101 protein-coding genes, 2 tRNA genes, 1 pseudogene and 2 riboswitches (2 of these 106 cut by a window edge) are annotated in these 115,343 nt (G+C 63.6%); of the genes and pseudogenes, 71 read left to right on the top strand and 33 right to left on the bottom strand.

Going from position 1 to position 115,343, the window contains the following annotated elements; translation table 11 throughout:
• The 4 genes in view from ileS to ndk are tightly spaced (at most 54 nt apart) and all read left to right on the top strand, a layout consistent with a single transcriptional unit that may run on beyond the window.
• Positions 1-3,169: the 3' portion of an isoleucine--tRNA ligase gene (ileS, locus tag G6R19_RS08510; RefSeq protein WP_163164079.1), read on the top strand. It extends 179 nt beyond the left edge of the window; only the last 3,169 of its 3,348 coding nucleotides appear in the window; its start codon lies off the left edge, out of view; it ends in the stop codon at positions 3,167-3,169.
• A gap of 3 nt (positions 3,170-3,172) precedes the next feature.
• Positions 3,173-4,531, top strand: coding sequence for a folylpolyglutamate synthase/dihydrofolate synthase family protein (locus tag G6R19_RS08505; RefSeq protein WP_163164078.1), 1,359 nt, complete (start codon positions 3,173-3,175; stop codon positions 4,529-4,531).
• 3 nt (positions 4,532-4,534) lie between these two features.
• On the top strand, positions 4,535-5,002 hold the full coding sequence (locus tag G6R19_RS08500) for a DUF4233 domain-containing protein (RefSeq protein ID WP_163164077.1): 468 nt from the start codon (positions 4,535-4,537) through the stop codon (positions 5,000-5,002).
• Positions 5,003-5,056: 54 nt separating this feature from the next.
• Positions 5,057-5,476, top strand: a complete 420-nt coding sequence (gene ndk, locus G6R19_RS08495) for a nucleoside-diphosphate kinase (protein WP_104998214.1) — start codon at positions 5,057-5,059, stop codon at positions 5,474-5,476.
• Between the two features lie 81 nt (positions 5,477-5,557).
• On the opposite strand, the gene G6R19_RS08490 is transcribed toward ndk, so the two are convergent.
• The gene (locus tag G6R19_RS08490; RefSeq protein WP_163164076.1) at positions 5,558-6,241 is read right to left on the bottom strand and encodes a vitamin K epoxide reductase family protein; all 684 of its coding nucleotides are present in this window, start codon (positions 6,239-6,241) and stop codon (positions 5,558-5,560) included.
• Positions 6,242-6,692: 451 nt separating this feature from the next.
• Between G6R19_RS08490 and G6R19_RS08485 the strand changes: the two genes are divergently transcribed.
• From G6R19_RS08485 to G6R19_RS08425, 13 genes are all read left to right on the top strand, one after another.
• Positions 6,693-10,151, top strand: coding sequence for an Rne/Rng family ribonuclease (locus G6R19_RS08485; RefSeq protein WP_163164075.1), 3,459 nt, complete (start codon positions 6,693-6,695; stop codon positions 10,149-10,151).
• A gap of 160 nt (positions 10,152-10,311) precedes the next feature.
• Positions 10,312-10,409, top strand: a riboswitch (TPP riboswitch).
• Positions 10,410-10,416: 7 nt separating this feature from the next.
• Positions 10,417-11,940: a bifunctional hydroxymethylpyrimidine kinase/phosphomethylpyrimidine kinase gene (thiD, locus tag G6R19_RS08480; RefSeq protein ID WP_163164167.1), complete on the top strand. Its 1,524-nt coding sequence runs from the start codon at positions 10,417-10,419 to the stop codon at positions 11,938-11,940.
• Positions 11,941-12,203: 263 nt separating this feature from the next.
• On the top strand, positions 12,204-12,512 hold the full coding sequence (gene rplU, locus G6R19_RS08475; protein WP_142045052.1) for a 50S ribosomal protein L21: 309 nt from the start codon (positions 12,204-12,206) through the stop codon (positions 12,510-12,512).
• 59 nt (positions 12,513-12,571) lie between these two features.
• Complete coding sequence (gene rpmA, locus G6R19_RS08470; protein WP_009372867.1) at positions 12,572-12,835, top strand: 50S ribosomal protein L27; 264 nt, start codon at positions 12,572-12,574, stop codon at positions 12,833-12,835.
• A 116-nt stretch (positions 12,836-12,951) separates the two neighbouring features.
• Positions 12,952-14,541, top strand: coding sequence for a GTPase ObgE (obgE, locus tag G6R19_RS08465; protein WP_163164074.1), 1,590 nt, complete (start codon positions 12,952-12,954; stop codon positions 14,539-14,541).
• On the top strand, positions 14,531-15,682 hold the full coding sequence (proB, locus tag G6R19_RS08460; protein ID WP_163164073.1) for a glutamate 5-kinase: 1,152 nt from the start codon (positions 14,531-14,533) through the stop codon (positions 15,680-15,682). The genes obgE and proB overlap by 11 nt, the downstream gene beginning before the upstream one ends.
• A gap of 26 nt (positions 15,683-15,708) precedes the next feature.
• Positions 15,709-17,088 (top strand): glutamate-5-semialdehyde dehydrogenase, encoded by a 1,380-nt coding sequence (locus tag G6R19_RS08455; protein WP_163164072.1) that lies wholly within the window; start codon positions 15,709-15,711, stop codon positions 17,086-17,088.
• A gap of 78 nt (positions 17,089-17,166) precedes the next feature.
• Complete coding sequence (locus tag G6R19_RS08450; protein ID WP_163164071.1) at positions 17,167-17,397, top strand: hypothetical protein; 231 nt, start codon at positions 17,167-17,169, stop codon at positions 17,395-17,397.
• Positions 17,342-18,067, top strand: coding sequence for a nicotinate-nucleotide adenylyltransferase (nadD, locus tag G6R19_RS08445; protein ID WP_256248899.1), 726 nt, complete (start codon positions 17,342-17,344; stop codon positions 18,065-18,067). The genes G6R19_RS08450 and nadD overlap by 56 nt, the downstream gene beginning before the upstream one ends.
• A 7-nt stretch (positions 18,068-18,074) precedes the next feature.
• A complete protein-coding gene (locus G6R19_RS08440; RefSeq protein WP_163164070.1) occupies positions 18,075-19,337 on the top strand; it encodes a hypothetical protein in 1,263 nt (420 codons plus the stop codon).
• Between the two features lie 45 nt (positions 19,338-19,382).
• Positions 19,383-19,784: a ribosome silencing factor gene (gene rsfS / locus G6R19_RS08435; protein WP_163164069.1), complete on the top strand. Its 402-nt coding sequence runs from the start codon at positions 19,383-19,385 to the stop codon at positions 19,782-19,784.
• A gap of 115 nt (positions 19,785-19,899) precedes the next feature.
• A tRNA-Ala gene (locus tag G6R19_RS08430) sits at positions 19,900-19,975 on the top strand.
• 181 nt (positions 19,976-20,156) lie between these two features.
• Positions 20,157-20,229 (top strand) — tRNA-Ala (locus G6R19_RS08425).
• A gap of 93 nt (positions 20,230-20,322) precedes the next feature.
• Here G6R19_RS08425 and G6R19_RS08420 read toward each other — a convergent pair.
• Positions 20,323-21,639 (bottom strand): class I SAM-dependent methyltransferase, encoded by a 1,317-nt coding sequence (locus G6R19_RS08420; RefSeq protein ID WP_163164068.1) that lies wholly within the window; start codon positions 21,637-21,639, stop codon positions 20,323-20,325.
• Between the two features lie 65 nt (positions 21,640-21,704).
• On the opposite strand from G6R19_RS08420, the gene G6R19_RS08415 reads away from it, so the two are divergent.
• The 6 genes from G6R19_RS08415 to G6R19_RS08390 all read left to right on the top strand — a co-directional run bounded on the left by G6R19_RS08415 (position 21,705) and on the right by G6R19_RS08390 (position 28,610).
• Positions 21,705-22,787 carry an FAD-dependent oxidoreductase gene (locus G6R19_RS08415; RefSeq protein WP_163164067.1) on the top strand — a complete coding sequence of 361 codons (1,083 nt, stop codon included), beginning with the start codon at positions 21,705-21,707 and terminating at the stop codon, positions 22,785-22,787.
• A gap of 44 nt (positions 22,788-22,831) precedes the next feature.
• Positions 22,832-23,986, top strand: coding sequence for a methyltransferase (locus G6R19_RS08410; protein WP_163164066.1), 1,155 nt, complete (start codon positions 22,832-22,834; stop codon positions 23,984-23,986).
• A 194-nt stretch (positions 23,987-24,180) separates the two neighbouring features.
• Complete coding sequence (locus G6R19_RS08405; RefSeq protein WP_163164165.1) at positions 24,181-25,383, top strand: ROK family transcriptional regulator; 1,203 nt, start codon at positions 24,181-24,183, stop codon at positions 25,381-25,383.
• 111 nt (positions 25,384-25,494) lie between these two features.
• Positions 25,495-26,847, top strand: a complete 1,353-nt coding sequence (locus tag G6R19_RS08400; RefSeq protein WP_163164065.1) for an extracellular solute-binding protein — start codon at positions 25,495-25,497, stop codon at positions 26,845-26,847.
• 3 nt (positions 26,848-26,850) lie between these two features.
• Complete coding sequence (locus tag G6R19_RS08395; RefSeq protein WP_163164064.1) at positions 26,851-27,732, top strand: sugar ABC transporter permease; 882 nt, start codon at positions 26,851-26,853, stop codon at positions 27,730-27,732.
• Positions 27,729-28,610 (top strand): carbohydrate ABC transporter permease, encoded by an 882-nt coding sequence (locus G6R19_RS08390; protein ID WP_163164063.1) that lies wholly within the window; start codon positions 27,729-27,731, stop codon positions 28,608-28,610. Before G6R19_RS08395 ends, G6R19_RS08390 begins: the two co-directional genes overlap by 4 nt.
• Positions 28,611-28,642: 32 nt before the next feature.
• Here the strand turns inward: G6R19_RS08390 and G6R19_RS08385 are convergent, their stop codons facing one another.
• A complete protein-coding gene (locus tag G6R19_RS08385) occupies positions 28,643-28,846 on the bottom strand; it encodes a hypothetical protein (RefSeq protein WP_163164062.1) in 204 nt (67 codons plus the stop codon).
• Between the two features lie 140 nt (positions 28,847-28,986).
• Here G6R19_RS08385 and G6R19_RS08380 point away from each other — a divergent pair, with 140 nt between their 5' ends.
• From G6R19_RS08380 to metE, 8 genes are all read left to right on the top strand, one after another.
• A complete protein-coding gene (locus G6R19_RS08380) occupies positions 28,987-29,994 on the top strand; it encodes a MoxR family ATPase (protein ID WP_163164061.1) in 1,008 nt (335 codons plus the stop codon).
• A 7-nt stretch (positions 29,995-30,001) separates the two neighbouring features.
• Positions 30,002-30,874, top strand: coding sequence for a DUF58 domain-containing protein (locus G6R19_RS08375; protein ID WP_163164060.1), 873 nt, complete (start codon positions 30,002-30,004; stop codon positions 30,872-30,874).
• Entirely contained in the window at positions 30,864-31,331 is a 468-nt protein-coding gene (locus tag G6R19_RS08370) for a hypothetical protein (RefSeq protein ID WP_163164059.1), read from the top strand. The genes G6R19_RS08375 and G6R19_RS08370 overlap by 11 nt, the downstream gene beginning before the upstream one ends.
• Entirely contained in the window at positions 31,322-32,335 is a 1,014-nt protein-coding gene (locus G6R19_RS08365) for a vWA domain-containing protein (protein WP_163164058.1), read from the top strand. The genes G6R19_RS08370 and G6R19_RS08365 overlap by 10 nt, the downstream gene beginning before the upstream one ends.
• Positions 32,332-33,375 carry a vWA domain-containing protein gene (locus tag G6R19_RS08360; protein WP_205484313.1) on the top strand — a complete coding sequence of 348 codons (1,044 nt, stop codon included), beginning with the start codon at positions 32,332-32,334 and terminating at the stop codon, positions 33,373-33,375. Before G6R19_RS08365 ends, G6R19_RS08360 begins: the two co-directional genes overlap by 4 nt.
• Positions 33,372-34,115 (top strand): hypothetical protein, encoded by a 744-nt coding sequence (locus G6R19_RS08355; protein WP_163164056.1) that lies wholly within the window; start codon positions 33,372-33,374, stop codon positions 34,113-34,115. The genes G6R19_RS08360 and G6R19_RS08355 overlap by 4 nt, the downstream gene beginning before the upstream one ends.
• Positions 34,116-34,472: 357 nt before the next feature.
• Complete coding sequence (locus G6R19_RS08350) at positions 34,473-35,438, top strand: methylenetetrahydrofolate reductase (RefSeq protein ID WP_163164055.1); 966 nt, start codon at positions 34,473-34,475, stop codon at positions 35,436-35,438.
• A gap of 83 nt (positions 35,439-35,521) precedes the next feature.
• Complete coding sequence (metE, locus tag G6R19_RS08345) at positions 35,522-37,855, top strand: 5-methyltetrahydropteroyltriglutamate--homocysteine S-methyltransferase (protein WP_163164054.1); 2,334 nt, start codon at positions 35,522-35,524, stop codon at positions 37,853-37,855.
• Positions 37,856-37,991: 136 nt separating this feature from the next.
• Here the strand turns inward: metE and G6R19_RS08340 are convergent, their stop codons facing one another.
• Positions 37,992-38,495 (bottom strand): DUF2004 domain-containing protein, encoded by a 504-nt coding sequence (locus G6R19_RS08340; RefSeq protein WP_163164053.1) that lies wholly within the window; start codon positions 38,493-38,495, stop codon positions 37,992-37,994.
• 45 nt (positions 38,496-38,540) lie between these two features.
• Positions 38,541-39,458 carry a LysR family transcriptional regulator gene (locus tag G6R19_RS08335; protein ID WP_163164052.1) on the bottom strand — a complete coding sequence of 306 codons (918 nt, stop codon included), beginning with the start codon at positions 39,456-39,458 and terminating at the stop codon, positions 38,541-38,543.
• A 128-nt stretch (positions 39,459-39,586) separates the two neighbouring features.
• On the opposite strand from G6R19_RS08335, the gene G6R19_RS08330 reads away from it, so the two are divergent.
• From G6R19_RS08330 to G6R19_RS08295, 8 genes are all read left to right on the top strand, one after another.
• Positions 39,587-40,987, top strand: a complete 1,401-nt coding sequence (locus tag G6R19_RS08330) for an FAD-dependent oxidoreductase (RefSeq protein ID WP_163164051.1) — start codon at positions 39,587-39,589, stop codon at positions 40,985-40,987.
• Positions 40,984-41,715: a DUF1365 domain-containing protein gene (locus G6R19_RS08325; RefSeq protein ID WP_163164050.1), complete on the top strand. Its 732-nt coding sequence runs from the start codon at positions 40,984-40,986 to the stop codon at positions 41,713-41,715. The genes G6R19_RS08330 and G6R19_RS08325 overlap by 4 nt, the downstream gene beginning before the upstream one ends.
• Positions 41,712-43,106 (top strand): cyclopropane-fatty-acyl-phospholipid synthase family protein, encoded by a 1,395-nt coding sequence (locus tag G6R19_RS08320; protein WP_205484311.1) that lies wholly within the window; start codon positions 41,712-41,714, stop codon positions 43,104-43,106. Before G6R19_RS08325 ends, G6R19_RS08320 begins: the two co-directional genes overlap by 4 nt.
• Positions 43,107-43,514: 408 nt before the next feature.
• A complete protein-coding gene (nrdH, locus tag G6R19_RS08315; RefSeq protein ID WP_013601222.1) occupies positions 43,515-43,760 on the top strand; it encodes a glutaredoxin-like protein NrdH in 246 nt (81 codons plus the stop codon).
• Between the two features lie 128 nt (positions 43,761-43,888).
• Entirely contained in the window at positions 43,889-44,341 is a 453-nt protein-coding gene (nrdI, locus tag G6R19_RS08310) for a class Ib ribonucleoside-diphosphate reductase assembly flavoprotein NrdI (protein ID WP_163164163.1), read from the top strand.
• 20 nt (positions 44,342-44,361) lie between these two features.
• The gene (gene nrdE / locus G6R19_RS08305) at positions 44,362-46,482 is read left to right on the top strand and encodes a class 1b ribonucleoside-diphosphate reductase subunit alpha (protein WP_163164162.1); all 2,121 of its coding nucleotides are present in this window, start codon (positions 44,362-44,364) and stop codon (positions 46,480-46,482) included.
• A 97-nt stretch (positions 46,483-46,579) separates the two neighbouring features.
• Complete coding sequence (gene nrdF, locus G6R19_RS08300; protein ID WP_163164049.1) at positions 46,580-47,554, top strand: class 1b ribonucleoside-diphosphate reductase subunit beta; 975 nt, start codon at positions 46,580-46,582, stop codon at positions 47,552-47,554.
• A gap of 3 nt (positions 47,555-47,557) precedes the next feature.
• A complete protein-coding gene (locus G6R19_RS08295; protein WP_163164048.1) occupies positions 47,558-48,049 on the top strand; it encodes a hypothetical protein in 492 nt (163 codons plus the stop codon).
• 961 nt (positions 48,050-49,010) lie between these two features.
• Here G6R19_RS08295 and G6R19_RS08285 read toward each other — a convergent pair.
• Positions 49,011-49,622: pseudogene (locus tag G6R19_RS08285) on the bottom strand (transposase).
• A gap of 34 nt (positions 49,623-49,656) precedes the next feature.
• Between G6R19_RS08285 and G6R19_RS20590 the strand changes: the two are divergent.
• Positions 49,657-49,878, top strand: coding sequence for a hypothetical protein (locus G6R19_RS20590; protein ID WP_346010076.1), 222 nt, complete (start codon positions 49,657-49,659; stop codon positions 49,876-49,878).
• A 353-nt stretch (positions 49,879-50,231) separates the two neighbouring features.
• On the opposite strand, the gene G6R19_RS08280 is transcribed toward G6R19_RS20590, so the two are convergent.
• From G6R19_RS08280 to G6R19_RS08250, 7 genes are all read right to left on the bottom strand, one after another.
• Positions 50,232-50,969, bottom strand: coding sequence for a class I SAM-dependent methyltransferase (locus G6R19_RS08280; protein WP_240341812.1), 738 nt, complete (start codon positions 50,967-50,969; stop codon positions 50,232-50,234).
• A 2-nt stretch (positions 50,970-50,971) separates the two neighbouring features.
• A complete protein-coding gene (locus tag G6R19_RS08275; protein ID WP_163164045.1) occupies positions 50,972-51,664 on the bottom strand; it encodes a hypothetical protein in 693 nt (230 codons plus the stop codon).
• A complete protein-coding gene (locus tag G6R19_RS08270) occupies positions 51,661-52,092 on the bottom strand; it encodes a hypothetical protein (RefSeq protein ID WP_163164044.1) in 432 nt (143 codons plus the stop codon). Before G6R19_RS08270 ends, G6R19_RS08275 begins: the two co-directional genes overlap by 4 nt.
• Before the next feature lie 128 nt (positions 52,093-52,220).
• Positions 52,221-55,409, bottom strand: a complete 3,189-nt coding sequence (locus G6R19_RS08265; protein WP_163164043.1) for a type I restriction endonuclease subunit R — start codon at positions 55,407-55,409, stop codon at positions 52,221-52,223.
• 87 nt (positions 55,410-55,496) lie between these two features.
• Positions 55,497-56,690: a restriction endonuclease subunit S gene (locus G6R19_RS08260; RefSeq protein WP_163164042.1), complete on the bottom strand. Its 1,194-nt coding sequence runs from the start codon at positions 56,688-56,690 to the stop codon at positions 55,497-55,499.
• Entirely contained in the window at positions 56,687-58,315 is a 1,629-nt protein-coding gene (locus G6R19_RS08255) for a class I SAM-dependent DNA methyltransferase (RefSeq protein ID WP_163164041.1), read from the bottom strand. Before G6R19_RS08255 ends, G6R19_RS08260 begins: the two co-directional genes overlap by 4 nt.
• The gene (locus tag G6R19_RS08250) at positions 58,315-60,408 is read right to left on the bottom strand and encodes a hypothetical protein (RefSeq protein WP_240341800.1); all 2,094 of its coding nucleotides are present in this window, start codon (positions 60,406-60,408) and stop codon (positions 58,315-58,317) included. The genes G6R19_RS08255 and G6R19_RS08250 overlap by 1 nt, the downstream gene beginning before the upstream one ends.
• Positions 60,409-60,621: 213 nt before the next feature.
• On the opposite strand from G6R19_RS08250, the gene G6R19_RS08245 reads away from it, so the two are divergent.
• The 9 genes from G6R19_RS08245 to G6R19_RS08205 all read left to right on the top strand — a co-directional run bounded on the left by G6R19_RS08245 (position 60,622) and on the right by G6R19_RS08205 (position 74,678).
• Entirely contained in the window at positions 60,622-61,293 is a 672-nt protein-coding gene (locus tag G6R19_RS08245) for a hypothetical protein (protein ID WP_240341799.1), read from the top strand.
• Positions 61,294-61,340: 47 nt separating this feature from the next.
• Positions 61,341-61,967 carry a DUF4352 domain-containing protein gene (locus G6R19_RS08240; RefSeq protein WP_163164040.1) on the top strand — a complete coding sequence of 209 codons (627 nt, stop codon included), beginning with the start codon at positions 61,341-61,343 and terminating at the stop codon, positions 61,965-61,967.
• Positions 61,968-62,662: 695 nt separating this feature from the next.
• Positions 62,663-63,547: a hypothetical protein gene (locus G6R19_RS08235; RefSeq protein WP_163164039.1), complete on the top strand. Its 885-nt coding sequence runs from the start codon at positions 62,663-62,665 to the stop codon at positions 63,545-63,547.
• Positions 63,544-64,689, top strand: coding sequence for a hypothetical protein (locus G6R19_RS08230; protein WP_163164038.1), 1,146 nt, complete (start codon positions 63,544-63,546; stop codon positions 64,687-64,689). Before G6R19_RS08235 ends, G6R19_RS08230 begins: the two co-directional genes overlap by 4 nt.
• Positions 64,686-66,452 carry an Hsp70 family protein gene (locus G6R19_RS08225; protein ID WP_163164037.1) on the top strand — a complete coding sequence of 589 codons (1,767 nt, stop codon included), beginning with the start codon at positions 64,686-64,688 and terminating at the stop codon, positions 66,450-66,452. Before G6R19_RS08230 ends, G6R19_RS08225 begins: the two co-directional genes overlap by 4 nt.
• 1 nt (position 66,453) lies before the next feature.
• A complete protein-coding gene (locus G6R19_RS08220) occupies positions 66,454-67,797 on the top strand; it encodes a hypothetical protein (RefSeq protein ID WP_163164036.1) in 1,344 nt (447 codons plus the stop codon).
• A 173-nt stretch (positions 67,798-67,970) separates the two neighbouring features.
• A complete protein-coding gene (locus tag G6R19_RS08215; RefSeq protein ID WP_240341798.1) occupies positions 67,971-69,275 on the top strand; it encodes a hypothetical protein in 1,305 nt (434 codons plus the stop codon).
• Positions 69,276-69,298: 23 nt separating this feature from the next.
• Positions 69,299-69,586, top strand: a complete 288-nt coding sequence (locus G6R19_RS08210) for a hypothetical protein (RefSeq protein ID WP_163164035.1) — start codon at positions 69,299-69,301, stop codon at positions 69,584-69,586.
• Between the two features lie 265 nt (positions 69,587-69,851).
• On the top strand, positions 69,852-74,678 hold the full coding sequence (locus G6R19_RS08205; RefSeq protein WP_163164034.1) for a DUF3883 domain-containing protein: 4,827 nt from the start codon (positions 69,852-69,854) through the stop codon (positions 74,676-74,678).
• 67 nt (positions 74,679-74,745) lie between these two features.
• Here the strand turns inward: G6R19_RS08205 and G6R19_RS08200 are convergent, their stop codons facing one another.
• The 4 genes from G6R19_RS08200 to G6R19_RS08185 form a co-directional block, all read right to left on the bottom strand.
• Positions 74,746-75,501, bottom strand: a complete 756-nt coding sequence (locus G6R19_RS08200) for a PP2C family serine/threonine-protein phosphatase (RefSeq protein ID WP_163164033.1) — start codon at positions 75,499-75,501, stop codon at positions 74,746-74,748.
• Entirely contained in the window at positions 75,502-76,176 is a 675-nt protein-coding gene (locus tag G6R19_RS08195; RefSeq protein WP_163164032.1) for a VWA domain-containing protein, read from the bottom strand.
• Positions 76,177-76,206: 30 nt separating this feature from the next.
• Entirely contained in the window at positions 76,207-78,753 is a 2,547-nt protein-coding gene (locus G6R19_RS08190) for a hypothetical protein (RefSeq protein WP_163164031.1), read from the bottom strand.
• A gap of 259 nt (positions 78,754-79,012) precedes the next feature.
• Complete coding sequence (locus tag G6R19_RS08185; RefSeq protein WP_163164030.1) at positions 79,013-79,405, bottom strand: helix-turn-helix domain-containing protein; 393 nt, start codon at positions 79,403-79,405, stop codon at positions 79,013-79,015.
• 481 nt (positions 79,406-79,886) lie between these two features.
• Here G6R19_RS08185 and G6R19_RS08180 point away from each other — a divergent pair, with 481 nt between their 5' ends.
• The 3 genes from G6R19_RS08180 (at position 79,887) to G6R19_RS08170 (ending at position 82,676) form a co-directional block, all read left to right on the top strand.
• Positions 79,887-80,150 (top strand): hypothetical protein, encoded by a 264-nt coding sequence (locus tag G6R19_RS08180; protein WP_163164029.1) that lies wholly within the window; start codon positions 79,887-79,889, stop codon positions 80,148-80,150.
• 948 nt (positions 80,151-81,098) lie between these two features.
• Positions 81,099-81,344 (top strand): hypothetical protein, encoded by a 246-nt coding sequence (locus G6R19_RS20225; RefSeq protein ID WP_205484309.1) that lies wholly within the window; start codon positions 81,099-81,101, stop codon positions 81,342-81,344.
• A 321-nt stretch (positions 81,345-81,665) separates the two neighbouring features.
• The gene (locus tag G6R19_RS08170; RefSeq protein WP_163164028.1) at positions 81,666-82,676 is read left to right on the top strand and encodes an MsnO8 family LLM class oxidoreductase; all 1,011 of its coding nucleotides are present in this window, start codon (positions 81,666-81,668) and stop codon (positions 82,674-82,676) included.
• Between the two features lie 382 nt (positions 82,677-83,058).
• On the opposite strand, the gene G6R19_RS08165 is transcribed toward G6R19_RS08170, so the two are convergent.
• From G6R19_RS08165 to G6R19_RS08145, 5 genes are all read right to left on the bottom strand, one after another.
• Positions 83,059-84,099: an AAA family ATPase gene (locus G6R19_RS08165; protein WP_163164027.1), complete on the bottom strand. Its 1,041-nt coding sequence runs from the start codon at positions 84,097-84,099 to the stop codon at positions 83,059-83,061.
• A 45-nt stretch (positions 84,100-84,144) separates the two neighbouring features.
• Entirely contained in the window at positions 84,145-84,912 is a 768-nt protein-coding gene (locus tag G6R19_RS08160; RefSeq protein WP_163164026.1) for an SCO1664 family protein, read from the bottom strand.
• Positions 84,912-85,463 (bottom strand): DUF3090 domain-containing protein, encoded by a 552-nt coding sequence (locus tag G6R19_RS08155; protein WP_163164025.1) that lies wholly within the window; start codon positions 85,461-85,463, stop codon positions 84,912-84,914. The genes G6R19_RS08160 and G6R19_RS08155 overlap by 1 nt, the downstream gene beginning before the upstream one ends.
• 336 nt (positions 85,464-85,799) lie before the next feature.
• Complete coding sequence (locus tag G6R19_RS08150; protein ID WP_205484307.1) at positions 85,800-86,966, bottom strand: cytochrome P450; 1,167 nt, start codon at positions 86,964-86,966, stop codon at positions 85,800-85,802.
• Positions 86,967-87,108: 142 nt separating this feature from the next.
• Positions 87,109-87,471 carry a UBP-type zinc finger domain-containing protein gene (locus tag G6R19_RS08145; protein WP_163164024.1) on the bottom strand — a complete coding sequence of 121 codons (363 nt, stop codon included), beginning with the start codon at positions 87,469-87,471 and terminating at the stop codon, positions 87,109-87,111.
• A 246-nt stretch (positions 87,472-87,717) separates the two neighbouring features.
• On the opposite strand from G6R19_RS08145, the gene G6R19_RS08140 reads away from it, so the two are divergent.
• From G6R19_RS08140 to G6R19_RS08105, 8 genes are all read left to right on the top strand, one after another.
• Positions 87,718-89,484, top strand: coding sequence for an FAD-dependent oxidoreductase (locus G6R19_RS08140; RefSeq protein WP_163164023.1), 1,767 nt, complete (start codon positions 87,718-87,720; stop codon positions 89,482-89,484).
• On the top strand, positions 89,465-90,313 hold the full coding sequence (locus G6R19_RS08135) for a hypothetical protein (RefSeq protein ID WP_240341797.1): 849 nt from the start codon (positions 89,465-89,467) through the stop codon (positions 90,311-90,313). Before G6R19_RS08140 ends, G6R19_RS08135 begins: the two co-directional genes overlap by 20 nt.
• 51 nt (positions 90,314-90,364) lie before the next feature.
• Entirely contained in the window at positions 90,365-90,724 is a 360-nt protein-coding gene (locus G6R19_RS08130; protein ID WP_163164022.1) for a hypothetical protein, read from the top strand.
• Between the two features lie 446 nt (positions 90,725-91,170).
• Positions 91,171-92,748, top strand: coding sequence for a sugar ABC transporter ATP-binding protein (locus G6R19_RS08125; protein ID WP_163164021.1), 1,578 nt, complete (start codon positions 91,171-91,173; stop codon positions 92,746-92,748).
• Entirely contained in the window at positions 92,745-93,782 is a 1,038-nt protein-coding gene (locus G6R19_RS08120) for an ABC transporter permease (protein WP_163164020.1), read from the top strand. The genes G6R19_RS08125 and G6R19_RS08120 overlap by 4 nt, the downstream gene beginning before the upstream one ends.
• Positions 93,779-94,888 (top strand): ABC transporter permease, encoded by a 1,110-nt coding sequence (locus G6R19_RS08115; RefSeq protein WP_163164019.1) that lies wholly within the window; start codon positions 93,779-93,781, stop codon positions 94,886-94,888. The genes G6R19_RS08120 and G6R19_RS08115 overlap by 4 nt, the downstream gene beginning before the upstream one ends.
• Positions 94,888-96,111 (top strand): substrate-binding domain-containing protein, encoded by a 1,224-nt coding sequence (locus G6R19_RS08110; protein ID WP_163164018.1) that lies wholly within the window; start codon positions 94,888-94,890, stop codon positions 96,109-96,111. Before G6R19_RS08115 ends, G6R19_RS08110 begins: the two co-directional genes overlap by 1 nt.
• A 51-nt stretch (positions 96,112-96,162) precedes the next feature.
• Positions 96,163-97,011 (top strand): sugar phosphate isomerase/epimerase family protein, encoded by an 849-nt coding sequence (locus G6R19_RS08105; RefSeq protein ID WP_205484305.1) that lies wholly within the window; start codon positions 96,163-96,165, stop codon positions 97,009-97,011.
• A gap of 1,048 nt (positions 97,012-98,059) precedes the next feature.
• Here G6R19_RS08105 and G6R19_RS08100 read toward each other — a convergent pair.
• From G6R19_RS08100 to G6R19_RS08090, 3 genes are all read right to left on the bottom strand, one after another.
• Positions 98,060-98,458: a nuclear transport factor 2 family protein gene (locus G6R19_RS08100; protein WP_163164017.1), complete on the bottom strand. Its 399-nt coding sequence runs from the start codon at positions 98,456-98,458 to the stop codon at positions 98,060-98,062.
• 63 nt (positions 98,459-98,521) lie between these two features.
• On the bottom strand, positions 98,522-99,061 hold the full coding sequence (locus G6R19_RS08095) for a cupin domain-containing protein (protein ID WP_205484303.1): 540 nt from the start codon (positions 99,059-99,061) through the stop codon (positions 98,522-98,524).
• A gap of 71 nt (positions 99,062-99,132) precedes the next feature.
• Positions 99,133-99,612, bottom strand: a complete 480-nt coding sequence (locus tag G6R19_RS08090; RefSeq protein ID WP_240341796.1) for a DUF2087 domain-containing protein — start codon at positions 99,610-99,612, stop codon at positions 99,133-99,135.
• A gap of 238 nt (positions 99,613-99,850) precedes the next feature.
• On the opposite strand from G6R19_RS08090, the gene G6R19_RS08085 reads away from it, so the two are divergent.
• Complete coding sequence (locus G6R19_RS08085) at positions 99,851-100,123, top strand: hypothetical protein (protein ID WP_163164015.1); 273 nt, start codon at positions 99,851-99,853, stop codon at positions 100,121-100,123.
• A gap of 35 nt (positions 100,124-100,158) precedes the next feature.
• Here the strand turns inward: G6R19_RS08085 and G6R19_RS08080 are convergent, their stop codons facing one another.
• The 6 genes from G6R19_RS08080 to G6R19_RS08055 all read right to left on the bottom strand — a co-directional run bounded on the left by G6R19_RS08080 (position 100,159) and on the right by G6R19_RS08055 (position 105,061).
• Entirely contained in the window at positions 100,159-101,031 is an 873-nt protein-coding gene (locus G6R19_RS08080; protein WP_163164014.1) for an HNH endonuclease, read from the bottom strand.
• A 55-nt stretch (positions 101,032-101,086) separates the two neighbouring features.
• Entirely contained in the window at positions 101,087-101,284 is a 198-nt protein-coding gene (locus G6R19_RS08075; RefSeq protein ID WP_163164013.1) for a hypothetical protein, read from the bottom strand.
• Positions 101,281-101,811, bottom strand: a complete 531-nt coding sequence (locus G6R19_RS08070; RefSeq protein WP_163164012.1) for a hypothetical protein — start codon at positions 101,809-101,811, stop codon at positions 101,281-101,283. The genes G6R19_RS08075 and G6R19_RS08070 overlap by 4 nt, the downstream gene beginning before the upstream one ends.
• A 62-nt stretch (positions 101,812-101,873) precedes the next feature.
• Complete coding sequence (locus G6R19_RS08065) at positions 101,874-102,632, bottom strand: glucose 1-dehydrogenase (RefSeq protein ID WP_163164011.1); 759 nt, start codon at positions 102,630-102,632, stop codon at positions 101,874-101,876.
• 90 nt (positions 102,633-102,722) lie between these two features.
• Positions 102,723-104,237 carry a DUF4389 domain-containing protein gene (locus G6R19_RS08060; RefSeq protein ID WP_163164010.1) on the bottom strand — a complete coding sequence of 505 codons (1,515 nt, stop codon included), beginning with the start codon at positions 104,235-104,237 and terminating at the stop codon, positions 102,723-102,725.
• Positions 104,238-104,287: 50 nt separating this feature from the next.
• The gene (locus G6R19_RS08055) at positions 104,288-105,061 is read right to left on the bottom strand and encodes a polysaccharide deacetylase family protein (RefSeq protein ID WP_163164009.1); all 774 of its coding nucleotides are present in this window, start codon (positions 105,059-105,061) and stop codon (positions 104,288-104,290) included.
• Positions 105,062-105,569: 508 nt separating this feature from the next.
• Between G6R19_RS08055 and G6R19_RS08050 the strand changes: the two genes are divergently transcribed.
• The 6 genes from G6R19_RS08050 to G6R19_RS08025 all read left to right on the top strand — a co-directional run bounded on the left by G6R19_RS08050 (position 105,570) and on the right by G6R19_RS08025 (position 110,625).
• Positions 105,570-105,782 carry a hypothetical protein gene (locus tag G6R19_RS08050; protein ID WP_163164008.1) on the top strand — a complete coding sequence of 71 codons (213 nt, stop codon included), beginning with the start codon at positions 105,570-105,572 and terminating at the stop codon, positions 105,780-105,782.
• Between the two features lie 77 nt (positions 105,783-105,859).
• Complete coding sequence (locus G6R19_RS08045) at positions 105,860-106,288, top strand: hypothetical protein (protein WP_163164007.1); 429 nt, start codon at positions 105,860-105,862, stop codon at positions 106,286-106,288.
• A gap of 122 nt (positions 106,289-106,410) precedes the next feature.
• Positions 106,411-106,599 (top strand): hypothetical protein, encoded by a 189-nt coding sequence (locus G6R19_RS08040; protein ID WP_163164006.1) that lies wholly within the window; start codon positions 106,411-106,413, stop codon positions 106,597-106,599.
• A 74-nt stretch (positions 106,600-106,673) separates the two neighbouring features.
• A complete protein-coding gene (locus G6R19_RS08035; RefSeq protein WP_163164005.1) occupies positions 106,674-107,600 on the top strand; it encodes a ribonuclease Z in 927 nt (308 codons plus the stop codon).
• A gap of 88 nt (positions 107,601-107,688) precedes the next feature.
• Entirely contained in the window at positions 107,689-109,146 is a 1,458-nt protein-coding gene (locus G6R19_RS08030) for an APC family permease (protein WP_163164004.1), read from the top strand.
• A gap of 3 nt (positions 109,147-109,149) precedes the next feature.
• Entirely contained in the window at positions 109,150-110,625 is a 1,476-nt protein-coding gene (locus tag G6R19_RS08025) for a protein adenylyltransferase SelO (RefSeq protein ID WP_163164003.1), read from the top strand.
• A 132-nt stretch (positions 110,626-110,757) separates the two neighbouring features.
• Here G6R19_RS08025 and G6R19_RS08020 read toward each other — a convergent pair whose 3' ends face one another.
• Positions 110,758-111,630, bottom strand: a complete 873-nt coding sequence (locus G6R19_RS08020; RefSeq protein ID WP_163164001.1) for a LysM domain-containing protein — start codon at positions 111,628-111,630, stop codon at positions 110,758-110,760.
• A 3-nt stretch (positions 111,631-111,633) separates the two neighbouring features.
• Positions 111,634-111,836, bottom strand: a riboswitch (cyclic di-AMP (ydaO/yuaA leader).
• Between the two features lie 267 nt (positions 111,837-112,103).
• On the opposite strand from G6R19_RS08020, the gene G6R19_RS08015 reads away from it, so the two are divergent.
• The 4 genes from G6R19_RS08015 to G6R19_RS08000 all read left to right on the top strand — a co-directional run bounded on the left by G6R19_RS08015 (position 112,104) and on the right by G6R19_RS08000 (position 114,577).
• Positions 112,104-113,078: a dienelactone hydrolase family protein gene (locus G6R19_RS08015; protein ID WP_163163999.1), complete on the top strand. Its 975-nt coding sequence runs from the start codon at positions 112,104-112,106 to the stop codon at positions 113,076-113,078.
• Between the two features lie 146 nt (positions 113,079-113,224).
• Positions 113,225-113,584, top strand: a complete 360-nt coding sequence (locus G6R19_RS08010; protein WP_163163997.1) for a TraR/DksA C4-type zinc finger protein — start codon at positions 113,225-113,227, stop codon at positions 113,582-113,584.
• A complete protein-coding gene (locus G6R19_RS08005; RefSeq protein ID WP_163164155.1) occupies positions 113,581-114,150 on the top strand; it encodes a DNA alkylation repair protein in 570 nt (189 codons plus the stop codon). Before G6R19_RS08010 ends, G6R19_RS08005 begins: the two co-directional genes overlap by 4 nt.
• Positions 114,134-114,577, top strand: a complete 444-nt coding sequence (locus G6R19_RS08000) for a DUF1810 domain-containing protein (protein ID WP_163163995.1) — start codon at positions 114,134-114,136, stop codon at positions 114,575-114,577. Before G6R19_RS08005 ends, G6R19_RS08000 begins: the two co-directional genes overlap by 17 nt.
• An 83-nt stretch (positions 114,578-114,660) precedes the next feature.
• On the opposite strand, the gene G6R19_RS07995 is transcribed toward G6R19_RS08000, so the two are convergent.
• Positions 114,661-115,343, bottom strand: the 3' portion of a protein-coding gene (locus G6R19_RS07995; protein ID WP_163163993.1) for a glucose 1-dehydrogenase. The gene runs 211 nt beyond the window's last position; only the last 683 of its 894 coding nucleotides appear in the window; its start codon lies beyond the right edge, outside the window; the stop codon is at positions 114,661-114,663.

Here is a 115,343-nt window from a genome sequence, read left to right as displayed (position 1 = left end):
ACCAGGCAGCAACGAGTTCGTGTTCTACGACGGCCCGCCGTTCGCCAACGGCCTGCCGCACTACGGCCACCTGCTGACCGGATACGCCAAGGACCTCGTGGGCCGCTACCAGACCCAGCGCGGCAAGCGCGTGGAGCGGCGCTTCGGCTGGGACACCCATGGGTTGCCGGCAGAGCTGGAAGCCATGAAGCAGTTGGGCATGACGGACAAGACCCAGATCGAAGCCATGGGCATCGACAAGTTCAACGACGCCTGCCGCGCTTCCGTGATGAAGTATGCCGACGAATGGCGCAGCTACGTCACCCGGCAGGCACGCTGGGTGGACTTCGACAACGACTACAAGACCCTCAATGTCGAGTACATGGAGTCGGTCCTCTGGGCGTTCAAGCAGCTCCACGAAAAGGGCCTGACCTACAACGGCTACCGTGTACTGCCGTACTGCTGGAAAGACGAAACCCCCCTTTCCAACCACGAACTGCGCATGGATGACGACGTCTACAAGAACCGCCAGGACCAGACCGTCACGGTGACCTTCCCCATCACCGCAGGGGAGTCCGAACTGTCCCGGCAGCTCGACGGCGTCCAGGCGCTCGCCTGGACCACCACGCCCTGGACCCTTCCCACCAACGCCGCGCTCGCCGTCGGCCCTTCCATCACCTACGCCGTGCTGCCCGCCGGCCCGAACGGCATCAAGGCCGCCTCCGCGGACGCACCCGTCAGCGGCAGCTTCCTGCTCGCCGCGGACCTGCTCGCCAGCTACGCCAAGGACCTGGGCTACGACGATTTCGAGGCAGCACAGGCCGCCGTCGTGTCCACCCACACGGGCGCGGAACTGGAAGGCCTGGCCTACCGGCCGCTGTGGCAGGACTTCGCCGACAACGAAAAATACGGCATGGAGAACGCCTGGCGGATCCTCGTTGCCGATTACGTCACCACCACGGACGGCACCGGCATCGTCCACCAGGCACCTGCCTACGGCGAGGATGACCAGAAGGTCTGCGAAGAGGCCGGCATCCCGGTGATCCTGTCCGTCGACGAGGGCGCCAAATTCCTCCCGCTCTTCAAGCACGGCGACCTGCACGAAATCGTGGGGCTGCAGGTCTTCGAAGCCAACAAGCCCATCACCCAGGTGCTGCGCGCCCAGGGCCGCCTGGTGCGCCAGGCCAGCTACGAGCACAGCTACCCGCACTGCTGGCGGTGCCGCAACCCGCTGATCTACCGGGCCGTGTCCTCCTGGTACGTGGAGGTCACCAAGTTCAAGGACCGGATGTCCGAGTTGAACCAGGCGATCAACTGGATCCCCGGCAACGTCAAGGACGGCCAGTTCGGCAAGTGGTTGGAGAACGCCCGCGACTGGTCCATCAGCCGCAACCGCTATTGGGGCAGCCCCATCCCCGTGTGGCAGTCCAGCGACCCCGAATACCCCCGCACCGACGTGTACGGCTCACTCGCCGAGATCGAGGCGGACTTCGGCCGGCTCCCGCTGAACAAGGACGGCCAGGTGGACCTGCACCGGCCGTTCATCGACGAACTGACCCGGCCCAACCCGGACGATCCCCGCACCCCCGAAGAGGGTCAATCGGTGATGCGCCGCGTCGAGGACGTGCTGGACGTCTGGTTCGACTCCGGCTCTATGCCGTACGGCCAGGTGCACTACCCGTTCCAGAACGAAGCCTGGTTTGATACCCACAACCCGGCCGACTTCATCGTGGAGTACATCGGCCAGACCCGCGGCTGGTTCTATATGCTGCACATCCTCTCCACGGCCCTGTTCGACCGGCCGGCCTTCCGCAACGTCATCAGCCACGGCATCGTGCTCGGTTCGGACGGACAGAAGATGTCCAAGAGCCTGCGCAACTACCCGGACGTCTCCGAGGTGCTGGACCGCGACGGCTCGGACGCCATGCGCTGGTTCCTGATGTCCAGCCCCATCCTCCGGGGCGGCAACCTGGTGGTCACCGAACAGGGAATCCGCGACGGCGTCCGCCAGGTGATCCTGCCGCTGTGGAACGTGTACAGCTTCTTCACGCTCTACACCAACGCCTCCAACGGCGGGGAAGGCTACGACGCGAAGCTCCGCTACGACGGCTACGCTGACACGCTGGACCAGTACCTGCTGGCCAACACCGGCGAACTGGTGCGGAACATGACCGCGCAGCTGGACACCTACGACATCTCCGGGGCCTGCGATGAACTGCGCAGCTACCTGGACATGCTCACCAACTGGTACGTCCGCCGGAGCCGGCAGCGGTTCTTCGACGAGGACAAGGACGCGTTCGACGCCCTGTTCACCGCACTGGAAACAGTTACCCGCGTAGCGGCGTCCCTCCTGCCGCTGGTCTCCGAGGAAATCTGGCGCGGTCTCACCGGCGGCCGCTCCGTGCACCTGGCCGACTGGCCGGATGCGGACCTGTTCCCGGCCAACCCCGACCTGGTGCAGGCCATGGACAAGGTCCAGCAGATCTGCTCCACCGGTTCCTCGCTCCGCAAGGCAGCGAACCTCCGCGTCCGCCTGCCGCTGCAGGAACTCACGGTCGTGGCACCCGGTGCTGACGCGCTGGGCGGTTTCGCCGCCGTCGTGGCCGATGAACTCAACCTCCGTTCGGTCCGCCTGCTGGATGCAGCCACGGCCTCCCCGGAGGAGTTCGGGATCCAGCAGAAGCTGGTGGTCAACGCCCGCGCTGCCGGTCCGCGCCTGGGCAAGAACGTCCAGGCCGCCATCAAGGGCGCCAAGTCCGGTGACTGGTCCGTCCAAAATATCAACGGCGACGATGTCGTCGTTTCAGGCGGGCTCCAGCTGGAACCGCAGGAGTACACACTGGAGACAGTAGTGGCGGAGTCTGAGAGCGGCAGCGCCACTGCATCGTTGGCTGTCGCAGTATTGCCCGGGGGAGGGTTCGTGGTCCTCAACACCGAGGTCACCCCGGAGCTGGAGGCCGAAGGCCTGGCCCGTGACATGGTCCGTTCCATCCAGCAGGCACGCAAGGATGCCGGACTGAATGTCAGCGACCGGATCCGCACCAGCATCACCGCGGCCCAGGATGTGGTGGACGCTTTGAAAGCCCATGAAGGCCTGATTGTCAGCGAAACCCTCACCGTGGAGCTTGGCCTGCATTCCAGCGGCGATGGCACCGAGCCGCAGATCGCCGTCGAAAAAGTAGAGGCATAATCCATGACTGACGAATTTTCCGTAGAGAGCGTCTACGCCGAACTGCTGGGCCGGGCGCCGGAAAACAAGATGGAACCGCGGCTTGCCCCGCTGTTCCGGGCGATGGACGTGCTGGGGGAGCCGAACAAGGCCTTCCCGATCATCCACGTCACCGGAACGAACGGCAAGACGTCCACCGCCCGCATGATCGAATCGGTCCTACGGGCCCACGGCCTGAGCACAGGGCGGTACACCAGCCCGCACCTGTCCAAGGTCACCGAACGCATCAGTATTGACGGGCACCCGGTATCGGATGAGACGTTCGTCCGGATCTGGGACGAAATCCGCCCGTACCTGCAGATTGTGGACTCGGAGCTGGAGGCCGACGGGCAGCCGCGCCTCACGTACTTCGAATGCCTCACCATCCTGGGCTTTGCGATCTTCGCCGACCAGCCCGTCAACGTGGCGGTCATCGAAGTGGGCCTGGGCGGCATCACGGATGCCACCAATGTGGGGGACGGGCAGGTTTCGGTGGTCACCCCCATCTCCCTGGACCACACTGACCTCCTCGGTGACACCACCGAGGACATCGCCTACGAAAAAGCCGGCATCATCAAACCTGGCGGCTACCTCATCAGCGCCGCCCAGCCGCTGGACGCAGCCCAGGTCCTGCTGGAGAAGGCCAAGGACGTGGGCGTGCCCTTCAAGTTCGAGGGAGTGGAGTTCGGCGTCGAATCGAGGACCGTGGCGGTGGGCGGCCAGATGGTCACCATCCAGGGCATTGCGGGGCGCTACACGGATCTGCTCGTGCCGCTTCATGGAGCCCACCAGGGGCAGAATGCGGCAGTGGCAGTGGCTGCACTCGAAGCGTTCTTCGGCGGGGAAAAGGAACTCGGATTCGAGGTCCTGCAGGAAGGCTTCGCCGAGGTCACGTCCCCGGGCCGGCTTGAGGTGGTGCGCACGGCACCCACCATTGTGGTTGACGCCGCCCACAACCCCGACGGCGTCAAAGTGTCCGCAGCGGCCCTCCAGGAGGCCTTCACCTTCACCAGGCTGGTCCCGGTGGTGGGGATCCTCAAGGAGAAGGACGCCGAGGAGATCCTCCGCCAGCTCAAGGAGTCCCTCGGCGGGATGGCTGAGGAGTACTGCTTCACCCAATCGAACTCCCCGCGTGCCGTCCCTGCTACTGAACTCGCAGAGCTCGCCATCGACCTCGGTTTCGGCGAGGACAACGTGCACGTCGCGGAGAAGCTCGACGACGCCCTGGAGTGGGCCGTGGAACGCGCCGAGGCAAACGACGACCTTTCCGGCGGCGTGCTGGTGACCGGTTCCATCACCCTGGTGGCCGAGGCGCGGATCCTGCTCGGGAAGACGGAGGCGTAGGCGATGGCCAAGCTGACCAAGGCCCAGCGCGAATGGCGGCCTGGCATGCCCAAAAAACGCCGCTCCACCAAGGTGCTGTTCGCTTCCACGGTGCTGCTCCTGGAAGCCTTCGTGATGTTTTTTGCCACGCTCGCCGTGTTCGGGCTGCGCCGCGGGGAGTTCCCGCCTGCGGTTATCCTCGGCGTTGGCATCGCCCTGAGCGTCGTGATGATCCTCGCGTGCGCCTTCCTCACCAAGCATTGGGGCATCGGGCTCGGGTGGATCCTTCAGCTCGTCCTGATCCTCACCGGCATCTTCGAGCCGGCCATGTTCCTGGTGGGCGGCCTGTTCGCTGTGGCCTGGTGGTACGGGATCCGCACCGGAATCCGGCTGGACCGGGAAGCCGGGCAGCGGGCCCGCGAGCAGGCAGAATGGGAAGCCGCCCATCCGGACCAGGCCGCCCGGCCCGGCCAGCAGCCTCCATCCCCGTAAACAAAGTCCCCGTAGACTTGACCCGAAATCCCTTACCAACGCATTGGAGCAGTTGTGACTACTGAGCGCACCCTCGTCCTGATCAAGCCCGACGGCGTCGCCCGCAACCTCACCGGGGCCATCCTGGCCCGGATCGAAGCCAAGGGCTACACCCTGGCCGAGCTGAAGAAGGTAGACGCCTCACGTGAGCTGCTGGAGCAGCACTACGAGGAGCACGTAGGCAAGCCCTTCTACGAGCCCCTGGTGGAATTCATGCTCTCCGGCCCTGTGGTGGCAGCCATCTTCGAAGGCCACCGCGTCATCGAAGGCTTCCGCTCCCTGGCCGGCACCACCGACCCCACCACGGCAGCGCCCGGCACCATCCGCGGCGACTTCGGCCGCGACTGGGGCCTGAAGGTCCAGCAGAACCTGGTCCACGGCTCCGACTCCACCGATTCCGCTGAGCGCGAGATCAAGATCTGGTTCCAGGCGTAGCTTCACCGGTATGACAGATAAGGCCGATGTTCATGAAGAACATCGGCCTTATCTGTCACTCCTCGGAGTTTGGGGGCAGGGTCAGAACCCCGAGGTTCCGGCGAAAACCTGGATGAAGGCGAAGAAGATCGTGGCGATGACGGCCACGTAAAGAAGCGCAGTGATGATCCAGCCGGAGTCACCCAGGACGCGGGCCGCGTTTTCCGGAACCGGAATCACGCCGGCGGTCACGTTCCGGATGGTCACCCAGACGAACAGCGGAATCATGGCCGCCCAGACAATCATGCAGAACGGGCACAGGATGTGGATGTCGTAGAGCGCCTGCGACCACAGCCACACCACAAAGGCAAAGCCCAACGTGACGCCTGTCTGTAAGCCCACCCAAAACCAGCGGGCAAAGGTGGCCCCGGACAGCAGCGCCATGCCCACGGTGATGATGACGGCGAAGGCCACGATGCCAATGAACATGTTCGGGAAGCCGAACAGCGAGCTCTGCCATGTTTTCATCACGTCGCCGCAGGAAATCCAGGGATTCACGTCGCACACCGTGGTGTGGTTGGGATCCTGAAGCACTGCAAGCTTTTCCAGCACCAGGGTTCCGGAGGCGAGCCAGCCGATGGCCCCCGTGATCACCAGCAGCCAGCCAAAGGGCCGGTTACGGGTCATCGCCGGGACAGTTGCTGCTTCCCTTCCTGCCGGATCGCTGTGGTGGTTCAGGCTCCGTTCCTGGGCAGGGGTGCCGCTGAGGGGGGAGATGCTGGGCATTGGTGTGGCGTCCTTTTCATCCGGTGCTCCTTGCCTGATTGTAACGCCGGAGGCTGGAAGGGCCGTCCAGACGAGGAGGAGGGGCCAGCGCGTTTGGTGCTGCCTCCGCCGGGATTTAGCCCGGGTATGAGAGAATGAACGTGGCTGGAAGCCGATCCACATTCGGACTCCGGTCCGGTGGCTTGTTCCCAAGACCGCCAATGACGAGCAGGGCAGGCATCGGTTCCACCGACGCAGTCTCCCGCGACTCCATTGAGCGGCACCTGGTTGTAGCACGTAGAACAACGGGTTTCAGAACATCCCGCCGGCCCCCACGGGCTGCCGCACCCCACTGCCGGTGCGAACCTGGGGGTATCCACTTGACTTCTGTCAACGCCTGCGGGTTTTGACAATATGTGCCCCAATGGGTGCCGGATGTGGCGGTACGTCAGGGGCAGGAGTGTTGCCACATATGGATAATGAACAAGTTTTAGCCGTTAACGACGCAGCAGCGGCCACGGAGGCAGACGCTGCACCCAAGAAGGCCACGAGGACGCGCCGGAAGGCCGGGGCCCTGATCCCGGAAACCGACGTCACCGGAACCGGCACTCCGGAAGGCGCGCCGGCCGGCGTCGATGCCCCCGAAGTCAGCGCACCCGGTACCGGACCTGCCGATTCCGGCGCCCCGGAGGCCAAGGCTCCCGTCCGGCGGACCCGCGCCCGGAAGAAGGCGGACACCGCCGAACCTCTCCCGGCTTTCGCCCCAGAGGCAGGATCCGCAGAGGCAGAATCCCCAGAGGCAGAAACGGCAGCGGCAGAACCGGAAGCAGCCCCCGGCGTCGAGGCCGCTGCCGGTGCTGACGCCGACACTTCTGACGTACCGGCCGGGGAGCCCGTCGTCGAGGCCGCCGAAACGAAGCCCGTCCGCCGCCGTCGGGTCGCCACCCGGAAGACCTCCGCCCCTGCCGCCGAAGCGGAACCGGCGGATGTGCAGGCAGCCGAAGCCCCGCTGGCTGAAGAGGCCGGCGTGGTTGCAGCCGGGAAGCCCGAACCGGTTGAGGCAGTTGCCGCCCCGGCAGCAGCAGGTGCCGCTGAGGTACCAGCAGCCGATGCGGCTGCACCGATGGAAACCACCGAAGAAGAGGCCGCCGAAGAAGAGGGCCCCGCAGAAGCAGCGTCGGCTGAGCAGGCGCCCGCGGCTCCTTCCAGCCCCTTCGGCACCCTGTTTATGGAACCTGCCTCTCCCACGTCCGTGCTGTTCCAGGCACCGGACCTGAGCACCGTGGTGCGTCCGGTTCCCGCCGCTGTTGAGGAAGCAGACGAGGACGACGCCGACGAGATCGATTCGGAGGACGCGGGCCGCCGCAGGCGCCGGGGCCGCGGACGCCGCGGACGCAGCCGCACCGGTGAGCGTGAAGCTGACGCCGACCTTGAAGGCGGCGAAGGTGCCGACGTCGATACCTCCGACGACGCCGACGAGGAGTCTGCGGGGCAGGTCGAAGAAGGCGTGACGTCCCGTCGCCGCCGTCGCCGCCGCCGCGGGGACCAGGACCTTGAGCTGACCGGCGGCGGGGATGACGATCCGCCCAACACCGTCACCCGCGTCCGCGCTCCGCGGGCGGTCACCGAGTCCGCGGTCAACAACCGGGTTACCAGCGTGAAGGGCTCCACCCGCCTGGAGGCGAAGAAGCAGCGCCGGCGCGAGTCCCGCGACACCGGCCGCCGCCGCACCGTCATCACCGAAGCCGAGTTCCTGGCACGCCGCGAGTCCGTTGACCGGCAGATGATCGTGCGCCAGCGCGACGACAGAATCCAGATCGCCGTCCTCGAAGACGGTGTCCTGGCCGAGCACTTCGTATCAAAGACCCAGCAGGATTCCCTGATCGGCAACGTGTACCTGGGCAAGGTCCAGAACGTGCTGCCCTCCATGGAAGCTGCCTTCGTGGACATCGGACGCGGCCGAAACGCCGTCCTGTACGCCGGCGAGGTGAACTGGGAAGCGGTGAACCTCGAGGGCAAGCAGCGGCGCATCGAAAACGCCCTCAAATCGGGCGATACAGTCCTGGTCCAGGTGACCAAGGACCCCGTGGGACACAAGGGCGCCCGCCTGACCAGCCAGATCTCGCTGCCCGGCCGCTACCTTGTGTACGTGCCCGGCGGTTCCATGACCGGTATCTCCCGCAAGCTGCCCGACGTCGAACGCAACCGCCTCAAGCGCATCCTCAAGGACCGCCTCCCCGAGCAGGCCGGCGTGATTGTCCGGACCGCCGCAGAGGGTGCTTCCGAGGAAGAGCTGACGCACGACATCAACCGGCTGCGCGCACAGTGGGAGGGCATCGAGAGCCAGTCGAAATCCACCAAGATCCTTGCCCCTGAACTGCTCTACGGCGAACCGGACCTCACCATCAAGGTGGTCCGCGACGTCTTCAACGAGGACTTCTCCAAGCTGATCGTCTCAGGTGAGGAAGCCTGGGACACCATCGAGGCCTACGTTACGTACGTAGCGCCGGACCTGGTGGGCCGTCTGGAGAAGTGGACCAAGGACCAGGACATCTTCGCCGCCTGGCGCATCGACGAGCAGATCCACAAGGCACTCGAACGCAAGGTCTTCCTGCCCTCGGGCGGTTCGCTGGTGATTGACCGCACGGAGGCCATGACCGTAGTGGACGTCAACACCGGCAAATTCACGGGCAGCGGCGGCAACCTCGAAGAGACGGTGACCAAAAACAACCTTGAGGCTGCGGAAGAAGTTGTCCGCCAGCTCCGCCTCCGCGATATCGGCGGCATCATCGTCATCGACTTCATCGACATGGTCCTGGAATCCAACCGCGACCTCGTGCTCCGCCGTATGGTGGAATGCTTGGGCCGCGACCGCACCAAGCACCAGGTTGCGGAAGTTACGTCACTCGGCTTGGTGCAGATGACGCGCAAGCGGATGGGTACCGGGCTCCTCGAAGTCTTCGGCGAGCAGTGCGAAGCGTGCGCGGGCCGCGGCGTGGTCACCCACGACGACCCCGTGGAGCACCGGCGGGCCAACATTGTGGCCGCCGAGCACCACATCCAGCGGACCGACAGCAGGCCGGAGGCCCGCAGCGAAGGCCACCGCAACGACGCCCAGCGCGTCGACAACAACCAGCCCGGCGCGCGCCCGGACCGCAAACGCCGGCGGGGCCGTGGTGGCCAGCAGCCGGAGGTTGCCCCGGCAGCAGCAGCAGCCGTGCACGTCCACACGGTGCACCCTGACCCCTCGGACGCTGAACGGCATGCCAAGGCGGAGGCCACAAGGCTGGCCCTTGCCAACATTGCCGCCGCCGCACATGCAGCCCACCTGCACGACGACGAAGTGGCGGCAGCCAAGCAGGCGGCCGCTGACCAGCCCGCCGCTGCCTCCGCAGCCGAGGCTGCAAAGCGCGACGACGAAGCGCGTCACGCTGCCGTGCTGACCTTCGGCGGCGAGAAGGTGGTGTTGCCGTTCGTTGAGCACGCTGAAGAGCAGCAGCAGAAGCCGGCCCTGACCCTGGACCGGCTTGCTGAGGCCTTCGCCCACCTTGGCCAGCCGGCGCCTGCCGAAGACCAGCCAGAGCAGGCAGAACCGGAGCAGAAGCCGGTGGAGCCCGTGCAGTCGGCGGCGCCCGTACAGGCGCCCGCTGCTGCAGCACCGGCGAAGGACTACAGCGACCACACGCTGGAGCAGTCCCGGCAGCGCCGGCCGCGGCGCAACCGCAGTGCCAGCCGTGCCCAGGGAGCTGCCAACGAAACCACTGTGCAGCATCACGAAAACGTGGCGTCAGCCGGCACGGGGCATACCCACGAGGCGAAGGCCCCGGAGCCGGCCCGTGCCGGCGGCTCCATTGACGGCAATGCCGGCACCGCGAAGCCGGCCGAGACGCCCATCATCCTGGGCGTCGGGGTTCCGGCCTCGGAGCTCTAAGCGCCACCGGCAAGTAAATGCCCGGCCAGCCACAACAGTGGCCGGCCGGGCATCTTCGTGTGTAAGGCCAGCGATGCAACGGCAGTGCGGCATTTCAAGGCACGGCGCCCGGTCGCAATGTGTCACCTTCGGCCTGTGCCAGGCAAAAAAGCTAGGCTGGGGAACCGACACGGGGTGCCGCGCAGAGAGCCGGCTGAGATTCACACCCGTTGAACCTGTCCGGCTAGCACCGGCGAAGGGATGTCTCTTGTCTACGACCCTTGTAATGCCCACTGCCACCTCGGCAATATTCCCTGCGGCACCACCACGCCCAGGCCGGCCCGTACCCCGGGTCCTTTCCATAGCAGGCTCCGATCCTTCCGGCGGCGCCGGTATCCAAGCCGATTTGAAGAGCATCGCTGCGCTGGGCGGCTACGGGATGGCTGCCATCACTGCCCTGACCGCCCAGAACACCCGCGGAGTCCGGTCCGTTCATGTGCCGCCCGCAACGTTCCTGAGCGAGCAGCTGGATGCGGTCAGTGACGACATCGGCATCGACGCCGTGAAGATCGGAATGCTCGGCAGCGCCGAGGTGATCGAGGCAGTGGCGGCATGGCTCCGGAAGGTGCGCCCCGCCGTCGTGGTCCTGGACCCGGTGATGGTCGCCACCAGCGGCGACCGGCTCCTGCAGGAATCCGCTGAAGCGGCACTGCGCGCGCTCCTTCCGCTGGCCCACCTCATCACCCCCAACCTGGTGGAACTCGCCATGCTCGTTGGCGGCGAACTGCAGGACACCTGGACCGGGGCGCTGGAACAAGGCCGCGCCCTCGCCGCTGCCACCGGCGCCACAGTGCTGGTCAAGGGCGGCCACCTGGTCGGCGGCGAGTGCCCCGATGCGTTGGTTAACACCGCAGGCCTTCTGTCCGACGAAGTGGTGGTTGTGCCGGGGGAGCGCGTGGCAACGCGGAACAGCCATGGCACTGGCTGTTCACTGTCCTCCGCCATGGCAGCGGCGCAGGCACGGCTGGGGGACTGGGAGCTTTCCCTCCGTGAAGTCAAACCGTGGCTGGCCGGTGCGCTCGAGGCATCGGGATCACTGGAGGTGGGAAAAGGCAACGGGCCGGTGCACCACTTCCACCACCAGCAGCCGCTGCTTTCCGAAGGGAGCTTCGCCGCAATACTCTGGCGTGAGGCGCAGCAGGACCTGGACGACATCCATGCACTGGACTTCATCCGCAACCTGGCCTCGGGCAGCCTGGGCGAGAAGGAGTTCGCGTACTACTTCGCGCAGGATGCCATCTACCTCAACGGCTATTCGCGCGTGCTGGCCAGGGCCAGTGCACTGGCACCCACCGAGGCGGAGCAGCTCTTCTGGACGGCCTCTGCCCGGCAGTGCCTGGAAGTCGAGTCGGAGCTGCACCGCACCTGGCTGGGCACGCGCACCGTGCAGCCCGGGCTTGGCCCTGTTACGAAGTCCTATGTGGACCACCTGACGGCGGCATCGGCGTCGGGCAGTTATGCGGTCCTGGCGGCGGCCGTTTTGCCCTGCTTCTGGCTCTACGCCGAGGTGGGCGCAACGCTTCACGCCCGGTTCGTTGCCGCCGGTGAACCGTCGGCGCACCCGTACGCGGACTGGCTGCGCACCTACGCTGACCAAGACTTCGCAGCTGCCACCCGCAGGGCCATTGCGATCGTGGACGAAGCGGCGCGCGTGGCCTCGGCCGCGGACCGGGCAGGCATGGTTACGGCGTTTAGGCAGTCCTGCCGCCTGGAAGTGGACTTCTTCGACGCGCCGCGCCTGTACTCCTGACGCACTGCCCGTGGCCTTGCCGGTACTATGGTGGGGCACGGTGCGGACGCCGGAGTTGAACTGTGGCACCTATCACAGTCCACCCACCGGAACCAGCCTCATTTGCGGCCGAAGGCAAAATTAGCGTATTCTAGATCTTCGGTGCTTACGCCAACACTTGGGTTATGACCCCACGGCGTTGAGGCACAGCGAGAAACCAGGCTTTTACAGGCCGGTTCCGCACGCAAATTTAGTAATAAACGTCGAGAGAAGTGAGTTCCCAAGTGGTGTACGCGATTGTCCGCGCAGGCGGCCGCCAAGAGAAGGTTTCCGTTGGAGACTTCGTTACCCTGAACCGCGTCGCCGGTGGAGCTGGCAGCACCATTCAGCTGCCCGCACTGCTCCTGGTTGACGGTGACAAGGTCACCTCTGCCGCTGCTGACCTGGCCAAGGTAACTGTTACGGCTGAGATCCTGAACGACCTCCGTGGTCCGAAGATTGTGATCCAGAAGTTCAAGAACAAGACCGGTTACAAGAAGCGCCAGGGTCACCGCCAGGAACTGACCAAGGTCAAGATCACTGGTATCCAGTAACTTTCGTTACTGTTCAGGTTTTTCAGCAGATCCCCAGAATTTAGAGGCAGGCATTTCAAATGGCACATAAAAAGGGCGCGAGCTCCACTCGCAACGGTCGTGATTCCAACGCTCAGTACCTCGGCGTAAAGCGCTTCGGCGGCCAGGTTGTTTCCGCCGGCGAGATCATCGTCCGCCAGCGCGGCACCCACTTCCACCCGGGCGCCGGCGTTGGCCGTGGCGGCGACGACACCCTGTTCGCACTGACCCCGGGAGCCGTTGAGTTCGGCACCCGCCGCGGTCGTCGCGTCGTCAACATCGTTGCTGCTGCAGCTGCAGAGTAACAAATAGTTCTGAAGCGGTGGAGCGGGCCAGATGGTCCGCTCCACTGTTCTTTTAACCGCATTACAATCGTCTTGGCGCCCGGCGGCGTCCAGGAAACAGCACTGAGGAGATCCACGTGGCCAGCTTTGTAGACCGGGTAGTACTGCACGTATCCGGCGGTAGCGGCGGCCACGGGTGCGTCTCTGTCCACCGCGAGAAGTTCAAGCCGCTGGGCGGTCCCGACGGCGGCAACGGCGGCAACGGCGGCGACGTGATCCTTCGCGTGGACCACCAGACCACCACCCTCCTGGACTACCACCACGCACCCCACCGGCATGCCAGCAACGGCGGCCCCGGCATGGGCGACTGGCGCGGCGGCAAGAACGGCGAGACGCTCATCCTCCCCGTCCCGGACGGCACCGTGGTCAAGTCCAAGGACGGCACCGTCCTCGCGGACCTCGTCGGAGAAGGTGCCGAGTACGTAGCCGCAGCAGGCGGCATCGGCGGCCTGGGCAATGCTGCCCTTTCATCGCAGAAACGACGCGCTCCTGGATTCGCCCTGCTCGGCATCGAAGGCGAAGCCAGCGATATTGTGCTGGAACTCAAGTCCATCGCCGACATCGCCCTGGTGGGCTTCCCGTCCGCCGGCAAGTCCAGCCTCATCGCCGCCATGTCTGCAGCCAGGCCAAAGATCGCCGACTACCCCTTCACGACTCTCGTTCCCAACCTGGGCGTCGTCCAGGCCGGGGATGTCCGCTTCACCATCGCCGACGTCCCGGGCCTCATCGAAGGCGCCAGCGAGGGCAGGGGCCTGGGCCACCACTTCCTGCGGCACGTTGAGCGTTGCGCCGCGCTGGTCCATGTCCTGGACTGCGGCACCCTCGAATCGGACCGCGACCCCCTCTCCGACCTCGCCGTCATCGAGGCCGAACTGGAAAAGTACGCCGTTGACATGAGCTACGCCGGGCAGGACGGCGAAGTTGTTCCGCTGAACCACCGCCCCCGCTTGGTGGCGCTGAACAAGGTGGACCTGCCCGACGGCAAGGACATGGCAGACTTTGTGCGCCCGGAACTCGAATCCCGCGGCTACCAGGTATTTGAAGTGTCCGCCACCAGCCATGAGGGCCTGCGCCAACTCGGTTTCGCCATGGCCGGAATCGTTAAGGCCGCCCGTGATGCTGTGGCCGCTGCACCGCCCAAGGTCCAGCCGGCCGTGCTGCGTCCGCGTGCGGTCAATGAGTCAGGCTTCAGGATCCGCCGTGAGGAGAAGGGCCTCGAGCCCCTGTTCCGCGTCATCGGCGAAAAGCCGGAGCGCTGGGTCAAGCAGACCGACTTCACCAACGAGGAAGCCATTGGCTACCTGGCTGACCGCCTCGCAAAGCTCGGTGTGGAGACGGAACTGTTCAAGCAGGGCGCCAAGCCCGGCGACACCGTGGTGATTGGCGAGGACGACGGCGTCGTCTTCGACTGGGAGCCCACCATGATGGCAGGCGCGGAGCTCCTCGCATCCCCGCGCGGTACCGACGTCCGCTTCGCTGACCTGGGCGACCGTCCCACCCGTGGCCAGAAGCGTGAAGAGCAGCAGGAACGCAAAGACGCCAAGGCCGCCGCCCGCGCGGAGCTGGAAGCGGAACGCAAAGCCGGCATCTGGACCGAGTCAGTGAGCAGCCGCAGGGTGGCCAGGCCCCTCAAGGAGAGTGGACTGGACGCAGGCGATGAGTTCTAGGGCTGCAGCCGTGCAACCGCTGGCCCGGTCCGTGGACAGGAGCGTGCTCGCCAACGCCGGCCGCGTTGTGGTCAAGGTGGGTTCGTCGTCGCTGACAAGCATCAAGGGCGGCATCTCCGAGGAGTCGCTGACGGCCCTGGCGGACGCCCTGGCTGCCAAGCGGAATACGGGAACCGAGATCATCCTTGTGTCCTCCGGCGCCATCGCCGCCGGCCTGGCTCCGCTCGGCCTTGCCAAGCGTCCCCGCGACCTGGCCACCCAGCAGGCGGCCGCCAGCGTGGGCCAGGGCCTGCTGATGGCCCGCTACACCCAGGCGTTCGGCGCCCATGGCGTCACCGTCAGCCAGGTCCTGCTCACCGCCGAGGACCTGATGCGGCGCAGCCAGCACACCAATGCTTTCCGTGCCCTGGACCGGCTGCTCAACCTCGGGGTGGTTCCCGTGGTGAACGAGAACGACACCGTAGCCACGCACGAGATCCGGTTCGGCGACAACGACCGGCTCGCCGCCCTGGTGGCGCACCTGGTACGGGCGGACGCGCTGGTGCTGCTGTCCGACGTCGACTCCCTGTACGACGGCCCGCCGTCGCTCGGTGCAAAGAGGATCCCGCTCGTTGAAGGCCCCCAGGACCTGGAAGGCGTCTCCATCGGCAAGGCAGGGAAGGCAGGCGTCGGAACCGGCGGGATGCTGACCAAGGTGGAGGCGGCAACCATGGCTGCCGGGTCGGGCATCCATGCCCTGGTCACATCCACCCCCAACGCCGCGGCTGCGCTGAACGGCGAGGACGTGGGCACCTGGTTCACCGTTAACGGGGCCCGCAAACCGGTCCGCCTGCTGTGGCTTGCGCACGTCGCCTCCGTGCAGGGGCGGCTTGTGCTGGATGACGGCGCCGTGAAGGCCGTGCGCCACCACCGAACTTCGCTGCTGCCCGCGGGGATCTCCGCCGTGCATGGAGACTTTGAAGCGGGCGACGCCGTCGAGATCGCCAGTGCCGACGGCACCGTGGTGGCACGCGGCCTCGTCAACTACTCGTCTGCCGAGCTGCCCCAGATGCTGGGCAGGTCCACCAGGGACCTTGGCGAGGCGTTGGGCAGCGGCTATGACCGTGAAGTTGTTCATGTAGATGACCTCGTGCTGGTTTGAGGTCCGGGCTCGCCTAAACTTGGAACATGACTGAGGCCCTGATCCACAAGACCGCTGAAAACTCCGGAGACACTGCTGCGCCTGCCAGTGTTCCTCCCGTCGAGTCACCCACAGCACCGGTCCCGGCTGAGGTTTCCCTGTCCGCCGGCGACGTCGAAGCAGCAGTCCACGCCATCACTGACCGTTCGCGCCAGGCAGCGCGCCGGATGGCCATGGCGAACCGTGCCTGGAAGGACCGGGCGCTCCGCGCCGTGGGCGCCGCCCTGCAGGACAGCACCGCGGCCATCCTGTCCGCTAACGCGAAGGATGTGGCAGCAGGAAAGGCCAACGGCACCTCCGCCGCCATGCTGGACCGGCTTACACTGACCGAAGCCCGGATCGCGGGGCTTGTGGCGGCCCTGGAGAACCTCGCCGGCCTGCCAGATCCGGTGGGCAACGTGGTCCGCGGCCAAACCCTGCCCAACGGTCTGCGCCTTCGGCAGGTCAACGTACCCATGGGTGTTGTCGCTGCCATTTACGAGGCACGGCCGAATGTCACCGTGGACATCGCCGGGCTGGCCCTCAAGAGCGGCAACGCCGTGATCCTGCGTGGCGGAAGCGCTGCGGAGGCCACCAACCAGGTCCTGGTGCGCCTGTTGCGCGAGGCACTCGAATCCGTCGGCCTGCCCGCCGACGCCGTCCAGACGGTTGACCAGTACGGCCGCGCCGGAGCCAACGTCCTGATGCGCGCCCGCGGCAGGGTGGACGTACTGATTCCCCGCGGCGGCCGGGAGTTGATCCAGACCGTGGTCACCAACTCCGCTGTTCCCGTCATCGAGACGGGGGAGGGGAACGTGCATATCTTCATCGACGAGTCCGCCAATGAGGACATGGCCGTGGAGATCCTCCTCAATGCCAAGACGCAGCGGCCCAGCGTCTGCAATACCGTTGAGACCCTGCTGGTCCACTCCGGCTCAACGGTGCTGCCCGCCGTCGCCGCCGCCCTGCGGAAGGCCGGTGTCCGGCTGCACGCCGACGAGCGCGTCCGGGCCTCGCTTCCCGCATCGATCGAATCGGAACCGGCCACCGACGAGGACTGGGGCAGCGAGTACATGGACCTTGACCTGGCTGTTGCCATGGTGGACAGCCTGGACGAGGCCGTAAAGCACATCCGCACCTGGTCAACCGGTCACACCGAGGCGATCCTCACCAACGACCTCGCCAACGCCGAGCGGTTCATCGCCGAAGTTGATTCCGCCGCCGTCATTGTCAACGCCTCCACCAGGTTCACCGACGGCGGGGAACTTGGCCTTGGCGCGGAGGTGGGAATCTCCACCCAGAAGCTGCACGCGCGGGGCCCGATGGGGCTGACCGAACTCACCACCACCAAGTGGATCGTGCAGGGCGAGGGCCAGGTCCGCGGGTAGCAACGCGGTAACATAGACCAGAAGTCAGAAACGGCGGAGCTTTCCGCTGCCACAATCGTTTGAACCCAAGGGGAGAAAATGCTGTTCCAGCAGATTGCCACGACCATCGCCGAGGGCGAAGAACACGAACTCGCCCCGCTGTGGGCTGAGCCGTGGGTCTTCGGAGTGGTCATCTTCGCCATTCTGCTGGTGATGATGTTCATCACCCTGTCCTACTCGAACCTTGGCAAGCGCCACGCTGCCACCGAGGAGCATGCGGATCCGCACCGCCAGCACCCGAACAAGCACGATCACGGGCAGGGCCACTAACATTTCCCGCGTTCTTCACCACAACGGTGCCAACGGCAGGCTGCGCCTGGGCGTTATGGGTGGGACTTTTGACCCCATCCATCACGGCCACCTGGTGGCAGCCAGTGAAGTGGCGGCCGAGTTCGACCTGGACGAAGTGGTTTTTGTCCCCACGGGCCAACCGTGGCAGAAATCCCACAAGCAGGTCAGCGAACCCGAGCACCGCTACCTCATGACCGTCATCGCCACGGCTTCCAACCCGCGATTTACGGTCAGCAGGGTGGACGTTGACCGTCCGGGCCCTACCTACACCATCGACACGCTGCGTGACCTTCGGGCCCAGCGCCCGGACGCGGATCTATTCTTTATCACCGGCGCCGACGCGCTGGCGCAGATCCTGTCGTGGAAGGACATCGACGAGTTGTGGTCACTGGCCCACTTCGTGGGGGTGACCAGGCCGGGGCACGTGCTGGACGGCATGGGCCGGAAGGACGTCAGCCTCCTTGAGGTGCCCGCCATGGCCATCTCATCGACGGACTGCCGGTCACGGGTGGCCGCGAACAACCCTGTGTGGTACCTCGTGCCGGACGGGGTGGTCCAGTACATCGCCAAGTACGGCCTTTACCTGGACGCCCCGGCGGCTGCCAATGCTCCAACCTCCGAAGCAAGCGAACCAGCCAGCACTGAATGAGTTCTCCATGAGTCAGGAACAGCCCCCCATCCGCAGCCGCCGGGAACTCCGGAAGGCCAGGGATGCGCAACAGCCATCCGTGTCCACGGCCACGGATCAGCTTTCGCCTGCCACCAAAAAGCCCGCGGCTAACCGTCCTGCTCCGGGCACTGCAGCGCCGGCTCCGGAACAGACGCACACCCAGCGTTCCTCGCAGATCCGCGCGCGGGACCGGGCGGCGCTGCGCACCATCAAGGAATTGGAAGAAAAAGAGGGCCAACTGGCAGCCGGGGGTCCGCCCACACGGCGCCAACTCCGCCTGCAGCAGCTCAAGGAACAGGCGCTTACCGCTGCCAACCCCATCGTTGCGCCTGCCGGGCCCGCTGACCCGGGCGCCAAAATCCCTGCATCCCCGGCCTCCGGCGGGAAGGCGGCGGGGGAGCAGGATCCCCCTGCCGTCACCAGGGCGCCTTCCCCGATCTCGGATGCCCCCCACGGGATGACTGTTGAGCAGGCGTTGGCAGCGAGGGCGCTGATCGCCGAGCAGGCCAAGAACCAGATCGCGAAGATGGAGCACATCGCCTCCCTCGATCCGGAAGCCGTGGACCCCGAGATCCTGGCGGAACAGATCGCCCTGGCGGAACGCGCTGCCGTGCTGAACCGGCGGGCCATGGCCAAGCAGAAACTTGCCGAGCAGACCGGCGTCCCTGCCCCCGCCAACGATCCTTCGCCTGACCAGGAACCTGCACCCCAGCAGCAGGGACAGAAGGCGCCCGCAGTTCCCGCGCAGCGGCCGGCACCCTCGACAGCCAGCAACCTGGCCATGGTCACTCCCTTGGAGTTCGTCCAGGTGCCGGGCGTCGACCGGCCGGTGATGAAACCGCCGGCAACAAGCCACGTTCCGGTCACCACCCGGCCCGGCACTAAAGTCCCGCCGCCCGCCACCAAGAAGCGGCGCCCCGCCGGCGGAGCCCGGCCGGCAGCGTCCGACGCCGGATCCGGCCGTTCGCAGGTAATTGCCCGGGCTGAGGCCGCCGCCAGGGCTGCTGCCCGGCCCAAACCTGCTGTCCTGCCGCCGGCAGTGGTGGCGGATAGCCACGCCGAGGACGCCTTCGAGGACCTGCCCCGGGTCCCGGCCCGCTCGGCCCACGGACTGGACCCGCTGGACGCGGCAACGGCAGGGCTGGCCCGCGCCACGCGCAACCGCATCCTCCAGTTTGCTGTCCTGGCCTTCGGGATTTTGGCCCTCGTGGCGGGCATCTTCCTGATCATCAGCGGTATGTCTCGCTAACCGGCGCCGCCGGCACCACAAGCTTTTCAACCAACAAGGAGTCCCGTGACTGCATCAGATTCATCCATCATCACAGCCCGTGTTGCCGCCAAGGCAGCTGCGGACAAGATTGCCCAGGACATTGTGGCCCTGGACGTGAGCGAGCGCCTCGCCCTGGCCGACGTTTTCCTCATTGCCTCCGCTCCCAGCGAGAGGCAGGTCAACGCCATCGTTGACGGAATTGAAGAGGAACTCGCGAAGCAGGACCTCCGCCCGACCCGGCGCGAGGGGCGTTCCGGCGGCCGTTGGGTCCTGCTTGACTACTCGGACATCGTCATCCACGTCCAGCATGAAGAGGACCGCGTCTTCTACGCGCTGGAGCGCCTGTGGAAGGACTGCCCCGTGGTGGACCTCCAGCTCGGCGACGACACCTCGGCGAAAGCTGCCGCCTCCACCGAGACGGAGTAGATGCGCGGGAACCAGCGGAATATGCCCGATTTGGAATTTTCGGAATTGCTGTTCTAAGATATTTGAGTTGCTCCGGGGAAACCCGGAAGAAAAGCTCGTAGAGCGGCAATAGTTCGGGGCTGTGGCGCAGCTGGTAGCGCACCTGCATGGCATGCAGGGGGTCAGGGGTTCGAGTCCCCTCAGCTCCACCAATAATCCGCCGGGATCAGTAGATCCCGGCGGATTTTTTGTTCCCAGGGCGCCTGAACCCGCTCCTGCGGCAGTGGTGGCACGCCGCCACACCGCAGAACATGCCGATTGGCGCGCGGCGGGAAAGTGCATTAAGCTGATCAGGTTGCTTCGGCGGGACGTTCTCCCACTCAAGCAAAGTCCGGGGCTGTGGCGCAGCTGGTAGCGCACCTGCATGGCATGCAGGGGGTCAGGGGTTCGAGTCCCCTCAGCTCCACCGGTCATCCTCCCGCCAGGGAGGAAGCAAAAAGGGAACCATCCTTAGGGATGGTTCCCTTTTTTGTTCCTCAGCAGTTACAGCGCCCTGTCCTTACAGCCACTGCGTCCTGCGCAGCGGCGGCGGGTCGCCGCCCGGCCGCTGGACCAGAACCTGATTGACGCCCGTCAGTCCGTTCTCAAAGCCGAGGGCACTGGAAGCCATATACACCCGCCACACCAGGGCCCGTCCGCGGCTGGTCAGTTTCACTGCCTGATCCCACTGCTCCTCCAGCCGGCTGACCCAGGCACGCAGGGTGAGCGCGTAATGCCGGCGCAAAGCCTCCACGTCCAGGATCTCGAAACCGGCTGATTCCAGGGCAGTGGACATCTCGCCCAGGCTGATCATCTCGCCGTCCGGAAAGACGTACCGGGGGATAAAGGAGTGTGGGTCCGGGTCCGTGGGGCCGGCGTTCCAGGAAATGGCGTGGTTCAACAGCCGGCCGCCGGGGCGCAGCAGGCTGAACAGCGTGGCGGCGTAGCGCGGCATCTCTGCCCGTCCCACGTGCTCTGACATTCCAATGGAGCTGATGGCGTCGAAGGGCCCGTCCCGGACATCGCGGTAGTCCTGCACCCGGATATCAATTCGTTCGGTAAGGCCGGAATCTGCGGCACGCTTACGCGCAAGGATGGCTTGCTCCTGGGAGAGGGTCACGCCAACTACCGTGACGCCATACTTTTCCGCAGCATGCAGCGCGAAGCTTCCCCAGCCGCAGCCCACGTCCAGCACGCGCATCCCCGGCTTAAGCCCAAGCTTGCGGCACACAAGATCCAGCTTGGCCTCCTGGGCGGCGTCCAAACCCTCGGCAAGCCGGTCGCCGGCTGGAATCCGGCCGTCCTCCTCTTCAGGCCACACGGCGCAGGAGTAGACCATGGACGGCCCCAGGACCAGGGCGTAGAAGTCATTGCCCACGTCGTAATGGTGGGAGATGGCGGCGGAATCCCTGCGACGGGAGTGAAGCCTGCCCTTGCGCTCAACCCGCGCTTCCTCCGGGGGAGGAGCAGGATTGGGGCCCAGCGCTCCCAGCCGCACGGCGATACGGAGCAGCGTCCAGAGTTCACCAACGGTGAGCGGCCGGAACGGACCGGGCTCTGCAAACTTACCGGCCGAGCTCAATGCGTTGAAGGCGGCAAAAACGTCCCCGGGCGCATCAATGTCACCGGAAACGTAGGCCCGGCTCAGGCCCAGCTGTCCGGGCGACCAAAGCATCCACCTCAGGGCACGCCGGGAACGGAACTCCAGGACAGGGGCCCCCTCCGGCCCGGCCTCGGAACCGTCCCAGGCCCGCAACCTCAGCGGTATTTCCTCAGTACCGAGCACGATGGCCAAGGCCTTGGCGAGCCGTGCTGCGTTTCCGGTTCTAGTGGTCATATGGTCCTCCTGTCTCCATGGGCCAAGACTAAGGCCGGGAAGGCCCGCCCGACTATCATGGGTGGGTGAATCCTGCCCGAGCCGACGTCGTAGTTATCGGCGCGGGCCAGGCGGGACTTTCCGCCGCCTACCATCTGCAGCGCCGGGGGCTTGACTTCGCAGTGCTCGACGCCGAGGAAGGTCCGGGCGGCGCGTGGCGGCACCGGTGGAAGAGCCTACGGATGGCAACCGTGAACGGCATCAGCGATCTTCCCGGCATCGCCAAGCCCGCCGTGGACCCCAGGGAACCGAGCTCGGAGTTCCTGTCGCGCTACTTCCGCGCTTATGAGGAGGAACTGGGCCTGTCCGTCCAGCGGCCCGTGAAAGTAAGGTCTGTCAGCCGTGAAGACACGGACCCTGCCGGCAGGCTGCTGGTCAGCACGTCCAACGGCGAGTGGAGCGCTGCCGCGGTCATCAACGCCACCGGCACGTGGACCCGGCCGTTCTGGCCCATCTATCCCGGACAGTCGACGTTCCGGGGAAGGCAGCTCCATGTAGCCGACTACGCCTCGGCCGAGGAGTTCGCGGGCCAGCATGTGATTGTGGTTGGCGGCGGGATTTCCGCCGTCGGGCTCCTGGACGAAATTTCCCGTGTCACGTCCACCAGCTGGTTCACCCGGCGGGAGCCGGTGTGGCGGGACGCCGAATTCGACACCAGGGCCGGCCACGATGCCGTGGCACTGGTGGAGGAGCGCGTGCGCCAGGGCCTGCCGCCGCAAAGCGTGGTGTCGGTGACCGGCCTCATCTGGACGCCCTCTCTCCGGGCGGCGGCAGCACGAGGAGCGCTCAACCGGCAGCCCATGTTCACGTCCATCGAACCCGGCGGCGTCCGGCTGGCCGACGGGCGCGTCCAGGCGGCAGATGTGATCCTGTGGGCCACCGGGTTCCGGGCCGAACTGGAGCATCTCGCGCCGCTGCACCTTCGTGGACCGGGCGGGGGAATCGCCATGGACGGTACACAGGTGGCAGCCGAGCCTCGGGTCCATCTGGTGGGCTACGGGCCGTCGTCGTCAACCATCGGTGCCAACCGGGCGGGCCGTGCTGCGGTAGCTGCCATTCTGAAACTGCCGGGGATCCGGCCGTCCGCCAGGACGGTAAATTGGGGCTGACGGCGGGGCCGGGCCAGGGCAAACACTACAAGGCGGCAGGAACAGTGGCACTAAAGACTCTTGAAGAGGTCCTTCCGGTACTCCGGCGGCGGCCGGACGTCGAAGCGACCAACCTGCAGGCATGGGATGCCACAGACCGGCTGCTGCTTGATTCGGCCGCCGCGCACGTCTCAGCCGGAAGCACAGTGGCGGTCATCGGTGACCGCTACGGCGCCCTGACCCTGGGTGCCCTTGCAGTCCTCGATCCCGGCGCGGTCCGGGTGCACCAGGACCTCATCACCGGTGAGCAGGCGTTGCGGCTCAATGCCGCCGCGGTACTCGGAAACGGGGCAGGGGGCAGCCTGCCCTTTACCCAGCTTCCCCTCGGACGCGAACTCCTCGAGGACGCCGGGACTGTCCTGCTGCAGCTGCCAAAGACCCTTGCGGAGCTGGACGAAATTGCGGCAGCAGTGGCCGCCTACGCCTCCCCGGAGGTGGTGCTCCTGGCGGGCGGCCGCGTAAAGCACATGTCCCTGGGCATGAACGCCGTCCTCGAGCGCCACTTCAGGTCGGTCACGCCGCAGCTCGCCAGGCAGAAGTCCAGGGTGATCGTGGCCACCGGCGGGCAGGGGAGCGGGGGTCCGGAGCGCTTTCCCGTCATCGAGCACCTGCCCGAGATCGATCTTGACGTCGCAGCCCACGGCGCCGTCTTTGCCGGGCCGCGGCTGGATATCGGTACCCGGTTCCTGCTGACGTTCCTGCCGTCCATGCGGCCGGCGCAGCACGCCATCGACCTGGGCTGCGGCACGGGAATCCTTGCCGCGATGTACGCCCGGCAGCATCCCCGCTCCACAGTCACCGCCACCGACCAGTCCGCCGCCGCCGTGGCATCTGCACTCGCAACTGCCCGGGCCAACGGCCTGGCGGGGCAGGTCCGCGCCCTGCAGGACGACGCCATGGGCACCCTGCCTGCTGGGAGCGCGGACCTGATACTGCTGAATCCGCCCTTCCACGTAGGCGCCGGCGTCCATGCAGGAGCGGGCCTGAAACTGATCGAAGCAGCGGGCCGCGTGCTTGCCCCCGGCGGGGAGCTGTGGACCGTTTTCAACCGCCACCTGGCCTACCTCCCCGCGCTCGAGCGGCACGTTGGCCCCACCGTGGTGAAAGGCCAAAACCCCAAATTCACCGTGACCTTAAGCACCCGCCGCAGCCCGCGGTGATCATGCTCGGGTAAGCAGGCACAGCCATCAGAGAAGGCCGGCCAAAGCTGCGCCGCGCCGTCGTCCGCTCCTATGGGTCTGCGCCTGTGCGTAACGTACGATTCAGACATCAGTAACTATGTGCCGGAGACGAAGGGGACGCCGTGACTGAGATCCGCCAATCCTCACCAAGGCGCGGCACCAACCTGCCCCGGATGGGTGACTTCAACCTGACGGTGATCCTCGACGCCGTGCGCCGCTCATCCGGCGGGCTCAGCAGGGTGGAGCTCGCCCAGATCGTGGGCCTTTCGCCGCAGACCATCTCCAATATTTCCCGCCGCCTGCTGGACCAGAACCTCATTGTTGAGGCAGGCAAGGAGGGCAGCGGTCCCGGTAAGCCCCGCACCATCCTCCGCCTCAATCCGGGCGGCATGTTCGCCGTCGGTGTGCACCTCGACCCCGCAGTGGCCACGTTCGTGGTCCTTGACCTCGTGGGCGCGGTGGTACAGCACTCCCGGATCAAGACACCCGGCGGAAACGATCCTTCCGCCGTTATTGCCACCCTCGCCGCCGAGATCTCCCAGCTGGTGGAGGATTCCGGCGTGGACAGGGACAGGATCGCCGGCCTTGGCGTGGCGGCTCCCGGCCCCATCGACCTTGATAACGGCACCGTGGTGGACCCGCCGCTCCTCCCGGGCTGGGACAGGGTGGAACTGCGCAATGCGCTGTCCGAAGCCACCGGCTACTCGGTGCTCATGGACAAGGACGTCACCAGTGCGGCCGTTGCGGAAACCTGGGCCGGCGGCCCGAGCGGTGCGGGCAGCTTCATCTTTATGTACATGGGCACCGGAATTGGCTGCGGGATCGTCCTTAACGACGAAGTGGTCCGGGGCACGTCCGGCAACGCTGGGGAGATCGGCCATATCGTGGTGGATCCGGACGGTCCGCCGTGCGACTGCGGCCTGCGCGGGTGTGTAAAGTCTTCCTGCATCCCGCAGGTACTCGTGGCGGAGGCCGAAGCCGCCGGTATCCTTGACGGCTCCCGGTCGGGCAACAGCGGGGCCGAAATCCAGCAGAGCTTCTCCGCGCTGTGCGACCTTGCCGACGAGGGAAATGAACAGGCGCTTGCCATCATCGACAAGTCCGCAGTGCTGGTCGCACGGGCAGCTTCCGTGGTGACCAATACCCTGGACGTGGAGCGGGTGGTGTTCGGCGGACCGTTCTGGAGCCGGCTTGCAGAACGCTACCTCGAGAAAATTCCGGCCCTGCTCGATGCCAACAGCGACACCCGGCTGATCCATCCCATCGAGGTGGTGGGGACCGGTGTGGGGGAGGACGTGGGGGCCATCGGCGCAGCGTCGCTGGTTCTGGAACACACACTGGCTCCCCGCGCCCAGAGGCTCCTGCTGGAGAGCTGAGGGGGTGCCCTGCCCTTGCCTGGGGCCGGGCACGGATCTAGCATTTGCGTATTGCCGCGGCTGGGGGGCCCGCTGACAAGGGCCCCGCAGCCATTGATCGAATGGAGCACCATGCGTGGCCCGGCCTTGAAGACCATGTCCCTGATCGCTTCCGCACTGGTCGTTTTGACGGCCTGCACGCCCGGTGCTCCCGAGGATGGATCAAAAACGCTCAAGGTGGTCTATCAGAAGACCGACTCCTTCACCGCCCTGGAGACCATGTTCCAGGCAGCCAAACAGGAGTTCGAGGCTGCAAACCAGGGAGTGACGGTTGAACTGCAGCCCATCCAGGGGAACGACGACGACTACGGCACCAAGCTGGCCCTCGCCCTGAGGTCGCCGTCCACCGCGCCGGACGTCTTCTACGAAGACACCTTCAAGGTCCGCTCCGACGTCGACGCCGGCTACCTCCTGAAGCTGGACAGCCACCTTGAGGGCTGGGAGGACTGGGACAAGTTCGACGACGGCGCCAAGGCGGCAGGGCGGGCGGACGACGGCGGGACCTACGCGGTGCCGCTGGGAACCGACACCCGGGCCATCTGGTACAACCGGAAGGTCTTCGAAGCCGCCGGGATCACCCTTCCCTGGCAGCCGCGCAACTGGCAGGAGATCCTGGACACTGCCCGGAAGATCAAGGCGAACGATCCTTCGGTGGTTCCGTTCAACATGTATGCCGGCAAGGGCACCGGTGAAGGCACCGTAATGCAGGGATTCTACGAACTGCTCTACGGAACAGGGTCCATGCTGTACGACGAGGAAACAAAGAAGTGGGTAGTGGGTTCCGCCGGTTTTACCGACTCCCTGGCTTTCCTCAAGACCCTCTATGACGAAGGACTCGCCGTCACCCCGGCAGAGGCGCTGGATGCGAACGTGTGGAAGAAGGTGTTCGGGGAATGGTTCCCGAACGCGAAGCTGGGCGCCACTGTGGAAGGCTCCTATGCGCCGTCGTTCTGGCAGGACGGCGGCAGCTACGAATGGCCGGGCTATGAGCAGGACATGGGTGTTGCCCCGTTCCCCACGCAGGACGGCGGCGGCCCCGGAGCGGTGAGCATGTCGGGCGGCTGGACGCTGGCGATCGGTGCCGGGACAAAAGAGCCCGACCTGGCGTTCAGCTTCCTCAGCACAGCAATGAACCGCGATAACTCACTGGCCTTCACGCTCGACAGTTCGCAGATCGCGGTCCGCAGCGACGTCGCGGAGGACTCCGGTTACCAGTCCGCGAATCCGTTCGTGAAGGACGTCTCCGAACTCGTCTCGGTGACGCGCTACCGCCCTGCAACATCCGATTACCCTCGAATTTCCGCGGCAGTCCAGGAGGCAACTGAGGCCGTGATTACCGGTGCCCGGTCACCGGAACAGGCAGCGTCAGATTATGATGCTGCGGTGGCGGACATCGTGGGTGGCGACAACACCATCCGGAAGTAAACGGTGGCGGCCCAAACCGGGGTACGCGGGCTGCTGCGGTACCTGCCAGTCCTGCCTGCCGTCGTGCTCCTGGCGGTTTTTCTCGCCGGTCCCGTGCTGTGGGCCCTCCACGCGTCCTTCACAAATGCGGGCCTGACAGGCCGGAACGCGCGCAATCCTGACTGGATCGGGCTGGAGAACTACCAGCGGCTCCTCGTGGATCCCGTGTTTCCCCTTTCCCTGGGGCTGACCGTGCTGTTCGTTCTTGGGTCCGCGGTCCTGGGGCAGAACCTGCTGGGGCTGGCACTTGCGGTGCTCATGCGCCGCGCACGCCGGGCCGTGTCTGCCGTGGTTGGAACAACGGTGGTGGCCGCCTGGGTGCTTCCCGAAATCGTCGCTGCCTTTGCCGCCTATGCCTACTTCAGCCGTGACGGGACTCTTAACCAGCTGCTGGGCGGCCTGGGGCTGGACCAGCCAGACTGGCTCTATTCCTGGCCCATGGCGGCGGTAGTGCTGGCCAACATCTGGCGCGGCACTGCCTTTTCCATGCTGGTGTACAGGGCGGCCCTGAATGACGTTCCGTCGGAAGTGGCTGAAGCCGCTCAGATGGACGGCGCCGGGGGCTGGCAACGGCTTGCCTACATCACCCTGCCCATGATCCGGGGGAGCATCGCCACCAACCTGATGCTGATCACCCTGCAGACGTTGGCGGTCTTCACCCTGATCTGGGTGATGACCGCAGGCGGCCCGGCCAATGCGAGCAGCACACTGCCCATCCTGGCCTACCAGGAGGCCTTTAGGTTCGGTGACATCGGTTACGGCACTGCCGTGGCTACTGTGCTGATCCTCATCGGAGCGGTCTTTGGCGCCGTCTACATCCGGCTGCTTCGGGAGTCGAAGCGATGACCGCGCCCGCCAAAGCTTCAAGGGTTGTTCCTCCCGGCGAAGCTACCGCCCGGACCCGCGGGCCGTACCGCAGCAGTACTCCCGCAGATGTGGCCCTGCTGTTGCTTGGTGCGTGTTTCCTGCTGCCGCTGCTCTGGCTGGTCCTGGCCTCACTGGACGCCGACGCCAGCCACGAAACCCGGGTGCCGGCCCAGGCCGGCCTGGAGAACTTTGCCGCCATCATGACACCCGCGCTGCTGCTCCAGCCGCTGTGGAACAGCCTGGTGCTCTCCACCGGCACCGCCGCCGTCACCCTTGTGGCAGCCGTGCTGGCCGCCTATCCGCTCTCCCGCTACAGGTCCAGGTTCAACACTCCGTTTATGTACACCGTCCTGTTCGGCACCTGCCTGCCCATCACGGCAATCATGGTGCCGGTCTATGGACTGTTCGTGCAGCTGGAACTGCTGGACTCGATGCCGGCCACCATCCTTTTTATGGCGGCCACAGCCCTGCCCATGGCCATCTGGATGACCAGGAACTTTATGGATGCGGTGCCGGCATCCCTGGAGGAAGCGGCGTGGGTGGACGGCGCGTCGAGGATGACCGCACTGCGCACCATCGTCCTGCCGCTCATGCGGCAGGGCCTGGGCGTGGTGTTCATCTTTGTGTTCATCCAGGCCTGGGGGAACTTCTTTGTCCCCTTCGTGTTGCTCCTGTCCGAGGCGAACCAGCCCGCCGCCGTGTCCATCTTCACTTTCTTCGGACAGCACGGAGCAGTCGCCTACGGCCAGCTGGCCGCGTTCTCCATCCTGTACTCACTGCCGGTCCTTGCCCTGTACGTCATTGTTGCCAAGGGTGCCGGCAGCCCGTTCGCCCTCTCCGGAGCGGTGCGCGGTTGAGCACGCACCACAGCACAAGCCCGGCGCCCTTCCTAGTCGATATCCTCGAGGACCACCCCGAAGGGGAGGCTGTCGTCGAGGTGGGCCTGGTGGCCGGTAGAGCCGGGGTTGTACACAACCCGGACGCCGTGCAGCTTGTCCGCCGCTGACTGCTGCAGGACAGGCTTGACAGTGCTGATGAACATCTCGCTCTTGTCGGCGAGATACTCCTTGTAACTGGCTGGAAGCTCGCTCATGTCAAAAGGATAGACCCGGGGAGGCACGGTGGGGAGGGGTCCCCATTGCCGGAACCGGCGGGGCGGTCTTGGATAGGATTGCGGCGGAGGGCAGGCAGTGGGCCCGCCTGCCGCCAGTACAGCCATCAGGGGGAATACCAGTGCTTCAAACCAGCGAGTCGGCAAGGATTGAACCGGCGGAGCTGGCCAGGGCGCAGCAGGTTGCCGCCGGCATCGCCAGGAGCTTTGACGCCAAAATGGTGGGGCAGTCCCGGCTGAAGGAATCATTGCTGGTGGGGCTGCTGACCGGCGGGCACATCCTCCTCGAGAGCGTTCCCGGCCTGGCCAAGACCACCGCTGCGCAGACCGTGGCCGAAGCCCTCAGTGCGGAATTCCGGCGGATCCAGTGCACACCGGACCTCCTGCCGAGCGACATCGTCGGCACCCAGATCTACGACGCCGCCAAGGGCACCTTCGTGACGCAGCTGGGCCCGGTCCACGCCAACATCGTGCTCCTGGACGAGATCAACCGTTCCAGCGCCAAGACCCAGAGCGCCATGCTGGAGGCCATGCAGGAGCGCCAGACGTCCATTGGCGGCCAGGAGTACCGGCTGCCTTCCCCGTTCCTGGTCCTGGCCACCCAGAACCCCATCGAGCAGGAGGGAACGTACCAGCTCCCGGAAGCCCAGATGGACCGCTTTATGCTCAAGGACGTCCTCGATTACCCCTCGCCTGCAGAGGAGGCCGAGATCATCCGCAGGATCGACGCCGGGATCTTCACCCAGGAGCAGAAGCCGGCCGCAGCGGCGTCGCTGGACGCGGTGGTCCAGGCCCAGGGCGTGGTGAAGCGGATCTACATCGACCCGGCCATCGTCGATTACATCGTGGGGCTGGTCTACGTGACCCGGAACGCCGGGCAGTACATCGATCCCCGCCTGGCCGGCTTCATCGATTTCGGTGCCAGCCCGCGGGCCAGCATCGCATTCAGCCAGGCTGCCCGCGCGGTGGCCCTTCTGCACGGCCGGGACCACGTTATCCCCGAGGACGTGAAGTCCCTGGCCCACCGCGTGCTGCGGCACCGGATCATCCTGAACTTTGAGGCGGTGGCCGGGCAGGTGCCGGTGGAAACGGTGATCGACGCCGTCGTCGCGGCCGTCCAGACACCCTGAGGCAGGGATGACCACGCTCCTTCAGCGAGTGAAGTCGAGGATGGCCATCTTCGCGCACCGCAAGGCCCGCGGCATGCTCGACGGCGAGTACGGCTCAGTATTCCGCGGACGCAGCCTCGACTTTGACGACCTCCGCGCCTACGTCCCCGGTGACGAGGTGCGCGACATCGACTGGAAAGCCACGGCCCGGCACGGCTCGCCGCTGATCAAGAGGTACGTCGCGGTCCGCCGGCAGACAGTCCTCCTCATCACCGACACCGGTCGCAACATGGCAGCCGTGGCCCAGGGCGGCGAAACGAAGAAGGACATCGCCGTGATGGCGCTGGGGGTCCTGGGGTACCTCGCGCACCGCCACGGCGACGTGGTGGGCCTGGTCAGCGGCGATTTGGTCCTGACGATGACCCTTCCGGCGAAGGGCGGGGAGGCGCACCTTGAGCGGCTCTTACGCCACGTCCATTCCCATGCGTCCGAGGACGCGGCCCGCAGCAGTATTGAGGAGCAGCTGGAGTACGTGGCCCGAACCATCAAAGGGAGGCACCTGCTGTTTGTGGTGGCAGACGAGATAGCGGCGAACCCGGAGCTGGACCGGCTGCTGCACCGGCTTCGGGTACAGCACGAAATCCTGTGGCTCACCATCCGCGACGCCGATTTGGCCTCGGCCGCGGAGTGGTACGGCGTGGACGATTCCTCGCCCCTGCTGAGCCACCTGGCACAGTCGCCGGCCGTGACGGCAGCTTACACGCGGGCTGCCGCAGAGCGGGATGCCGGCCGGGAGAATATGCTGCGCCAGGCCGGGATTACCGAAGGCTCGGTTGCCGGCACCCATGATGTCATCACCGCACTGTTCGCACTCCTGGAAAGGCATCGGCGTGCAGGTTGATCCCGGTTTCCACGGCCCGCTGCCGTACAGCCCGGTGTGGCTGTGGGCGGGTCTGGGACTGCTCCTCCTGGTAGCTGCTTGGTACATTTTTGTCTTCACCAGCACCCGGGAGCCGCGCGGGAACAGCGCGGATGTCGCGGTTCCGCTGACCGACCTGCCGGCGCTGAAGGCGGCGTACCTGCAGCGGATCAGCGACGTGGAGCATAACGCGGCAGCCGGAAGCCTCGCTGCCCGCGCGGCCCACCAGGAAATCAGCCTCCTGCTGCGCCAATTCGTCCGGGAGGCCACGGGAGTGGACGCGCCGCGAATGACGCACGCCGACCTCGCCGAACATCCCCTGCCTTCGGCTGCCGCTGCCATCTCGGCCTTGTATCCCGGCGAGTTCGGCCCCGAGCCGCTGCCTGCAGTTGCCGCCTCTGCCGCCACGGCCCGGGAGGCGGTGCGTTCGTGGAGCTGATCTTCTGGTGGCTGATCCCTCCTGCTGCCGTTGCGGCCGGCCTGGCAGGATGGGCGGCCCTGCGCGCTGACAGGAAAGCCAACGCACGACGTCGGCCGGCAGCGCACGCTGACCGGCTCACCAGGCTGCCCGAATACCAGGCGGCGTTGCGGCGCCACCGCCGATGGCTCACCGTGGCGGCAATCGCCTGTGCTTCCCTGCTGGCGTCCAGCGTGCTGGCAGCCGCACGCCCAGTGGAAATCAGCACCATCCGGCCGGAGCAGCACAACCGGGACATCGTCCTGTGCCTGGACGCCTCAGGATCCATGAGCAGCGCGGACGCCGCGGTGGTGGACGTGTTTGTGCGGCTGGCCCAAGACTTCAAAGGCGAGCGGATCGGCCTCACCATTTTCGACAGCACCGCCATCCAGGTCTTCCCCCTGACGGACGACTACCAGTACGCCCAGGAACAGCTGACGCTGGCCCGCGACGCCTTCGACGGGAAGCCCGGCACGTCCGGCTTCCTCGACGGGACCTGGAGCGGCCGCGGTTCATCCCTGATCGGGGACGGCCTGGCCTCCTGCCTCAACAGCTTCCCGCATGGGGCGGGCCTGGCGGAGAGGCAGACTGCGAACCACGCCCCGCGCTCGCGGTCGGTGGTGCTGGCTACGGATAACTTCGTTTCGGGACAGCCCATCATGACGTTGAAGGAAGCCGCAGGCCTGGCCAAGGACAGGGCGGTGCGCGTGTATGCACTGAACCCCGGGGACCTGGACTACGGCACCGGCGCCGACCAGCCCGGGGCGCAGCTGAGGGAAGCTGCCGAGCTCAGCGGCGGAGCGTACTACGCCTTGGACAGCGCCGAGGCTGTGCCGGGCATCGTGGAGGGGGTGCAGGAAACGGAGGCAACTGCCCGCCAGGGTGCTCCCCGGGCGGTGGCCTCGGACCGCCCTGACCTTCCCTTGGCCCTTGCCCTCCTGTCCGGACTTGCCCTCGCCGTCGCGGGTTGGCGGCTCCGGCCATGACCCTGCACCCGATCCTGCCGTGGTGGCTCCTGCTGCCTGTTGTCACGGCCGTGCTGGTGCTCCTGGGCCGGCGGATTCTCCTCCAACGACGGCAGGGCGTGCGCAGCGAAGTCCGCCGCGCCCTGCTGGTGCTGCTTCTGTTCGCCGCGGCGCTCCGGCCGGGTTTGCCGGGCGGGTCAGCCGCAACAGCCACGGCCGACCTCAATGTGTTCTTCGTGGTGGACACCACCAGCAGCATGGTGGCCGAAGACTACGGAAATTCCGAGCCGCGGCTGAAGGGCGTGCGCCAGGACATCATGGCGATTGCCCAGGAACTGCCCGGCGCCCGCTTTTCCGTCATCACCTTCGACACCAAAGGGCATGTCAGGATGCCCCTGACCACGGACACGTCAGCGTTGGAGACGCTCACCGCCATCCTCCAGCCGCAGGTCACGGCCTATGCGAAGGGCAGCAGCATCACGGCCGCCCGCGGGGTACTCGCAGAGCGGCTGGCCGCCGCCCGGGAGAGCCATCCGGAGCGGCCACGGCTGGTCTTCTACCTGGGCGACGGCGAGCAGACCGTCGGCAAGGAACCCGAACCGCTGCAACTGGAGGAGAGCCTGGTGGCCGGGGGAGCAGTGCTGGGCTACGGCACCCCCGGCGGCGGACGGATGAGGGAAAACACCGGGTTGGATTTCGACGCCGATGCCCCCTACATCCAGGACAGCAGCGGCAATGCCACCAGGGATGCTTTGTCCGTGATTGATGAAAGCAGGCTCCGCGGGATCGCCGCCCAGTTGGATGTACCTTACGTGCACCGGGCGGAGGGGGACCCGGTGCCGCCGATGCTCCAGCAGGCGCGCCCGGGGGCTTTGGAACGCACCGCCGAGGACGGCAGCCTGGCGGGCCGGACAGAGCTGTACTGGCTGTTCGCGGCGGGCGCCTTTGTGCTCGGTCTGGCCGAAGCTGTCCTGGTCATGAGGCAGTTCCGCGAACTGCGTCCCGCTTCCGGACCGCGCCGTGCCCGGCGCTCCGCGGACGCAGGGCAGGCAGCCCGATGAAGGCCAGCGGACCCCAAGCCTGTGGCATTGCCCGGATCCGGAGGCGGCGCCTGCTGCTGTGGTCGGTGCTGCCCGGACTCCTGCTGCTGTGTGTGGCCCTCAAACTGCTCAGTGTGGGCCCCCTCGCAGGGCAGGCGGCCCGCGCCTTCGCAGCGAACGATGCCCACGCCGCCGGAATGGCTGGGGAGGCGCTGCAACTGGCGAACATCCTCGAGCGGCACAAGGCCCCGTTCGCAGCAGGCGACGCCCTCGTGCTTGCCGGCGACGTAGGCGCCGCCAGGCTCAAGTTTGAGGAAGCCCTGAACCTCGCACCGGCCGATTCGGCGGACGCCTGCATCATCCGGCTGAACCTTGTCCTTGCCGTCGAGAGGCTCGGTGATGACAAGCTGCGCTCGGAGGACCGGGCGTCGGCCGCTGCCCTGTTCACGGAAGCGCTGGACATTGCCGGCGCGGCGCCCGGCGGCTGCTTCGCCGGCACGGAAGCTGCGGAAGCCGGACAGAAACTCAGCGAGGCTGAAGATCGCCTGAAAGGGAAACTCGAAGGAGCCGGCAACGGGCAGGCAGGGACGCCGAAGGACGCCGGCAAGGTGGAACCGGAAGCCGGGACTCCCAGCAGGAGCCAACTGGAAGCGCTGGCCGAAAGCGGCCGGGAATCCCAGCACGAACGCAACAGCGGACGGGAACGCGAGGACTACCTTTCGGACACCGACTACGCTCCCGGCCCGGACCGCCCCTGGTAGCGGGCGGGCAGTGAGGGGCACGTAAGGGCCGCCCGCGGCGAAGAATGTTCTGCCGGACGAAGAAACAAGGCGTAAGACTGCGTCTTAATTCGGAGTTGAACTTGAATGCTCTTCCGGCCGCTCCTAGAGTTCTATACAAGTTACCGCGGTAACGTGTCAGCGATCCTCCCTTACGGAGGGTGTGGGTGCCCCCATGTGGGCCTGACATTTGCTCACGGACAACTTCATTCCAGGCGTAACAGTCGCGGCTGCGTCCTTGTGGAGTTCTTCCGTGTTCCCCAAACTCAATTCATTGCCGGCGTCCCGTCACAATTTTCTCGGCGGGCAGCCCGCAATGGCCCAAAGCCAAGGACGCAAATGTCACCACCAAGCCTTATTGACACACATCCAAATCTCTCCGACGCCGCCCCGGTGGCGCTTTCCTACGAGTTGTTCCCGCCCCGGTCGCCGGCCGCCGCGGAGACACTGTGGACCACCATCCGCGAACTCGAAACCACCGAACCGGACTACGTCTCTGTCACCTACGGTGCCAGCGGCTCCAACCGGGACACCGCCGTCCAACTCATCAACCGGCTCCTGCTCGAAACCACTCTCCGGCCGCTGGCCCACCTGACCTGCGTAGGCAACACGCCGGAGGAACTTGCGGGAATCATCGGTCAGCTACTGGACACCGGAGTACGCGGAATCCTGGCGTTGAGGGGTGACCGGCCGCAGGACGGCGCACCTCCCGTTGCCGGGTCCCTGCGGTATGCGCAGGACTTGATTGAGCTTATCCGCCGGGTTGAACAGCGCCGGTCGGCGTTGCTGTGCGCCGGCAAAATCGCCGTTGGTGTGGCTGCGTACCCCACCCGCCACCCGGAATCACCCAGCGAGGACCACGACGTGGAGGTGCTGCTTGCCAAGCAGCGCTCCGGCGCCGACTTTGCGATCACACAGGTTTATTTCCGTGCGGAGCAGTACGCGGACCTCCTCACCCGGGCGCGTCGTGCCGGGGTGACCATCCCGATCATCCCGGGCGTTATGCCATTCACCAGCCTGCGCCGGGTGAAGCGGCTGGGCGAACTCAGCGGCGTAGAGCCGGCACCGGAGCTCGTTGCCCGCCTCGCTTCCGCGGACAGCGACCTCGAACGCCTCCGGATCGGCGTCAGCGCCACGGTGGACCTGGCCAACGCTGCCCTGGATGCAGGAGCACCGGGCATCCACCTGTACACCTTCAACGAACACCAAAGCGCACTGGACGTACTGGACAAGCTGGCTCTTCCGCGGCGCTCCCGTACCGGCAGCCGGCGTGAAGCCGTGGCCCGGCCGCAGCTCGCCAGCTGAGCATCCCGCCCCTGGCCGCACGACGATAGCCCCCGGCCACAAAGCCCACACTTTCAGACCCCGTCCCTACCTGAGGATTTGCCATGCCTAAAAGCAACACCCCTTTCCCGTCCGCCTCACTCCTCGGCTACCCGCGCATCGGCCGCCGCCGCGAGCTCAAGAAGGCCGTGGAGGCCTACTGGGCCGGCAAGATCGACGCCGCCGCCCTGGACGCCACCGCCAAGGACATCCAGCTGGCCATCGCCAGGCGCCTGCAGGAGCTCGGCCTGACTGAAGCCGCAGCCGTTCCCGGCACCTTCTCCTACTACGACCAGGTCCTGGACACGACGGCCCACCTGGGTGCGGTACCGGCCCGCTTCGGCAAGCTCCTCAACGCAGAGGGACAGCTCGACGTCGACGGCTACTTCACGCTTGCCCGCGGCACCAAGGGACAGCAGCCGCTGGAGATGACCAAGTGGTTCGACACCAACTACCACTACCTGGTACCGGAGATCGGCCCGGAGACCGAGTTCACCCTCGCCTCCACCGCCAAGGTTGACGAGTTCGCCTTCGCCCTGGCCAACGGCATCGAGACCCGCCCCTACATCGTTGGCCCGGTCACCTACCTGCTGCTTTCCAAAGCTTCCGACGACGCCCCGGCCGGCTTCGCGCCGCTGTCCCGCCTCGAGGACATCCTGCCCGTCTACGTGCAGCTGCTTGAGAAGCTCGCCGCCGCCGGCGCCGGGTGGGTCCAGCTCGACGAACCTGCACTGGTGGTTGACCAGGACATCCAGGCCGCCGAAATCGAGGCAGCGGTTGCCCGCTCCTACGAGGTCCTCACCGCTGCTGCCAACCGCCCGCAGATCCTCGTTTCCACCCCGTACGGTTCGCTTGATGGCCAGCTCGGCACGCTCGCTGCCACCAACATCGAGGCACTGCACATCGACGTCTTCAAGGGCGCCGTTCCCTCTACTGCCGCCCTGGCGGGCCTGGGCGACAAGACCCTTGTTGCCGGCGTCGTTGACGGCCACAACATCTGGCGCAACGACCTTGCCGCTTCCGCCGCAAAGCTGAAGGAACTGAAGGCCGCCGCGGGCAAGCTCGCCGTCTCCACCTCCACCTCCACCCAGCATGTGCCGCACGACGTGGCCGAGGAAACGCAGCTCTCCGCGCAGCTCCGCAGTTGGCTGGCGTTCTCGGACCAGAAGGCCGTGGAGGTCACGACCCTTGCGTCCTACCTGGCCGACCCCTCCTCCGCCAAGGCAGCCATCGACGAAGCCACCGCAGTGATCGCTTCCCGTGCCACCGCCGAAGGCGTCCGCCGTGCAGACGTCCGGGCCCGCACCGGGGCCCTCACCGCCGCTGACTTCAGCCGCTCCGAATACTCCGTCCGTGAAGCTGCGCAGGAAGAGGCGCTGGACCTGCCGCCGCTGCCCACCACCACCATCGGTTCCTTCCCGCAGACCTCGGAGATTCGTTCGGCCCGAGCCCGCAACAACAAGGGCGACCTCACGGACGAGCAGTACGGGAAGCTCATGAAGGACGAGATCAAGCGCGTTGTGGCCCTGCAGGAAGAACTCGGCTACGACGTCCTGGTCCACGGCGAGCCCGAGCGCAACGACATGGTGCAGTACTTCGCCGAGAACCTCGAAGGTTTCGACGTCACCGTCCACGGCTGGGTCCAGTCCTACGGCTCGCGCTGCACACGCCCGTCCATCCTCTGGGGCGACGTCACGCGCAGCGCCCCCATCACAGTGGAGTGGGCCAAGTACGCACAGTCCCTCACCAGCAAGCCGATGAAGGGCATGCTCACCGGTCCGGTCACCATCCTGGCGTGGTCCTTCGTCCGCGACGACCAGCCGCTGGGTGAGACCGCCAACCAGGTTGGCCTCGCGCTGCGCGACGAGATCGCCGACCTCGAAGCTGCCGGCATCAAGGTCATCCAGGTGGACGAGCCCGCACTGCGCGAACTCCTCCCGCTGCGGAAGGCCGACCACGCCGACTACCTGAAGTGGTCCGTGGACTCCTTCCGCCTGGCGACCGCCGGTGCAGCGGACGCCACCCAGATCCACACCCACCTCTGCTACTCCGAGTTCGGCGTGATCATCGACGCCATCGACGGCCTGGACGCGGACGTTACCTCCATCGAGGCCGCACGGTCCCGCATGGAGGTTGTGCACGACCTCGAATCCCACGGCTTCGGTCGCGGCGTTGGCCCGGGCGTGTACGACATCCACTCGCCGCGCGTTCCCGGCACCGAGGAAGTCACCGAGCTGCTCAGCACCGCCGTCAAGCACGTGCCGTCCCGCCAGCTCTGGGTCAACCCGGACTGCGGCCTGAAGACCCGCGGCTACACCGAGACCGAGGAATCCCTGCGGAACCTGGTGGAGGCCACCAAGACGGTCCGCGCCGAACTGCTCGAAGCAGCTAAGCAGTAGCGGCGAAGTAGCAACCCTCTAAGAGAGCCCGCAGAGTCTCAAGGGCCGGTGCGCTCGGCGCGCCGGCCCTTGAGAAGCGGGGGAACGGATCGGCCGGCCACCTCCAAAGGTGGCCGGCCGCCGTCGTTAATCTACGTCAGGACCAGACGATCTCGTCGTCTACTACGCCGTCCTCATCGGCCGACGCCACCAGGACCTCATCGGTGAAATGCTCGCCCAGGGTGAAGTCCAGAACGAAGTAGCGCTCGGGCTGGCCGGGGTAGATGCGGACGTGGCCCAGCTTCAGTGCCTTGAGGAACACTTCGTTGGTGAGCTGGCTGCGTTCGGTCACCCCGAATACCTTCTGCAAGTGCTCATCCTTGAGTGCGTTGCAGTGGAAGTGGAGGTACTCCTGGGGGCTGGTGCCTTCCTGGTCCAGTTCCTCGGCGATCATGTCCCGCACCTCGTCAACGAGTTCCGGCAGGAAGCGCAAGCGGTAATCGACCTTGCGCAGGGCGGCCTCGTCGAAGTGGTCATGGGCGGTGACGTTCAGGTCGATTTCCAGCGGATGGCCACGCAGTTCATGCTTGGCGGCGATGAAGTGATCCCTGCCGTGGTTGAGCTCGATCTCTCCAAAGTGCTGGCTCGCTACCTTGTTCATAGTTTCAACATAGACCCGAACTGCGGTGCATTCCAGCGTTCAGGCCTAATTCACTGCCGTGCGCATCCCGGCCAGGGTCTCAGCCAGCAAATCAACAAACAGCTGCACCCGTGCCGTTTTCCTGTCATTGATCAGCAGCGCGAAGACGTTGCGGGCCAGCCGGATCTCTGGAACGTCAAGCACCACCACGCCTTCAGGCCGGTGGCGCAGTGCCAGCTCTGGCACCAGCGCTGCCCCCAGACCTGCAGCAGCCATTTCCAGGCTTGCATGGAAATCGTCACTATGCGCCACCACACGGGGATGCAGGTTGCAGCCGGCGAAGAGGCGTTCAATGACCATCGCATCGCTGGTGCCGGGGTGGTGCATGATCCACGGCATTTCGGAGAGGTGGTCGGCCGCCACCTTCGCGTCAGTCCGGAAACCCCAGCCGGCCGGCAGCACCACCCGGAAGTTGTCGTCGCCGATCCACTGCCGGTTAATGGTGTTCGGCCACGCGAACCCGGTCTGCCCCACCTGGAACACAACGGCCAGGTCCAGGTCACCGCCGGTGCGCAGCCCCTGGATGGTCTGGCCCGGTTCCGCTACGGAGACTTTCAGGTCAATGCCCAGGTTCTTCCATGCCGGGTTCTTCAAAATCCGCGGCAGGACGTAGGTTGCCAGGCTGGGAAAGATGCCAAGCCGTAGTTCCTGGTTGGCTGTGTCCTGCGTCTTGGAAGCTGCGGCCATCAGTGCCTCCATGTCCGTGAGCACCTTGGCGGCGTGGCGGGTCATCACGACGGCGGCTTCCGTGGGCACCACGCTGCGGGCGGAGCGCTGGAAGAGGACGACGCCGGTATCCCGTTCCAGGGCAGACATCTGCTGGGAGACAGCCGAGGCCGTGTAGCCCAGCGTTGATGCCGCGGCGGCGAACGAGCCGAGCCGCGTGACCTCCAAAAGGGTCTTCAGGTGTACCGGATTTACCACCTGCCCACAGTACTCCGCCGCCCAGCGCTGAAGAAGCTGGCAGGCACGGCACCCATCCGCGGCCGCAACGGCGTCGAATTGCCCTCTGTATACCCACCCTTGGCAAATGTTCAGCAGAGGAGCATAAGTTGTCACCTGACCCAGCAGTATCCGGAGGCCGACGACGGCGCGTGGCCGTCATTGGCAGCGGCGTGGCCGGTTTGACCGCCGCCTACGTCCTCAACCGGGAGGACGACGTCACCCTTTTTGAGGCGGACCCGCGGCTGGGCGGGCACGCCCACACGCACGATCTTCCGCAACCGGACGGAGCCGCTGTCGGCGTCGACACCGGCTTCATCGTCCACAACGAGCGGACCTACCCCACCCTGCTGCGGCTGTTCGCTGAGCTGGGGGTTGAGACGCAGGACTCCGAGATGAGCATGTCCGTCCGCTGTGACGGCTGCGGGCTGGAGTACGCCGGTGCCCGCGACGGCGGCCGGGGAATCATTGCCAGGCCCTCCAGCCTGCTGAGGGGACGTTACCTGCTGATGCTGCTGGAGGTGACGCGCTTTTACCGGAAGGCCCGGGCGCTCCTGAAGACAGAGCCCATCCCGGCCGCCAGTCCGCATGCCGCGCATTCGGAGCTGACCCTCGGTGAGTTCCTGGAACGGGAAGACTTCAGCCCATACTTTGTTTCCCACTTCATGACCCCGGTAGTCAGCGCTGTCTGGTCCTGCGACCCCACCACCGCGCTCGCCTACCCGGCCCGCTACCTCTTCACCTTTCTGGATCACCACGGGATGCTGGGCGTGAAGGGTTCGCCGCAGTGGCGCACCGTCACCGGCGGTTCAGCCCGGTACGTGGAGAAGCTCGCGGCCACGCTGACAGATATCCGGCTCGGCACTCCTGTTACTGCCATCCGGCGCCTGCCGGAAGGTGTGGAGCTCGCAACGGAGCACGGGCTGGAAGACTTTGACGCCGTCGTGATTGCCACCCACCCTGCCCAGGCACTTGGGTTCCTCGCTGATGCGACGCCGGCGGAGAAGGAAGCGCTGGGCGGGATGCCCTACTCGGTGAACCACACAGTGTTCCACCGGGACCCTGCTGTCCTGCCTGCCGCCGACAATGCGAAGGCGTCCTGGAACTACCGCCTGCCGTCCTGCGGCGCCCGGCCGGACAAGGTCCTGGTCACCTACGACCTCACCCGCCTGCAGCGGCTGGACCCGGTTGATGGCCGTCCCTACCTGGTGAGCCTGGGGGAGTCGGAGCTGATTGCCGGTGACGCGGTGCTTGAGCGCATGGTGTACGAGCACCCGCAGTACACGCCGGAATCGCTGCAGGCGCAGCAGGCAATAGCCGCACTCAGCGACAACCGGATTGCCTACGCCGGCGCGTATTTGGGATGGGGCTTCCACGAGGACGGTGCACTTGCCGGTGTCCGGGCGGCGGAAGCGCTGGGCCGCTCCTGGGATCCCCTCCGGCCGGCCGACGACTCAGGGGCGTCGGACGACGGCGAACGGGAGCTTGCTCCCGTGGCGGAACCCGCATGACCACCGGGGCAGCCATCTACCGCACCTCCATTTCGCACGTGCGGCGCACCCCGTTGAAGAACGCGTTTACCTACCGCAGCTACAGCTGGTTCGTTGATGTGGACAAGCTTCCGCGGCTTCCGCTCCTGCTGCGGCCACTGGCCGTGTTCCGCGCCGGGGACCACCTGGGCGATCCGGACGGCACCATCCGCAGCAACGTGGAACGATACCTGCGCACGCAGGGGATTGAGCCCGACGGCGGCCCCATCCACATGCTGGCCAGCGCCAGGGTCTTTGGCTACGTCTTCAATCCGCTGTCGCTGTTCTGGTGCTACCGGTCCACCGGGGAGCTTGAGTGCGTGGTGGCCGAAGTCCACAACACGTACGGGGAGCGTCACTGCTACCTCCTCCAGACCGATACTGCCGGGCGGGCTGCCGTCCCCAAGGCCTTTTATGTTTCCCCCTTTAACAACCTGGACGGGCAGTACCGCATGAAGCTGCCCGCGCCGGGGGAGCGCCTCGGGGTTTCCATCGTGCTGGACCGTGAAGGCCACAGCCCGTTCGTGGCCAGCATGGACGGCGCCCGCCGGCCGGCCACGGTTCCGAACATCCTGGCAGCGGCCCTTGCTGTTCCGGCCGCACCGTTGCTGGTATCCGCGCTCATCCGGGTACAGGGCATCAAACTCTGGGCCAGGCGCCTGCCTGTTGTCGCCCGGCCACACCACCCCTCACAGGAGGCAGTCCAATGACACTGATAGACGACAACGAAACAACTGCAGTTCCTGTCCTCGCTAAAGCCCGGGACAACGCTGGACTTTCGGACGTGGCCGCCACGCACTATGCGGCAGCCTGGACCGCCACCGGTATGCCAGCGTCGCCCGCCATTATCGATCCAAACGTATGGCCGGAAGTTGCGCAGCCGCCGTCGGGCGCCAAAGCGGCGGTGGCAGGCAAGGCCGCAGGCCTTCTCTTCAAAGGGGCCGTGAAGCGGCTGCCCCTGCGTGTTGAGTACCCGGACGGCACGGTCCTGGGCACCGGCGGCGCCGGCGGCCCCGTGATGGTGATGGTCCGGCCTGAGGCGTTTGAAGCCAGGATCGGCGACAACGGGCTGATCGGGCTGGGCGAGTCGTTTATGGCCGGGGACTGGGAAGCCAGCGACCTGGCGGGCGTCCTGGAAGTCTTTGCCGCCTCGGTGGATACGCTGATTCCCGCCCCGCTCCAGAAGCTGCGTGCCCTGTACCTGCCGCGCACCCCGCGGCAGGAACGCAACGCCGAGCAGAACACGCGCAGCAACATCTCGCGGCACTACGACCTGTCCAACGAGCTGTTCTCCACCTTCCTCGACTCCACGATGAGCTACTCGTCCGCGCTGTTTCCGCTCGAAACCGGACCGCTGTCTGCGGTTGGCTGGGAGGTTCTGGCTGAAGCGCAGCAGGCGAAGATTGAAAGGCTGCTGGACAAGGCAGGCGTCGGGGCCGGGACCAGGCTCCTGGAAATCGGTACGGGCTGGGGCGAGCTTGCACTGCGGGCTGCGGCCCGCGGCGCCATTGTCTACAGCGTCACCCTCTCCAGCGAGCAGCAGGCGCTAGCGCAGGAGCGGATCGCGGCCGCCGGTTATGCAGGCCAGGTGACCGTGGCGCTGCAGGATTACCGGGCCGTGGAGGGTGAGTACGATGCCATCGTCTCCGTCGAGATGATCGAAGCCGTGGGCTACGAGTACTGGCCCATCTACTTCCAGACGATCGACCGGGTGCTTGCGCCAGGCGGGAAAGTGGCCATTCAGGCGATCACCATGCCGCACGGGCGCATGCTCGCCACCCGGAACGCCTACACCTGGGTCCACAAGTACATCTTCCCGGGCGGATTCCTGCCGTCCGTCCGCGCCATCGAAGGAGTGACCCAGCAGCACACCACGTTGCGGGTGCGGGAACGGATGGGCATGGGGGACCATTACGCCGCCACCCTGCGGCTCTGGGAGGAGCGGTTCCTGGAGCGCTCGCGCGAGGTGGGCGAGCAGGGGTTCGATGCGGTGTTCCAGCGGATGTGGCTGTTCTACCTGTGCTACTCCCGGGCAGGGTTCCAGTCGGGCTACCTGGACGTGCAACAGATTGTGCTGGACCGCCGGGAGGTCCAGCTTTAGCAGCCGCAGTTGCCGGCGCCGTGACGGAGGTGCCGGCAGCCGCCGTCGTGCGGGTCAGTGGGATTGGTCACCATAAGGGGTTCCGAAGGTCACTTCGGGGCCCCTTCCGGCTGTCCGGGGCGGCGCGGAACCTGCCCCTGGACTGCGGGCGACACGCCGTCTTTTCCTCGACACGCTGGGCGTTAAATGTGGCTAAGTAGTCCACAGGATGTGGATTGCGTCCGCAAAATCAGCGGAATCCCGGACATTTTGAAGGCCCCTCCCTGTGGATTAAAGGTGCATTAAATGACATACTTGTAATACATCATCTTGGGGTTCCAAAGAGGCGTCTGCACTAGATGTAGTATCTAGGTACAGCTTGGGCGGGAACACCGGACGAGCAAGTTTTCAGTAAAGGGGACAGGAACCATGACCGTAACGGTTTACACAAAGCCTGCTTGTGTTCAGTGCAACGCCACCTACCGGGCGCTCGACAAAAAGGGCATTACCTACCAGAGCGTTGACATCTCCCAGGATGCCGAGGCCCTCGAGCGCCTGAAGGCACTGGGCTACATGCAGGCTCCTGTTGTGGTCACAGACCAGGACCACTGGTCAGGCTTCCGCCCGGACAAGATCGAGGAACTGGCGCTTTCCGCAGTTTCCTCCGTGGCCTAGGGGTCACACTTTTTTCTGCCGGCAATCAACAACCAGCTGAGGTGACTCCCACGGCAGCACCAGCAGCCCAGGACTTCGACACAGCACAGGAATCCCACACTTCCCGGGATGTTCACGCGGCTCAGCGCGTGGGGGATCCCGGGGCGGTTCCGCCAGTTGTCACCAGCAGCCAGCTCATCTTTTTTTCCTCGGCATCCGAGAACACCACCCGCTTTGTCTCGAAGCTCGGCCGCGAGGTGGCCCGGATTCCGCTGTTCGCCAAGGACGCACCCCTCCTCGCCACCCGGCCGTTCGTGCTGGTGGTGCCCACTTACGGCGGCACCGGGGGAGAGGGTTCTGTCCCCAAGCAGGTCATCCGCTTCCTGAACATTCCGCAGAACAGGCAACTGCTCCGCGGGGTGATCGGCGCCGGCAACACAAACTTCGGGGACAACTACTGCCTGGCGGGGGACATCATCGCCGCCAAGTGCGGAGTACCGCACCTCTACCGCTTCGAATTAATGGGCACGCCAGAAGACGTGGCCCGCGTAAACAATGGATTGGACACGTTTTGGACACGACTGTCGCAGACACAGAAGTAACCAGGGCCCAGAAGCCCGAGATGCCCGCCGCCTATAAGGGCCTGGGTTATCACGAGCTGAACGCGATGCTGAACCTGTACGGCCCCAGCGGCGAGATCCAGTTCGAAGCGGACCGCGAGGCAGCGCACCAGTACTTCCTGCAGCACGTGAACAACAACACCGTGTTCTTCCATGACCTGGAAGAGAAGCTCGAATACCTGGTCAAGAACGACTACTACGAGCGCGAGACGCTTGACCAGTACACGATGAACTTCATCCGTGACCTGTTCAACCGCGCCTACAAAAAGAAGTTCCGCTTCGAGACCTTCCTGGGCGCGTTCAAGTTCTACACGTCCTACACGCTGAAGACGTTCGACGGCAAGCGCTTCCTGGAGCGCTACGAGGACCGTGTGTGCATGGTTGCCCTGCACCTGGCCCGCGGCAACGAGCAGCTTGCCCTGCAGATGGTGGACGAGATCATCGAGGGCCGCTTCCAGCCGGCTACGCCTACCTTCCTGAACGCCGGCAAGAAGCAGCGCGGCGAGCTCGTTTCCTGCTTCCTGCTCCGCATCGAAGACAACATGGAGTCGATCGGCCGGTCCATCAACTCCGCGCTGCAGCTGTCCAAGCGCGGCGGCGGTGTGGCCTTCGCGCTGACCAACATCCGCGAAGTGGGCGCGCCCATCAAGCAGATCGAGAACCAGTCCTCAGGCGTCATCCCCGTGATGAAGCTCCTCGAAGACAGCTTCTCCTACGCCAACCAGCTCGGTGCCCGCCAGGGTGCCGGTGCGGTGTACCTGCATGCGCACCACCCGGACATCTACCGGTTCCTGGACACCAAGCGCGAGAACGCGGACGAGAAGATCCGCATCAAGACCCTCTCGCTGGGCGTTGTGATCCCGGACATCACGTTCGAGCTGGCCAAGCGCGACGAGGACATGTACCTGTTCTCCCCGTATGACGTGGAACGCGTTTACGGAATGCCGTTCTCCGACGTCTCGGTCACCGAGAAGTACTACGAGATGGTGGATGATTCCCGGATCAAGAAGACCAAGATCAAGGCGCGCGAGTTCTTCCAGACCCTCGCCGAGATCCAGTTCGAATCCGGCTACCCGTACATCATGTTCGAGGACACCGTGAACCGGGCCAACCCGATTGACGGCAAGATCATTATGTCCAACCTGTGCTCCGAGATCCTGCAGGTTTCCCAGCCCACCACGTACAACGATGACCTGTCCTACGCGGACACCGGCAAGGACATCTCCTGCAACCTGGGCTCGCTGAACATCGCCAAGACCATGGACTCGCCGGACTTCGGCCTGACCATCGAGACGGCCATCCGGTCGCTTTCGGCTGTGTCTGACATGTCCAACATCACCTCGGTGCCGTCCATCGCCAAGGGCAACGACCAGAGCCATGCCATCGGACTGGGCCAGATGAACCTGCACGGCTACCTTGCCCGTGAGCGGGTCCACTACGGGTCCGAAGAGGGCCTGGACTTCACCAACATCTACTTCTACTCGGTGGTTTACCACGCGGTCCGCGCCTCCAACCTGCTGGCCATCGAAACCGGCCAGACCTTCGGCGGCTTCGAAAAGTCCAAGTATGCGTCCGGTGAGTTCTTCGACAAGTACACGGAGCAGGAATGGCTGCCGCAGACCGAGAAGGTGCGGGAGCTGTTCAAGAACGTGCACATCCCCACGCAGGCCGACTGGCTGGCGCTGAAGGCCTCCGTTATGGAGCACGGCATCTACAACCAGAACCTGCAGGCTGTTCCGCCGACGGGTTCGATTTCCTACATCAACAACTCCACCTCCTCGATCCACCCGGTGGCGTCCAAGATCGAGATCCGCAAGGAAGGCAAGCTGGGCCGCGTGTACTACCCGGCGCCGTACCTCACGAACGACAACCTGGAGTACTACCAGGACGCGTACGAGATCGGCTACGAGAAGGTCATCGACACCTACGCTGCCGCCACCCAGCACGTGGACCAGGGTCTGTCCCTGACGCTGTTCTTCAAGGATACCGCCACCACGCGCGACATTAACAAGGCCCAGATCTACGCCTGGAAGAAGGGCATCAAGACCATCTACTACATCCGTCTCCGCCAGCTCGCGCTGGAAGGGACGGAGGTGGAGGGTTGCGTCAGCTGCATGCTGTAGTTGTAGCTTCAAGTAAATCCTGACAGTACGACGGCGTGTGCCCGCCCGCCGTCGTACGCTTTAACTTAGAGAAACCACCCAACGCATAGGGGATGACATGACCGAGAAGGTCAAGCTGCTTAGCCACGTCGAGGCCATCAACTGGAACCGCATCCAGGACGACAAGGACGTGGACGTCTGGAACCGTCTGGTCAACAACTTCTGGCTGCCGGAGAAGGTGCCGCTGTCCAACGACGTCCAGTCATGGAACACGCTGACGCCGGCCGAGCAGCAGCTCACCATGCGTGTATTCACCGGCCTGACCCTGCTGGACACCATCCAGGGCACCGTCGGCGCAGTCTCTCTCATTCCGGATGCCCTGACTCCGCATGAAGAAGCCGTGTACACCAACATCGCCTTCATGGAGTCCGTGCACGCCAAGAGCTACTCCTCCATCTTCTCCACGCTGGCCTCCACCAAGGAGATCGACGAGGCGTTCCGCTGGTCCACCGAGAACGCGAACCTTCAGAAGAAGGCGCAGATCGTTATGGACTACTACCAGGGCGATGACCCCCTGAAGCGCAAGGTGGCCTCCACCCTGCTGGAGAGCTTCCTGTTCTACTCGGGCTTCTACCTGCCCATGTACTGGTCCTCACGCGCCAAGCTGACGAACACGGCAGACCTGATCCGCCTGATCATCCGCGACGAGGCCGTACACGGCTACTACATCGGCTACAAGTTCCAGAAGGGCCTGGAAGGCCTGTCCGAGGAACGCAAGCAGGAGATCAAGGACTACACGTTCGAGCTCTTGTTCGAGCTGTACGAGAACGAAGTCCAGTACACGCACGATCTGTACGACGGCGTCGGCCTGGCCGAGGACGTCAAGAAGTTCCTGCACTACAACGCCAACAAGGCCCTGATGAACCTGGGCTACGAAGCCATGTTCCCGTCGTCCGTTACCGACGTGAACCCGGCCATCCTCTCCGCTCTGTCCCCGAACGCGGACGAGAACCACGACTTCTTCTCAGGGTCCGGTTCTTCGTACGTGATTGGCAAGGCTGTTAACACCGAGGATGAGGACTGGGACTTCTAGACAATGGCTTTTCAGTTTTTGGGCCTGCTTCCAGCGAAAAACGAATTCCGCTGGGTATTGCTGGAAGGATCCGCGGAAGACGGCTTCGTAGTTCCGGCCCATAAGAAAGTTGCCGTTCCCGAATTCGGTACCCGAGAACAAGAGCTTTCTTGGGTCTACACGAATGTTTTAGAGTCGGTTGGCAAAATGGCTATCGATTTCGCTTGTGTTGTCCAAGGTGCTCTTAACGCTACAAATAACACAGATGCAGTCCTTCATCGCGCCCAAGTTGAAGGTGTCATCCTTGCGGCGCTCGGTGCAATCAAGGCGGACGTTTGCTTGATAAAGAAGGCAGGCATCGTAACTAAGTTCGGCCTGAAGCGTGGATCCAGCGTAGGCGATATCCCGCAGCTTCAAGCAATCAGGGGCGACAATGGTATGCCGAAGCATTTTGACGAGGCACTGGCAGCGGCCCTATTTGTAACTCGACAGGGATCTCTTGTATCAACGCCTTGAATTATTGGGACAAGGTCATTTTGGATTTGTATGGAAGGAACTCGATACATACACGGGTCGAGTATATGCCACGAAGCATATCCCACTAGGACGGCCGGGATTTAACGACAATCTTGACGAAGCCAGACTTTTGGTAGCTAGCGAGTCGAGGTACACCATAAGGGTATTCAGCGCTTCTAAATCAGGCGATGAATTCATCATCCGTACAGAATTCTTACCCAACGGAAGCTTAGAAAAATCTTGCAGCACGGGTCCCGCAGATCTAAAGAACTTCTATGCCTGGTTTCCCGACATTTGCCGTGGAGTAGCACACTTGCATGACAAGGGAATTTTGCATCGAGATCTAAAACCTGCGAATGTGCTTCTAGACGGGGCATGGACACCAAAATTGGGTGACTTCGGATTGGCATTGGTGGAGGGCACCAATCCGGACCATGGTACGCATGCATACATCCCGACCTTGGCGCCTGAGTCAGATTACGTTGATTCAGCTTCTGGTGATATTTATGCTCTGGGGTGCCTTGCCTACCGGCTGCTAAACGGCGAGCATGAATGGGTGCGGCAGTTAGCTCACATTGCTACGGGAAATAATCCGGCTGCTCAACTGAGGGCAGTTTCTCAATCGGGAAACTTTCCCGACAGGGAGGCTTGGCAGCCGCATGTTCCCCCCGCACTACGGAAAGTCGTGAGCAAGGCACTAAATGTGGATGCCTCAAAACGCTATGCATCAGCGGCAGACTTGTGTGAAGCGGTGGAAAAAACCATACCCCAATTCTACTGGTCTTTTATGGCTGATTCCGATTCATGGGTGGGTATCCCAAAAACTGGTCACGACAAACGAATTTGGCAAGTAGCCGTAAGAGGCGACCAGGTTGAGGTTAGGCGATCAATTAACGGGGGCCCTTTTCGTAGGGTAAAGGCAGGAACCCGCTTGGCCGGGGATCACCCTTCGTACGCAATATCAACAGTGATACACCAGATTGAGCGCAGTGTGGTCCGATAGGAGACTACTAAGGGCTGGGGGCCAAAGGAAAGCCCTCGAATACCGCCAAGGCGATTCTTCCGTGAGGGATGTTAATTCCGCTGTTCTGGCGGCACTGCGCAACAGGATACGCGTTTTGTAGTTGCGTGCGTTGGTGAATCCCCGGCCAGTCCTCTTTATGCGCTTGATCGCGGTGTTGTTGACTTCCACTATCGCGGCTGTCGCACCGGTGACAATGAGGACTTCGATGTCTTTCCACCATCCACAGACCGTGCGCCAGAGCCGGTTCGTCTCCGGCTGCGCGGCTAGCTCGACCAGGACCTGCAGCTGGTCTTTCGCGGCGGCAGCGTCGGCGAGGGATCAGGTGGCCAACAGTGTTCGGAGCTGTTCTTTGACCAACCGGGCGGCTTGCAGGTTCCCGGTGGCATCGTCGGTCGCGAACACGGTGCTGAGTCTGTCCCGTGCCGGGTCCGAGAGCGTGTCCCCGGCGCGCAGGAGCAGCCTCCGGTTGACCCAGACCCCCCGATCAACGGAACGCCCCCGCCGGCCATGGACCTGTTGGGTGAGGCGTTGCCGGACTTCGGTGAGCATGTCGTCGTTGCCGAGCTTGACCAGGTGGAACGCGTTGACTGAAACAGCGGTGGCGTGGCAGCCACATGCGCAATGCCTTGCGGACCGCCGCCGAGGGGTCGATGGCAACGACCTGCACGCCCAGGCGCCACTGAAGCAGACGGGCGAACGGCCAGTCACCGACACCCTCACTGTCGCGGCCGTCAACGATCCCCAGGACTTGTCCGGTGTCCAGATCGACGAGGTGGTCATCTCGATCAGGGCTCGTAGCTCCTGACGTGATGAATGCGTAGAGAACATCCATCACAGCAGGGCTACGAGCCCTTCAGCTTTCAAGACACGGAACCCTATTTCACCATCAACCACGAAGAGCCAGTGACGTGGGCTCTAGGAACCTGTGTTCAGCGTCAGGGTGCGAAGGAAGCATGCTGCTGAAGTTGTGGAAGCAGTTCTCTTCCGAACCCATGCCCTAACCTTGAACCCGGAGTGGCGACTATGTCCGCAGGCTGGGGGTTAGCAGAGCCAAGCTGAATGGGCCAGTCTAGCCAAAAGCCAGCCGTTGTGGCGAGCGGCCTACTATTTCCCTTCCATCTATCTGTCTACAAGAACAGCTGTTCTCCCCTGATGGTCTTATGCGCGAGATGCAGAAATCAGCATAAACCTGGGGTACGTTACGCCTGATGCAGTTACACACGACCTCGGATCTACGAGCTCCTTAATCCGAACCGCTCTGAATCCCACTGCCGATAAACTAGACAGGTACTGCTCCAGGGGGCGATGAGTGTGTGTAGTCCAGAGGTCAGTTTTGGCGGCTGCGATGCGGAATGGTGCCTCGATATGTGTTTCAGCCATATAACTGAACCATGGAGCAGAATCATAGCCCCAATACTTTGGCCAAAAGAACGGATGAGTAATGGTGGCGTGAATCGTGCCATCGGCCTTACAAAGCTTGGACATTGCGACCAAGGCTGCAGATAGGTCGGCAACATCCATCAGAACCATATTGGCTACCAGTAAATCGTACTGCTGAGAATTCTGGTCGGCCCATTCTTCGACACTGGCCCGGAAATACGTCGCATTTTGTGCCCGGTTGTATCGCTTCGCTAGGTCAATGCTCACTCTGCTTGGGTCGATGCCGACGAGACTTCGAACTCTTGGTGCCAACGCAGAGGAAAGCGTGCCAGAGCCACAACCAACGTCAAGAAGTGAATGGGAGGTTGCGTTCCTCACTTCCTGCAATATTGCGGGTGTGAGTATGAAATCGAAACTTTGGTCTAGCCCAGACCGTATTTGGTTGAACCGGGTTTCCGCCAGTGCATCCCACTCCGCTGCAATTTTCTTGGTAGTTTTACTCTTTATGGGCCGCATCATCAGTTGGATGCTTCACTCGGAGCAAGGTTCCCTGTTCCTTCACGTACGTGAGGAACAGAGGGAAGCGTCTGAGCCTTGTCTAGGATCGCAAAGGTATCCTTGAGGAGCAAAAACATGTCCTGAGCTAAAGTAAGTGCGTATTCACGTGGATTGCTGAACATTTCGATAGTGTGGACATCTTCGTCACGATGGCCAATTGCAAGCTCTGCCTGACTCCGTCCCAAGTTGATAAGGGTAAAGCGGGACATGATCGGGCGATCACCAGTGATGGTTTCGTAGTAGTAGATTTCTGCGCCAGCAGTACTCAGTCTCGCACTCAGATCATTCGCTTTGAGCATGAAGACAGTTAAGTTGTTTTTCTTCGCCTTTTGCGTTAACAGGACTTCAGTATCACCATCAACCCAGCTCATATCTCTTGTGAATATAGCAACATTTTCGCCCTTGGAAAGAAGTTGGTCCATGTAAACTTTGACTGCGCGCCGGCCCTCCGGCGCGTCTTGATTGCGGAACCGCCTAAATTTACGAGACTTCCCCCATATATCTAAATAAACTTGGACGCCTAGCAAGATGATCCCTATAACTCCCACGATCAATACAGCTAACCCGGCCGACGTACCCCAAGCAGAAACTATGGTTGCGATCAGTCCGGCCGTTCCAGCCAGTGCGGCTAGAACAGTAATCCAAGTTTTCAAATCCGCTCCTCGTAGCTTGTTGTCCCTAGCTGCCGAGCACGATCAAGTCCTCGAAGAATCAATTCTCCTGCAACCCCCAACCCCAGCAGCATTAAGAGCGTGCCGTTCCTAGCGGAACTGGCTGCAAGGTACGTATTCTGCGAGGCGGTGATAGCCGCAAGGTCGTTGGCATACCAGCCATTCACAACTGACTGCTGCGGAGCGCCCTTCGTTTCGCCGTTATTGACTTCGTTCTTGACGCTGGCTGCGGCGAGTTCGGAGTTCCAGTCAGAAGGGCTGCCGGCATCAACCACGGCGGGACCGGTGCCGATCCACGTCAGGATGAATAACAATCCCAGGACTGCGCCCAGAATGATCCGTGCCAACTGGATCAGTCCTGCTGCCGCAGTCAACGTTTTAAGCCGGCCTTTTCGTTTGCCGGTGTCCACCCGCGGAGCGGCTTCCGGAAGCGGTGGAAGAGCCGGGCTGCTAAGCCCAGCAGATGAATCGTAAGACGACATGATTTCCCCATTTTTCGTGATTGGTAACAACTGCCTCGTGGCAGAAGGTCTTGTGGCTAAAGATGCGCCTCGGCAAACCGCGGCGCCATTGACTCCATCTGCTCCATCACGAGCTTGATAGCCTCGGGCTGCTTGTCTGGCGGGTAGCCGAAACGGACCAGGAGTCGCTTAATGGAGGACCGTAGCTTCGCGCGGACGTCATCGCGCACCGTCCAATCAGTCCGTACGTCGCGCCGCATTACAGCTACCAGTTCCCGGGCAATGTCTGCCAGGACGCCTTCGCCTTGCACCTCCACCGCCGACTGGTTTTGGGCCACGGCGTCGTAGAAGGCCAGCTCGTCCGAATTCAGCGGGGGAGTGAAGTGCTCCCCACGCTTACCTTCGGCAGCAACTTCACGCGCCAGCTGCACCAGCTCCGCAATCACGTCGGCAGATGTGAGCTGCTGGTTCGTGTACTTCTTCATCAGCTCGGTGATCCGCTCTGAGAACGCCCGCTGCCGGATCACGTTGTTCCGGGTAGAGGAAGCAGACTCGTCGGCAATGAGCTTCCGTAGCGCCTCGATGGCCAGCTGGGGGTTCCGGGCCTTCTGCGTCTTTGCGATGAACTCCGGCGTCAGGTCATCCAGGGAGGGCTTCGGCATGCCGGCCGCGTCGTAGATGTCCAGCACCTCGCCGGAGGAAGTCGCTTGCCCAATTAAATTCCCCAGCAGCCGCTGGATCTCCTCGGGTACCGGCTCACCGCTCGCCTGCCGGTCGGCGGCGTCGTACTTAGCCATCCAGACGCGGATTTCCTCGTACACCTGGATCTCGGGACGTAGCTCGGCCAACGTATCCGAACCGGAGCACAGGGCCCAAGCACGGGACAGCTGGCTGGAGAACTTGCGGTAATTGGAAGCAAGCGAGTCGTCGCCGTCCGCAGGCTGATTGCCCGGCGTGGCGGGATTCCGCAGGTAACTGACCACACCAGTCACTGCGTTGAGGAACGATTTCGGCCCGCCCTTCATCAGCACCGACTTCCAGTCATAGCCGGCAAGCAGGGAACGCAGGGACTCCACCAGAGAAACCGTCAGCCCCACAGCCTCGTCGATGTTCCTGCCCACCGGCTTGTTCGCCCGGTCCGACTGCGTGTACTCGCCCAGCGCCTTGGCCAGATTCTCCGCCAGCGGCGCGTACGCCAAGAGCAGGCCGTCCTCCTTGCCACGGAACGTGCGGTTCACCCGGGCCAACGTCTGCATCAGCAGCGCACCCTTGAGCGGCCGGTCCAGGTACAGGGTGTGCAACGGGGGAGAGTCGTACCCGGTGAGCATCATGTCCTTGACGATCACCAGCTCCAGCTCGTCGTCCACATTCTTGAGCCGCTCCTTGACCTGGGCATTCAACGAATCCCGGCGCACATGGTCGGATACCGGGGGCGTATCGGTCGCGTCGCCCGAGTACACTACCTTGATCTTGCCCTTGGACAGGTCGTCAGAATGCCAGTCAGGTCGCAGCTCCACGATTGCGGAGTACAGCTTCGCGCAGATCTCCCGCGTCCCGCCCACAATCATCGCCTTGCCCGGCGCCTCGATGAACTTGCCCATCCGCTCGCGCCGGTTCTCCCAGTGCGCCACCAAATCCTCGGCGAGGGCAGCAACGCGCTGCGGAGCACCGTAAACGGCGTTCACGACGGCGACACTCGCCTCGAGGCGCGCCCGCTCGGTGTCGTCCACTCCCAGGGTTGCCTCATCGGCCGCCTGGTCCAAGATCTCCTCGGTGACGTCCGCAGCCAGTCCCACCTTGATCAGCCGCGGCTCGAAGTACACGGGCACGGTGGCGCCGTCCTCGACCGCCCGCGAGAGGTCGTAGATGTCGATGTAGTCGCCGAAGACGTCCTGGGTGTTGCGGTCGTCGAAGGAGATCGGTGTGCCGGTGAACGCGATGAGCGTGGCGTTCGGCAGGGCGTCGCGCAGGTGCCGCGCGTAGCCGTCCAGGTCGTCGTAGTGGCTGCGGTGGGCTTCGTCCACCACCACGATGATGTTGCGCCGGTCGGACAGCAGCGGGTGATCTGTGCCGGCGTCCTTCTCGGATTTGCTGCGGCCGAACTTCTGCAGGGTGGTGAAGTAGATGCCGCCGGTTGTCCGATTGCTCAGCTCCTCCCGCAGCTCGGAACGCTTCCTGATCTGCTTCGGCGACTCGGCGAGGAGCAGGCTGCGGTCAAAGCCTTCAAACAGCTGCCCGTCGAGCTCGTTCCGGTCCGTGATTACCACGACGGTGGGGTTCTTCAACTTGGGTGCACGCGCCACCATGTTGGCATACAATTCCATCTCCATGGACTTGCCCGAACCCTGCGTGTGCCAAACAACACCCGCCTTGCCGTTGCTCTCCACCGCCTGGATGGTGCTGGCCACTGCCTTGGTGACGGCGTAGTACTGGTGCGGCTTGGCAATGCGCTTGGCCAGCCCGCCCGAGCCCTGGTCGAATGCGGTGAAGTTGCGCGTCAGCTGCAGAAAACGTTCCTGGTTGTAGAGCCCATCCAGTGCGGTGTCGAGTGCGGTAACGGCATCGCCGTCCACCATGTAGCCCTGGGCGACGGGGACGCCGTCGTCGTCAACGTTCCACGGTGAGAAGTGGTTGAAGGGGGTGAACGGCGTTCCGTACTTGGCCTGGATTCCGTCGGTAGCGAGCGTGAAGACGCAGAAGCGGAACGCCATGGGGAATTCGCGGAGGTAAGTCTGGAGCTGGGCGTGGGCGCCGGGGAGGTCGGCCTGGGCGCTGCCAGCCTTCTTGAGTTCGATGATGCTGACGGGCATGCCGTTGCAGTAGAGCACGACGTCGAAACGCCGTTTGTAGTCGCCCTGCACCAGGGTGACCTGGTTGACGGCGAGCCAGTCGTTCTGGTCCGGTGCCTGGCTGAGCAGCCGGATGGTCGGGTTGGCTTCGTTGCCGTCGGAGTCGATGTAGGTCAGCCGGTAGCCGTCGACGAGGCAGTTGTGGATGCGGTGGTTCTCGGCCATCGCGTCGTTCGAGTTGGGTGAGGCTATTTCCGCCAGGGCCTGCTGCAGGTACTGGGCGGGGACCGTCGGGTTGAGGCGCTGGAGGGCGGCGAGCAGGCGTGGCCGGATCAGAAGCTCGGACCAGGACTCGCGTTCCCCGGTGCCGGACGCGATCGCCTGGCCCTCCAGCGGCTTCCAGTCCAGCTCGCCGAGCCGCTCCTTCGCGGCACCTTCCCAGTCGGCTTCCGAAAAGGCTACTGCTGGTGCTGTCACGGTGATTCCCCCACAATCGATTTGATGTTCAGCTTACTCAGGCTTCGGGCGGCTGCCCCGGCAGCCCACTACAACCGCATTGCGCGTTTACACACCGGCGTTCTCCAGGACTTTCTCCGCGTCCTTAACCCGGAGCTTGCCGGACATGAGCTGGGGGAGGAGAGCGTCGCGGGTAACGGCCAAGCAGGTTCTTTCTCTGATAAGGCCTCCAATTTTGTTGTCGAGGGCTTCAAGTACAGCAGTCAGAGAATGGAGTCTGTCGGCATCTGGTAGGGGAATCATTATTCCCAAGATGTCCCCAGCGCCGATATTCTGCTGTGCGGACCCCTGCCCTTTTGCGATGAAGGCGGCTTTGACATGCGCAAGCCGCAAAAAATAGTAGAGATAGTCGGCCGTCAGGCGATTGGGATCAGTGACCGCGAATCGGCCTACCCGTTGATTGAGAAGAACTCGGGCCTGCCCTCGGTGTCGGGCAACTTCCCCCACATACCCAGTCATAGCTATTAGAATGTCCTTGTCGTGCAGACGAAAACTGGCGGCGTCGAGCGCCACTGCATTACTGACGAACGAACAGCCATCCAGATCCACGATGCCAGGCTTAATGTTTCCGATTTTGACGACCGGAACGCCGGTCTCCTGCCAGTCCTTGCTTTTGAATGAATATCCAGACTTGACGGAAGCAACCTCGGAAAGCTGACAGAATGTACCGCTCGTTGAGCCCCGGTATACAAGACTCGTGCAGAAGTCATCGACAGTTGCAACGAGCTTGGTGTTGGCGGCGATCTTGTCGTCGAGGGCGCCCAGAACCTCAGCGATTGCTTGCTGTTCCTCAAAAGAGGGTGCCGGAATTTGGACCTTTAGAAGAGCGGGTTGACGAATACCCAGGACTGTGGTCCCCGTCGCCCGACCCTGGAGGTCAGCCTGAACCTGCGCTGTTTGAAACGCGTAGAACAGAAAGCGGCTATCAAGAACGCCGGCCCGTCCCCTCAGCCCGAAGACTCTCTGCGTCAGTGTAAGAGGCTCATCTGACGGCACCAGTGCGACTCTGCCAAGTGGGGCCTCGCTTGTCAGGACCACATCGTGCTTCTGAGTCTTACTTGGCATCCACTTGTCCCAAACTTCTGGAGAGACTCGCCGCGCCGAAGAGACATCGAGGGCCCCGTCTCCGACGTACATACCGGAGATGGCCGGAATGCCTTGTTCGCTGAATTCGGGGTTCTTGCCCCGGTTATCGATGAGTACTTCAAGTGAGTCACCGAGGACCAAGGTTGACCAGTTCACAACACCCGCCCCAACTGCTCGCGCACAACCGTCGCCAGCCGCTCGGATTCCTCGAACTGCTCAAACAGCTCCTTCGAAAGCCGGGCGATCTTCTCCTCGATCGGCTCGCCATCGTCCTCCACATCAGCAGCCCCAACATACCGTCCGGGCGTCAGCGCATAGTCCGCTGCCTTGACCTCGGCAAGTGAAGCCGAATAGCAGAAGCCCGCCTCATCGTCGTACGTCAGCCCTGCTTCAACGGCAGAAGAAGTCCCGCGCCAGGCGTGGTAGGTGTTGGCAATCTTGGCGATGTCGTCGTCGGACAAGGCGCGCTCGGCGCGGTCCACCATGTAGCCCAGGTTCCGGGCGTCGATGAAGAGCACCTGCCCGGTCCGGTCCACGGACCCGCGCGGCCCGACAGTCTTATCTTTGGCGAAGAACCAGGTGCACACCGGGATGCCGGTGCTGCGGAACAGCTGGGTGGGCAGCGCCACCATGCAGGAGACGAGGTCGGCCTCCACCAGCTGGGCGCGGATCTCGCCCTCACCGCCGGAGTTGGAGGACATGGACCCGTTGGCCATGACCACGCCGGCGCTGCCGCCGGGCGCCAGCTTGGAGATGATGTGCTGGATCCAGGCGTAGTTGGCGTTGCCCGCGGGCGGGACGCCGTACTTCCAGCGCGGATCCGACTCCGAGCGGGCCCAGTCCTTGATGTTGAACGGCGGGTTGGCCATGATGAAGTCCGCGCCGTTGTTCCAGGTCAGCTCCGGGTGCTGGTCACGGGCGAATGTGTCGCCCCAACGCGACGCCAGGTTGGCGTTCAGGCCGTGGATGGCCAGGTTCATCTTCGCCATCCGCCAGGTGCGCTCGTTGAGCTCCTGGCCATAAACCGAGATGTCCGAGCCCTCCAGGTGGTGCGCGGCCAGGAACTTCTCCGCCTGGACGAACATGCCACCAGAACCGCAGCACGGGTCATAAACACGCCCGCGGTGCGGCTCCAGCACCTCCACCAGCACGCGGACTACGCCAGCCGGCGTGTAGAACTCGCCGCCGCGCTTGCCCTCGGCCTTGGCGAACTTCTCCAGGAAGTACTCGTACACCTCGCCCAGCAGGTCACGCGCCTTGCTGGCGCCCTGGCCGGTGAACCGCGCAGAGTTGAAGAGGTCCAGCAGCTCGCCCAGGCGGCGCTGGTCCACGTTGTCCCGGTTGTAGATCTTGGGGAGCGTGGCGGCCAGGCTCTTGTTGGCCTGCATGATGAGCTCCATTGCCTCATCGATCAGAAGGCCGATGGACTTGGGTGCCGCGCCGTCCACCGCGTCCAAGCCCTTGGCGTTCTCTGCGAGGTAGGTCCAACGAGCCCGGGGCGATACCCAAAACACGCCGCGGCCGGTGTACTCGTCCACGTCGTCGATCAGCTGGGCGATCTGCTCCTCGTTGAGCCCCTCCGCCTCCAGCTCCGCTTGGATCTGCCCGCGCCGCTCCTCGAACGCGTCCGACACGTACTTCAGGAACACGAGCCCCAGGATCACGTCCTTGTATTGTGAGGCATCCATCGAGCCGCGGAGCTTGTCTGCCGCCTTCCAGAGGGTGTCCTTGAGTTCCTTCATGGTGGACGGGGCGAGGTCCACCTTCAACTTCGGGGGCATTATGCAGTTCCTTCTTCTGGTGCGGCGATGGAAATGGGGTCTGTCAGGGTGAGGCTTCCGCCCGCTACGCCGTCCGTAATCAGGGTAGCGAGTTCCTCCAGTTGTTTGAGGCGTTCGCGGGCTTGGGCCTGCTCGTGTTGCAGGGCTTCCAGGGCGTTCGTTAGCGGTTGGCGCTGCGCTTCCGCTGTACGGCGGAGCCGCCAGTTGCGCCAGGTCTTGTCGGCGGGATTGAGGCCATTTATGTCAGCGGCGACGACGGCGGGCAGCAGGCCGCCCGGGTCACCTTGGTCAATTCTCAGGATCCGCGCAGGAAAGACGACGACGGCGCCGCCCTCGGTATCGACCATTGTGGCAGGCCGTGGGCTGGTACAGAAGACGACGTCACCCGGCTCAGTGAGCCGCCCTGCCGGGTACTTGGCAGCGAAGTCCAGGAGGGTGATGAAGCGCGGCTCAGCGTGATGCGGATCCATCAGTTCCTCGCGGCCCAGGATCCTGCTTCCGGCCTTACCTTGTAGGTCAGCCACTTCAAGGCGGATGCCTTTGAGGTACTTGAGGTTGCCGGAGTTGATGAGATCCTGGACAGTCGCAGGAGGCGGCGGGGCGTTGGACTCGGTGGGCAGAACAGCGGGCAGTGCTGACGACTCGGCCGCGGAGGAGGAAAGGACCCGGACGAGTTTCTCAACCCGAAGCGCTGCCTCGGCGCCGGCTGCCGCCGTCGTACTTCTCCCTGGAGGGACGCTCACCAATGCGCCGGTCCGTGCAAGGAGGACACGGGTCTGCACAAGGCGGGCGAACCGGAAGGAGTGCGCGCGAATGGTGGCGCGGTCACCCATGGAGGCGACGACGTCACTGATCAGGTCCTGGCTCACGTCGAGGGTGAGCGGGGTGGTGCTCAGGTCGGCCACCATTGTCCACCGGTCCGCGATGGGAACGTCCGCGAAGGAAGGCCCTAGCACCCACAGCGCCTGCGGCTCACGCGGTTTGGCGCGAAGCATCCCCTGCTGAAGCCGGACGATGGCACGCACGCGGCCGGACCGCAGGAGATCGGAGCGGAGGTTGCCGGCTTCGCCAGGGAGGGCATCACAGAGAACCCGGGCAGGAGCGATGACAACCGCCCGCTGGGAATCATCCATCTGAAGCACGATGTTCTCGATGCCGGACAGGATGCCGACGGTATCCAGGGCCGGATCGCCCGGTGCCGGATACTGCGCCACGTGCACAGCAGGGCCGCTGACGGCAAAGGCACCCTTGGCGTCCACCCTCACCGGCCCGCTGTCCGTGCCGTGCACTGCAAGGCGCCGGCGGGCCAACCGTGAGGCGCCGCCGTCGTGGTCCGCATTCAGGAAGGTGACCGGCGCAGATTCGCCGAACTGGTGGACGATGCTGAGCATTACATCGCTCCCGCCCGGGGTGGAGTCGACGAAAAGGGGCCTGCTGTCCAGCGTGGAGGCGAGCCCCGTGGCTGCGGCAGCGACGAGCTTTAGTGCGGCGTCCGTTAGCGCGGTGTCTGAGTGCTCGCGCAGGCCTTCCTTGAAGCGGTGGCCCAGCAGCTTCTCGAAAGCCGCCGACGCACTGAACGCACTGTCCGCCAGCCTGTCCGCGAAGCTGGCAAGGCCGGGAAGTGCGGAGCCGAGGGCCTCCAACTCCGAGTAGAGGAATACATCGTCCGGATCCGCTTCGTCTGCAGCGTCCAGCAAATCGGCAGCGCTGCTTTTGCTCAGCGTTTCTCCCGTGATGACCTTCAGGGCAAGGAGCGAGGTCAGGCCGTCGAACGTTTGGCGGCTGTTCCTGGGCGCTTCGGCTGCTGGGACCGTGAGTTTGGCGTAAACCGCGACGTCGTTGTGCGCCTCCGGATTGTTGCCCCGGCCGGTTGCCTGGAGCCAGGCGGTGACCTCGTCGGCGTCGAAAAGTTCGACCCCGTTGGCTGTCGCTGCAGCTCCCGGAAACGGAAGCGGGCCGCCGCTGCTGCGCTTCCGCCACATGGATACGACAGGCCGCTGGACCTGAGCCAGCGAGGCGACGTCAGCGAGCGTCATGCGCAGTGTGCCGGTAGCTGTGTCCATGGCTGCACCCTTCAGTCGGAATCGTCCCATCAGCCTAGTGTCTCGTCCCGACATCGATGCTCAGGCTCTGATAACCCCGGTTATCAGTAGTTTCTGCCTCCTGTTCTCGGGAGCGCCCGTAAGTTCGTCCTGCAGCCAAGAAGGAATCTTCCGCAGCTGCGGCGGCGGCGGGGAACCGCGTATTGGGGGATCAGTATCCCGCCGCCGTTCTGCGGTAATCCACGAACAGAGGAAGAGGACACGTTGAACAACCAAACCAGCTACGGGCCACGGCCGGAGGGCGGGGATTTTCCGGAAGTTTCTTCTGAACTTGCTGAAGAGCAGACGGCGGCATCAGCCAAGCCGGGCAGGAAGAAGCCCATCCTTCTGGCGACGGCCGCCGTCGTACTCCTTGCCGGCGGCGTGGCATTTGGAACTGCACTGCCCGATCCAAAAGCTAGCGACGCCTACAAATCCCTGGCCGGCGAAAAGTCGACGGTCAAGATAGAGCGCGACGCGGCGCTTTCCAGCTACGCATCGCTGAAGGGCAAGTACGACACGCTTGAGAACGGCATGGCGTCTCGTGAGTCCAAGGTCGCGGCCAAGGAAGCCGAGGTGGGCAAGGCCGACGCTGCGGTCAAGACTGCAGAGGCCGCGGTCAAGGCCCGCGAGGAGGCAGTGACGGGAGCCGAGAAGGCGAAGGCGGCCAACACGATAGGTGACGGCACCTGGACGGTCGGTGCGGACATTGAACCCGGCACTTATCGGGCCGCTGCTGCAGTGGGATCTACCTGCTACTGGGGGATCTACCGCAGCGGAAGCAACGGCGGCGACATCATCGAAAACGACATCCCCGGTGGCGGCCGCCCCGTGGTCACACTTTCAGCGGGACAGGACTTCAACTCAACCCGCTGTGGCAAATGGGAAAAACAGTAACTTCTGCTATTTCCCGCACCATCCATCGCATCACCGAAAGGCACACTATGTCTCACCCTAACTTTGCCCCTGTTCCGCCCGCCGCTCCGGCGCCTGCACCGCGGCCGTTCTACAAGAAGAAGCGCTTCGCCATCCCGGCTGGCGTGCTGTTCCTCGGCATCATGCTCGGATCATGCTCCGGCGGGGGAGCTGGCACTGCTGACGTTCCGCCTGCTTCCGCTGAGGCAGTCCAGCCGGCGGCAGCACCGGCGTCGGCCGCTCCCGCACCGGCTCCATCGGCGCCTGCTGCACCCACGGTGGGCACGCCTTTTTCTGTGGAGATGCGCAACGGGGATGTTGCTCGGATCACCATCGTCTCCGCGGCCAGGACGGACACCGTGAGCACGACAGCGTTTGCCACCCCGCCCAAGAACGGCACCTACCTGCTCCTGGACGTGCTGTGGGAAACCGAGAAGGGCACCACCTCGTCCAACCCGCTCTATTTCTCCGCCAAGGATGCCAACGGGCGTAAGGCCGACATCAGCATGTTTGCCGACAACCAGCTGGGCTCAGGGGAAGTCCTGCCGGGGGACAAGTCCCGCGGCTTCATCGCCTTCGATATTGCGCCTGGCGCTGCCACAGTGATGATTTCTGATCCTCTGCTGCAGGAAGCTGCGCGGATCCAGATTCCGTAATGGGCAAGTTCTGGAACAAATGAAAGGTTGCCCTGCCGGCTCTGGTCCGGCAGGGCAGCCCCCGGAAGGACGCCCAGTTAACAAAGCACACCTTTGGGTGCAGGCGAGAATGACGCACTCGGCCGAGCACCACGCAGGTGAACTGGAATATACGAACAGCACAGCCATAACCACGACGTCAGAGAGGGACACAACGTGAGTCGTCAAAACGTCATCGGAGGGTTACGTATGCGGCAGCATTCACAACAGGGATATGATCTCGAATTAATACAAGCGGCTTGCTCAGCTATGGCTGATCGGCGTTGGGGGTTCGTCGAAAGGAAAGGCATGAGTAGGTCCGGAGACCTGCGAGGGCGCCACACGGAGAAGAGGCACTGGGTGCATGGCCTTCGCCGCCCTACGCCCATTGATTCTCAACTGTCTCTTGGGCAGGTCGAAAGATAGTGGGCTTTTGGCACACCGGCTACATGGAATTTCATGAGCCTACAGGTGAAGGTTCAAGTCCATTCGCGGAGCCCAAAGAGGTGACCTTTCCGTGTACGACCTGCGGGGTGGAGTTCTCAACGGCCCGGGATCTCCGCGTACACACTTTTGAGGGTCACCCCGTGCGACGTCCTGTTCTCGTTTTCAATGGGCGGGAATGCGGCAGGAGTCGGCTAATCATCACCAGCGAAACCATGCCGAAGGATTGGGTGATGCGCACAGCTGACGCTGTGAGCATCAATGGCAGGACAATTTCTATTGGAGACGCTGCAGAATTTCTGTCGTCTCAGCGGAGCGGTGTTGTGGACGTGACGCTTTCGAATCTGCATGTTGTCGAGACTTTCCAGTTCGAGTTCGCTCTGGCTGATATGGACGATCTTGACGGCGTTGACGCTGCCTTGGCGCGCCTGGTCGACGGGGGCGAGCTAAGCCGCAGGTCTATCGACGACTTCATCATGCGTTGTAAGCAACACCGCACTGCAGTCCGGTATCAATCCGGTCTCGCAAACTACCTTTATGCAGTTCTGGCACGCGAGGATGCTGCTGGGGCAGAGGGTTCCGAGCGATCGGGTGAGGGCAGTGGCTATGAGGGCAAATACGATCAGGCTGTCGGAATTTTGAGAAGTTTCGATCGCCCTCCAGCAGAGGCCATATGTGGCATAGTCGCCTTTCACTACAACCAGTTCGAACGCGCCATGACGAAGACCAAGAGCCAACGCGTTGCGGAAGTGTCTCTACGCCTTCAGGCGCTCCTTAAAGGGGAAAGCTGGTCGCCCGATGCGCTGTCGCAATCGCCACACCCGAGCCTAGATGTCGCGCTCAGCGACTCGATAATCGAACAAGTGCTCCGGTGGACCGCATTGCCACTTGACGGCACAGCAGGCGGCGACATGGCTGAGCTGGCTGCGAATATTAGCTCGCAACGACCATACGACGCGCTCAAGCTCCACCTGGTGTTGGCTGAGCACGCGCTGGCTGTAGGAGACTACCCTGCAGCGCTGCGACATGCCGAAAGCCTTCGACACAGCCGTCTCAGCGAGAAATGGTACAGAAACTTCCGACCTCGAGTTCAACGTCAAGGAGTTCTTAAAAAGTGACAACAGACGACGGACCCACTGGAGTTCATTCGGCTGAAGGCTCGGATCCGTCCCTGCCTAAAGAACCTGCGGACATCGGCCCGCAACCGCCCAACCTGGGCAACAGCAGCAAGCGGGAGCGGCCCAAAACGATTCTCGCATTGATGGAATATGCCTATAAGGAAGCGGGACGAAAGCTCAACTTGTCCCGTAAGGACATATTCGATCTGTCCCTACGCCCAGAGGATGAGCAAGCAGAAATCGATACTGTTCGGCAATTAGCTGGGAGAGATCCACTATTTGCCGTCCCGCCGAGTTTATTATCGTCACTGGCTGAGCTGGGATCAGAAACGCTTGTGCGTGGCCGGATTCTCGATCTGGTTGTCGTGGCTTTCGCAAGCCACAAACTCTTCGAGGGACAGATTGAGCGCTTGAAGGAACAGCGGCCCCAAGAAATGCTTACGGCTGTAGAAGTCAATCGTGCGGCCCAGCACATAACATTCAGCGCTTTGGGGCTGAAGGAGGAATCCGAATTCAGCGACGCAAGCCGGGCGCGGCTTCGCTACAACGCGGTATCCGCTCTCGAGCTCTTCCGCGTTCTCCGCGATCGGTGGACTTCGCGGCAGTTCATCGAGGATATGAGTGCCACTGTTTGGGACACTCCGGCGCTGCCAAGTGCATACAAGACGGCTGCTCTTCTGGCGACAGCAAGAAATACAGAAGCACTGAGCCAGGTCTCACGGCACTTCGAGCATGTTCTCCATAACTCGAAGAGGGAAACAGAGAAGGCCATTTCACAAGCACGGGAGCAGGAGCTTCGTGCCATAACGGCCGAGGGTTTGGGAAAAAGACTGGCAGCAGATCTAGAAAAGGCAAGAGCACATGCCGCGGAGTTGGCAGCTAAAGCCAATGAACTTGAGCTGCGGCTTTCGGTAGAGCAAAGCAACCGCGTGGTTGATAAGAGCCACCATGTCGATGACTATGAGGCTCTCAGAACTCAGGTGATTCGCCGGCTTTCTACCCAGGCTGAGCTTTTAGGGGACGGGCTTCACGCCCTTCGCCATGGAAGCACAGGTGTGGCGGAGGAGTTCGTGGACAGGGCACTCACTGCAATCGGTGGTGAGGTCACGCGCCTTAAGGAACTGGATGGGGGAGTGCAATGATTGCAGGTTTTGATTTCGGAACGACTAACAGTCTGGTTTCTGTGGTCGTTGGCGACCGTGTTATTGACGTTTTGGACGATGAGGGCCTGCCGCACCCATCTGTCGTTCGATACGAGGGCGAGGAAGTCGTCGTCGGACGCGAGGCCCGCCATGCGCTTGAAGAAGTCGGTCTCGGCGTGTACGGCAACACCGTGCGTTCGCCAAAGTTTCTCCTGGGCGAGGAGTCAGTGACTGTCGGAGGCGTCGACCGCAGCCCCATCGAGATTGTGGCAGATGTCATCCGCCACGTCCGTTCCGAATCACGGCGAAGCGGTCAGCGACAAGTGCTGGGCGAGCTGGACCGTGCAGTGGTCACGATTCCTGTGAACATGAACGGCCCGAGACGCGCGGCTCTTCGAGAAGCGTTCGCCCATGCGGGAATCTCTGTGGCTCAGTTTGTTCACGAACCACTTGCAGCCCTCTACGGCTACCTCCGCGGTGCAGCAGATACCGACAGTGAAATCCGGGGCCTGATGCGACGCAACGTACTGGTCGTTGACTGGGGTGGCGGTACCCTCGACCTCACACTTTGCAGGATTGAGCCGGGGCGGATCCTCCAGCTCCGCAACGGGGGAACTGACACAGTCGGGGGCGACAAATTCGATGAAGTGATACGTGACGAGGTCGTCGCGCGATTCTCTACGAAGCACGGGATCTCCACATCGGATCACCCCACGAAGGAAGCACGGCTCAGGCTGTTGCAGGATGCGGAACGGAACAAGATTGCACTCTCGGAGCGGCCGAGCGTCACTTTCTATCGTCCAGGGTATTTCCCAGAATCCGAGACCACACTTGAGTACCCGCTGACGCGGCAAGAGCTGGACGCAATTACACGACCTCTTGTGACATCTGGCATCAGGGATATTGAATCGCTCCTTGACAGCGTCGGCATGGCACCCGCTCAAGTCTCACTTTGCCTGGTTGCCGGCGGTATGGCGGCGATGCCAAGCATACGCAGCCGGCTGCACGAACTCTTCGGGCCTGAACGAGTACTCGTCCCTGAGAACAGTGCAACGCTTGTTTCGCAGGGAGCGGCACGCATCGCCCATGACTCACAGCGGCTGGTGCTGGCAAAGCCCATTGAGCTGGAAATGGCACGTGGTTCACGCCTTCCACTGTTGAGGGCCGGAACAGCGATGCCGAATGATGGCGAAGTGTGTCAAGACCGCTTCCACCTGTACTGCACCGACCCGACTGACGGCGCGGCAAAGTTCGCCATAGTGGCGCCAACTGAGCTTGCTGATCAACCCCAAGCCAGCGATCCGAGAACATCTCTCGGCATGGTAGCCATTGCTGTGGACAGGACAGCCCCACCTCTCGTCGAGCGGCTGGAACTCGACGTCAAGGTCGACGACAACCTCATTTTGTCTGTCAGCGCTATGTCCAAGCAGCGCGGCGACAGAGCAGACGCGTCCTACTTTGATCTGGAGTTTGGCATCGGACTCCCCGGCAGCAATGACCTGGGTCCAATTGATATTGCTGACACCGAGGCCTATGTACCCAATGACGGCCTTATCGCCCGTGCCAATGTAGCCGATCAGCAGGATACGAGGCTGGTTCCCGGAGACGTGCTTTATCAGCATCGGCCTCATGCGTTTTCTCGGCTCCCCGGCCCGGACCAGGCCACTGATGAGCAACTGATCGAGCACCTCTACTACAAGCCGTGTGCCGTCTGTAAGCGTAAGTGGGGCGATCCCGCTTGTAGGTGCGCCTCGGTAGCCTGAAATGGCTTCTCAGCAGGTCGTTGTACGTATCCAGGATGGTGCGTCCGTAGTTGCGGAACTTGTTCGTCGACCGGTCCGGTTAACTCCGGTCGGATATGCCGGCATAGTATACGACGGCGCGGTGTACCCGTTGTTTGCCCACGACGTGGTCGACATTTCCGGGGCATCGTGGGAAGTCGAGGATTGCAGCAGGTTCCTTTTCGCAGGAGCTTCTATCCCATACGCGCCGCAATTTGACGACGTCGGTGAGCAGCAGAACTTCCTGGGTTTCCACGGTGAGTGGGAGGTCGAGACCAATCGCTTTGGTCATTACCTTGTCTTTAACGCCCCTGAGCGACTTGCAACGGATGTGGTCGACGCACTCGAGGCCGGAGGTCTTTCGGTCCAGAGGTGGGATGTCAGCCATCGTCCCACACACGAGGGGAAGTTCTACGACTGGTTTGCCCGGCTTCGGTTTAAAGGCAGCCACGAAGAGGTCGTGGCTCAGATCTCCGCCGTCTTTTCGCCTGCCTCAGCCGAGCCAACAGCTGCGCCCGCTCCGACCCTTTCAGTCTCGCCGCTAGAGGATCTCGCAGCACAGGTCGAGCAATTGGTCGATCTGACGGCCGAACTCAGGGAGCGTCTCAGCACCTCTGAGTCGGAAGCTTCGCTCCTGAAAGGGCGGCTCATTGCCGCCTCGAGTCGGGAGTCAAAACTTTCCGACGATTTAGATCGGGCCCTGGATCATCAAAAGGCACTACAAAATCAGCTTGAAGAGTTGAGCCGTGATCCCCTGCAAGCTGTTGAAACGAAAATACTGCTGAAACGTCAGGCCGAGACCGAAGAACTTCTCGAACTGGCGTTCGCGGAAAACTCCGAACTTCGCAGCAGTCTGGCAGGTTTCCGCGATCAGGCGGAGCAAGGCGATGTACGGATCATGACACTCGAGGCAATTGTGGTCGACCAACAAGAACGCCTCCAAGAGTTCGGGGAACAGGAGCGAGTGCGGCGTAGAGGTAACGCGACGGCCCGAGCACCTCGTCGTGGTGTTCCTGGATTTCTGGATGTGGCCTTCTCGAGGCTGAGTTTTGTTCTCGACAGCGTTGAAGTATTGGCTAATCTCGATTCATCAGCGTCTATGATGCGATCGCTAGTGCAGATTGATATGGGTGAAGTTGTGGGCAAGGATTTGGAAGGCATGCGCGGCTGGCGCGAGGTTTCGAAGCTTGCCACGGGGGTTGCTGGTAGCGAGGACATGGGTCGCATTTATTACAAGCCGGACGGCGACCGCGTCCTCGTCAGCGTGCACGTGAAGCAAGACGACAAGGAACAGCGCCGTCACATCGAGAGGCTTCGCTCCATATGAGGACCGTATTAACTATCCGGCGGACTTGCAGTGGAAGTAGGCGTGGCCGGAGTGGTGCCGCGTGGCGCGCTGAGAGCGGCCGGATCGTGCGGGAGACTGATAATGGTGCGGCAGAGGAGCGCTAGGCTCCTCTGCCGCGAACAGAATTGCTGCGTTTGTGAACAGGCTCAGGGTTGAGCCTGTGGTTGAAGGGGGAGAGCATAATGACCGAGTTTGAAGACGTGACACTGGAGACCCAGCTCGATGACGAGGAGGCCAACTTAGACATCGAGAAGGCGGTCAGCGCCCGTCATTCGATCGCCCGGAAGTACGTCATGAGGATTCGGCGCCGGCGTCCGGACGCGACGCCAGCGGAAGTCATCAAGTTGTTGGAGCGTCACTACAGCACATCGATAACCGCTGCAGGGGCTGCTATCGCTGCTGGGTCTATCGCCGCTGAGGTGGGAATTTCCTTTATTCCGGGTGGCAGCGTCGCGGCCACCGGTCTGAAGACAGCAGGGAAACAGGCTGCGAAGAAGACCGTGCAGGTAACGGCGAAGGAGGCGGCTAAGGTGGCCGCCAAGAACATGGCCATGGGGGCAGCGAAGACCGGTGCTAATCGTGTGGCCGCGCTCCTGCCTGCAGGTGATCAACAGCTTCAGTTCGAACTCACGGCAATCTTTGGACTTGCCCTTGCCGACATTCATGGAATGGATCTTGACCAAGACCAGGCGCATGCTTTGGTTTACGGGCTCACCAACGATTCCGTAAGCCAGAAGCAGATCGCGACCATGGCCAAGGACGTTGCGGAAAATTCTCGCGATGGAGTTGTGGGCGTTGGCCACAAATTCGCGGCCGCCAGCGGTGACTGGTCGCACTGGGCGACGACACTCGCAGACACACTGCCTAGCGGAGCCGCGCAAAGCCTCGTCCGAACCATCCAGACGGGTCAGCTGGATACCGTGCGCGAGACCTTGAGCGGGAAACAAGAGTCTGCGATCGAATACGGAGTTGGCGCGCTGACCGGCGGGGTTAGCCGCTTCGTATTTGGCCGCGACGTCGTCGTGGCCGCCCGGGCCGCGTTCCCCGAGGCCCCGGATGAGTTCCCGGCTCGCCTGGCTCTGCAGGGCAAGTCCTCAGAAGCTGACGAACGGGAAACCGAGCCCAACCGCGCACTTGCAGCTCTGGAAGATGCTGCGAAATCTACAGGAAGCTGGATCACCGGAACGGCCAGCACTGTTGGAGAAGGAGTTGCAACCGGTGCCTCGGCCGTGGGCACGGGCGTAGCAAGCGCCGCCGCTGCAGTGTCCCGCCCTTTCCGGCCTGTGGACGTCGACGGGGACGGCATCCCGGATGAGCCGCAGGCCCTCACCGCGGTAAAGGGCCTTGGCGGTGCCCTTGCTGGAGCCACGGGCGTGGCGAGTGGAAAAGTTGCCGGGTTGTTCAGGTCGCGGAAACGAGACGCAGCCGAGGAGCCGGAGAGGGCGCCTGAGGAATGAATCCAGACGCTTACAGTGCAGAATTGGCCGCGGCCATGGAGGCTGGTTTCATAAAGAACCCCAACACAGGCGAGCACTGTCACAGCCTTGCCGACGCCTACATGGCTTCTCTGGCCGACAGTGCCCTACCAGCGGACATTGAGGGACGCCAAGAGTACGACGGCTTAGTCGCGTGGTCCCTGGAGAGGAGAAACGTGTCGCCGGGAGAAGTCGTGAGGACGTTCAACTACATCCGAGTTAAGGCGGTTCGAGTGGCCATGAAAGTAGCCCAGGGGCGCGGCGAGGTCGGCCAGAACAACTTCAATTATTGAGCCGCCAGTGATCCTCAAACAGCAGACTTCGTGACAATCCCGCCAACCGGTAAGTTCCCTACATAACAGCTCGGCAAGCGACTTGCAGTGCACCGCAAGCCTACAGATGAACTGCATGTCAGCGCCCTTAGTAAACCACCCGCAAGTAACCAAACTACAAGACGCATCTATGCGCACAGTCGCCCCTGAGGACGTCGGCAATAAGTGTGCGATCAATGGGACGGTCCACCCACTCTTTTTTGGAACCATGTGGTGGAATACGTACGTGACTGCGACGACGCCCCTGCCCGATGACATCCTCGAGCGCATTTGCCGTGAGAACCTCGCTGTGTACCGGGAGTCACAGGGCCGGCTCTTGGAGGACGTCAGCCAAGAGGCGCAGGTCGCCCATGACTATCGCGGGCGTCTCGTGTATGAGCTCCTCCAGAATGCGGATGACGCGCTGGTGGGCGTTGCGAGGACCGAAGACAGGGTCTTGTTTCGGCTCACCGACAGCGAGCTGTGGGTTGCCAATACGGGGCGCCCCTTCACGGAGGCCGATATTCGCGGATTGTGCGGCTTGGGAGCCAGTTCCAAGGCGCAGTCCGGGGGCCCCAAGCGTGCCAGCATCGGTCACAAGGGGTTGGGCTTCAAATCGGTCCTTGAAATCACCGACAGCCCTGAGGCCTACTCCGAGACGGTGTGTTTCCGATTGGGGCGGGAGCAGGCGGAAGCGCAGGTGTCTTTGCTCTGGAAGGAGTTTGACCGCGGCAAGGTCCGCGGGGTGCCGGCGATGCGCTTCCCGTGGGCGATCGCTGAGGGGCACGAAACCTGGGACCAACTGCGTGCAACCGGCTATCACAGCGCCTTTCGCTTCCCGTTCCACGAACGGGTTAGCTGCGAACAAAAGGCGGCACTCGCGCATCAATTAGTGAATCTGCCGATGACCAGTGTGCTCTTCCTCAAGCACCTTGAAGAAGTGGTCATTGAGGTTGCGACCTCCAGCGAGGAGTCAGCCCGTCAGTGGCTCTTGGAGAGGCACCGAGTGACTTCCTCTGGCGTCGAGCGGTGTGTCGGCCTGACGGAGTCGGGCCTTTTCAGGGTCGACTTGGTCAACCGTGAAGGTAAGGGCGACAGTTATTGGATAGCTCACGACGGTAACGTGCGAATCGGCGGCCACCGCGATGGCTTGACTGGGCCGGCATGGGAGGGCGTGGACGTCACCGAAGTGTCGGTCGCGGTCCGGGATGCCGACGACCCGCGGGTCAGGCCGGAGGACCGCAGGTTTCACGTCTTCCTGCCTACCCAGGAGCCTTCATCCTGCTCGCTGCTGGTCAATGGGGCCTTCACGACTGACCTTTCACGGCAGCACATTCAAGTCGCGGACACCGAGTCGAACTACAACGGGTATCTCGTACGTTGCGCAGCCGAGACATTTGTGCGGATGCTCATGCCTCACCTCCTTGCCAAGGGTGGCCCCCGTTACGTCCTGCGAGTTCTGGATCGAGGCGAAAGCGATTCCGGGACGGCAGGCGGACTCCTCGGCGAAGCCATCGCCAGGGAAATGACGGGTGTCCGTTTCCTGCCCTCAGGACTGAATGTACTCGCCCTTAATGAGGCGGTTTTTCCATCGCACGATCTTGGGGCGGAGGGGTCCGCCTTCGCTGCCCTCCTCAAACCGGAATGCGTTATTGAAGCCAGACATTTCCCTGATCCGGAGTTCTGTGAAGGCACGCTTGCCAGGGTGTGTGCGGCCTATGGGTCAGTGGCGCTGAGCCCGATTGACTCACTACGCGCCCTTGCGCACAATCTCGACTCGGGGAAGACAGTGTTGAGGCCAAGCCTCGACGCTCGTTATCAGGTTGACCCAGTGCTTGATCTTTGTGCACTCCTCTGGGAACGGTCGGACGCGCCGGATCGCCAGGCCTTGGAGGAGAGCGCCCGGCTGGAACCGGTCTTCCCTGTCGGCGAGAACGATGATGGCACCGTTAGGAGGATAGCGCTGCGAGGTGAAAGTGCGTTTTACCCGCCGCGCTCTTCGGCAGAGGAACTTCCCCTTCGTAAGTTACAGTTCCTCGCACATGCGGTCTGCTGGGGCACGCTCGGCAGGACCGAACAGAGGTCGGTCCTGGAGCGCCAGATGAAGGCGTGGGATGCACTTTTTGACGTGAAAGAGTTCCGCTTCGAGGAGGTCATGCGCGCTGCGGTCCTCCCAGGACTCACCCGCACGGCAGGGGCCGATGCTGAGTTGCGGGAGTCCAACCGCACCATCGAAGCACTCGCCACGATATGTCGATTGGCCGGAAAAACCACCAAACCCGATCAGCCTCTTCCCATGGGGCGGCTTGGTTCGGATCGAGCGTTCTTCAATCTCAGCCGCCTTGATGTTCCGTGTCGTGCTGATGACAGCGGGGAGTTGACCTGGGCACCGGCCCATCAGGTTTACTTCGGAAGAGATTGGGTTGGCGATGACTCTGTGGAGCCCATCGTTGAAGCAATGGCCGATGCGGGCGAGGTCATGCAAGTCCGATTCCTTGCATCGCCCGACGTGTTCGCCGAGTTCTCTGCCAGCATCGGGGTCAACGAGGATGACGACGCGAGTCCAGGGACAATCGATCCCGACGAGGGAGAAGTCGACCTAGATGACGACACCGACGAAGCACTTGAGACCACCGTCGATGATCGCTGGCGCAACTTTTTCGCTTGGCTCGGAGTGAGCCGCGGTTTGAGACTGATCCACTTTCACGATGTTGACGACACCGGGACCGGGTGGACAAACACTAAGGGTCTCGGTCTCCCTGGTGGTTGGGCTTTCTCGGGCTTGGACAAGGTCTGGTCCGAATACCAAGCGGATCTCGTCGGGGCACTCGCGTCGCATCCACGATGGGAGCAGACGGATCACTATCTTTATCAGGTTCACAACCTTGATCGGCTCGATGAGATCGCGAGAGTCGCCCTGCGTCGGGACACCGACGTGGCCGAGAAGCTGCTCGACCACCTCGTTCGCAACTGGAACACCTACGCCCGCCACACCCAGGCCAAGTTGGCATTCGTCGGAGCCGGCAAGTGGCCGTCGTCCCGCACGGCTCCTCCGCGAGCAACGTCGGAAGAACTCGTTAATGCTGGCCCAGATCTATGGCTCTATCGACTTCGTCACCACGCGATTTGCCCCACTAGTCATGGTCCCCGGCGTCCAAACCAAAGTTGGCGCCGATCCGAGGAGCTTGTTCGTCGTCTGGGCCGCAGTGGGCGCGACGCCGACGACTACCTTCCCGTCCTCAAACAACCGACTGGGGTGCCACCGTCGACACTCCGCGCTTGCCTCGATGAACTGCAAGTCCGCGGTGAGCTTACTCCGGCCGCGTTCAATGTCGAGGATGCACACGATCTATGCCTACGCATTTCGCACCTCTACCCGTCGGGCATCACCGACCAGGCGCTGCGCTTGGAACTGCGGCCGATCTACCGACAGATGTTCGAACTCCTGGTTGGCAGCACTGTGAACGACGGGGCGCCACTGATTGACACCCCGCTTGCCGCTCGCACCGCGGCTGGGTACCAGTTCCTCGCCGCGCGAGATGTGGTGTACGCGTCGGTGTCTGGCAGCCGAGAACGGAGCGGAGTGCAAGACAAGGTACCGATGTTCGTTCTTGAGGCCGAGCCGGGAGCGCTTCGTCCGCTCCGCGAGCTCTTCGGGACCCCGCTCCTTGAGAGCGCGTTGGAGTGGTCGGCGAGGCCGGGTGAGACCCCTCTTGAACCGTCCGGCCTCGGCACTTTCCGCCAAGGACTCCGGGACCTCATCCCACCGCTACTCGCCCGCCTAAGTGCCGATCGAGCTGACCGGAGTAGGGCCGACCAACAGGCCTTGACTGAATTCGCTGAGAAGTTGGAACCCGTGGAGTCGCTGAATCTGAGTTGTTCATTCCGAGGGCAGGACCTTGGTGACATTCCGCAGCGGACGTACTACGTGCGGCGCTCCGAAAAATCAGGATTTCAAGGTTTCGCCGTGTGGACCGGCCCTGCGTGGCCGCCGATAGCGGAGGACGCTCATACCTTGGCTATGGCGCTTGCGGAGACCTTGGAGGTCAACACTGTCGAGACCTTCTTATCGTTCATCAACGCGAACCCCGCACAGCGACAGCAACTGCTCGATCTGGCCGGCGCCGCCGAGAAGCTGGAGCAGGTGCAGCAAGACCTTGCCGATCTCGGAGAGGACGCGTACCACGTCGATCGGCTGGCGAACCGCGTAGAAAGCAACAAGCTCGCCACGACAGACGGCGAGTCAACAGAAGCGGCCACCGGGCACGCAGACCGAACCCCTCCCGCAGCCACCCGTGCCGCTCCACGTATCCCGCTGCACCGCTACGAAGACCTCCTGATAGACGGAGAACTCATCCGCATCCAAGGATCAGGTCCCAAACACGAGACCCCAGGAAGCAATGGTCAACCCGGAGCCGCAGGTGACGACCACGGCGCCCAGGGGGGTGGTTCTGCAGGCGTGCCCAGGGCAGCCGCCGGCACCAACCTGAACGAACTTGACCGACTTGGCATGCGTATAACCTTCGCATTTGAGGAGCGACGATTCATCGGGCGGAAGACCGTCGTGCTCCCAGGAGAAACGCCCCCTGAGAATGCGGACGTGCTCATCGTCGACGTCAGCTCGCCAGAGATGATCGCAACCGCTATCGAACAGTCCACCGTAGTCGAGGAAGTGTTTGACCAGCTCGCTGAGCAAGGCATCAGCCAGCTCTACCCCGGCTTCGACGTGCTAACTATCCAAGGCGGTTCAATCGATCGAATGATTGAACTGAAGTCGTCCGGAGTCGACGCACAAGTACAAGCCATGAGTTGGAACGAGTGGAAAACGGCCGGCGGTGAACTAAGAAGTCACTTCTGGCTCTACCTCGTCGGCAATCTTCGCGCCGACCTCGAAAACGCCCCACCCTTCGTGAGAGCCGTTCAAGACCCATTCGGGACACTTGCCTCATCAAAGTCGGAAGACGTCATACGCAAGCGGACAGTTCAACTCCGAGTACGCGAGTTCGCCGCTGCAGATCAACTCACCCTAGAGCTGCGACACGAGGAAGACGCGCCAGCCCAGGACGACCCCTGAGCAGGATGGCCAAGTCCACCGTTGCCTCACCTTCGACCCCTTCAAAGAACCTCTTCGGCGCTGGACGTCACTGCGCGGCCTGCCGGCCGAGGATTCCGATTGAGCAGTCGTCCTTCGTCGCATTCCGGATGGTGACATTCACGAGCCGCCGCAGTCGCTTCTTGTAATCGGAGTTCTTGCTCTGGCGACCAGGTGCCGTGCCGACGGCGTCGATGAGTTTGGAGCATGCGCCCGCTAGCTCGCCAGTGCGCGGGTCGTACAAGCTGTCTCCTGAGCCATCACTCATGAGTATGAATCCGCTGACGCCGCCCAGCGATCCGCGGAAGAGTCGCATGGATTCGAGTGCACGTGCCGAGGTGACGAACGTCGTCTGATTCGCGAACTCGGCGTTATCGGGGCCTGAGATGACCCTCAGGTCGCCATGCTTCAGGTACCCGACGACCCCGTCGCCGACATGGGCGCCGAGGAACCTGTCGCCGGATACGGCCACGCAAAGGAACGTCGAAGCGAGATCGTCGGGCGATACATTATGCCGTTCCGCTACGGCTGCCACCTTGGCTGCAAGTCGGCCAAGGAGATCCACCTTCACCTGGATGCCGTCGTTGGATGCCGCGTACTCCGCGAACTGTTCGACGAGTACAACGCATCCTTCATCGACGACCGCTTGGGCGCCGAACTGAGAGTGAGTCGCAGAGCCTGCGCCGTCGGCCAGGCAGAGGACTTGGACGCCGCCGCGAGAGAGGTAATTCGTCCGGTCTTGGACCGGCGTGCCATCCCGCAGGTGGCCGTGCCCCCTGGCCTGGTAGTGGAATTCCTTGAACACCTACAGTTCCGCCCAGCCGGCGAGCCCTTCGAGGTCGAGCTTGACGGTGTCGCCGGGAGTCGACCGCGAGACTCGTGCGACCGACCGAGATAGCCACTCGAAGAATTCCTTGAACTTCAGGCCGTCGAGGCGCAGGGGAGGACGGTTGGGGCTGAACCGGGCGAGTGTCTTCATGTCGGCACCGCCGCCGATGCCGATCGGAAACACCGTGAGCTTCTTGGCCTCGACCAGGTCGACCACTCGCCTGACGGCGGAGTCGATGTTGTCCGTCGGCGCGCCGTCGGTCATGAGCACCAGCCACGGCTGGTAGTAGAGGACGCCACTGCCGGAGTAGGTCGCTTTCCTGTTCTCGAGCGTGTCCAGGGCGAGGTTAACACCGGCCCCCATCGCGGTGGTGCCGCTCGCGGTCAAGGCCGAGATCCGCCGCAGCCGCTCGATGCTCGCGAAGTCATGGACGAGGCCCGTAGACGAGTTGAACTCGACGATGTTGATCTCGGCTGAGTCATGAGCGTCGTCGTCTTCGTCGATCGCGTCGTAGAAGAGGTTGACGCCGCGGACGAGTTCCTGGATCGGCGGGCCGCTCATCGAGCTGCTGGTATCGAGGCAGAGCGAGACGGGTACGCGCGGGGTCGGGTTGTCGACGAGGTCGTCGGCCCCGATGTTGAGTCGCGCCATAGTGCTTTCCTTTCGTTGAAGCTGTTGTTGCTAGTTGCCTGTGAACCACTTGCGGAGGCGTGCCCAGAAGCCCACCTGGGTTTGTGCGCTTGGCTTGGTAGTGGAGGCAGTGGGGCCGGTCCGGGGCGTGCGTGGCAGTGTTGGAACGCAGCCGGCGGGGTAGCGCCCGCCGGAGCCAGCCCTGTGAGTTGTGGGGACCGATCGACCGTTCCGCTGGTGCCACTCGACGTTTCCGTATGTGATGAAGGGCTTCTGGCACCGGACGCAGAGACGAGAAGGGTCGAGGGTGTTGGCGCGAGCCTGCCGTTCGTCGTGCTTCTGCGCGCAGGAAGGGCACCGACCGTACTTCAGCTGGCTTTTCGGGAAGGGCCGGCTGCAATCGCGGCATGGCACAGTGATCGTTGGAGCGGCAGCGGCTCGGCCTGGCTGCTGATCACGGCACTTGTTGCATTGCCGTGGGAGAGAGTGCTCCTGGGTGTCGTCGATCCAGATGCCAGCGATTGCGTTCTGACGTCCGCAGGTGGGGCAGTCCCGGATGGGGGTGTCCTGCTTGAACGCCTTGTTGCGGATCGGGTACACATCGTTCGACATGGGGTCGAAGTTCATCCGCTTGTTGCCCAGATAGCTCTTGTACGCCTTGAAGGCTTCGAGCCACTCTGCGGCAGTTGGACGCTTCTTGTAGTGCTTGCCTTCGCGATGGAAGGTGTGCCAGAAGAGGTCCTTCACCGGCTTGTGGATGTGGCTCCACATGTACTTCCAGTCACCGTCCGGCTGGTCCTTGTTGTTGCGGTTCTCGTACTGGAAGGCGAAGTTGCCCTCCTTGATCAGTTGAACCATGTCGCCGTCAGTCCCCGTTCGGATGTACGGGAACTGTCCGGTCATGACGATCATGAACAGCATCGTCGCGACGGCGAAGAGCTCGTCTTCCATCGTCCGCAGAACGTCGGAATAGGTCTTCCCGAGCATCGCGGGTGAGGCGAACATCGGCGTCCCGACAGGGCAGGGGTAGCCCTCCAACTGCCAGGAATCTGCGTCGATGATGAAGACGTTCTTCTTCTCATCAACCATGAGGTTCTTGGGGTTGATGTCGCCGAGGATCACGTTCATGGAGTGCAGGTACTGAACCTTCTCCAGGAACGAGATGCAGATGTCAACGAGGTCGGCCTTCTTCCAGCTTGGAAACTCGCGCTCGAACTTTCGCTTGTTGAAGACCGTACGTTGAAACTCGCGCCCGCTGGCCTTCGGCATCACGTATCCAACGAACTCGCCGTTACCGTTGCGGACAACCGCGGAGGGGATGCAGAGGCCCTTCGCGCGGAGGTTTCGATCGACAAGCAGTTCGATCTTTTCTTTGCGGTGTCGCGTGAGGTGGTCCTTATCGAAGATCTTGACCACTGTGCTTAGATCGGCGTCGTATACGGTCCCCTCGCCGCCTTCGCCAAGCAGCGCGCCCAGCACGAGCGAGCCGCTCCGGTCCGCGGATGCCCACGTGACGTGGTCTCCCTGCTTAGGGAGTGCAGAGAAGGCCACTGGCGTGTCGCTGGGCTTGAGCCTTGCCTGCGCAGAGAACGAGTTGGTCGGTGTCGATGCAACGGCCGAGCGTCGCGGTTCCGGCGATGACGGCGACTTCACCGCCCTCGGACCCAGGTTGGTCGCGGGCTCCTTTAAACCGAACGCCTTGCCAAAGTCGTCCAGAAGCGGCTTTAGCACCGCGACCTCGGACTCGTCCTTGAAGCTGCCGCTTCCCTCCGCAATGCAGGTTGCGTGGCGCTTGTACTTGCGGAACCCGCGCTCGAAGAGCGATTCGTCGGACTCGACCTCGAGATCGCCATCCTTTGTGAGGACCCCGACGAGAAGGCGCTTGGCGAGCCGGTGCGCGAGGAGGCGAATCCGCAGCTTGATGGTGATGTCATGGGTGAGCAGGCACATCTCATAAGTGCCGGCAAATCGCTCGAAGAGCTTCAGAAAGAGGTCGTCAGCGTAGGGGTTGGTGTCATCACCGAGGTCCTTACGCACGAGCCCGGCTTTGCTCGCGCTTTCAAGGAAGGTCAGCGTAGCACCGGCCTTCTTGATCGCCTCGGCGCGCTCCATAGTCTCCCCGGAGGGGTGGATCCGGCTCTGCTTCGTGAGTTCGCCAACGACCTTCGTCGGTACGACGACAGGGTTTCCATTCGCGATGATCGCACTCTGCCCGCGCTCGAAGAGACGCTTTAGCCCACCAGCGCGGCGCGCGTCTGTGTCCATGAAGACGTTGGTGTCGATGAACAGCCGTCGGTTCGGCTGGAGGAACTCGACGGGGTCGATGAGCTGGTACTCGAGCGCATTGAGCACTATACGTTCTCCATGTTTCTGAATGTCCGGAGCTTTGGGATCAGACTTGTGTGACTGTAGGAGCCCTGACGGTCGACCGTGTCGAGCGCCCCTTCCAGGGGTGCGTTGATGAGGGGTGCCGGTGGTTGTGCCATCCTCGGCCGGGTACTTCGACAAAGCGAGTGTCTCCTGAAGCAGTGCGACAGAGAGGATCGGCTCCATCCCGTACCGAGAGTCGACGACGAGCGCCTCGATCTCGTCACCCACGGACACGGCCTGGCGCGGCTTCCCCTCGATCTCGGGGGCAGCTCGTCCAATGGGATGCGCCCATGCATCCCGAAACCGAGGCCGAGATCGATGCCGATTTCCTCGTGGTGGACGTACGCCACAACCCCGGTCACAACATGCCCTTCGTCGGGAACGCAGCTTCCGCGCGATTCCCCGACCCGGTCATCGGCTTGATCTGCGTCGACCCAGTCGTCGGTTTCATCTTCGCAGGACCAGTCATCCGTGCCATAACGTGCGCTCATTGCGCATCGCCGAACGAGATGTTGCTGCGGAACTCCTCAAGTGCCGCAGCGGCCTCTTCGTGCTCCAGTTGGCGCTCTCGCTGATACTTCGCGATCGCACGCATCGGAATACGCCGATGGCTTCCGACGCGGACATGCTCCACCGTGCCCGCATCGACAAGCTTCATCAGTGTGGGTCGAGACATGCTGAGCATGGTCGCGGCCTCGGTGCTGGTGAAGAGGTCCTTGGCGGGGAGCACAACGGCTCCGGTCGAGTGCTCGGCCTCGAGCAGTTCCAGCACTTTCTCAGCGCTCCGACGCGTCAGGTTGAGCGTCACCTTCACCTCATCCGGCGACGCGTCCAGCGCGTCACGCAGAGCTTGGATGTCAGCGGGAAGGATCTCCGACATATTGACCTCCAACTGAAACAAACGAAGCTAACTGAAATAACTGTAATCAAGTGCTGTAAGTGAAGTCAACCGGCGGAAGCGTGATTGACCCGCAAGGCAACACCTTGGCGCGAGCGAGCAGCGTGTCACACGGGCAGTCAGCCCGATTGGGGGTCGACCGCAGTTCCGACCCATAATCTCCATACCCCGCCCTCCGCTCACCTCGTTGGCGCTCTTGATGTTATGACCGCCTTTGAGTCCAAAGGCCGCGCCGCTGATGGCCCCGATGCCGATCAGGGCAAGCAAGACGAGAGGCAGGACCGTCGAACTTCTCCGAGGGGGGTAAAGGTGTTCACAACCTCGAATCGTAGTGTCATCTGGCAGGGCCTGCAGGGAAGCGGCTCATCAAAGTTGTGTGTCGTCGTGGTTGGTACTTCGGCGGTGTTGGGCGAGGCTTTTCGATGAGGGAAGGTCCTACGTTCGCCATCCGGAAGAAGTGAAAGTGGTAGAAGGTATCCGCCGGAAACTTGAGGGCGGATCCGGCCCCGGGATGGGGGATTGGGTGGCTGTACTTCAGGAAACCACTGCAAAGCACTTTGCGGCAGCATCGACCCAAGCCGGCCTCGCTGACATCATCCGCATGTTCCGTACGGCTGATGTAGAGGTGGCCCGTGTACGGCTCAGCACCCGTAGAAATGATGAATCGCACAACCGGCGGGTAGAGGCCGCAGATCTTGCCGAAGCGACCAAGTTGGCAATGAACTGACCCCTTCGGACACTGACTCAGGCAGCGGGATTTCTGGCAGATATGCCGTTGAGACACGTGACTGCAACATCATGGGACACGTTCGCCCGGGAGGCCACGGGTGTCCTACCGGGAAATGGATTGGTGACCATTGGGTTGTAAAATCCCAAACGGATCAGGTGCAGTCCAAATGACATCGAAAGCGACAGCCTTACATACTCGACCCCGACGGTAAGTGGCACTTGATGCGGCCCTTCGTCGTAGTACGGCATTGTCCCCAGTGCCGAACCATCTCAACTTTCCACATGGACGCAGTGACCAACGGGACAGTTCGCCTCAAGAGCATTGAGAACGGGCACACAGTCATGGATGAACAGGAACTGCCTGCTCTAAAGAAGGTTGGCTTGCTCTGAGATCCGGTAAGCAAGCAACCAAGGCAGGGGTTCGGGACACCATCCCGCATTGTGGCTTTGTTGCCCGGGCTGCCGCTGCCTGAGGCACATGCGCTCCAATAGGGACTATTCGGGAAGAATCTCGGTGTAAAAAGGACCAACTAGTTTGACTACGGGAAGACTCGACCGAGCCCATGGCCCCGCCTAAACGCATGGGAGGGGAATGGTCCTCGGGACCAAGTGGCCTGGCAATCTACACGTACTACTAATAACTTGAAAAGTTGTTAAATATCCTAAGAATGCCCCTCTCGAACTTCGAGTGGGGCATTCTTAGGACTGCTGGGATCCATAGTCTATGCCGCTGGCAAGCAACTTCAATTCGAGATCACGGCAATTTTCGGGCTGGCCCTCGCCGACGTGCTGGGATGGACCTCGACCAAAACCAGGCTCATGCTCTGGTATACGGGCTTACCAATGATCGCGTTAGCCAGGAGCAAATTGCGACCATGGCCAAGGACGTCGCGGAAACGTCTCCTGATGGAGTGGTGGGCGTTGGTCACAAATTGGAGAAGGAGTTGTGACCGGTGCCTCCGCTGTGGGATCAGGGGTAGCAAGCGCCGCCGCTGTCGTGTCCCGCCCGTTCCGTGCCGTGGACGTTGACGGCGACGGGATCCCAGACGAACCGCAGGCGCTTGCTGCAGTCAAGGGGCTCGGCGGTGCTCTGGCCGGTGCCACCGGCGCGGCGAGTGGAAAAGTTGCTGGCTTGTTCAAGTCACGGAAGCGAGACACGGCTGATGCGCCGGAGAGGGCATCTGAGGAATGAACCCAGAGGTATACAGTTGGCTGCGGCCATGGAGGCTGGCTTAATAGAAACCCCAACACAGGCGAGCACTGCCACAGCCTACTGACGCCTGCATTGCTTTTATGGTCGCAAGTTCCCTTCCAGAGGACATGGAGGAGCGCCAGGAGTACGACCACTTGGTGGCCTGGTCTCTAGAGAGGAGCAACGCATCGCCGGGAGAAGTCGTGATGACGCCTGAGCCCCGGGGAGCGGCCCTCGCCTTAGGTTGGACAGTGTCGGACCCGGATTCCGTACCCGCGTTTCGCAGCGGAATTCTTGCTCGCCCGGAGTGGTTCCAGCAGTATGGCCCTTCCCCTTCCCCGGATTTCTATTCTCGACCGTGCCAACGCCCGGGACGGGTTTCCTGATACGGACGCCCTGGACCGGGTGCTGGAACGGGCTCAGCGCGCCGAGAAATGGGGTTACCACCGCTTTTGGGTCGCAGAGCACCACGCGGTGCCAGGCATTGCCGGTTCCGTTCCGGCCGTGCTGATGGCCGCCCTTGCTGCCCGGACGCACTCCATCCGGGTCGGTTCAGGGGGCATCATGCTTCCCAACCACCAACCACTCGTGGTGGCCGAACAGGCGGCCACGCTGGAGGCTCTGCATCCCGGGCGGATCGACTTGGGCGTTGGTCGGTCTGTCGGTTTCACCCCGGCGGTCCGGAATGCGCTGCGTGCCGGGAAACAGGACGCGGAGCGGTTTGAAGACCAGTTGGCCCAGCTGCTTGCTTACCTGTCCGGTGCCGCGTCCATCACTGCCCGGCCGCGGAACGATTCGGCGACACCGGTATTCGTGCTGGCCACCGGTTCGGGAATCGATATTGCAGCCCGTGCCGGCCTGGCTGTGGTGCTGGGCGGGCCAGCCGTGTTCCGGACGGATCAGAACGGCACACTCCCGGCGCTGGAAAGGTATCGCTCGCAGTTCCGTCCATCACGCTGGTTCGAGGAGCCCTTTATCCTGGTTTCCGCCAACGTAGCAGTGGCCGCCACCTGCCAGGCGGCCAGGGAACTGCTTCTGCCCGAAGCCGTCGCGCTCGCCCGCTCCAGGACCACCGGCGAATTCGCTGCCTTGGCACCCGTTGGTCCAACGGAGTGGGCCGCGTTGACTCTTCGGGAAAAGGAAGCAGTCGAAGCGAGCTTGTGCACGTCGCTCTACGGCACGGCCTCCGAGGTGCGGTCCCAGGTTCAGCACCTGCTCGCGAACTCTGGAGCTGACGAGTTGCTCGTCACAGGCGGAGCCTTCGACGTCGCGGCACAGGAGGAATCCGATCGGACCCTGGCCGGGCTCTTCCCCCAAGGGGTAGTAGTTTAGGAACCCCCCCCTTCCTCTGGACTGGTCGAAACTACGCCGGTGATCCACTCCGCAAAGACCGCGTGGAGGTCGATGGGCGCCTCGGCTCGACGTGTGCGGTCGCCAAGGCGGTCTCCCGGGAACGGGCACAGATCAACTTCCAACTTGACTGGCTGCCTGACGCAGTTCGCAGACGAGCGCCCCCGCGGGACTCCGCCCATCCGTTGCTGAAAGTCCTTCCAAGTAGATCAACGCCTCACAGGTTTTCAGGCTAAGAAGCGCAAAAAACTGAGGCGGTCGACTTACGTTGACCGCCTCATTTGCGTTCCGGTTTATAAGGGCCGTGGACCTTTCTCTGCACTGGGCGGTAGGTGCATTTGCCCTCCAGCCGCAGTGGATCCGGTCAGGCCAGCCAGCGCCACCAGCGTGGCTGCTCCGGTTCCGGCGTCGGTTCCGGTTCCGGCTCCGGCTGCTCGCCCAAGGCCAGCGCGGCCTGGACGATGTCGTCCGCGGTGAGCATCATGACGGCCTCACGATCGAGCGCGTCGAGACTTTGTTCCTCGTTGAGCGACAGCCGCAGCGCCTGGCGGTTGAGCGCCTGCTCGAACAGCGTGCGGGCGAACCGTGCGTTGCCGGAGTCCTCGCCGGCGTGGAGCCCGGTGAAAATGCGGTGCAGCATCTGGTCGGCACCCGGCTCCAGCGTGTACTCGTGCTGGGCCAGCATCTGGTGGAAGATCGCCTGGAGTGCGTCGACGGAGTAGTCGGGGAACGTGATCTCGCGGGCGAACCGGGAGCGCAGTCCGGGGTTCGAGAGCAAGAAGGACTCCATCAGCCGCGGGTACCCGGCCACGATCACAACCAGGCGGTGGCGGTGGTCCTCCATCCGCTTGAGCAGGACTTCGATCGCCTCGGGACCGAAGTCCATCCTGCCGTCCTCCGGGGCCAGCGCGTAGGCCTCGTCGATGAACAGGACGCCATCCAGCGCACGCCGGATCACCCGGTCCGTCTTGATGGCGGTCGCGCCGACGTACTGCCCCACCAGTCCCGAACGGTCGACCTCGACCAGGTGGCCCTTCTGCAGCAGTCCGACCGCGCGGTACATCTCGGCCAGGAGCCGCGCCACGGTGGTCTTACCCGTGCCCGGGTTTCCGAGGAACACCAGATGCTGTGATGTGGCCACCTCCGGCAGGCCGTGCGCCTTGCGGCGGGCCTGGACCTGGAGCAGTGCCACGAGGCCACGCACCTGTTCCTTCACGGTCTCCAGTCCGACCAGCGCGTCAAGCTCGGCCCGCACCTCGGACAGCGGCCGGGCCGGCCCGGGCCTCACACCGATGAGATCGCCGACCAGGTCGTCGACGCGCTCCGAACCGGGCAGCTTAAGCTGATCGGCCAGATGGCCGATAGTTTCGCGCAGGTCGTCGAGCGGATTGCGGCCGGGAGCCATACATCCACTGTAGTACTCGATTCCCGCCCTGATGCAGATGGAGCCTCAGAACAGCGGCCAGGGCACCGCCGACATTTCACCGCTCGGAGCAGGGAACCGACCCACGTGGCGCAACCGGGCGCAGCGCACGGCGGCCGACGCAATTTCTTGGGCGGAGAGCAGGTCCGTCAGGCTTCGGCCCAGCTCACCGTCCAGCCCTTCGCTGACACGGTCGATGCCCTCAAGTTCCTCAACGGTCAGAGCGTCTCCCAGCCACCCCCACAGCACCGTGCGCAGCTTGGGGTCACGGTGAAAGGTGAGTCCATGGTCCACGCCGTGGCGGTGCCCGTCCGTCATGGCAAGGATGTGTGCGCCTTTGCGGTCGGCGTTGTTCACGACGACGTCGAACACCGCCATGCGTCTCAGTGCCGGCGTGTCCTCGTGGACGAGGGCGACCATCCGTCCTTCCTCATCCTGACCCTCAAGGACGTGTTTCCAACCACTTTCCGGGACGTCGTCCGTTGCCACAAGGTCCACCGCGTTCTGGCCGGGGTCTGTCTCCTGCCAGAGCTGCACCATTCCGATGCCGAACGGACCATCGCGCAACCAGGTTCGTGGCACCACGTTCCAGCCAAGGACCTCAGAGACCAGGTAGGCGGCAACCTCCCGGTGGGCAAGGAAGCCGTCGGGAAAGTCCCACAGCGGCTTCTCCCCGGCTATTGGTTTATAGACGACCGTCGTGTCACCGATGCTGCCCAGGAATGTAGCGTTCGACGCCGTCGTGATGCGGCCAGTGAGCGTCAGCTCGGCAGTCAGCAGGTCGGGCGCCGGCATCAGACCTCGGGAAGAGTGCAGACGTGTCCGTCTGGGTCCACCGGGTAACCGCAGAGTGGGCATGCGGGACGCCCGGCGCCGACAACCTCACGGGTGCGCTTGGCGAAGGCGCGCGCGGTACCGACCGGCATCCGCACCAACAGCATTTCGGGCACTTCAGCGCCGTCCTCCTCAAATGACCCGTCGTCTTCGGCATCAACGTCCGCGAGCGGGTATGCCTCGATGACCACCTGCGCCGTCGTCGGGTCCCAACCCAGGCTCAGGGCGCCGGTTCGAAACTGCTCCTGAACTGTCTCGAGCTGGTCATTGTCGACGAGTTCAATGGGGGTACCTGTGGGAACGCTGAAAGGGTTGCCCTCGAGGGTCATGAGCTGATCGAGGATTTCGTCAATTTTCTCGGCGAGTTGGGCCGACTGCTGCTTCTCCAGGGCGATGCTTACAATTTGCTGACCTGTGCGTACCTGCAGGTAGAACGTGCGCGATCCCGGAACGCCGATGGTTCCAACGACGACCCGATCGGGCCAGGCAAATTCATGAACACGTGTAGGCATAAGAGCATTTTAGGCACGGGCGCTTCGTGCCGCCTGATTGGTTGCAAGGGTGGCGAGGTCGCGAATTACTCGTTGGACCTCATGTTCCCGTCTTCTGGCAATGGAAGTCTGTTGTACTGCACGCGGCTTTACCAAGGGTTTCGTGGGCGGAGCAGGAACAGGAGCGTCCTCGATACGTGCATCCGTTGCTGTGGGCGGAATGCTGCTCATGTTCTTACGTCCCCCCGACGTGGATGTTTGCTGCCCTGTGGGGGACACTCTATGGAGCCCGGAGAACAAGACGGAAGGGTGTTTATCCACCTTTGGGATTTTTTGCGTCGATCTTGAGGTAGGCGGTCAGGCCCTCTGCCAACTTACCGGGAGCGCCTTCAGCCCATAGATGATGGTGCTTTGCATTCGTTCCAGGTGGGCTCCCTGATCCAGAGAAAGCCCGGGCAAACGGGACAGTAGGGCACCCAGCGCGATCCTTGCTTCGAGCCGGGCCAGCGGGGCGCCAAGGCAAAAGTGGATGCCGTGGCCGAACGCCAGATGCCGGTTCTGGCCGCGGTCCACGTCGAACTCCCCAGGCCGCTGGAACTGTCGCTCGTCGCGGTTCGCGGAGCCGATCCAAGCCACGATCGGTGCGCCGGCCGGAATCAGTTCGTCTCCCAAGACAGTCTCCGTGACCGTCACCCTGTACATGGACTGGACCGGCGATCGAAAGCGCAGCACTTCCTCGATGGCCTGGGGAAGCAGGGCGGGTTCCCTCAGCAGGCGGTCCATGGTGCCGGGGTACTCAGCCAGGCACAAAACCGCGTTGCCGATCAGATTGGTGGTGGTCTCATTGCCGGCGACGAGCAGTAGAGCGCAAAAACCGAGCAGCTCGGGCACCGTAAGTTTTTGGCCGTCAATCTCCGCTGCCAGCAGGGTGCTGATCAGGTCTTGGCCTGGCTGGCGCCTGCGTTGGTCGATCAGGGCCAGGAAGTACTCCGTCATCTCCATGTTTGTGCCGGAGTGGTTCTCACTGGTCGAATCGGTCCGCGTCTGGCTGACAATCACGTCGGACCACTGTTTGAAGCGCTCACGGTCCTCCGCGGGGATACCCATGAGTTCGGCGATCACTATGACCGGCAGCGGGTACGCCAATTCCTTGATCAGGTCTGCGCTGCCGCGGTCCGCGATTCCCTCCAAAAGTTCGTCAGTGAGCGCGCCGATACGGGGAGCCAGCGCGTCCACGGCTTTGGGCGTGAATGCCTGGGTCACCAGGGATCGTAGCTGCCGGTGCCTTGGGGGATCGGTGGCAATCAGGCTCGCGGCGAACAGTTGGCCGGTCCCCGATGCATCGTCCCCGGCCACGCGCGACGAAAATGTTGCATATTCGGACAGTGCCCGCTGGACGTCGTCGTATCGGAAGACGTGCCAACTTCCGGATTGTTCGTCGTAATGGACAGGGGCGGTTTCCCGCATTCGTTCGTAGTGGGGAAAGGGGTTGAGCTGATCTTCAGCGGACTGGATGAAGTCCACGGCTGGCCTCTCTGCTCGCCGGGAGCCCTATCGGCCGAACGGACACCGGGCCCGGGTCGAGTGAGCGTCGAGCCTTGATCTTAGCCAATGCCGGCTCCTGGGTCAGTAGCAGGCGGTAAAGCGGTTGGTTCTGGATCCGCAGTTACCGGTGAATGCGCTCTTGCCAGTCTGCCGGTACCTTGTCTGCGGGTGCAGGTGCGGGCTGCTCCGGCGGTCTGGACTGCGGATCCGGAAGCCGCGGGCCGCGGAAGAATTTCTTCGTGGTGTGTTCGTAGAACCAGTCCTCCCCAGGTTCAAAGGACCTCATGACGGGGTGACCGACGGTGCGGGCGTGGGCAGTGGCATGCTGCGAGGGTGATGAATCGCAGCAACCGATGTGGCCGCATTGGGCGCAGCGGCGAAGGTGTAGCCACCACCCCGGGCCGTCACCGCTGAGGCATTCCAGACACCCTGTTCCACTGGGTGCGGCGACGAGGCTGATTCCCGGAATAGGACGATTCTCCATGGCGTCCTCCATTTCCATCGCTCCGGTTCTGCTCTGGGGATCCCGGTTGCCCGCCGTCGGGAGCTATTCTGGCTGAATCTCCGCGCCCGAGGAATGACAGAATCGGAGGGACAACCGGCGGCGATGGGACTTCGCTCCCGGTGGCTAAGGAGCTTCCCGGAGGCAGCGGCACCCCTTGTCCCCATCGTCCCGGCGCGAGTATCGTGAGCGCCACCCAACCATTGAACCGGAGAGACGGCGGCAGCCATGGATCACTCGGTTCCGATCATGCTGATAGCTACCAGAGACTCAGCCTCTCGGCGCATCCTTGAAGACGAGTTACGTCGTCGCTACGGCGCCGACTACGAGGTGGTGGCCTGTGCCGACCACGCCCACGGGCGGGCGGTGCTTGAGGGGCTTCGGCGCTGGAACCGCCCGGTCGCCCTCATACTCGGATGCTACGGACCGGCTGACCGCGGTGGGCTCGATTTCCTCCGGCGTGCCTATGGCTTTCACCCGGCCGCCAAGCGTGGTGTTGTAGTGACATGGGGTGATTTCGCCAGCGCCCCCACTGTATTCCGGGCGATCGGACAGGGCTACGCCGAATTGGTGATCATCCGTCCCGAACGATCGCGCGACGAGGAATTCCATGGGGCGATTACCGACGCCCTCGACGACTGGCACCTGGCCCAGGGGCTTGGGTTCGAGGCGGTCCGGCTGATCGGGGAGGTAGGCGATGAAAGAACGCATACGCTGCGCGACTCCCTGAGCCGGAACCACATCCCGGTGGGTTTCTACCCTGCGGGGTCCGAACTGGCGGAACGGACGTTGGAGAGCGTGAACCTGCGCGACCCCGTGCTGCCGGTCCTGGTGCTGGAGTTCACGGCTCCACCAATTGTCCTCGAGAACCCCAGTGACCTGGAGATTGCCGAAGCAATGGGGGTGACGCGACCACCACCGGCGGACAAGATCTTCGATGTGGTGGTGGTGGGAGCCGGCCCCTCCGGTCTCGCGACCGCCGTATATGCCTCCTCCGAGGGCCTGTCCACCATGGTGGTGGAGGGAGAGGCTGTGGGAGGCCAGGCCGGAACCAGCTCGTTGATCCGCAACTACCCCGGCTTCTCCCGCGGTGTGAGCGGTGCCCATCTGGCCTACCGCTCATTTCACCAGGCCTGGACTTTGGGCACGGACTTCCTGTTCCTGCGGAAGGTGGAGGGGCTCGGTGTGGATGGAGCAGTGTACGCTGTGTCGATTTCCGATGGCACTGTCGTACGGTGCCGTGCAGTTGTAGTGGCCACCGGCGTGGACTACCGTCGCCTCGGCATTCCTCAACTGGAGGATCTGGTGGGCAGAGGCGTCTTCTACGGGGCTACAGTCTCCGAAGCGCCGTCGATGGCCGGAAAGCACGTCTGTGTGGTGGGTGGCGGCAACTCGGCCGGACAGGCGGTTCTGCACCTTGCGAAGTACGCGAAGAAGGTGACCCTGCTGGTGCGTGGACCCACACTTTCAGTCAGTATGTCGGAGTACCTCATCTCCCAACTTGAGGCTACCCGGAACATTGCGGTCCGCTACAGCACCATGATCGTGGGGGCCCGTGACCAGGACGGATTCCTTGCCGCCGTCAGGGTGTCCGCATCGGGTGCCGCCGATGCGACCCCGGGCGAGGAGATCGAAGCGGGCGGCTTGTTCGTGCTGATCGGTTCGGTGCCCCGGACGTCCTGGCTGCCCGACACCGTAGAGCGTGACCCAGCAGGCTTTTTGCTCACGGGCACCAGCCGGGATGCCAGTGACGCCGGGTCCGTCAGGACGGACAGGCCGGCATTGGCGCTGGAAACCAGCATGCCCGGCGTTTTCGCGATCGGCGACGTGCGGGCCGGTTCCATCAAAAGAGTGGCTACCGCAGTGGGGGACGGCGCCACGGTGGTCTCGATGCTTCACAGCTACCTGGCCGACAACCCCCTGCCTGTCCCGCCGCCTGACCCTGGAGAGGCAGCCGCACCAGAGGAGCAGCCCGGTGACGTCCGCTTCACCTGAGGCCACCCCCTTGATTCCACCGATGCGGTGGCTGCTCTACCTCGCTGCATTCCTGGTGTTCCTTGCCGGGCTGGTGCTGTTCGTGTTTCCGCTCCGGACTGCGGAATGGTTCGCGTGGACAGTCAATCCGCCCATGACCGCCGTCTTCCTCGGCGCAGCCTACTGGTCCGCCGCGGGCCTGGAGGTGGCGGGCGCCCGCTCAGCTAGTTGGGAATCAGCGAGGCTGGCTGTCTGGCCCGTGTTCGTCTTCACGGCATTGACCCTCGGAGTCACCCTGCTTCATCTGGACCGTTTCCATCTGTCGCCAGACACTTCCACCCTTGCCCTAGTAGCCACCTGGGCATGGCTGGCAATCTATGCGATCGTGCCCGTGGCAATGCTTGTCATCAGCTGGATACAGATCCGCTCCCGGCGTCCTGCCCCAAGGTCCGTAGTCGCGGGATGGCCGGTGCTGCCCCGTGCGTTGCGGCTGCTTCTGGTGGGAATCGCCGGGATACTGCTGTTGTACGGCGTGGCGCTCCTGGCAGTACCCATTCCCGCCGCGGCATGGTGGCCGTGGCCACTGTCCGAGCTCACAGCCAGGGCGGTCGGAGCATGGCTGGTCGGTCTTGGGTGGGCGGCCGCGCAGGGCCAGATGAGCGGTGACCTTCGCACCGTCCGCCCCGTGGCCCTGACCTCCGTTGCCTTCGTCATTCTGCAGGGGCTTGCCCTGCTACGGCATGGCGACGCCCTGGCTTGGCCGAGCCAACCGGCGATCGGCTTCGTATCCGTACTCCTTGCCATTGGAGTGGCCGGCGGATGGGCGCTCGCGCTTTCCTTTCACCGGTAGCGCGGGCCGGAATTACGTGAGCGGCCTTCCAGTCCCCACTATGCTCTAAGCATGGCGGTTCGAGATTCTCCGGGAAATACGACCAAGGCCGTCCATCGGGACCTTGGTCAACGCCGTGGCTGGATTTTGACGATCGCTGTGGGATTCGCCGTCCAGATCCTTAGTGTCGTTATCGGCTTGAAGACAGTGGGGCCGCTGTGTGGCAGCCCGCTGCTTCCGCAAAGCCGTGCAGCTGAAATGGCTGACCTGCAGCTGCGGACTACCGAACTGGCGGCAGAGTGCTATCGGAACATCGATTCCGCTTCGGTTCCTGTTTGGTTCCTCATGGCGTTGGGAATCGGCCTTGTCCTGACGGGAGTGGCCGTCAGGATCGTCGCTATCCGCAGGTCTATTGATCCCACCCGGAGCTGACAGAAGCCATCACCTGGGGATTTTCCCGGGCCGCCGCCGCCGGCGTCGACTCGTGCTCTGTCCTGTTAGAGGCCGGACACGGCGCCATGCTCTGTGCGGACGGCTACTGCCGGCCACGACAGGAGGGGGAGCCGATGCCACCAGTGAGGACCCGTTCCGACGGCGGCGCAACCTCAGGATGGCAAATACCGTCAAACCAATCCAGGCGAAAGCGGCACCGATAATGAGGATCACCGCCGGAATCGAATCCATGGCCAATTTTAGGGACAGGGCCGGGTGAATGGCCGTCAGGATTCCCAAGGGTTACTAACACGTGACTGCAGCGGTACTGCCGTTACCCGTTCATGACCTCAATACAACTGACGGATCGCGCCCTGTAGTAGTAAGCAATCATTTTCCTTGACGGAACGGAATCGCCCCTGTAACAGTTAGGCGTGGGCGGATCGATGGAGAACCACGAACGGACTGGTGCGGCGTCGATCCCCGATGGGCGCCCTCGTGGTTCGGCGGCCCCGCCGCCGCTCCTGGAAGTCCGTGGACTGACCAAAAGTTTCTTCGGCATACCCGTGCTGGAAGACGCCCACCTTACGCTTTACCGGAGCCAGGTCCACGGGCTCGTGGGCGAAAACGGGGCCGGGAAGTCCACCCTGATGAAAGTGCTCGCGGGGGTTTACCAGCCGGACTCGGGAAGAGTGCTTTTGGACGGCGAGGAAGTCAGCTTCAGCCACCCCACGAAGGCCCACGAAGCCGGGCTGTCATCGGTATTCCAGGAGTTCAATCTGCTTCCCGACCGGACGGTGGCCGAGAACATCTACCTTGGCCGGGAGCCCCGCCGCGGAGTCTTGGTGAACAAGGCGCTGATGAACGCGAAGACGGCGGAGCTGCTTGAGTCGCTCGGGATCACCGCCATCCGGCCCACCGCGCAGGTGCGGACCCTGACGGTAGCTGAGCAGCAGGTAGTGGAGATTGCGAAGGCGGTCAGCTATGACGCGCGGATCGTTTCCATGGACGAACCCACCGCCGCACTGGCCGGCGCCGAAGTTGAGCTCCTCTACCAGATCGTGTCCCGCCTCCGGGAACGAGGAACGGCCATCCTCTATGTCTCCCACCGGCTTCGGGAGCTCTTTGACCTGTGCGACGTCATCACCGTCCTGAAGGACGGCCGCGTGGTCAGCACCGGCCCCGCCTCGGAACTCGACGATACACGGCTCGTCCGGTTGATGGTGGGCCGGCCCATTTCTGCATTCTTCCCGGACAAACTGCCAAGGACGGACAGCGGTGCCGACGTACCCGCAATTCCCATCCTGCAACTGGAAGGGGCAGGAAACGGCCAGCTGGACGGGATCAGCTTCAACGTTCAGCCGGGTGAGATTGTGGGACTTGCCGGCCTCCAGGGCTCCGGCCGGACTGAGCTGCTGCACGCCATTTTCGGCGCCGCCCCCTTTACCCGGGGCACCATGAAGGTGGAAGGCCGGGAAGTCCTGCCCAAGTCGCCCCGGGAGGGGGTCCGGGCGCGGATGGCCCTCATCACGGAAGACCGCAAGGCTGAGGGGCTGAGCCTGAACCAGTCCATCCTGAACAACGCACTGACCGTGATCAGGTCGGTTTTCCCGCGCCGCGCAGGGGCGGCCCGAACCGAGATCCCGGGCGTGTTTTCCTCCCTGGAAGTCGTGGCCCGGGACCTGGACCAGGAGGTGCAGTACCTCTCCGGCGGGAACCAGCAGAAAGTGGTCCTCGCGAAGTGGCTGGCCATCCGCCCCCGCCTGGTCCTGCTGGATGAACCTACCCGCGGCATCGACGTGGGAGCCAAAGTGGCGGTGTACCGGCTGATGCGCAAGCTGGCTGCCGAAGGCAAAGCCATCCTGATGGTCTCCAGCGAATTGCCTGAGGTCATCGGCATGTCGGACCGGATCCTGGTCATGCGCGACGGGCGCCTGGCCGGCGAACTTCCGGCCGGAACGTCCGAGGAAGCCGTCCTGCAGCTGGGGACGGGCGCCAGGACCGCACCTGGAGGGGGAACATGAAAAAACGGGGCAGCTTCATCGACCGCCTGTCCTCCACCCAGATCGTCTACCTGGTGGCGCTGCTGACCCTGATCGTTGGTGCCGTTCTCGTCAGCACCATCGGGCGGAATTTCTTCAGCCAGGGCAATATCTCCAGCGTCCTGACCGGAACCAGCGTCCTTGGTTTCATCGCGATCGGACAGACGCTGGTCATCCTGGCCGGCAGCCTGGACCTCTCTGTCCCCTATGTTGCCAGCCTGGCCAGCCTTATTGCTGCCGGAGTGATGGCCAACAACCCGGGCAACGTCCTGCCCGGGGTCCTGCTCACGCTGGCCGCCGCGGCCATCATCGGCCTGGCGAACGGGCTGATCGTGGCCCGCCTCAATGTGCACGGGTTCATCGCCACGTTGGGCATGGGCCTGATCATCAGCGGGTACCTCGCCACCAATTTCAAGGGCAGCTCCGGGCAGACCCCGCTCTCGTTCCGGCTGATCGGGGCGACCGGCCTGGGACCAGTTCCCATCTCGACAATTATTATGCTGGCCTGTGCGGGCCTGGCCATGCTGCTCCTCCACCGCACCCGGATGGGCCACCACCTCTACGCCGTCGGCGGTGACATTTCCGTGGCCCGCACCTCTGGAATCCGCATCGATTTGCCTGTCATCACCGCCCACGTGATCTGTTCCCTGCTGGCAGGAATGGCTGGGCTGCTCCTCGCCAGCCGGTTGGGTGTGGGCAGCCCGACGGTAGGATCCCAGGGCGGCTACGACCTGCTCTCCATCGCCGCCGTGGTCCTCGGCGGCACCCTGCTTGCCGGCGGCAAAGGAACCATCACCGGAACCCTGGGTGGCGTCCTCATCTTCGCCATGCTGGACAACATCATGTCCGTTATGCAGATCAACCCCTTCCTCAAGGACGTAGTCAGGGGCGTGGTGATCGTCGTCGCAGTCGCGGTGTATGCCCGCCGCAGGATCGTCAACAGACCGGAGCGGTTCAGTTCGAAGGGCTCCGCGGAAGCACCTGCCGCGCAGGCTGCACCGGTGGAGGGGCCATGAGCACCGTAACCTCCGGGCGCAGCGCGGTCCTCCGGCAAAACCGGGCCAGCCGTTCCCAGCGGCTCCTGCGGGCTTTGCGGACCCCCGGCGGCGCCGTTTTCATCCTGTTGATCGGCCTCCTGGCGGCCATCATCGCCCTGAACCCCTCCTTCGGGGAGCCGGGCTCCTTCATCCGGTTTATCGGCAGGACAGCTCCGATCGCCATCGCCGCCGTCGGCCAGTACTTCGTCATTGTGGGCGGCGAATTCGACTTGTCCATGGGATCAGTGGTGACCATGCAGGTCATCGTTGCCGGCAACCTCATCCGGCAGGACGATTCCAGGGTGATCCCGGTCCTGATCCTTATGTTTGTGCTCGGCGCCTTCATCGGGCTGGTGAACGGACTGATCACAACGCTGCTGAAGGTGCCCAGCTTCATTGTGACGCTGGGCATGATGCTGGCCCTGCTCGGGCTGGTCCTCTACTGGACCGGCGGCGCGGCCCAGGGAAACCCGGCGGACAGCTTCCGCCGGATAGGGCGGGGCGGAATCCAGGACGTCCCGGTCCTGGACATCATTCCCTACCCGGTGATTATCCTGACGGCGGTGGCCATCCTGGCGGTCGTTCTGATGCGCCGCCCTTTTGGCCGCATGCTCATCGCCGTCGGTGACAACCCGAGGGCTGCTGAACTGTCCGGCTCCCGCGTCTGGTGGGTGCGGACGCGGGCGTTCATCATCTCGTCACTGTCGGCCACCGTGGCAGGCATCCTGCTCGTGGGCTATGCCGGAGTCCACCCGTCGGTGGGGCGCGGTTACGAGTTCACGGCGATCACCGCCGTCGTCCTCGGTGGCGTGGTGCTGGGAGGCGGACGCGGCTGGGTCCTGTCTGCGGCAGCAGGCGCGTTTGCCCTCGAGGCGCTGTTCACCCTCCTGAACTTCATGGGCGTCCAGGCCACGTGGCGGGACACGGTCCAGGGCGTCATCATCATTATCGCTGTGGCAGCAGCGTCCAAATCATGGCAGCGAAAACGCAAGGGAGCCACATCCGCTGCCCATGACGAACGGCACCGGCTAAGCGCAGCACCCATGCCCCGCGAGGGCACCGAACAAGGAGGAGATCGAGTCTGATGCGCAAACACTCTATCCGCGCTGTCGCGCTTGGGGCGGCGTTGCCGCTGGTGGTGCTGACCGCCTGTACCACCACGGATCCGTCGGTTACCGAAACGACGGCGCCGGGTACGGGCTCGCCCGCGGCAACCACTCCGGCGAGCCAGGACTGGTTTGACCAGAAGCTGTACGATGACCAGTTTGAGCAACGCTCAGCGACCTTCGAAGGGAACGCGGAGCAGCCGTACCTGCAGTACATTGCCGGTGACATGACGGACACCGCGAAGTTCGCCTCAACGGGGGCAAAGAAGGTCTGCTTCGCCAACGCGTCCATCTCGAACCCGTGGCGCCAGACCGGCTGGATCACCATGAACCAGCAGCTCAAGGTCCTGCAGGACTCGGGGGTCATCTCCGAGATGGAAACCCGGGACGCCAAGGACAACGACAACACGCAGATCGCGGACATTGACTACTTCATCGACGAGGGAAACTGCGATGCGTTCGTCATCTCGCCCAACTCGACGGCGGCCCTGACCCAGGCCGTGGAACGCGCCTGCGAGACCGGCAAGCCGGTGGTTGTTTTTGACCGCGGAGTGGAAACGGACTGCGCCACCACGTTCATCCACCCGATCGGCGGCTTTGCCTGGGGCATTGACACCGCCACGTTCCTGACCGACAAGCTGCAGTCCGGTGACAAGGTGGTGGCCCTCCGCATCCTTCCCGGCGTGGACGTGCTGGAACACCGCTGGGCGGCGGCGAAGAAGATTTTTGAGGAGAAGGGAATCGAGGCCAAGGACTACTTCACCGGGGCGGATCCCACCGAGATCAAGAAAATCATTTCCGATGAACTGGCCACCGGCGACGTCAGGGGTGTGTGGATGGACGCCGGGGACGGTGCTGTGGCTGCCCTTGAGGCTTTTGAGGATGCCGGCAAGGACCTTCCGGTGATGACCGGTGAGGATGAAATGAGCTTCCTGACCAAGTGGAAGGAAACCGGCATCGATGCCATGGCCCCTGTCTACTCCAACTTCCAGTGGCGGACCCCGCTGCTGGCCGTGGAAAAAATCTTCAAAGGTGAGCAAGTCCCGGCCGAATGGATCCTCCCGCAGAAGCCCATCCTCGCGGACGAGCTGGATTCCTGGCTGGAGCGCAACCAGGGGATGCCCGGCGGCCACTACGCCAAGTTCGGCGGAGAAGACCTCCCCGGCTACCCGCAGGTTTGGCAGCAGCGGCAGATACCCTGACACTGTCCCGTTGCGGGCAGCGAGGAAGGGAGTGGCATTGGAGGGAGCGGCGTGAAGCGTTCCATCGGGATCAGCACCTGGGTCTGGGAGTCTCCCCTGACCGATGCCAACCTGGGCGGACACTTGGCGAGGATCGCCGCCCTGGGGTTTGACGCCGTCGAACTCCCGCTGGAGAACCCCGGGGACTTCAGCGCCGCCGCGGTGCGCGAAGCCCTGGAGTCCACGGGGCTGACGCCGTTTCTTGTCGGTGCCATGGCGCCGGGGCGGGACCTCGTGTCCGCGGCCCCGGCGTCCGTGGAGAGGACGCAGGCCTACCTGATGGCCTGCATCAGCATGGCGGACAGTATCGGTTCGCCCACTGTGTGCGGTCCCTTCTACGCCCAAACGGGGCGGGTCTGGCGGTTGTCGGCGGGGCAGCGGCGGGAGGCCTACGCCGAGCTGCGCCAAAATCTGCAACCCGTGGCGGCGCGGGCACGGGAAGCGGGTGTAGTCCTGGGCATCGAACCGCTGAATCGGTATGAAACGTCCCTGATCAACACTGTGGACCAGGCGCTCGAGGCCCTGGAGCCGTTGCTTGGCGAGGGCATCGGCCTTGCCCTGGACAGCTACCACCTTCACATCGAGGAGCGTTCGCTCGCTGCCGCGGTTCGGGCGGCCGGAGAACACGTGGTGCACGTGCAGGTCTCCGGGAATGACCGCGGCGCCCCGGGCGGGGACCAGACCGACTGGGAAGGCCTACTGCTGGCCTTGGACGAGGTGGGCTACAGCGGACCGTTGAACATTGAAAGCTTCACTGCGGATAATGCCGCGATTGCCGTTGCGGCTTCCATCTGGCGGCCGCTGGCCCCGAGCCAGGACGAGTTGGCCGCCAGAGGCTTGGCTTTCCTGCGCGGCCTGTAGGCGGTAGCGCCTCCGCCTGTAGGCGGTAGCGCCTCCGCCTGGGGCAGCGGCAGGATCAGCCCGGGGATGCACTGAAGGTCACCCGGTCCCGCTCACACGCACACCGCCAACCGCCCCCGTCCACGGTGTATCGCCCGGGCTGGGTAGGAACAGATGCGCGAAAACGTACCCCTGTTGAAGTGCGATGACCTGCGACGTGGCCCCGGCGCAGTCCAGCTCGAGCTCCACCGGCCGAAAGGGTGCCCCGGGATGCTCCTGTCCAACGAAGACCTTCGCGCCTGCTGCACCAACACAGGCCGCAGTGACTGTGTACTGTCCGGCCGCGGGCACCTTCTCAAAGGAGCCAAAGCCCCTCGCGGGTCCGTCCAGTGGCCCCACATCGGAGAGGAGGACTGGTCCCGGTGATGATGTCCTGAGGAGCCGCTCCAGCTCAGCGTAGTTCCTGGCCTCCTGCTCCAGTACCTGCCTGCTTTTGTATGGGGGGAGGGACGCTGTTGCTGGCGCGGGGTCAGCTGTTGCGGTGTTCACGGGCTCGGGCTCCGGGTAGTCATAGGAGCACCCCGTCATACCGCCAAGAGGGATTAGCAGGCACAGCGCAAACGCAACCAGGTGGCGCCTGTCCTTCATTCCCACCTTTCAATGGTGGGCAACGTTGCCGTTCAATACAACAGCCGTGTCTCACCGCGTACAAGTCTTTCGGCCCGCCAGAGAGGCCTTTTAGGGTGACGGGGCAGCAGCCGGGCAACCTCTGCTGGCGAGCTGGGAGCGTGCATTAGACCCTTCTATTGCCGTGGCCTGAAGGCCAATATTGGAACCATAGGGCGCTGCGATTCAGATCGGAGTTGGCCATGATCCAGGCTCTGCTGTGCAAGTTCAATCTCCGTCACCATTGGCACGTTGAACATGCCGAAGACGGGGGCCTGTATAAACGCTGTCTGCGCTGCGGCAAGGATGGCGACGGCGGGGACGGCGCCAATAACGGCTGGGCGCTGACAAGATGGTGGTGAGCGCCGCCTTCATGGCCCTGTTCCGCGACTATTCACCGCCTTTAGCCAGTAACGGTGTCGCCGTGGCGGTGTGCGACTTTCCACTCGCCGTCTTCGCGGCGGTAGATCTGGGTGGCCCGCAGGACGTAGCTGCGCGGCTCGCCGTCCACCGAGGCCGAGGTGTGTTCGAGGCCGGCGGTATATGCCATGTCACCGTCGACGCCGTAGGCCAGCAACTCGAATTCGTACGACGTGCAGTTTGAGAACTGGCGGGCAAGGCCGGTGAACAACTCGTCGAGCTCCTGCTGGCCGAAGGCGTTGCGCCAGGCACCGAGGACACTCACCGGTTCATTGCCGGACCAAATTGCCCGGCGTGGACCGGCGTCGCCATTGTGGATGGCCAGTTCCGCGTTATACAGCGCCGTCCTCACCCACGCCAGAAAATCATCAGGGTCTGCCATGTCTCAGTATGCTCCTGCCATCGCAGCCGTTGCGAGGGGTAGGGCCTCGGGTGTAGAGCCCCGTCAGCTGTCAGCAATTCCCGGCATGCCGTCCATTTCCAACGGCCTGGCCAGATCGAACCGCTCCACCAAAACTGGAAGTGAGTCGAAGTCCATTTGCAGCCCGTACTTCACATTGGCTTCTGCCATGGCGCCAAGATCCGGGGGACCGTCCTCGGGGAAACACCTGCTGATCTCCTGAAAGTACCGTTCGAAACCCGCGGGTGAGATGATTTCCAGAACCTGCGCCGGTTCGTCGCCGGCATTCCAGAAGGTATGCCACTGGTTCCTGGGCTTCCGAACAACCTCACCGCTGCCGGCGTAAAAGACCTCCTCACCCAGGAGGAAACCAATGCGCCCCTTGGTAACAACGGTGAACTCATCCTCGCGGCTGTGCATGTGGAGAGGTGCCGCAAGCTCTCTCGGAGCCAACAAATGTTCGACAACCGAGAAGTTGTCCGCTGTTGATTCTGCCCCGAGGACAGTGCGTGCAGTCATGGCCTGATCGAAGCGGATCAGGATTCCCTCGTCCTCACCGACAGGTCCGTAGTTACTGGGATTCATGGCGCCTATGTTCCACCTGGCGGCACTCGAAGACAAGGGATAGCTGCCGGGTCATACGCGCGCTGGGACGGCTAACGCAGTTTACGGGAGTAGGACGAGCCCGAGGCAGTCCGCTCCAACAGTCCGAAGTCCACCATGTAGCGGCGCAGCATCACAACGTCCTCGGTGTAACTGAGGAGCCGTTCATTAACCTGCTTCTCGGTAAGGTGTTCGCCGGGCTCGATCGCTTCGCTGACGATCCAAGCCAGCAACTCCCGCCGCTCCGACATGTTGGCTGGATACCTTTCGATCCTGCCCAGGCGCATAAAACGCTCCACTCCGCTCTGCGGCTGGCGCCGCGGTTGCTGAGCCAGAAGGTCCCGGAAGATCGATTCAGGTGCCACCAGTTCGTCCGCAGCATTCCGTTCGATGAGGCCAGACTCAAGCAGGCTAACCACCGCCCGGTTTCGCCGCTGATCCTGGGCCCCGGCAAGCACCTCGGGAAGCTCTGCTCCGAGCACAATCTGTGCGTAGGCCGTTCGGGCGTCGCTGTTGGCGAGGGCCGCAACCACTCGCCGCCAATGGGGCCCGCTAAACCTCGTCCCTCCGGCCACAGCATTTCCTCACTCTGCGTCTGCTCCCACCTCCGCTGATCACGGTGCTGAAATCGTAGTCCTGATGCCGGTGCTACGGAACCGCGGGCGGCCGGCCTCCAGGTCTTCGGCAGGGTCTGGATCACCATGGGTAGCGGGTCTACATTGGTTCTGGGCTGTGCAGTAGGCCAACCCACCACTAATCCAGGAGGCGACGATGAGCCCCAACCCAAAACAACCCATAACCGATGACAGCATCCAAGTCCGCCAAGTCAACCATTACCAGTTCAGCTGGGTGGCCGGAGAAGCGGCGAAACCTGGCACCTGGACCCTCCAGTTGGTCCTTGACCAAGGCGCATGGGAAGAAGTACTCACGCTTGACGCGGAGGACGCCGAGGTTCTCCAAAACCTCTTGAAGCGTTCGGCAACGGTGTACTACGACGTGCGGCGCCGGACCCTGATGTTCGGGACCACACCAGCCGGACAGTAATTGGCGCCGCCGTCCTTTTCGGTCCTGCCGGCATTTCAGTCCTGGCGCCCTTCAAGGATCCGCCGCGCATCTTCCTGGGCCTCAAGGGCCAGCTCGCTCACCACCTCGCCCGTCATATGGCCGGCGGCGGAAATGATGCTCCGGAGTTCCGAGACTGTTCGCGGCGACGCCACGCCGCGATGTGCCATGGCGTGGCAGTTGGGGCATAACGGTATGAGGTCAGCAACCGGGTCCAGTTGGTACCCGTCCCCGAGCATTACTGGCGGCACGACGTGGTGCACGTCAATGAAACCGGTGCCAATATCACCGTAGGAGGCCTCGAACGAGAAACCGCACGCAGCGCAGGACGTTCCATGGAAGGCCAGGCACACGCGCCGTGCGTCAGGGTTCCGCTCGTAGCGGTTTACCTCGACAGTACTGACAGCGTGCGGTGGGTATGTTCCCGAAACCAGCTGCATAGGCTTCACCGCCGACGGTCCGTGGTCCCGCCACAGCTGGCGAAGATCCTGTTCCGCCTCAGGCGGAACGGCCAGACTTGAGCGGCCTTGTGCGTCACCCCAGTGAATCGGAGGGACGGCTGCGCTGAGGGCGTCGGGTCGTATTTGCTCGCCAAGGGGGAGAAGGGCATCGAAAGCGACGCTGACATAGCAATCAGGTGCATCAGCCTCCCCGGAAGCAACGGACTCATACGGTTCGGAGAGCACCACCCCATGGCCGATCAGGCCGGCGCACGCGTCAGTGCCTCCCTGCAGCAGGAGCCAAGCCTCAGTTCCCGTCAGGATGTTCCGGTTGTCGCGGACGCTCCAGCGCCGCAGGAACCGGCCGGACTCCGCAACCTGCTCGACGGCGGCGCGGTAGTCCCAGCCGTTCCGCCGGTTGGGGTTCCATCCCAGAATTACTGCAGCCACCACTCACCTGTTCCAGCCCACGCCGGATCGCGTCCCTTAGCTTGAATGACGGGACCTAGATGGGTTCCTTGGCGAGCGCCTTGGTCCTGGCCGGTGTTTCGCGTCCCAGGCGCTGATCCAGCGTGACACGCAGCCTGGCGGCTGCTACTTGGACGCGATGCTCAGCCGGGGAAGTCTTCTTTTGGGCCGGTTTGGCAGGCGAACTGCTACGGGGAGTAGGGACGAAGCGGTGTTCAGATGACGCTGCGCTCATTCTCCAACCACCTTAATCTTGTCCTCATCCGTCGTTTCATTGTCGCCCATGTCGGCACGTGAGTCCACGAAGGCAAACTTCTGGTCCGAAAGGCTTTCCTGCGGGTTGTCCTCGGCATTGTCATCACCCCAGACGTTCTTCCAGGCAATGTCGAACAATTCGAGTTCCTCGGTCCGTGCCAAGTCGCTGCGGGCCAGAACTTCAAGAGTCGCCAGCCCCAACGCCTTCGTACCCTCATCTTCGTCCAAAGCCCGGTCCAGCGCCCATTGGGTGCGGCGCCACCATTCGGCACGGCTGTCCGCTTCAGTCTTCTGCCGTAGCGCCTGGGCGTCCGCTTCCCGCTTCTGGTCCAACGCCGTCTTGTCCGCCGCGGTGCGTTGCTTGAGCGTGCGCCAGTTGATGTAAAACGCCAGCAAGGCTGCGACGAGAACCGCCAACGGCCCAAGGCCGGCGAGGATGACCCACCAGTCGGCCGGCCCCGAATGAATTATGACGTCGAGCGGAGTGGGGGACGGAGCGGGAGTCACCCCACCAGCCTATGTGGCGGCAAGCCCACCGAGAGCATGCCACGGGGAGTAGGCGTAAATCGTCAGACGGCGGTGTAACCTCCGTCGACCAGGTAGTAGCCGCCTGTCATAAAGGACGCTTCTTCTGACAGCAGGAAGCAAACGAGGTGGGAGACTTCCTCCGCGGTACCTAGGCGGTTGAGGGCGTGTTTGCCCTCCAGGACCTGCAGGACCTCAGGGTTGAGACTGCTTTCGACGAGCGGTGTCCGGATGTAGCCGGGGCCGACGGAATTGATCCGCAGTCCCTGCGGGCCGTACTCGGCTGCAGCATTCTTGGTGATCCCCACGACGCCGTGTTTGGCAGCGGTGTAGGCACCGTTGCCGAGGGCAGCGACTGTGCCGTGGATGGAGGCCATGTTCACAATCGAGCATCCCGCTGCGCCGGCCTCAAGCATGCGGGGGATCTGGTAACGCATCCCGTACAGGACGCCATTGAGATTGATGCCAATGACCTTGTCCCATTCGTCGAGGTCCGTTTCACCGGCTGGTGCCTGCTTGCCGCCAATGCCGGCGTTGTTCACCGCCAAGTGCAATGCCCCGTATGTATCCACGGCGTGGCGGACGACCATTTCGGCGTCCTGCTTGCTGGCAGTATCCTGCCTTACCGCCGAGGCGGTTCCGCCCCGGTGGGATATTTCCTGGCCAACACGTTGCGCCGCCTCAAGGTTGATATCAGTGACAACGACGCTGGCCCCTTTGGCAGCCAACTCCTTGCTGATTGCTTCGCCGATGCCGGACCCGCCTCCGGTGACAATGGCGACTTTGCCCGTGAACTGTGCCATATTGACTTCCTCTCAGTCGCCGCGGCATCCGCCGCAATTCCGATGGTTGCAGGCTGTGATCCACGCTACAGCCTGGAGTTGGAAGCCAGCCTATAGCCCTGCCGTCGCGTCGCGCCCAGGGAGAGGCGTCCCCGCATGTGGCGGGGCCAGGACCGGCCGCGGGAGTTCCCCGGGGCCCTGATCGAGTCGGAACGGCGGGTACTCGTCACGCATCAGCGAAGTGTAGGCGAGGACACGGTATATCCAGCGGTTGATCCCGAGTATCAGGTCGAACAGCGGGCGCTGGTACCGGCCGGTGAAGAGCAATGCCACCACGGCAATCAGGACAAGCAGCCCCAGGAGGGAAAGCCCTGTTCCACGTTCGTAGGTGGTCCCCAGATCACCCGTATCCGCTTGCCAGGTCCAGGTGGTACCGGCGAGCGCGGCAACGACGAGCAGATGCGGGATTGCAAGGAGCCACCATTTGACCAGGACCAGCCCGCGGGAGAGCCGTTCGGGGTAGTCCACTTCGAAGTCGGCAGGATAGTTCGTCCGGCCGAGGGTGAACGGCGGGTAGAGATCGGTGCCTGCGGCGGCGTAGGCGTAGAAGGCGACCCTCCAGTTCCACCGCAGAACTCCCACATTGAAATTGAACAGGCGCCGCGGGTAGCGGCCTGTAAACAGGATGGCGAACCCTGCAAAGATCGTAGTCACGAGGAACGCGAACCAAAGGAAGGCCAGCACGATGAAATGCGGAATGGCCAGGAACCATTTCACCAGCCACATCCAGCGCGACAGGGCGGGGTCAAGTTCGCCGGAGAGCCGTGCAGGGTAGGGTGTCCGGTCCGCTGGCTCCGCCGGGTGGGGGAGGGGCGGCTGAGCTGCTCCCGGCGTTGCCGGAACTCCCACCGTGGTGCCGGGCAGTGCCCCGCCGGGTCCACCGGAGGGCGGTCCCGCATGCCGTCCGAGTCCGGCGGCTCCCAGGATGAGCAAAGGAATCCCGATCACCAGTGCAACGGCTCCGCCCACGAGCAACCCCGTGGCTGCCGGCCGAATCAGGTCGGACCGGAACCCGGCCTGCACCTGTGAGTCGACGCCGAGGCTGGCATCGGCGTTCATGATGACAATTGCCCAGCTGCCGGCGGCGAGATCCCATGTGAGCTCCTGTTCTCCGGCACCGAAGGCGGATGCGGTCCAGAACGTTTGTTCTCCCGGCGGCGACGGTGCGGTTGTGCCCGGAATGTCCCGGTACTCCGCGCGGAAGGGCCGGCTGTCCACGTCAAGCAGCTCCGAGTGGTGCACGCCCGCAAGGTACCGCTCGACGTCGGCCTGGGAAGCGATGCCGATGAAGATCTCCTTGCCGGCTTCCGCCGAGGAGGCCCGCAGCCTGAGCGTGCCGACGTCGAAGGGCAGGCGTGGCGGAATGCCCTCGCCGACGGCGTCAAGCCGGGGCGTGGTCAGAGCGTGCGACCCAACGGAAAAGCGGGCCGTGCCTGACGTCAGGTAGCCGTCGCCTTGGGCGGAGCCAACCACAGACGTTACGGCTCCTCCGGCCAGGGCCGTCAAGCCAAGGAGCGAAATGAGGATTCCCAGGATGAGCATTATTACTGAAGCTGTTTTTTTCATGATGCTGTGCCGCCTACTTGTCTCGGGGCGTCTGCGGTAGGAAGTCCCTGTTAGCGCCCTGCTGTTTGTGACAGCACTTCGGCTGCACCTTGGGCTACCGTGACCACCTGAAGGCCGCTGTCCCTGACGGCTTTCATGTCAGCGTCGAGTACGGCGGTGTCTGTGGTGTAGGCGCCGCCGCCAATGTTCGCGCCTACCTCGTGGTAGGAGAGAATCAGCCAGGCGTTAGCGGCTTTGGCCGTCTCGATCCAGCCCTGGACGGTGGCCGTGGTGGTGGTGGATTCCACGAATTTCACCTTTAGGTTGTAGGCGTTGTAGCTGGTCCGCGTGTTGATACCAGAGCTGTCAGTTCCGTCGTCGTCGTAGGCGCGGTGGTTGGAGTACACCTGTCGGATCGCCGCCAACGTGGCATCGTTGTATTCGGCGTAGGGGGAAGCGAAACTGGTGGCGGCCGACGGGCCGAACATCTGCCGCAGCGTGGCCTGGCTTTCCGTGAGCTCAGAATTGAGCTGCCCGGGGGAGAGCTCGCGGAGGTGCGGGTGCGTGACCGTGTGTGATGCGATCTCATCGCCCCGGCCCGCGAAGTCCTGAATCTGCTCCTGCGTCATGTACTCGGGCTGATCGTTGATGGCTCCCGAGATGATGTACATGGTGGCCGGAATCCCGTACCTCTCCAGGATCGGCAGTGCGTTTTGATGTTGACTGGTCCAGCCGTCGTCGAAGGTAACGCTGATCAGTCCGCGATCAAATCCGTCAACTCTGGCCAAAGCGCCGAGGGTCAGGACCAGAATCATGGAAGCCAGCAAAGTCAGTAGTTTTTTCATCGAGGTGCCCTTATTGCCGGCCGCTGGGAGCTGCCCTGTCCCGCCTCTTTGCGGGATGTCCAGTCATAGCGGCGCCTGTTTACTTTGATACCCGCGAACTGCCGGAGTCCGCGGGGAGGCCGCCCAGCGTAGGGATAGTGTGCTCCCGATGGGACGGCTTGTCGATACCCAATTTGCGCCGGCATCAGGGTGCCCCGGAGGGGTTGAGTACCCCTGCTGCCCGGCCCTGCGCCGCTTCTTCCCCGCCTGCTGGGAGGAGAGTACGCTTGGGTCACCGTTAGGAAGTGTGCGGCCACCATTGCAGACTGGGTGTGGATATCCCCAGCGTTCCGGAAGTGATGCTTAGCGGTTGCTCGAACCCTCTGACTGCCGGTTTTCCGCGGTTCGGTGCCCCTTAAGGTGTGAGCCGCATGTAACGGGCAAGGTCTCCGCCAACCGCCGTGCTCCGGCCTGCCGCGCAGCACTCATCACAAAACCCATGACTTAACAAAACCAAAGAGGAGTCCCCGTGGACCCTGGGGCCGTTCTAGCGCTGATTGCCGGCTACATTGCCGCCGGAGTTGGTGTTTTCCTGCTGTACTCGCCTGTTCTTGTTCTGGTGGTCGGTTTGTTACTCACGGCCGGACTGCTGCAACTACTGGCCTGGCCCTTCCTTGTCCTGATCCGCAAACTGCGCCATAAGCCTGAGCCGCCGCAGGACGGATCGTGGCTCCTGCAATGAGGCAGGAGTTCACACCACGGCCCATTCGTCAGTATGCTTACTATTATCCGCAAGCCGCTGAAGAGAAAGGCATCACCATGACGGAACAGAACCTGCCTGACGACGAACTTGAAATCGTCGAGGAGAACGATGTGCTCCTTGACGAGACCCCCGGTGCGGCTTCTTCCCTTGAGTTGGACCCCGTTATGGGCGGCCAGCCTGACAGCTACCCCGGCGCCGCGGAGAACAATCCGGACCGCTGGCAGGAGGATCCGCTGCTGCAGGACGAAGTTTCCGGCGAGGAGGAGGATTTCCTCAGCGACCAGACCCTGCGCGATGACATGAAGGCGACCCGCGACGGGGCCGGGGATGAACTCCCGGCAAGCACACCGACCCTGGGCGAGGCAGTTGCCGATGTGGACTTCGGCGAAGACCCCACAGGCCCGGAAGCGGACGCCAGCGATGACCAGGAAAACTTCGGCGGCTCGCCCCTCAGCGAATTCGACCCGGATGACATGGAGCGCTAGTACCCAATGCCGGCGGAGGAAGATGGCGGGGCTCCTGCCCTAGCCGAAAATCTAAACTACGCTAAAATGATAAGCAGGCTGATGAATATCGGTTGGCAGGATCAAAACTGAAGGAGTTTCACATGAACTTGGGAAGCATGATCAGGAATGCCGCTGGACGATTCGCAGGCAGGTCCGGCACCGGCGGAACAGTCCGCGGCACCGGAATGAACGCCGCAGGGCGGACGCCCCACACCACAGGCGCCATGGGCGGCCGGCCGGGCACCGGCGGCATGGCCAGCAAAATCATGGGCATGCTCAAGCGGCGCTGACCCGTCACACTGAACTCAACCATCAAGCAGGTCCCGGATCATTCCGGAACCTGCTTTTTGGTCCCACTAGAACCATGCGAGAACTCGTCGTCCTGGGCACCGCCTCCCAGGTTCCCACCCGGACCCGCAACCACAACGGCTACCTGCTTCGCTGGGACGGCCAGGGGCTGCTTTTCGACCCCGGCGAGGGTACCCAGCGCCAGATGATCCTTGCAGGCGTCTCGGCAACCCAGATCACGCGCATCTGCCTCACCCACGTCCACGGAGACCACTGTTTCGGCCTGCCCGGCGTGCTGTCGCGCATGGCGCTGGACGGTGTGGCCCACCCCGTCCACCTGCACTACCCGGCGTCCGGCGCGGAGGTGGTCCGCGCCCTGGTGTCCATCAGCTCGCCGGGGATAGACCTGCGGCTTCACCCGCACGGCGGGAGCGGGACTGTGGCAGAAGGCCTGGAGGTCCGGCCGCTGAAGCACCGCATCGAGACCTACGGCTACCGGCTGGTCGAACCGGATCGCCGCACCCTGCTGCCCGACCGCCTTGCCGCAGCGGGGATCACGGGGGCCGACGTCGGACGCCTCCAGCGCGAAACCACCCTGGCCGGCGTCCATATTAACGACGTCAGCGTCGCCCGGCCGGGGCAGCGCTTCGCCTTCGTTATGGACACCGCTCCCTGCAGGGGCGCGGAGGACCTGGCGGACGGCGTCGACCTCCTTGTCGCGGAGTCCACCTTCAGCGACGACGACGCCGCGCTCGCCACCCAGTACCGTCACCTGACAGCCGGGCAGGCAGGAGCGCTGGCCGCCGGCGGCGAGGTAAACACCCTCGTGCTGACGCACTTTTCGGCACGGTACGACGACGTCAGCGGGTTGGGTGCGCAGGCCGGCGCCCGTGCCGCACGGGCAAAGGTCATCACCGCCCACGACCTGCAACGGATTGCCTTTCCCAAGCGGCGGCGGTGTCACCAAGACCCCACCCTGACGAGGGGCGGGGGGCGGGACTGATTATTGCCAAACCCAACCATGAGGTAGAGAGTGAATTATCCGGTAGGCACCCCGGGCCTACCCGCCCACTGTGTTGTGGAGGTCGACAATGAGCAAAACTTCCGAAGAAGTCTTCGACGCTACTCCTGAAGGAAGGGAACCCGAACTCAAGCGGGTCCTTGGCCCCAAGCTCCTCCTGCTCTTCATTGTGGGCGACATCCTGGGTGCGGGCGTCTATGCAGTCACGGGAACCATGGCAGGAACCGTGGGCGGCATCGTGTGGCTGCCGTTCCTGCTGGCCTTCGTGGTGGCCACCCTGACAGCCTTCTCCTACCTGGAGCTGGTCACGCAGTATCCGCAGGCTGCCGGTGCCGCCCTCTATACGCACAAGGCGTTCGGCATCCACTTCGTCACCTTCCTGGTGGCCTTTGCCGTGGTGTGTTCAGGCATCACCAGCGCCTCCACCTCAGCGAATGTCCTCGCCCAGAACCTGTTTGGAGGGTTCGAGATCAACGGATGGATGGGACTTCCCGGGCAGGGTGTCATCACCGCGGTAGCAATGGGCTTTATGCTGCTCCTCGCTGCCATCAACCTCCGCGGCGTGGGGGAGAGCGTGAAGTTCAATGTGGTGCTCACCCTGGTGGAGATGATCGCGCTGTGCATCGTGATCGGCGTCGGCTTCTTTGTGATGTCCCAGGGGACGGGGAACCCCGGCGAGATCTTCGTCTTCAACGACTACCAGGACAAGGGGATGTTCCTTGCGGTCACCGCAGCCACCTCCATCGCGTTCTTCGCCATGGTGGGCTTTGAGGATTCCGTGAACATGGTTGAAGAGACCAGGAATCCGGAAAGGATCTTCCCGCGCACCATGCTGACCGGCCTCGGAATAGCCGTGCTCCTGTACATGCTGGTCGCGGTCTCCGTGGTCAGCGTGCTGACTCCCACGGAACTGGAGAACATCCGGGAAGCCGAGGGTGCAGCCCTCCTTGAAGTGGTCCACAAAGGCTCACCCGATTTCCCGATCGACAGGATCTTCCCGTTCCTCGCGGTCTTTGCCGTGGCCAATACGGCGCTGATCAACATGCTGATGGCCAGCCGCCTCATTTACGGCATGGCGCGCCAGCGCGTCCTGCCACATGCCCTCGGGAAAGTCCTGCTTGTCCGCCGCACACCGTGGGCCGGCATCGTCTTCTCAACCGTCCTGGCACTGGGACTCATCCTGTACGTGACCAGCGATCCGGAAAGCAACATCGTGGCCAACCTCTCGGGCACCACGGCCTTCCTGCTGCTGTGCGTGTTCACTGTAGTGAACGTGGCGTGCGTGGTGCTGCGGCGCAAGCGGGACCCCAACCGCAAGGTGTTCTTCACCTCCCCGGGGCAGCTGCCCGTGGTGGCCGCTCTGCTGTGCGCTTTCCTGGCCGGGCCCTGGGTGGGCCGGAATGTCATCCAGTACCAGATTGCCGGCGGCCTGATGGCCATCGGCGTTGTGCTCTGGTTCGTCACGTGGCTGATCAACCGGAGAACGAACCAGGGTCAACCTGAAAAAGAAGCAAGTGGAAAGGCTTAACACATGACAGCTGCTGCAGAATCAACTGTCACCTTTGACGGACGCTTCGCCAGGGAACTGTCCGAGCTCGCTGTTCCCTGGCAGGCAGAGGAAGCCCCCGAGCCGAAGCTGCTCATCCTCAATGACGGGCTGGCAAGGGAGTTAGGGCTTGATCCGGAATACCTCCGGTCCCCTGAGGGCGTACGGCTCCTCCTGGGCAATCACGTTCCGGAAGGATCGACGCCGGTGGCGCAGGCGTATGCCGGCCACCAGTTCGGCGGCTACTCCCCGCTCTTGGGCGACGGGCGCGCCCTTCTACTTGGCGAGGTGACCGACGCGGAGGGCAGGCTCCGGGACGTCCACCTGAAAGGTTCGGGCCGCACGCCGTTCGCCCGCGCCGGGGACGGCCGTGCCGTCGTCGGACCCATGCTGCGGGAGTACCTCGTCAGTGAGGCGATGCACGCCCTCGGCATCCCCTCGACCCGTTCCCTTGCGGTGGTGGGCACCGGCCGCCCGGTCCGCCGCGACACGATGCTTCCCGGGGCCGTGCTGACAAGGGTGGCCAGCAGCCACCTGCGGGTGGGCAGCTTCCAGTACGCGAGGGCCACCGAAAACCTGGACCTCCTGCGCCGTCTGGCGGACCATGCCATCAGCCGGCACTACCCCGATGCCGCCAAGGCAGAAAACCCCTACCTCGAGCTTTTCGAAAGGGTGGTGGCCGCCCAGGCATCGCTGGTGGCGCAGTGGATGCTGGTGGGATTCGTTCACGGCGTTATGAACACGGACAACATGACCATCTCCGGAGAAACCATCGACTATGGGCCCTGCGCCTTTATGGACGCCTTTAATCCTGCCGCGGTCTACAGCTCCATTGACGTCGGCGGGCGCTATGCGTACGCCAACCAGCCGGTCATTGCCGAATGGAACCTGGCCCGACTCGCCGAGGCCATGCTGCCGCTCTTTAACGAGGACCAGGAACAGGCCGTGGCCCCTGCCGTGGAGGCACTCGGCAGGTTCCGCCGCCAATACAGTGACGCCTGGTTCTCCGGCATGAAAACCAAACTCGGTTTGGCAGCAGCACCACCGGAAACCCCTGAGGCTGAAGAAGCCTCGGAAGTGGTGGACGGGCTCGTGGCCCTCCTGAAGGATGGACCAATCGATTACACGTCCTTCTTCCGGAACCTGGCCCACGCGGCAAGGGGAAATGAACGCCCTGCCAGGGGGATGGTCCTGGACCTGGCTGCCTTCGACGCATGGGCGCAGCGGTGGCGTGCCCTGCACCCCGACGCCGGCATGATGGACCGGGTCAACCCCGCCTACATACCGCGCAACCACCTGGTGGAGGAAGCGCTCGCCGCAGCAACGGAGGGAGACCTTGATCCCTTCACCCAACTCCTCGACGTGGTCCGTAGCCCCTTCCACGAGCGGCCGGGGCTCGAACGCTACGCCGAAGGAGCGCCGGAGGACTTCGGCAGCTACCAGACCTTCTGCGGCACCTAAGCAGCCACGGCCTAAGCAGTCACGGCACCTGCGGGCAGGCTGCCGGGAGGCCCGGCTGCCGGAGGCCGGGCAACAAAACAGGGGCGGCAGCCGGGAACAATCCCGTCTGCCGCCCCTGTTCGGGTGGTGTGACTACGCTACGCGGACGAAGGAAGCGCCGCTGAGCCAGCTGATGGAGTGGACCTCGGTCTTGAAACCGTCCACGCCGCCGCTGACAACCTGGCCGTTGCCGGCGAAGACGCCCACGTGGCCGGCGGTGATCACCAGGTCACCGGGAGCGGGGGTGCCCACAGTGGAGCCGTACTGGTAGAACTGGCCCGGGGCGAGGTCGCCAACGCCCTTGCCCACCGAGCGGAGAGCCTTCTCCACCATGGCGGTGCAGTCCTGCTGGACGCCCAGCTGGCCGTACGCGGCCGCCAGGATGGCTGCGCCGGTGCCGGTGCCGGCGGCTGCCGGTGCCGGAGCGGGTGCTGCCGGAGCCGGAGCAGGCGTCGTGGAGGCGTAGGAGATGTTCATTCCGGTGTTAGCGGGAGCAGCAGCAGCCTTGACGGGAGCCGGAGCAGCAGCCTTGGCGGGAGCCGGAGCAGCTGCAACGGCGCCGGCGCCGGCGCCGGGGATCTGGATCTGGTCGCCGGGGAAGATGATCGTGTCGATCGACAGACCGTTGGCGGACAGAACGTCATTCAGGGCCACACTGTTGGCGGCCGAGATGGCGCCCAGGGTGTCGCCGGAGACGACAGTGTGCACGTTGGCTGCAGCTGCTGCTGCGGGGGCGGCCACTGCAGCGGCCGGCGCTGCATAAGCCTGGGTGTTGGTGGTCTCAGTGGTGTCCGGACCGGTGACGCCTGCGTGGGCCGGGGCGCCCACACCGAAGGCAATGCCGGAAGCTGCGGCTACGGCGAGCGCCGGGCGGCCAAGTGACTTGGCTGAGACAGCCAAGCCCTGGAGCGCGATTGAGCGGGCCGGAGTCGCGCGGTGACGGGCTGTGGTGGAATTTTTTGACACGGTTGATCGCCTCTCCCATGCCTGCGGGGTGAGCTGTCGGGTTCGGGTTGGAGATACCCGGCCGGCAGCGACTCCGAACGGAACAGAGGCGCTATCGACTTAACCCCAAGGCCTCGAATGAGGCCGCGGAAACTTGGTTCCCCCGTCCCTGCCAGCTGGAAACGATTGAATCCCGGGTCAGTGGCAGGGCTCGGCATACTGACGGGAATGTCCCGTCTGAGAGGGACACCAGAAGACCATAGCCCGATTCGGGACCTATTGTCACGTTTGGGTAACATACGAGGTGCTCCTATCGCATTTGGCAAAGGAATAGATTCATTTGCCACATCCGCCTGACCTCGCGAGATAGGCGCGCCGCGCAACCCGGCGTGGTGTTTGTCACAAACTGATAAAGGGATCCGAAAAGTGACCGTATAACCCTTGCCCGGAGGGACCGGAGGGAGGAGGATGTTCGGCACCGGCGAGGAGGCGCAGTGACCCAGCTAGGCAAGTATGAGAAATACCTGATCGAGGAATTTTTTGACGACTACCGTGCCGGGGCGCTGAGCCAGCGCACCTTCACCCGGCGGGTTGCCTTCATCACCGGCAGCATGGCGGCGGCTGCGGCGGCGATGCTGCTGGTGGGCTGCACGCCCAGTGAGGTACCGCGGAGCACCGACCCCATGCCCGCCCCGGAGCCTTCAACTTCCCCGGCCGCGGGGACTGCCGGTTCCGGTGCAGTGCCCGGGGCGAAGAGCCCGCTTTCCGTACCCGAGGGTGCGCCAGGGATGACGACGGCGACCGTACAGTTTCCGTCCGGCGGAACCTCAGTCAGCGCCTATTTGGCCAGGCCAGAGCGGGAAGGGCGCAGCCCTGCCGTGCTGATCTGCCATGAGAACCGCGGCCTGACACCCCATATCGAAGACGTAGCACGCCGCTTCGCGAAAGCTGGCTACGCGGCCCTCGCCCTTGACCTGCTCAGCCGGGAGGGCGGGACTGCGAACATGGACCGCGACGCTGTTCCCGGTGCCCTCACCCAGGCCGGCGCCCAGCGCCACGTTGCCGACTTCGCAGCCGCACTGGAGTATCTCAAAGCCCAGGACTTCGTGGACGGCGGGCGCATCGCCATGACCGGCTACTGCTTCGGCGGCGGCATCACGTGGCAGGCGGCCACCGAGCTGGACGGGTTAAAAGCCACCTCGGCGTTTTATGGGCCAGCCCCTGACCTGGGCAAGGTGCCCGGCATCAAGGCCGCCGTTTTCGGGGTATATGCCGAACTTGACCAGCGCATCACGGGCGCGATGCCTGCTCTCAAGGATGCGCTCGCAGCCACTGATGTTGTCCATCAGCTCACCGTCTACCCCGGCGTTGACCATGCCTTCCACAACGACACGGGCGACCGCTACAACGAAGCCCAGGCTACGGCGGCGTGGAACGATACCCTCGCGTGGTTCGGGCAGCACCTCTAGGGCGCGGCATGCGCGCCTGGCGTGCGGAAGGCGGATGTTTCTCCGAGCCATAACGAGAAACGCTGGCCGTCAATGACGGCTCGCCGTGCGCCGCCTGGAACCACCGGTGGCGAGGAACTGGTACTGACCCCGCGTAGGCTTTTCCCATGCCCGACTACGAACGGTTTCGGATCCTGCTTGAGGAGGAACGGGAGCGGAAGGTTGCCCTCCTGCCGGCCCTCCGTGCGGACATCGCCTCCGCAAATTCAGCGCGCCAGGACTCCAACGTGGATGACGAACACGATCCGGAGGGCTCCACCATCGCCTTCGAGCTGTCCCAGGCGTCCGCCCTGCTAAAGCAGAGCAGTGCTGGGCTCGGAGAAGTGGAGGCGGCCCTGGCCAGGATCGCCGCCGGCACTTATGGGACCTGCGCCGTCTGCGGGGAAGCTATCGCCGAAGGCAGGCTGGAGGCGCGGCCGTGGACTCCGTTCTGCATCCGGCACGCATCGGCAGGCCGCGGTCAATGAGCATCGGCGTGGACCACGTGACGGCTGCCGCCGCCTTCGTTGACCGCACGCTGCAGAACGAGGGTGCCTGGTACCGTGCGGACGACGTCGAGCGCCGGCTGGGCGGGCAGCTGGCCTCCTACGGCTCCTCAGTGGGTGCTGTCCGGGGAACCATCCGCGACGCGCTCCGCAAGTACAAGGACTTCGATCACGACGGCGTGGTACAGCTGGCATCCGCCCTGTGGGGTCAGCCCCGGCCAGGCTCCAAGGCAGTCTTCGAGCGCCGGCTTGCCGCCGTTGTGCTGCTGCAAACCAAGGTGTCTCTACTGCGCCATTCGGACCTGACGCGGATTGAGGGCTTCCTGCGCTCTGCCGGCACGAACGAACTGGCCGAACCCCTGCTGGCCGACGTCGTGGCGCCCTTCCTGGCCCGGCTCGGCGGGCGCGACCGGCAGCGCGCAGATGTTGTCCTGGCCCGGTGGCGGACGGACTCCGACAGCCGGCTGGTCAGCGCCGCCGCCTACCTCGCACAGCAACCTGCCCCCGAAGCCCCACCACAAGGAGACCCCCATGAACGATCCCTATAACCTGGACCGCTTTGTTGCCGCGCAGGACAGCGGCGGAACCTATGACCAGGCCCTGGCGGAACTGCAGCTGGGAAGGAAATCCGGCCACTGGATGTGGTTCATCTTCCCGCAGATCGCCGGCCTGGGCCAGAGTGACATGTCGCGGCGGTACGCCATCAGCTCCCTTGCCGAAGCCCGGGACTACCTGGACCATCCCGTGCTGGGCCCCAGGCTGCTTGACTGCGCACTTGCCGTCACCAACCACAAAGGCCGCCCGGCGGAGGACATCCTCGGCGGAATCGACGCCCGGAAGCTGCAGTCGTCCATGACGCTTTTCCTCCGCGCAGCTCCCGGGGAGACCGTCTTCAAAACCGTCCTGGCCCAGTTCTTCGATGGGCAGCCGGATGCCGCTACCGACGAGCTGCTGGCGGGCAAGGACGAACAGTAAGGCCAACGCTTAAGAGCCGACGGCGGCGCCCTGCGCAATTGCGCAAAGGTACCGCCGTCGGACTCACATGCTGTAGCTCAACGCTACGGCGAGGGGCTGCCGCCGTTGACGTTCAGCGTTTCCCCGATGACGTAGCTGGACTCCGGCGATGCCAGGAAAACATACGCCGGGGCGAGCTCCGCCGGCTGTCCCGCCCGGCCCAGGGGAGTGGACTGGCCGAACTCCGGCAGGTCCTCCTTGGGCTGGCCGCTGCTGACCTGCAGCGGCGTCCAGATGGGTCCCGGCGCTACGGCGTTGACGCGGATGCCCTTCGGCGCGAGCTGCTGGGCCAGCCCCTTGGTGAAGTTGTTGATGCTGCCCTTTGTGGTGGCGTAGTCCAGCAGCGTGGGGGACGGGTTGTAAGCCTGGATGGACGTGGTGTTGATGATGGTTGATCCTGCGGGCATGTGCGGGAGGGCAGCCTTGGTCAGCCAGAACATCGCGTACACATTGGTCTTCAGGGTGTGGTCGAACTGCTCGTCCGTGATGGCGGTCAGCTCCTCCTGCGCCACCTGCTTGCCGGCGTTGTTCACCAGGATGTCTACGCCGCCGAGCACGGCCACCGCGGTGTCAACCACCTCGCGGCAGACGTTGGGGTCCTTCAGGTCTCCGGGGACCTTGACGGCCTTGCGGCCGGCGGCCTCGATCAGTCCGGCGATGCGGGCTGCGTCCTCTTCCTCCTCCGGCAGGTAGGACAGGACGACGTCGGCCCCCTCCCGGGCGAAGG

The sequence above is a fragment of the Arthrobacter sp. Alg241-R88 genome, assembly GCF_900537115.1.
In the GTDB taxonomy this organism is placed as follows: Bacteria; Actinomycetota; Actinomycetes; order Actinomycetales; family Micrococcaceae; genus Arthrobacter.
The sequence above is the reverse complement of the archived record's forward strand: the minus strand, read 5'-3'. Positions and strand labels throughout refer to the sequence as shown.

Coding starts and splice junctions, on each gene's coding strand:
- G6R19_RS08185 (WP_163164030.1), bottom strand. CDS start 79,405: ATGTCGGAGATCCTTCCCGCTGACATCCAAGCTCTGCGTGACGCGCTG.
- nadD (WP_256248899.1), top strand. CDS start 17,342: ATGCGGATCCGCACCGCCAGCACCCGAACAAGCACGATCACGGGCAGG.
- G6R19_RS08155 (WP_163164025.1), bottom strand. CDS start 85,463: ATGCCTACACGTGTTCATGAATTTGCCTGGCCCGATCGGGTCGTCGTT.
- G6R19_RS08505 (WP_163164078.1), top strand. CDS start 3,173: ATGACTGACGAATTTTCCGTAGAGAGCGTCTACGCCGAACTGCTGGGC.
- metE (WP_163164054.1), top strand. CDS start 35,522: ATGCCTAAAAGCAACACCCCTTTCCCGTCCGCCTCACTCCTCGGCTAC.
- G6R19_RS08110 (WP_163164018.1), top strand. CDS start 94,888: ATGCGCAAACACTCTATCCGCGCTGTCGCGCTTGGGGCGGCGTTGCCG.
- G6R19_RS08250 (WP_240341800.1), bottom strand. CDS start 60,408: ATGGGACGATTCCGACTGAAGGGTGCAGCCATGGACACAGCTACCGGC.
- G6R19_RS08325 (WP_163164050.1), top strand. CDS start 40,984: ATGACCACCGGGGCAGCCATCTACCGCACCTCCATTTCGCACGTGCGG.
- G6R19_RS08375 (WP_163164060.1), top strand. CDS start 30,002: ATGACCACGCTCCTTCAGCGAGTGAAGTCGAGGATGGCCATCTTCGCG.
- nrdH (WP_013601222.1), top strand. CDS start 43,515: ATGACCGTAACGGTTTACACAAAGCCTGCTTGTGTTCAGTGCAACGCC.
- G6R19_RS08350 (WP_163164055.1), top strand. CDS start 34,473: ATGTCACCACCAAGCCTTATTGACACACATCCAAATCTCTCCGACGCC.
- G6R19_RS08255 (WP_163164041.1), bottom strand. CDS start 58,315: ATGCCCCCGAAGTTGAAGGTGGACCTCGCCCCGTCCACCATGAAGGAA.
- G6R19_RS08140 (WP_163164023.1), top strand. CDS start 87,718: ATGGATCACTCGGTTCCGATCATGCTGATAGCTACCAGAGACTCAGCC.
- G6R19_RS08440 (WP_163164070.1), top strand. CDS start 18,075: ATGAGTCAGGAACAGCCCCCCATCCGCAGCCGCCGGGAACTCCGGAAG.
- G6R19_RS08160 (WP_163164026.1), bottom strand. CDS start 84,912: ATGCCGGCGCCCGACCTGCTGACTGCCGAGCTGACGCTCACTGGCCGC.
- G6R19_RS08075 (WP_163164013.1), bottom strand. CDS start 101,284: ATGAGCGCAGCGTCATCTGAACACCGCTTCGTCCCTACTCCCCGTAGC.
- G6R19_RS08455 (WP_163164072.1), top strand. CDS start 15,709: ATGACTGAGGCCCTGATCCACAAGACCGCTGAAAACTCCGGAGACACT.
- G6R19_RS08225 (WP_163164037.1), top strand. CDS start 64,686: ATGATTGCAGGTTTTGATTTCGGAACGACTAACAGTCTGGTTTCTGTG.
- G6R19_RS08065 (WP_163164011.1), bottom strand. CDS start 102,632: ATGGCACAGTTCACGGGCAAAGTCGCCATTGTCACCGGAGGCGGGTCC.
- G6R19_RS08100 (WP_163164017.1), bottom strand. CDS start 98,458: ATGGCAGACCCTGATGATTTTCTGGCGTGGGTGAGGACGGCGCTGTAT.
- G6R19_RS08085 (WP_163164015.1), top strand. CDS start 99,851: ATGAGCCCCAACCCAAAACAACCCATAACCGATGACAGCATCCAAGTC.
- G6R19_RS08385 (WP_163164062.1), bottom strand. CDS start 28,846: ATGAGCGAGCTTCCAGCCAGTTACAAGGAGTATCTCGCCGACAAGAGC.
- G6R19_RS08360 (WP_205484313.1), top strand. CDS start 32,332: ATGACCCTGCACCCGATCCTGCCGTGGTGGCTCCTGCTGCCTGTTGTC.
- G6R19_RS08390 (WP_163164063.1), top strand. CDS start 27,729: ATGACCGCGCCCGCCAAAGCTTCAAGGGTTGTTCCTCCCGGCGAAGCT.
- G6R19_RS08295 (WP_163164048.1), top strand. CDS start 47,558: ATGGCTTTTCAGTTTTTGGGCCTGCTTCCAGCGAAAAACGAATTCCGC.
- G6R19_RS08000 (WP_163163995.1), top strand. CDS start 114,134: ATGAACGATCCCTATAACCTGGACCGCTTTGTTGCCGCGCAGGACAGC.
- G6R19_RS08120 (WP_163164020.1), top strand. CDS start 92,745: ATGAAAAAACGGGGCAGCTTCATCGACCGCCTGTCCTCCACCCAGATC.
- G6R19_RS08320 (WP_205484311.1), top strand. CDS start 41,712: ATGACACTGATAGACGACAACGAAACAACTGCAGTTCCTGTCCTCGCT.
- G6R19_RS08130 (WP_163164022.1), top strand. CDS start 90,365: ATGGCGGTTCGAGATTCTCCGGGAAATACGACCAAGGCCGTCCATCGG.
- G6R19_RS08405 (WP_163164165.1), top strand. CDS start 24,181: ATGGGTGACTTCAACCTGACGGTGATCCTCGACGCCGTGCGCCGCTCA.
- G6R19_RS08355 (WP_163164056.1), top strand. CDS start 33,372: ATGAAGGCCAGCGGACCCCAAGCCTGTGGCATTGCCCGGATCCGGAGG.
- G6R19_RS08490 (WP_163164076.1), bottom strand. CDS start 6,241: ATGCCCAGCATCTCCCCCCTCAGCGGCACCCCTGCCCAGGAACGGAGC.
- G6R19_RS08055 (WP_163164009.1), bottom strand. CDS start 105,061: ATGAAAAAACTACTGACTTTGCTGGCTTCCATGATTCTGGTCCTGACC.
- G6R19_RS08035 (WP_163164005.1), top strand. CDS start 106,674: ATGCGAGAACTCGTCGTCCTGGGCACCGCCTCCCAGGTTCCCACCCGG.
- G6R19_RS08195 (WP_163164032.1), bottom strand. CDS start 76,176: ATGGCGCGACTCAACATCGGGGCCGACGACCTCGTCGACAACCCGACC.
- G6R19_RS08420 (WP_163164068.1), bottom strand. CDS start 21,639: ATGACCACTAGAACCGGAAACGCAGCACGGCTCGCCAAGGCCTTGGCC.
- G6R19_RS08165 (WP_163164027.1), bottom strand. CDS start 84,099: ATGGCTCCCGGCCGCAATCCGCTCGACGACCTGCGCGAAACTATCGGC.
- G6R19_RS08450 (WP_163164071.1), top strand. CDS start 17,167: ATGCTGTTCCAGCAGATTGCCACGACCATCGCCGAGGGCGAAGAACAC.
- G6R19_RS08025 (WP_163164003.1), top strand. CDS start 109,150: ATGACAGCTGCTGCAGAATCAACTGTCACCTTTGACGGACGCTTCGCC.
- G6R19_RS08220 (WP_163164036.1), top strand. CDS start 66,454: ATGGCTTCTCAGCAGGTCGTTGTACGTATCCAGGATGGTGCGTCCGTA.
- proB (WP_163164073.1), top strand. CDS start 14,531: ATGAGTTCTAGGGCTGCAGCCGTGCAACCGCTGGCCCGGTCCGTGGAC.
- G6R19_RS08170 (WP_163164028.1), top strand. CDS start 81,666: ATGGCCCTTCCCCTTCCCCGGATTTCTATTCTCGACCGTGCCAACGCC.
- G6R19_RS08280 (WP_240341812.1), bottom strand. CDS start 50,969: ATGCGGCCCATAAAGAGTAAAACTACCAAGAAAATTGCAGCGGAGTGG.
- G6R19_RS08145 (WP_163164024.1), bottom strand. CDS start 87,471: ATGGAGAATCGTCCTATTCCGGGAATCAGCCTCGTCGCCGCACCCAGT.
- thiD (WP_163164167.1), top strand. CDS start 10,417: ATGCCCACTGCCACCTCGGCAATATTCCCTGCGGCACCACCACGCCCA.
- G6R19_RS08040 (WP_163164006.1), top strand. CDS start 106,411: ATGAACTTGGGAAGCATGATCAGGAATGCCGCTGGACGATTCGCAGGC.
- G6R19_RS08125 (WP_163164021.1), top strand. CDS start 91,171: ATGGAGAACCACGAACGGACTGGTGCGGCGTCGATCCCCGATGGGCGC.
- G6R19_RS08060 (WP_163164010.1), bottom strand. CDS start 104,237: ATGAAAAAAACAGCTTCAGTAATAATGCTCATCCTGGGAATCCTCATT.
- rpmA (WP_009372867.1), top strand. CDS start 12,572: ATGGCACATAAAAAGGGCGCGAGCTCCACTCGCAACGGTCGTGATTCC.
- G6R19_RS08010 (WP_163163997.1), top strand. CDS start 113,225: ATGCCCGACTACGAACGGTTTCGGATCCTGCTTGAGGAGGAACGGGAG.
- G6R19_RS08500 (WP_163164077.1), top strand. CDS start 4,535: ATGGCCAAGCTGACCAAGGCCCAGCGCGAATGGCGGCCTGGCATGCCC.
- G6R19_RS08005 (WP_163164155.1), top strand. CDS start 113,581: ATGAGCATCGGCGTGGACCACGTGACGGCTGCCGCCGCCTTCGTTGAC.
- G6R19_RS08485 (WP_163164075.1), top strand. CDS start 6,693: ATGGATAATGAACAAGTTTTAGCCGTTAACGACGCAGCAGCGGCCACG.
- G6R19_RS08240 (WP_163164040.1), top strand. CDS start 61,341: ATGTCTCACCCTAACTTTGCCCCTGTTCCGCCCGCCGCTCCGGCGCCT.
- G6R19_RS08030 (WP_163164004.1), top strand. CDS start 107,689: ATGAGCAAAACTTCCGAAGAAGTCTTCGACGCTACTCCTGAAGGAAGG.
- nrdF (WP_163164049.1), top strand. CDS start 46,580: ATGACCGAGAAGGTCAAGCTGCTTAGCCACGTCGAGGCCATCAACTGG.
- nrdE (WP_163164162.1), top strand. CDS start 44,362: ATGCCCGCCGCCTATAAGGGCCTGGGTTATCACGAGCTGAACGCGATG.
- G6R19_RS08235 (WP_163164039.1), top strand. CDS start 62,663: ATGCGCACAGCTGACGCTGTGAGCATCAATGGCAGGACAATTTCTATT.
- G6R19_RS08115 (WP_163164019.1), top strand. CDS start 93,779: ATGAGCACCGTAACCTCCGGGCGCAGCGCGGTCCTCCGGCAAAACCGG.
- G6R19_RS08095 (WP_205484303.1), bottom strand. CDS start 99,061: ATGAATCCCAGTAACTACGGACCTGTCGGTGAGGACGAGGGAATCCTG.
- G6R19_RS08045 (WP_163164007.1), top strand. CDS start 105,860: ATGACGGAACAGAACCTGCCTGACGACGAACTTGAAATCGTCGAGGAG.
- G6R19_RS08400 (WP_163164065.1), top strand. CDS start 25,495: ATGCGTGGCCCGGCCTTGAAGACCATGTCCCTGATCGCTTCCGCACTG.
- G6R19_RS08340 (WP_163164053.1), bottom strand. CDS start 38,495: ATGAACAAGGTAGCGAGCCAGCACTTTGGAGAGATCGAGCTCAACCAC.